Below are 111,617 nucleotides of genomic sequence, written 5' to 3'. Positions count from 1 at the left end.
CGCAGGGGGTCGCGGGTTCGAGCCCCGTCCGTTCCGCCACTTAATTGATAAGCCCTGACTGCAAAGTCAGGGCTTTTTCATGTTGGTAATATTTTCGTTATTGTTGATGAAAAATCAAAATTCTTCTGCTTATAAGCGGATTTTTCAGCAATAATAAACCTGCCAGAATAGTTCCCATCGAAACATAACGCTATACGATGAGGAAATCATGACAATCCCCGCTTTTGGTTTAGGTACTTTTCGTCTTCAGGACGATGTCGTCATTCAGTCCGTTAAAAATGCACTGGATCTTGGCTATCGCGCTATCGATACCGCTCAAATCTATGAAAATGAGGCTGCTGTAGGGCAAGCAATTGCAGATAGCGGCGTAGCGCGTGATGAATTATTTATTACTACCAAGATCTGGATCGAGAATTTGTCCTCTGAGGCGCTAATCCCGAGCTTAGAAGAGAGCCTGATAAAACTGCGTACCAATTATGTCGATCTAACGCTGATCCATTGGCCTTCGCCCGGAAAAGCTATTTCTGTTAAAGAAAGTATGATGGCATTAATGGCAGCAAAAGAAGCAGGACTGACGCGTCAAATTGGTATTTCAAACTTCCCAATTGCATTGATGAAAGAGGCGATTGAAGCAGTGGGTGTGGAAAATATTGCGACTAACCAGATCGAGTTGCATCCCTTCCTACAGAATCGACAGGTAGTCGATTTTGCGCAACAGCACGCGCTTCATATCACTTCTTATATGACGCTGGCTTATGGAGAAGCGCTAAAGGATGAGGTGATTAACGCGATTGCTCAGAAGCATAAAGCCACTCCAGCTCAGATTGTTCTGGCATGGGCAATGAAGTTAGGTTACGCGGTTATCCCGTCATCAACCAAACGTGAAAACCTGTCGAGCAACATGGCAGCGGTTAATTTGCATCTGGATGATAAAGATATGGCAGATATTGCAGCGCTGGATCGTCAGCAGCGTTTAGTGAGCCCGGAAGGTCTGGCGCCTGACTGGGATTAATCACTAACCCATATTCAGCCCTGCACTCGCCAGGGCTGATCTTTTAACCATTCACTCAGAAAGTCGATAAACGCCCTGACGCGTTGGCTAACACCTAAGTCGCTGTAATAGACTGCATTAAAAGGCATTTTTACTGGAACGCGTCGCTCAGCAAGCAGCTCAATGAAAGTGCCATCCGCAATTTCTTTATCCACCATAAAATCTGATAAACAAGCGATACCCTGATCGCCTAAAACTAACTGTTTGAGAGTTTCGCCGCTGTTAGAGGACATACTCGGAATACTGTCATATAGGTCACCATTTTCATCGGTGACAGGCCAACGATTTAACCGGGGCGTTTCAACAAAGCCGAGGCATTCATGATAGGCTAAATCAGCTGCTGAAGCCGGTACGCCATATTTCGCCAGATAAGCCGGCGTGGCTACGAGTTTGCGATAGCTAGTGAAGAGTAGGCGAGCACGTAGCGTGGAGTCCGTTAAATTGCCAGCGCGAATTGCCACATCGACTTTACGTTCGATGAGATTGATGAAGCTCTCTGAAGAAATCAGCGATAGCCTAACGTCCGGATAGCGCTCACGAAATGGTTTAATCATCGGTAGTAACAGATGCAGAATCACGGGTGTAGCTGCATCAATGCGCAGTATGCCCTGTGGAGCCATTTGCCGCTCTATGAGCTCACTCTCGGCCGTAGACATTTCCTGCATCAACTTTTGCACACGGCGAAAGTAATGTTCGCCTTCATGAGTGAGTGCCAGCTGGCGTGTGGTACGCGTTAATAGCGCAACACCCAGTTTATTCTCCAGTTTCTTAACGGTACGGCTTACTGCCGAATTGGCCATCTGTAGCTGTTCCGCAGCACGGCTGAAACTGCCGCTTTCAACCACGGCAATAAACACTTTTAACTCATCTGACGATGCCTTCATTATCCCTCCAAAAGCAAAAGTCTATTCTCACTTTGCATCTTTTTGTCATTAAAGCATGCGGTAATACTAACGCCCAACAAAACCTTATTGGGAGTTAATCATGCCACTTGCACTTTGGGCGCTTACAATCAGTGCCTATGCCATCGGAACCACAGAATTTGTGATTGTTGGATTGATTCCGACCATCGCTGAACAGCTCAGTATTACGCTACCTTCTGCAGGAATGCTGGTATCCATTTACGCTTTAGGCGTGGCTGTCGGCGCACCCGTGCTTACCGCCTTAACCGGTAAGCTAGCCCGCAAACAGTTATTGATGGGATTGATGGCACTATTTACCGTCGGTAATCTGGTTGCCTGGCTGGCGCCAAACTATGAAACGCTGGTAATAGCCCGTTTGCTGACCGGTCTCGCTCATGGTGTGTTCTTCTCTGTCGGATCAACGATTGCAACCAGTCTGGTGAGCAAGGAGAAAGCCGCGAGTGCGATTGCCATCATGTTTGGTGGTCTAACCGTCGCTTTGGTAACAGGTGTGCCGTTGGGGACGCTAATCGGGCAACACTTTGGCTGGCGTGAAAGTTTCCTCGCTGTATCGCTATTAGGAGTGATTGCATTAGTCGCAAGTCAGGTGCTTATCCCACGTAATATTGCGCAACCACCGGCCACGACACTGGCACTGCAGGCTCGCGTAATGGTTAATCCACGTCTGCTACTGATCTATGCCATTACTGCACTGGGTTATGGCGGCGTGTTTACTGCCTTCACATTCCTTGCGCCGATGATGCAGTCGCTGGCCGGTTTTTCGCCGACCGCGGTAAGCGTGATTTTGTTGGGATATGGTATTTCCGTTGCCATTGGTAACATCTGGGGCGGTAAGCTGGCCGATCGACGCGGAGCCGTTCCCGCTCTAACACTGATCTTTACGGCGCTGGCAATTTTGCTGATGGTATTCCAGTTCACTGCAAGCATGCATTACATGTCAGTGGCAACGGTGTTGGTCATGGGTATCTTCGCTTTTGCCAACGTGCCCGGTTTGCAGGTTTATGTGGTGCAGAAAGCTGAACACTTTGCACCGGGCGCAGTGGATGTCGCTTCAGGTTTGAATATCGCGGCATTCAATATAGGGATTGCTCTGGGGTCTACGGTCGGTGGTTATATTGTTGAGCATTATGGTTTGGCACAAACACCATGGGTAGGCGCTGTCATTGTTTTTGGTGCGTTGCTGCTGGTACGTTTAAGCGGTCAGCTCGAAAAGCCGAACTCGGCGATTGCGATTGAATAAGAGGCACAACAGCCTGCCAACTGGCAGGCTGTTACATTACTCTGCTGTGAGGTGAATTCCGACAATCACCAACATCAATTGAAACCCCGCGCTAAAATCCCTATAACAGTCAGGTGAAGTCAGAGTCGTAATCCAGTCAGGCGGGAAAGTGCGAAAAAAAACTTATTCAATGCGTTATGTAGCAGGTCAGCCAGCTGAGCGGATCTTTCCGCCGGGGGCAATGCTGCATGCTGGACAGGCTTTACCGCCCGGAGCACCTCTACCCGCAGATCCAACGCTGCGGGTTTTAGTCTGGAATATCTTCAAGCAGCAGCGTGCAGAGTGGATGTCAGTGCTGGAAGGCTTCGGCAAAGATGCTCACCTGGTGCTGTTACAGGAAGCGCAAGCCACGCCTGAGCTGGTCAAATTCGCCACCAGCAACTATCTCGCAGCCGATCAGGTCCCCGCATTTGTCTTACCGCAACATCCTTCTGGCGTCATGACGTTGGCTTCTGCGCATCCTGTGTATTGCTGCCCATTGCGTGAACGAGAGCCATTGCTACGTTTGGCCAAATCAGCGTTGGTCACGGCTTATCCTTTACCCACCGGCGAAATGCTGATGGTGGTAAATATCCACGCGGTGAATTTCAGTCTCGGAGTGGATGTGTACAGCAAGCAGCTCGGACCGATTGGTGAACAGATTCAACATCATCGTGGGCCCGTAATCATGGCCGGCGATTTCAACGCATGGAGCCGTCAGCGCATGAACGCGCTGTACCGTTTTGCCCGGGATATGTCACTGCGGGAGGTTAACTTCACGGACGACCATCGCCGTAAAGCCTTTGGTCGTCCGCTGGATTTCGTTTTCTATCGCGATATGAAGGTGAGTGAAGCCTCAGTGCTGGTAACGCGCGCTTCAGACCACAATCCTCTGTTGGTTGAATTCAACTCCCTCTACGGTATCGAGCGTTAAGAAACGCGCTCAGAACGCCGCTTTGCAATAATCAAAAATTATCAGTAATGGATAAGGCGGATTATTCGCAAAAGCCTTAAGAAGGGAAGGGCACATTTTGTGGATTGCAGAAAATGAAAAAGGCTGACAAAAGTCAGCCTTTTCGGGGCATTAAGTATCAGGTGTTGCGCTATTATTCACAAACAGCGTGAGCTTGTCGCCCGGCTGGATGTCTTTAGCATCACTGTTCCAGCGCATAACATCTTTGGTGTTCACACCATGACGTTTTGCAATACTGGCAAAAGAATCACCCTTACGTACACGGTAGGTGATGCTGTTGCCGTTATCAGCCAACTGCGTGCTCGCTTTGCCGCTTACGGTCAAGGTCTGACCGGTACGAACCGAAGCGCTGCGCAGATTGTTCTGCTGTTTCAGTGCACTGACGCTAACGCCAAGTTTGCTGGCAATGCCAGACAAGGTGTCACCTTTGCGAACCGTGTAGCTGTTTCCTGCCGCGCTGACTTTCGCCATCTCGGTAGGCTGCACGGAAGCGATATCACCAGAAGCCAGTGAATCGCGCAACTTAGCAACGTTAGACTTCGGCACCATAATGTAGTGCGGTCCGTTTGGCGCTGTGGCACCGTTTTTATAACCAGCATTAAATGTCTTCAGCTTGCTGAGAGACATGCCGGCCATATCGGCGGCCTGCGTCAGTTCAATCTGCTGTCCCACTTCTACGCGAGCTAATGCACGGCTCTCGTTCGGGGTCGGCAGTTTGATACCGTAACGCTTGTTGTTCTTGAGGATCTCACTCAAGGCCAACATTTTAGGTACGTACACCGTCGTCTCGCGTGGTAACGATAAACTCCAGAAGTCCGTCGGCTTGCCGCGCGCCTTATTCTGTTTCATCGCTTTCAGCACACGCCCTTCACCGCTGTTATAGGCGGCGATGGTCAGTAACCAGTCACCGTCAAACATACCGTTCAGACGCTGCATCATATCCAGCGCTACTTTGGTCGAGGCCACCACATCGCGGCGTCCGTCGTACCATTGGTTCTGTTTCAAACCATAGTTTTTGCCCGTTTGTGCAACAATCTGCCAGATGCCGGCGGCATTCGCAGAAGATGTTGCGTGTGGGTCAAAAGCGCTCTCCACTATGGGTAGCAGTACCAGTTCCATCGGCATTTTACGTTTCTGTATCTGCTCGACTATCCAGTACATGTACGGCTCTGCCCGTAATGTTACATCGTGGAGATAGCTCTTATTTTTTAAAAATTTTGTTTTTTGTTCGCGGATCCGGCTGTTTTCCGGAATCCCCATCTTCAACTCGTCACTAATGTGATTCCAGAGATCAGTATCTTCTGCGAGGCTTGTTCCATCATCCTGCCATCGCGGCGACAACAATCGATCTCCGTACTTTCCATTTTCACCTTGACCAGCTGAAGACAGACTCTGTGCATGCTGTACGGGGATATTGGCGTCATTCCTTGATGCCTGACATCCTACCAGCAAGACCGAGGCGAGTAATATCGCTTTAGCCTTCATGTGTGTGTCAATAGTTCGCTTAAAAGACGAGCAACTATACGTGACGGTCCGCCACAACACAACCTCAAAAATTAAAAGCGGTCTTTCTTCTCGCGTAGATCGGCAAAAGTTTGCCATAACGCCGACGATGAGACATTAGTGCCTAAAGCCTGTTGTAAATCAGGATCTTGCGTGCGTAAAAATAAATTTATTTCACGCTCTAAGGCCAGTTTTGTCGGTAAAGTAATGCGGTTTTCTGCGCGTAAGTCCTTAATTTGCTGATACCTTGCCAAAATTTTAGGGTCTTGGGGCAGAATAGCCGCAGCAAACTTCATATTGGATAAAGTGTACTCATGCGCACAGCAAATAAGGGTATCTTCAGGTAGCTGATTAAGCTTTTGAAATGATTCGAACATTTGTTGTGCGGTGCCTTCAAATAAGCGTCCGCAGCCGCCAGAAAATAGGGTGTCACCACAGAAAAGATAAGGGGAGCTGAAATATGAGATATGTCCTAAAGTATGACCAGGCGTTGCGATGACGCGGAAGTTCAGACCAAGTAGGGTAAATTCATCCCCTTCAGTCACAATGCGCTTTGCTCCTTTATCTGCAGTTTCCTGTGGACCGAAAACCTCCAAATCGGGATAGTGCTGCAACAGTTCGCTCACACCGCCGACGTGATCATGATGATGATGCGTCAGCAAAATCGCGACAGGTTGCCAGCGATTCGCTTTCAATTTATCCAGCACCGGCTGTGCTTCGCCGGGATCGACAATCAGACATCTATTGTCTTCGTCCGTCAGTGTCCAGATGTAGTTATCCTGCAATGCGGGAATGCTGGTAAGATTCATAAACACCTCTCAGGTCGTAGAAAAAGGAAAATGGTAGAGCATGAAGCCAGCTAAAACACGCCAAATCCTGACTGCACCGCGCTCCTGGCGCGATATGCCTATGGGAGACTATTTTCGCGACGCGCTCACCCAGCAACTGCAGCCCTATCTCGGTAAGCTCTATGGCTTTCATATGCTTAAAATTGGCAGCCTCAGCGCAGAAATCAACACCAGTCAGTGTGCCATATCGCATCAGGTGAATGTGGGCATTGAGGGCGATGAGCTACAGGTGATTGCCAATTCCACCCAGTTACCCTTTGAATCGAAATCCGTTGATGCCTGTTTACTCGCGCATACGCTGGCATGGAGTCAGGATCCCCATCGAGTATTACGCGAGGTAGATCGCGTGCTGATTGATGATGGCTGGATGATCATTAGCGGCTTCAATCCGTTCAGTCTGTTAGGTATTAGCAAAGGTATTCCCGGTTTGCACTCACGCGCGCCATGGAGTGGACGCATGTTCAGTCAGGTACGTTTGCTCGATTGGCTCAACCTGCTTAATTATGAAGTGGTATACCGCACGCGTTTTCAGGTGGTGCCATGGCATCGACAAGGCGGCAGGGTGATCAGTGCGCATCTACCTGCACTCGGGTGTTTGAATATTGTAGTGGCGCGTAAACGTACGTTCCCGTTAACGCCCACCAAAATGAAGAAGAATCTGAGTCAAAGCCAGCTGCGTCAAACGGTTAACGTGACGCGCCAGTTTCGTGAAGTGAAGGATCAGGACTCAACCTGATAGCCGATGTCATCCTGCGTAGGATTACCCGCCGCGCTGCGTGCCAGTTCATCGCAGCGTTCATTTTCTGGATGACCGGCGTGACCTTTCACCCATTCCCACTTAATTTCATGATTGCTGAGCGCCAGATCGAGGCGTTTCCACAAATCAACGTTCTTCACGGGCTTCTTATCGGCGGTTTTCCAGCCGCGCTTCTTCCAGTTATGAATCCAGCTGGTAATGCCCTGGCGCACATATTGGCTGTCGGTGCTGATCACCACGTCACACGGCTGCGTCAAGGCTTCGAGTGCCACGATCGCGGCCATCAACTCCATGCGATTATTGGTGGTAAGACGATAGCCGGTGCTGAACAATTTTTCATGTTCGCGATAGCGTAGAATGGCGCCGTAGCCACCAGGACCGGGATTGCCCAGGCAGGATCCATCGGTGAATATTTCTACCTGTTTGCGCATCTCTGGTAGACTTCCTTCTGACAAAACGCCAAGTCTGACATAAAACGAGTCCTATGAGCACTGCAAATAACCGCCAGATCGTCCTCGATACTGAAACCACCGGCATGAACATGATCGGTGTGCATTATGAAGGACATCGCATCATTGAAATTGGTGCGGTTGAGGTGATCAACCGTCGCCTGACCGGCAACAACTTCCACATGTATCTGAAGCCCGATCGGCTGGTGGATCCAGAAGCGTTCGGCGTGCACGGCATTGCCGATGAATTTCTCGCTGATAAACCGCTGTTTGCGGATATTGCCGACGAATTTCTTGAGTACATTCGTGGCGCAGAGCTGGTGATCCATAACGCCTCGTTCGATATCGGCTTTATGGATTATGAATTCGGCATGCTGAAGCGAGATATCGGCAAAACCGAAACCTTCTGCCAGATCACCGATAGCCTGGCGATGGCGCGTAAGATGTATCCCGGCAAACGCAACAGCCTTGATGCATTGTGTAACCGTTATGAAATAGACAACAGCAAGCGTACGCTGCACGGCGCACTGCTCGATGCCGAGATTCTGGCAGAAGTGTTCCTGATGATGACCGGCGGGCAAACCTCGCTGGCCTTTTCGCTGGACGGCGAGCAGAACAATCAGGGTGGCGGTGAGAATATTCAACGCATTGTGCGTCCGAGTTCGGGCCTGCGCATCGTTACCGCCAGCGACGAAGAGTTAATCGCGCATGAAGGTCGTCTGGATTTAGTGCAGAAGAAGGGCGGCAGCTGCTTGTGGCGGGTGTAAAACAGCTGATTTTGCGTGCAAAATCGTCGTTAAGCTGAAAAAAACGCCAAACGAAACATTCCTACATAAAAAGCGTTGACGGGTGCTGAAGCTGCTATTAATATGCGCCTCGTTCTCGACGGGGAACAAAGCGCGGAGCGGTAGTTCAGTTGGTTAGAATACCTGCCTGTCACGCAGGGGGTCGCGGGTTCGAGCCCCGTCCGTTCCGCCAATTTATTTAAAGAAGCCGATGCAGAAATGCATCGGCTTTTTGCTTTTCCTGGCTGACATAAATGCCAGCCCTACACATCCAGCGTAGGGTCGCCATTCATGGCGACCAGCCCACCATTAATCCTTCTGCACCGCCACAGTCGTGCGATACGCCGCGACCGACGCTTCACGGTCAGCACGCGCTAGCCAGCGATAGCAACCGGCGCCCAATGCCACACCGATAAACCAGCTAAAGTTCGCGACTGCATGCAGTGAGGGAATAAAACTGATCACCAGACCAATCGCCACTGACGGCAGCAGCGCGGCAATCGCTTTTGGGTTGAAGCCGCCGCGATACCAGTAACGTCCTTTCGGCGTGTCATCAAACAGATCGTCAACGTAGACTTTGCTGCGTTTAATCAAATAGAAATCAGCAATCAGAATACCGAACAGCGGCCCAATAAACGCACCCAGCACATCCAGCGTATAGTGAATCAGCTCCGGTGACTGGAACAGGTTCCACGGCGTCAGCAATACCGAGCCAACCGCAGCAATCATGCCACCGGTACGGAAGCTGATTTTCTGCGGTGAGCAGTTAGAGAAGTCGAACGCTGGCGAAACAAAGTTGGCCACGATATTAATGCCGATGGTGGCGATTATCATGGTCAGCAGGCCAATTGCCACCGCCACGTCGTTACCCACCATGCTGACGGTCTCAATCGGATCGGTGATCATTCTGCCGAACAGCGACTGAGTACCGGAAACAATCACCACGGTGACAATCGAGAACAGCAGGAAGTTGAACGGTAAGCCCCAGCGGTTGCCGCGACGAATTTCGCCCATGCTTTTACCGTAACGTGAGAAGTCACCAAAGTTGAGCAGCGGACCCGAGAAGTAAGAGACCACCAGCGCGGTGGCGGTGATCATCTGCCAGGTTTGCTCGCCGGTGCTTAGCTGTTTACTGGCCAGAGTGAAGGAGATACCGTCGAAACCGGTTTTGTATACAATCCAGCCAGCCAGCGCCACCATCACCACATATACCGCTGGACCCGCGACATCGATAAAGCGTTTAATCGCGTTCATCCCATGCCAGAACACCATCGCCTGCAGTAACCACATCACACCAAAACAGCACCAGCCCAGCTGCGATAAGCCGAGCCAGCTGCTCTGCGTCATGCTGCTAAGCGTCGGGAAGAACTTCAGCAGCACCAGCATTAACGCGTTGGCCGCCAGATATGTCTGGATGCCGTACCAGGCAAAGGCGATCAGCCCGCGAATGATCGCCGGGATGTTGGCACCAAACACGCCAAACGCCTGACGCGAAATCACCGCGTACGGCACGCCTGCCATCTGGCTCGGTTTGGCCACCAGATTAGCGCACAGCTGCACGATGCAGATGCCCACTAACAAACACAGCAGAACCTGCCAGCTCGCCAGACCTAAAGTAAAGAAGCTGGCGGCAACGACATAGCCGCCCATGCTGTGCACATCCGACATCCAGAAAGAAAAGATGTTGCACCACGACCAGTTCTGGTCGCGCGTTGGCGCCAGATCGTCATTGCACAGGCGCGGACTGTATTGTGCGTTGGCTTCAGAGGCCACCCGCGAGGTCACTTCAGAATGATTTGGCATGAAACCTGCTCCTGTCTACATCATGGAAGAATAATCACAGCGTGAAACGGTATTGCAGGATCCAGGCCACATTTGATTTCTTGTATACAAAAAATTCATTTCACGTATACGATGTGCAGCACACAGTCACTTACCGGAGCAGGTAATGAAGAGTGAAACAGGCCAGAAAACGGCTGCCGATCTGAACGATCGCGATGAACCCATCTACCAGGCGCTTCTCACCGCCATTGTTGAGCATCAACTGCCGCCGGGCAGTAAATTGCCGGAAGAAGCGTTATCTGAGGTGTTTGGCGTTAGCCGCACTGGCATTCGTAAGGTGCTGCAACGCCTCGCCGCGGTGCAAATGATCACCTTGTCGCCCAGGCGTGGTGCACAAGTGGCAACGCCGGGTGTGGATGAAGCACGCGATATCTTTGCTACCCGCAGCTTATTAGAGTGCGCAAATTTGCCCGCGGTGATGACCCACATACAGCAACCGCATTTAGCCGCGCTGGCGGCTCTGATTGAAGCCGAGCAGCAGGCGCACGATCAGCATGATGGTGCCGCCGCGATTCGGCTGTCTGCCGCCTTTCATATTCAGCTGCAAGCGATATCGGGTAATGAAGTGCTCACCGATATGGTGACGCGTCTAACGCAGCGCTCGTCGCTGGTGATCGCCGCGTACGGTGCGCCGTGGCAGCGCGGCTGCCGTTGCGATCATCACGATCGTCTGGTGGATCTGCTGCGGGAAAAAGATCTACCGGCGTTAACTGCCGCACTGCAGCAACACTTCGAACACATTGTTGCCAGCCTGCACTTTGAGCGCAGCGGCGAAACCTTGCCTGATTTCTCCCGGTTATTTGCCGGTAACAAAGGAGCGGCATCATGAGCCTGATCCAGGTGATCAATCCCAACACCAGCCTGGCGATGACGGAAACCATTGGTGCCGCCGCGCGCGCGGTCGCCGCGCCAGGCACCGAAATTCTGGCGGTATGCCCGAGCCACGGCGTGCCGTCGATTGAAGGGCATTTTGATGAAGCCATTGCGGCGATTGGCGTGGTGGAGCAGGTGAAGCGCGGCAAAGAGCAGGGCGTTAGCGGCCATATTATTGCCTGCTTTGGCGATCCGGGATTACTGGCGGCACGCGAACTGGCGAGCGGACCGGTGATCGGCATTGCGGAAGCAGCGATGCACACCGCCACGCTGGTGGCGACGCGTTTTTCGATCGTCACCACCTTACCGCGTACGCTGGTGATTGCTCGCCATCTGCTGCAGCAATACGGTTTTACCCACCATTGTGCTGCGTTGCACGCCATTGATCTGCCGGTGCTGGCGCTGGAGGACGGCAGCGGCGTGGCGCAGGAGAAGGTGCGTCAGCGCTGCATTCAGGCGAAACGCGAAGATGGCAGCGGTGCGATTGTGCTGGGCTGCGGCGGCATGGCCACGCTCGCCCAGGATCTCACCAAAGAGCTGGGACTACCGGTGATCGACGGCGTAAGCGCCGCGGTGAAAATGGTGGAGTCGCTGGTGGCGTTAGGCTTTGGCACCAGCAAGCATGGCGATCTCGATTATCCGCTCGAAAAACCGCTCAGCGGGGCATTTCAGCACCTAAACTAAGTGCTGGTTGAGGACTGACGACAGGAACTTGCAGAATGAGTGATGTATCTGAAAAGAAAGAGTACAGCTTCAACAAGAACTATCCACGCGATCTGATCGGCTATGCTGGTCAGCCACCCCATGCGCAGTGGCCGGGTAAGGCGCGCGTGGCGGTGCAGTTCGTCCTGAATTACGAAGAGGGCGCCGAGAATAACGTGCTGCACGGCGATGCCGGTTCCGAACAGTTTCTTTCCGATATCATCGGTGCGGCCAGCTACGCCGATCGTCACATGTCGATGGATTCGCTGTATGAATACGGCTCGCGCGCCGGTTTCTGGCGCATCCACAACGAATTTCAAAAGCGCGGTTTGCCGCTCACGGTGTTTGGCGTAGCGATGGCGCTGGCGCGTCACCCGGATATCGTTGCAGCGATTAAAGCGGCGGATTACGACGTGGTCAGCCATGGCTGGCGCTGGATCCACTATCAGGCGATGGACGCCAAAACCGAGCGCCAGCATATGCAGCAGGCGGTCGACGTGTTAACCGATTTGTTCGGTAAAGCGCCGACCGGCTGGTACACCGGCCGCGACAGCCCCAACACGCGGCGTTTGGTGGTGGAGCAGGGCGGCTTCAGCTACGACAGCGATTACTACGGCGACGACCTGCCATTCTGGACGCAGGTCACCTGTCAGGACGGCACGGTAAAACCGCACCTGATCATTCCCTATACGCTGGAGTGCAACGACATGCGCTTCGCCTCGCCGCAGGGCTTCAACACTGCAGAGCAGTTCTTCACCTACCTGCGCGACACCTTTGATGTGCTGTACGAGGAGGGCGAAACCGCCCCGAAGATGATGTCGATTGGCATGCACTGTCGCCTGCTGGGGCGTCCGGGGAAATTCCGCGGACTGCAGCGCTTCCTCGATCATATTCAGCAGCATCAGGATGTGTGGGTGTGTACAAGGCAGCAAATCGCCGACCATTGGATTGAGACGCATCCCGCGCCGGATGCTTGATGGGCGCTGGCTTGCAGCCAGACTGCTTTTAAAGGCTTAAAGGCAACGTCAAGGTCAAGGGCGGTTTCGATTGTCCTGCGGACAACCGACCCAGGGGAGGCAGTCGCCCCTCCCCTGGGGACCCGGTCTCTTTGTCGGCAGAATTGCCGCTGCGCGGTCCCCTCACTTCAGGTGAATTCCTGACGGACCGGCTGCGATTCGCTCCTGCTCAGCGCAGCCTCTCGCCGCCGTCCTGGCGGCTCATCCTGGAATCCCCCCTCCGTTCGGCAATTCTGACGACACCCACCCAGCTGCAAAACCTCTGCCCTAAAAAGAGATCGCATCGCGATAAGAATATTTGATTTTATTAAATTTATTACAGCGGGGGTGTTGAGTCGGCATCACTCTCGCCGAGGAGAAGCCTGCTTCCAGGATGAGCCGCCAGGACGGCGGCGAAAGGGCCTGCTGAGCCAGGATGGCGAATCAGGGCCGGTCCGTCAGGAAGTGGGATTTGACGAGGGAACCCGCGTAGCGGGCGATAGTGCTGCCGAAAAGCCCGGGTTCCCAGGGGAGGGGCGACTGCCTCCCCTGGGTCGGTCGGCTGAAAGCCGATCGAAACCGCCCTTGACCTGGCCCTTAAGCCCAAAGCATTTGAAACTTAAAAGCAGCAGTCTGATTGCCAATCAGGGCGAAACGCTGCGCCCTCAGCTCATTAAGCTGACCTGTGCTGCCACAATCCGCCACCCTTCCGGCATCCGGACCCACGTCTGTTGTTGACGCCCAATCTTCTCCACGCCCTCGCGCGTAAACTCCGTACTGCACACCGCATAATCATCACCAAAAGTGGTGATCACCGTATTGCGCAGCGTACGATCCAGGCCTTTTGACGGGCGCGCGGCGCGAAACGCGCGGATCTCGTCGATGCCATACAGATTCTCGCCCGCGCCGAGGCGCACGGTGCGTGGGTCGTGCCAGAACAGTTCATCCAGCACCGCGACGTCATTGCTAATCAGCGCTTGCTCGTAACGGTAAAAGGCGGCGGTGACTTCGGCGAGTATCACCGGGCGGTCGATATCTTCAGGTGTCATCTTCAGGCGTCCATTAAGGTGGTTTGTGGCAGCGTCAGCCCCTGCTGTTGCAGCGCCCAGGCGGCGCGCAGTGCCAGATGTTCTTTAAACGGTGCGGCGATCAATTGCAAACCAATCGGCAAGCCGCTGGCGGTGTGCTGCGGTACGGTGCACACCGGTAAGCCGAGGAAGGAGATCGGCTGGGTGAGCATGCCCATGCTGGCACGCGTCGGCAAATCCTGGCCGTTGATGTGAATGGTTTCCTGACCGATGGTGGTGGCGGTGCACGGCGTGGCAGGAGCGATCAGCACATCGAACTGCTCAAACAGCGGTAGCACCTGCTGCTGGAAGTGACGGCGGAAACGCTGTGCCTGTACATACCACGCCGAGGGCAGCATTGCGCCAGCCAGCAAGCGTTCACGCGAATTAGGCTCGAACTGCTCTGGTTGCGTGCGCAGCGCTGGCAAGTAATGATTACCCCCTTCCGCAGCGGTCATGATAAAGGCCGCCGAACGCGCGATTTCAGCATTCGGTAGAGTCACTTCGTCTAACGCATTCAGCGCCTTAGCCACAACCGCGACGGCAGCGCGCGCTTCATCGCTGCACCAGGTTGAGAAGAAACCACCGAGTACTGCGCTGCGCACGCCTTCTGCGCCGTGGCGCAGTACATCGCTGACCGGCGCAACCGGCTGGGCGGCCTGGAAGGCATCGCTGGCATCCGCGCCTTGCAGAGTGTCATACACCAGACCTAAATCTTCCACCGAACGGGCAAACGGGCCGATGTGATCGAGGCTGGCGACAAACGGATGGCTGCCGCTACGCGACAGGCGACCAAAGGTCGGTTTTAAACCGAAGATACCGCACAGCGAAGCGGGCACGCGGATCGAACCATTGGTGTCGGTGCCGAGTGAAAAATGCACCAAACCCGCCGCCACCGCTGCCGCTGAACCGCCGGATGAGCCGCCCGCTACGCGGGTTAAATCGCGTGGATTGTGTGTAGCGCCGTAATGGGTATTTTCGGTGGTAAAGCCATAGGCGTAGGCATCCATATTCAGCATGCCGGAGAGCAGCGCGCCGGACTGGCGCAGTTTGCTTACCGCCCAGGCATCCTGACGCGCCGCCGCGCGATCGCTGAACAGGCTGGCACCGGCTAAGGTGCTGTGTCCGGCGACATCAAACAGGTTTTTCACCGCGTAGGGGATGCCAGCCAACGGCGGTAATGCGTCGCCGCGCTGGCGTTGCTGATCAATTTGCTCGGCCTCACGTAACATGCGCTGGCCAGTCACTTCGGTCCAGGCATTGAGCGCCGGATTATGTTGCTCAATCGCCGCTAGCGTTGTTTGCGCGATCTCGCGGGCGCTGATTTCGCCCTGGCGCAGCGCCTGCTGTAGGGCGTTAATTGAGAGTGACGACAGTTTCATGGATGGAACACTCCTGCCACTTCCAGCCGATCGTCGAGCGGCAGCGCCATCAGCGGCTCGGCCATCGCGGCGATGCGGTTGAACTGTGTCAGCAGCTCGGCACGGCGCGCGTCGTCCAGCTCCAGTGCCAGTATCTGCTCCATTTGGGCGATATAGGTGGCCCAATCCGGTTGTTTGCTCATAAAAAATCTCCGTTAGAAACCGGCGGCGCTGCCGTTGCTGCGCGGATCAAACGCGCCTTCCAGTATGCCGTTGTTGTGTCGCACGATCGCACCCGCATGGCCGACCACTTCACTGAAATCAGGCAGCAGTTCCACCTCATGGCCGAGCGCGCGCAGCTGCTGCACCGTTTCCGGCGCGATGCGCGCTTCCAGCTTGAGTGAATCCGATGATTGTCCCCACGTGCGCCCCAGCAGCCAGCGCGGCGCACTCACCGCCTGTTGCAGAGGATGCCCCTGAATCACATGGCGGGTGAAAATCGCCGCCTGGGTTTGTGGCTGGCCGTCGCCGCCCATCGATCCATACACCATGGTGCGGCCATCTTTAAGACGCGCGGCGGCAGGATTTAGCGTGTGGAACGGCTGTTTGCCCGGCTGCAGCGCCAGCAGATGATCGGGCTGCAGGCTGAACGCAGCGCCACGGTTTTGCCAGGTGATGCCGGTGCCGGGCAGCACCACGCCGCTGCCAAATTCGTGGTAGATGCTCTGGATAAAGGAAATCGCCAGCCCGCTGCTGTCCATCACGCCCATCCACACCGTGTCGCCGGGTCCGCGCCCGGTGCCCCACGGCGCCGCTTGCTGCTCATCCACTTGCGCCGCCAGCGTGCTGAGATGCGCATCATCCAGCAGGCTTTGTATATCAACGTCGATATGGCGCGGATCGGTAATGTGCTGGTCGCGCAGCGCAAAGGCTTTTTTGGTGGCTTCGACGATGCGGTGCACGGTTTGCGCCTCATCGGCGCCCGCCATATCCAGCCGATCGGTGATGCCGAGGATCGCCAGCGACACCAAACCCTGGGTCGGCGGCGTCATATTCCAGATATCGCCTTCGCTGTGCGCCAGATGCAGCGGCGTGCAGCGGCGGGCGTGGTGCGTCTGCAAATCTTCCAGCGTGATCGGCATACCGAGCGCGGTCATTTCGCGCGCCAGATGATGTGCCAGTTCACCGCGATAAAAACTCTCCAGCCCGTGATCGCACAGCATGCTCAGCGTATTGGCCAGCGCCGGTTGGGTGAAGCGGCTGCCTGCGGCGGGCACGCTGCCGTCCGGTAAGTATGTGGCGGCAAAACCGGGCTGATGCTGCAGTTCATGCTGCTTGGCGGCGGTGGCAGCGGCTTGCGAAGCGGTGACCGGAATCCCGTCGGCAGCATAGCGAATCGCATCGCGCAGCAGGCGCGTTAACGGCATCGGCGCAGCACCCAGTTCCTGCGCCAGCGTTAATGCCTCCTGCCAGCCGCTGACGGTGCCGGCGACGGTTAATGCGGCTTTCGGGCCGCGATGCGGAATATGGGTTTCGCCGTGATAGAAATCGAGGTGCGCCAGCGTTCCCGCTGCGCCGCTGGCGTCAATGGCGATCGGATCGCCATTCGGCGGCACGATCAGCCAGAAGCCGTCGCCGCCTAAGCCATTCATGTGGGGATAAACCACGGCGATGGTGGCAGCCGCGGCGACCATCGCCTCAATTGCGCTGCCGCCTTCACGCAGCACCGCTAATGCGCTTTCGCTGGCGAGATGATGCGGCGTAACGGCCATGCCTAACGGTGCCATGTTGCTCTGTATCATAGTGATTTCTTCTCTTGTTCTTTTGTGAGCACGCTGTTTAATCCCCGCACATTCCGTAGCGGCGCAATAAATTGCGCCGCTACGGAATGTGCGGGGTTATGCGCACCTGGCAGATACTGCATAAAACTAAGCAAGAGCTGTTCCAGTTTTGGTCGGACATCAATCTGGATCGATTTATGCTAGCTTGTGGTGAAACGAAAGTTACAGGACCGATGATGAAACAACTTGATGAACGCCTTCGTAGTCATTATCCGCAATTGTCGCCGCAGGAGCAGCGCATTGCCGACTTCGTGTTTGACCATTTTGATGATCTGATCAGCTATAACAGCGCCGAACTGGCGCGGCTGAGCGGGGTGTCAAAGGCCACGGTGAGCCGTTTGTTCAAGCGTCTCGGTTACGAGAAATACAAGGACATGCGCGATGAGCTGCGCATCCTGCGCCAGAGCGGCATGCCGCTCACCGACAATCGTGATGCGGTGCAGGGCAACACCTTGCTGTCGCGCCATTATAAGCAAGAGATGGCCAACCTGACGCAGTGGGTCAACAGCATCGATCCGCAGCAGTTCTGTGAGGTGATTGCGGCGCTGGGCGTGGCTAAACGGGTGTTTATTATCGGCATGCGTAACGCGTATCCGGTGGCGCTGCACCTGCGTCAGCAGCTGATGCAGGCGCGTCCGCAGGTGCATGTCCTGCCGCAGCCGGGCCAGACGCTGGGCGAAGAGCTGGTGGATATTACGCCGGAGGATATCGTCGTGGTGATGGCGTTTCGTCGCCGTCCACGCATCATTCGTCCGCTGATGCAGCAGCTGCAGCAGAGCCACATTCCGGTGCTGGCGCTGTGTGAGCCGCAGGCGCAGGGCATCATTACGCTGGCGAGCTGGCAGCTGTGCGCACCGCTCGACAGCGTTTCCGCCTTTGACAGTTACGCCTCCGCCATGAGCCTGATTAATCTGCTGGCCAACGCCTTGCTACATGAAATGTTGTCGCAGGGGCGTCAGCGCATCCACCAAATCGCCGATCTTTATCAGCATCTCGACGAGCTGGAACACCGTTAACGGGCGCCATTATGGTGCATTGCACTCTTTTAGATCGTTAACTCCCACGGGCGCCATGCCCGTTTTTTTCGCCTTGCATTCAGTAAAACCTCAATTTTTCCGCTTTCTTTCCCTGACGCTGCGGTTGGCACATTAGTTGCAGAATGATTCATCAAGAATCTTTTGTTTCACGTAAACTCACCGGGGTGCATAATGAAAAAAGTATTATTGGCGGTAGCGGGCGCGGCTTTGCTGATGGCGCAGGTCGGTAGCGCGATGGCCGATCAGTTGCAGGATATCCAGAAGCGCGGTGTGATTCGCGTAGCAGTACCGCAGGATTTCCCGCCGTTCGGCTCGGTGGGCACCGATTTGCAGCCGCAGGGCTACGATATCGATATGGCGAAGTACCTCGCCAAACAGATGAAACTGAAGTTGCAGCTGGTGCCGGTTTCCAGTGCCAACCGCGTACCGTATCTGCAAACCGATAAAGTCGATCTGGTGATCTCCAGCATGGGCAAAAACGCCGAGCGCGAAAAAGTGATCGATTTCACCCGCGCCTACGCGCCGTTCTTCCTTGGCGTGTTTGGTCCGAAAGGCGACACGCTGAAAGATGCGGCGGCGCTGAGCGGCAAATCCATCGGTGTAACGCGTGGTGCGGTAGAAGACATGGTATTGAGCGACATCGCGCCGAAAGAGGCGCAGGTGAAACGTTATGAAGATAACAACACTACGCTGTCAGCTTATCTCTCTGGCCAGGTGCAGTATGTCGCCACCGGTAACCTGGTGGTAGCTGCGATTGCGCGCCAGAACGCCGATAAAGCGCCGGTTGCTCAGTTCATGTTGAAAGATTCACCGTGCTACATCGGCCTGAAAAAAGATGAGCCGGCGTTAAAAGAGAAAGTGAATGCGCTGATTGAGCAGGGCATCAAAGACGGCACGCTGAACAAGCTGTCGGAAGAGTGGCTGAAAGCGCCGCTGCCAGCCAACCTCGGCGCATAAAACATGGGGCAACTTAACTTTGCCGATCTCTGGCCACATTGGCCAGAGCTGCTGGCCGGGCTGTGGGTCACCGTTCAAATCACCGTGCTCGCCACCGTGGGCGGCGTTAGCCTCGGCATTCTCGGCGCGGCGTTGCGCAGCGGTAAACCGAGCTGGGCGAGCCGCCTCTGGGGCGTGTACGTTGAACTGATTCGTAATACGCCGTTTGTGGTGCAGCTGTTTTTTATCGTCTTTGGTTTGCCCAATCTTGGTCTGAAACTGACGGCGGGCGAAGCCGCACTGCTGGCGATGTTGATTAACCTCGGTGCCTACAGCACCGAAATTATTCGCGCCGGGATTCAGGTGACGCCGCGCGGGCAATGGGAAGCGGGGCGCGTGCTGGGCTTAACCCGTACGCAAACCTTTATCCGCGTGGTATTACCGCCGTCGCTGCAGCGCATTTATCCGGCGCTGGTGAGCCAGTGCATCATTGTTATGCTCGGATCATCGGTGGTATCGCAGGTGTCGTATGAAGAGTTGACCTTCGCCGCCAACCTGATTCAGTCGCGCACCTTTTTGAGTTTTGAGGTCTATTTCGTGACCACGCTGATCTATCTGGCGTTGTCGATTGCCATGCGCCAACTGCTGCTGGCGCTGGGACGTAAATGGTTAGGAGCGCAGCCGGCATGACGACTTTTACCGACTGGGACATCCTGCGTAACCTGCTGCTGGCGGCGCGCTGGACAATTTTACTCTCGCTGGTGGCGTTTTTTGGCGGCACGCTGGTGACCTTGCCGCTGCTGTTTATGCGCTTGCTGAAACGCAAATGGCCAATGCGCCTGGTGCGCGCTTACACTGAGCTGTTTCAGGGCACGCCGCTGCTGATGCAGCTGTTCCTCGCCTTCTTCGGCGTGGGCCTGTTCGGCATCGACGTGGCGCCCTGGACCGCCGCCTCGCTGGCATTAACGCTCTACACCAGCGCGTTTCTGGTGGATATCTGGTACGGCAGCATTCGCGCCTTGCCAAAAGGGCAATGGGAAGCGTCGCGCTGCCTCGGCCTGACCTTCGGTCAAACGCTGTTTCGCGTGGTGGCGCCGCAGGCCATTCGTATCGCCATCGCGCCCACGGTCGGTTTTGCCGTACAGGTGATTAAAGGCACCGCGCTGGCGTCGATTATCGGTTTTGTCGAACTGACCAAAGCCGGCACCATTTTGAATAATGTGACGTATGAGCCCTTCAAGGTGTTTGGCCTGGTGGCGCTCGGTTACTTCCTGATGTGTTATCCGCTGTCGCGTTACAGCCAGTACCTGGAGAAAAAATTCAATGCCGCTCATCACCATTAATCAGGTACAGAAGTACTACGGCGACAACCATGTGCTGAAAGGGGTCGATCTCGATGTCGATCACGGCGAAGTGATCTCGATCATCGGTCGCAGCGGATCGGGCAAAAGTACCCTGTTGCGCTGTATGAACGGGCTGGAAGGCTATCAGGAAGGCAGCATCAAACTCGGCGGCATGACCATTACCGATCGCGAATCACAGGCGCGGGAAATTAGCCGTTCGGTTGGCATGGTGTTCCAGAACTTCAACCTGTTCCCGCACATGACGGCGCTGGAAAACGTGATGCTGGCACCGCGCCGCGTGCTGAAGAAAAGCGAAGCCGAATGCCGTGAGCTGGCGACGCAGATGCTGGAGAAAGTTGGCCTCGGTGAGCGCATCAACTATTACCCAGCTAATCTGTCTGGCGGCCAGCAGCAGCGCGTGGCGATTGCCCGTGCGCTGGCGATGCAGCCTAAAGTTTTACTCTGTGATGAGATCACCTCAGCGCTCGATCCCGAGCTGGTAGGCGAAGTGCTGAAAGTGCTGGAGCAGCTGGCTGCCGAAGGCATGACGCTGATTCTCGTCACCCATGAAATGAACTTCGCCCGCGACGTGGGCGATCGCGTGGTCTTTATGCATCAGGGGCGCGTCTGGGAGCAGGGCGACAGTAAAACGCTGTTCGCCAATCCGCAAACCGCGGAGCTGAAGCAGTTTATCTCGACCGTGCGCCTCTAAGCTTTCAACAAGGAATACACCATGGATATCAGCCAATTTTCGCAAATCAATCCGCCACAGCGTCTGCTGATGGGGCCGGGCCCGATTAACGCCGATCCGCGCGTGCTGCGTGCCATGTCGAGCCAGCTGATTGGTCAGTACGATCCGGCGATGACGCACTACATGAACGAAGTGATGGCGCTGTACCGTGGCGTATTTCGCACTGAAAACCGCTGGACGATGCTGATCGACGGCACCTCACGCGCCGGGATCGAAGCGATCCTGCTGTCGGCGATCCGTCCAGGCGACAAAGTGCTGGTGCCGGTGTTCGGCCGTTTTGGTCATCTGCTGTGTGAAATTGCCCGTCGCTGCCGCGCGGAAGTGCACACCATTGAGGTGCCGTGGGGCGAAGTATTCACGCCGGATCAGATCGAAGATGCGATCAAAAAGGTACAGCCGCGCCTGCTGCTGACGGTGCAGGGCGATACCTCCACCACCATGCTGCAGCCGCTGGAAGAGCTGGGCGCAATTTGCCAGAAATATGGTGTGCTGTTCTACACCGATGCCACCGCGTCACTCGGCGGTAACGCGCTGGAGACCGATGCGTGGGGCCTCGATGCGGTCTCTGCCGGGATGCAGAAATGCCTTGGTGGACCGTCCGGCACCTCGCCGATCACCCTCAGTCCGCAGATGGAAGCGGTGATCCGCAAGCGTAAGTGCGTGGAAGAGGGCATTCGCACCGCCGATCATCAGGATGGCGACGACGAGATGATCTACTCCAACTATTTCGATCTCGGCATGATCATGGATTATTGGGGCCCGGAGCGTCTTAATCACCACACAGAAGCCACCACCGCACTGTTTGGCGCGCGTGAATGTGCGCGTCTGATGCTGGAAGAGGGGCTGGATAACGGCATCGCGCGCCACCAGCTGCACGGCGATGCGCTGCTGAAAGGCATTCAGGGCATGGGCCTCGAAACCTTCGGCGACCTCAAACACAAAATGAATAACGTGCTCGGCGTGGTGATCCCGCAGGGCGTGAATGGCGATCAGGTACGCAAGCTGGTGCTGGAGGATTTCGGCATCGAAATCGGTACCTCCTTTGGTCCGCTGCACGGCAAAGTGTGGCGCATCGGCACCATGGGTTACAACGCGCGCAAAGATTGCGTGATGCAAACCCTGAGTGCGCTGGAAGCGGTGCTGAATCACGTGGGTTACCGCACCACGCAAGGTGCCGCGATGCAGGCGGCGTGGGATCTCTACGGGAGCCGCGCATGACACAAAGCCTGATGAGCGCCAGCGAGGCACAATCGGCCGCCGCGCGCGTCATGGTGCGCTGTGACACGTTAGCGGCGATCAGTGAAAGCGAAGAGGGGCTGACGCGCGTTTATCTGTCGCCGGAACAGCTGCGCGCTAACGCACGCGTTGCTGAGTGGATGCAGGCTGCGGGCATGACGACGTGGCAGGATGCGGTGGGCAACATTTGTGGCCGCTATGAAGCGACGCAGCCGGGCGCGCAGGCGCTGCTGCTCGGTTCTCACCTTGATACGGTACGCAATGCCGGTCGCTATGACGGCATGCTCGGGGTGTTAAGCGCTATCGAAACCGTGCAGTGGCTGCACGATCGTCAACAGCGTTTGCCGCTGGCGATTGAGATTGTCGGCTTCGGCGATGAAGAGGGCACGCGTTTCGGCATTACGCTGCTCGGCAGCCGTGGCATAACCGGCAGCTGGCCCGAAAGTTGGGTCACGCATCCCGATGGCAACGGCATCACCGTGGCGGAAGCGATGCAGGATGTCGGTTTCGATGCGGCAAAAATCCGCGACGCGGCGCGCGATGTGAATGACATCGCGGCCTATCTGGAATTGCATATCGAACAGGGGCCGTGTCTCGAGCAGGAAGATTTGGCGCTCGGCGTGGTTACCGCGATTAACGGCGCGCGTCGTCTGAACTGCAGTTTCGTCGGCGAAGCCGGCCACGCCGGCACCGTGCCAATGACGCATCGCAAAGATGCGCTGGCCGCCGCTGCCGAATGGATGGTGTTTATCGAACACACCACCGCCGAGCACGACCCGCAGCTGGTAGCGACGGTCGGTACGCTGAGCTGTTTACCGGGCGCGGTGAACGTTATCCCCGGCGAGGTACAGCTGTCGCTGGATGTGCGCGGCCCGCAGGATGAGCCGCTAGAGCGCCTGCTCTCCACGCTGCTGACTCAGGCGCAGGCGATTGCGCTGCGTCGCGGCTTAACCTTTAGCGCTAACGAGTATTACCACATTGCCGCAACGGCCTGCGATACGCGTCTGCAGCAGGCGTTGAGCCACGCGGTGGAAACCGTGCAAGGGCGCAGCCTGTCGCTACCGAGCGGCGCGGGCCACGATGCGATTGCCATCGCCGAACGTTGGCCGGTGGGGATGTTGTTTGTGCGTAATCATCGCGGTATTAGCCATCATCCGGCGGAATCGGTGCAGGCTGACGATGTGGCGCTCGGCGTGCAGGCTTATCTGCAAGCGGTGTGCGACATCGCGCGTGCATAAAGGAGCAGCAATATGGATTTGGTAAGCTTCAATCAGTTGCCACCGGAAGCCGCGCAGGCGGCGATTGCGCACTGCGTGGCGATTCCGGCCTGGCAGCAGGCGCTGGTGGCTGCGCGACCTTTTGCCAATGTGGCGGCGCTGCAGGAAACCGCCGATCGTCTGGCGCAGTTGTGGCAGGCCGATGCGTTGACGCAGGCGCTGAGCGCTCATCCACGTATTGGCGATAAGGTGGCGGGCGCGAATAAAGAGGCGGCGCTATCGCGCAGTGAGCAATCGGCGATGCAGCAGGCCAACGGTGCGCTGCAGCTGGCGATGCTGGCGGGCAATCAAACCTATGAGCAGCGTTTTGGCCGGGTGTTTCTGATTCGCGCCAAAGGGCGCAGCGGCGAGGAGATGCTGGCTGAATTGCAGCGCCGGTTGAACAATGATGCACAGAGCGAACAGCGTGAAGCGCTGACGCAGCTGCGCGAAATTACCCTGTTACGGCTGAAGGAGAGCATCACATGAGCACCATTACCACGCATATTCTCGATACCGCACTGGGCAAACCGGCGATTGGCGTCGCGGTTTCCCTGGAGCAAAACAGCCCGGAAGGGTGGCTGCCGCTGGTGGAGGGCGAAACTGACAGCGATGGGCGCATCAAAGATCTGACACCCGAACCGCTCGCACCAGGCCACTATCGTTTGACCGCGGAGATTGGCGACTACTTTGCTGCCGAGGGGCGCGATGCGCTGTACGTCAGCGCGCAAATCGATTTCGTGATTGGCACCACGGGCAGCCATTATCATCTGCCGTTTCTCATCTCGCCGTGGTCGTGGTCGACCTATCGCGGTAGCTAATTTGCCGTTTTGCGCGGCACGTCACACGGCTGCGCTTGAAAGCCAGCAACTATCAAAACCTTCGGTTCATCCAAATATATTCTTGGCTTAAGTGCGGCTAATCTTAGTCGCATAATAGAAAGCAATGTGAAGCCAATGGAGCCGAAAAATGAGCACGCACGACAATAACGATAATGCAGCAGCCTCAGGTAAATGCCCCTTTCATCACGGGGCGTCAGAAGAGAAAAGTGTTTTAGCACGCGGTGCCGGTAGCGGGACATCTAACCGCGACTGGTGGCCTAATATGCTGCGTGTCGATCTGTTAAACCAGCACTCCAACCGTTCCAACCCGCTCAGTGACAACTTCAACTACCGTGATGAATTCAGCAAGCTCGATTACTCCGCGTTAAAAGCCGACATCCGCGCGATTCTCACCGATTCGCAATCCTGGTGGCCAGCCGACTGGGGCAGCTATATTGGGCTGTTCATTCGCATGGCGTGGCACAGCGCGGGTACTTATCGCACTATCGATGGTCGCGGTGGTTCAGGCCGCGGTCAGCAGCGTTTTGCGCCGCTTAACTCATGGCCGGATAACGTCAGCCTCGATAAAGCGCGTCGCCTGCTGTGGCCGGTGAAACAAAAATACGGTCAGAAAATTTCCTGGGCCGATCTCTATATTCTGGCGGGTAACGTGTCGCTGGAAAACGCCGGCTTCCGCACCTTCGGCTTTGGTGCCGGTCGTGAAGACGTGTGGGAACCGGATATGGATGTGGATTGGGGCCACGAAACCGAATGGCTGGCACATCGCCATCCGGAAGCGCTGGCCAACGCCCCGTTGGGCGCCACCGAAATGGGCCTGATCTACGTTAACCCGGAAGGTCCGGAAGCCAGCGGCGATCCAAAATCCGCTGCACCGGCCATTCGTGCCACCTTCGGCAATATGGGTATGAACGACGAAGAGATCGTGGCGCTGATCGCCGGCGGTCATACTTTGGGTAAAACCCACGGCGCGGCAGCAGCCAGCCACGTTGGCGTTGATCCGGAAGAGTCACCGATTGAAGCGCAGGGCCTTGGCTGGAGCAGCAGCTACGGCAGCGGCGTGGGTAAAGATGCCATCACTTCTGGCCTGGAAGTGGTCTGGACGCAAACGCCAACGCAGTGGAGCAATTACTTCTTCGAGAACCTGTTCAAATATGAATGGGTGCAGACGCACAGCCCAGCTGGCGCGATTCAATTCGAAGCGGTGGATGCCGAAGCGATTATCCCGGATCCGTTTGATCCCGAGAAAAAACGCAAACCGACCATGTTGGTGACCGACCTGACGCTGCGTTTTGATGAAGAGTTCGGCAAGATCTCGCGCCGCTTCCTCAACGATCCGCAGGCGTTTAACGAAGCCTTTGCTCGCGCCTGGTTCAAACTGACGCACCGTGATATGGGGCCAAAAGCGCGTTATATTGGTCCGGAAGTGCCGAAAGAAGATCTGATCTGGCAGGATCCGTTACCGCAGGCCATTCATCAGCCTACGCCGGCGGATATCAGCGACATCAAAGCGCGCATTGCCGCTTCAGGCTTGAGCGTCAGTCAGCTGGTTTCTGCCGCCTGGGCTTCAGCATCGACCTTCCGCGGGGGTGACAAACGCGGTGGCGCCAACGGCGCACGTCTGGCATTAGCCCCGCAAAACGGTTGGGCCGTTAACGCCAGCGTTATTTCCGATGTGCTGCCAACCCTGCAGAAGATTCAGCAGGAATCGGGCAAAGTTTCACTGGCTGACGTCATTGTGCTGGCGGGCAGCGTGGGTATTGAGCTGGCCGCCGCCGCTGCGGGTGTCGCGACACAAGTACCGTTTACGCCGGGCCGCGTCGATGCGCGTCAGGATCAAACCGACGTCGAGTCGTTCAACTTCCTGCAACCGCTGGCCGATGGTTTCCGTAACTATCGTCGCAGTGCGAAAGGTTCCTCAACCGAAACCCTGCTGCTGGATAAAGCGCAACAGCTGACGCTGAGTGCGCCAGAACTGACAGCATTACTGGGTGGTTTACGCGTATTGGGCACCAACTTCGATGGCGGCCAGCACGGCGTGTTCACCGATCGCGTTGGCGTGCTGAGCAACGACTTCTTCGTTAATCTGCTCGACATGCGTACCGCATGGAAAGCCACCGATGAGAGCGAAGAGCTGTTTGAGGGCCGTGATCGTCTGACGGGAGAAGTGAAGTTCAGCGCTACGCGTGCCGACTTAGTGTTTGGTTCGAATGCTATTTTGCGCGCCCTGGCAGAAGTGTACGCCAGCAGCGATGCCAGGCAGAAGTTCGTGGCCGACTTCGTCGCCGCCTGGACGAAAGTGATGAATCTGGATCGGTTCGAGCTGTAATCAATCAAGCCGCAGCGAAATACGCTGCGGCTTTTGTCTTTAATCTTCGCGAAACGCCTCGAACGGCAGATTGAAACGTTTAGCCAATGCGGCCTTATGTTTATCCGTTAACTTGCGCTCTCCTTTCAGAATACGATTCACATAAGATCGCTGACCAATCTCATTCACAAAAGATGACTGGTTGAGATGATGCTGATCCATTAACACCCGCAATAATGCAACACCGCCAGCCAATGTATTGATACGTTTATTGAATTCTGAAAACTCGGAGGCGGAATCCTCATATTTCGCAACTTTATCAGCCAGCATTTCAATCAGCGGATGGGCAGGATGATGTTCAATCAAATACTCCACCAGCTCCAAAGCCTGCTCGTAATCAGCTTCTGATTGACTTCCACCCAGAAGCGGAACCGCTTTGATCAGATTATTGGAGGCCTGAATGGCTTCGGCGATCATTCTTTATTCTCCCGATAATGCTTAACCACTTTGTCATACTCAGCATGGGTCACTATGTGTTTGATAAAAATCCGTTGGGCAATGAAGTCCGCAAAAAACATCACTCTGAGATTATTCCCGCCGACGTTAATCACCCACCATTTGGCTCGGTATTTCATTCGATCAAGACTTGGAAAAATAGCTTTCAGCGCATCGGGATCGATGAAAACGTTGCCATTTAAGGTTCTGTAAGTGGCATCCAATGCTGCTGCATCATTTGGAAATCTCCGTGTCGCTTCAGTGAACACTCTCCTTGAGATAACGTGCATCATTCCCTCGACATGTTCCAACATGGAAACATCATAGCGCAGAGCTGCAATGTTTCCAAGCAGGAAACTCGATGGCACATAGATAGCGTTGAGAAGGGGATTTGCCGCGCAGTGTTTACGCGGCAAAGAATTACTTCAAGGTGTAAGCATCCGCATCACGCCACGCCGGGAAGCGTTCGCGGTAGGCTTGTAGCTCTTCCAGTGACAGCTCCGCGTCGAGGCGCGCGCGCGCAAAGGGCTCGCCGGCGGCCAGAATCTCACCCTGTGGCGAAATAATGCGACTATCGCCGCTGTATTGATGTTTATTGCCATCGCTGCCAACGCGGTTGCAGCCGGCGACGTAAGCCTGGTTTTCAATCGCACGCGCCAGCAGTAGCGACTGCCAATGCAGCGCACGCGGCGCTGGCCAGTTGGCGACATACAGTGCCAGATCATAATCATTGTGATTACGCGAAAACACCGGGAAGCGCAGGTCGTAACAAATTTGCGGCAGAATGCGCCAGCCGCGCCACTCAAACACTTCGCGCGTTGCGCCCGCCACATAGTGCTGATGTTCATTGGCCATGCGGAACAGATGGCGTTTGTCGTACTGATGCACCGTGCCGTTGGGTTCCACCAGCAGAAAACGGTTTACCGCGCCTTTTTCTGTCTGAATCGCCGCGCTACCTCCAACTAAGGCATTGCTGGATTGCGCGTGCGCATGCAGCCACGCCACTACCTCATCCTGCGGCAGCGAGCTTTCGGCGGCTTCCATGGCAAAACCGGTGGTGAACATCTCCGGTAGCAGAATGATGTCGCGGGCTTCAATCCCCTTCAGCACGCCGTCAAAATGGCGCAGGTTGGCGGCGCCATCCATCCAGCTCAGCGTTTCCTGCAGCACGGTAATTTTCAAAGCTGACATAAGCGCTCCGCAGCGGCGTCGAGCGTCGCTTCCTGTTTGGCAAAGCACAGGCGAATCAACTTGTGCGGGAAAGGTTCGGCGCAGAATACCGACAGCGGAATCGCCGCCACGCCAACCTCTTTGGTCAGCAGCTGGCAGAAACTGACATCGTCCAGATCGGAAATCGCGCTGTAATCCACTATCAGGAAGTAGGTGCCTTCACACGGCAACACCTTGAAACGGCTGGTGGAGAGCGCCTTAATCAGCCGATCGCGGCGTGCGCGATAGAATTCAGACAGCTCGCGATAGTGTTCGGGCTGCTGGCGCAGCATATCGGCAATCGCCAGCTGTGCCGGTGTATTCACGGAGAAGGTCAAATACTGATGCACTTTGCGGATTTCCGCGCTGAGGGCGGCGGGTGCGATGCAATAACCGACTTTCCAGCCGGTCATGTGGAAGGTTTTACCAAATGAGGATACCGCAATCGCGCGCTGGCGCAGGTCGGCATGCGCTAATACGCTGGCATGCCCCGCTTCGGCGAAGCAGATGTGCTCGTAGACTTCATCGCTCAGCACATAGATTTCCTGCTCGGCAATGGCCTGCCAGAGTTCGGCATAATCACTTTTGCGCCAAACGGTGGCGGAAGGATTGTGCGGCGTATTCAGAATCACCAGGCGGGTTTTGGCGCTTAGCAGGCTGCGGAATGCTGACCAATCCACGCGAAACTCAGGGGGTTGTAGCGCAATGCGTTTCAACACGCCGCCGGCGAGCTGAACAGCAGGCGCGTAGCTGTCATAGCTTGGGTCGAAGCAGATCACTTCATCACCCTGGCGTACCAGCGCGGTGATCGCCGCATAGAGCGCTTCGGTGGCGCCCGCCGTCACGGTAATGTCGCTGTTAACGTCAGGCGAGTGGCCGTAAAGTTCGGCGGTTTTCTCAACAATCGCCTCACGCAGTGGCAGTGTGCCGATCATCGGTGCATATTGGTTCGCGCCCTGGCTAACGTGATAAGCCAGACGCTCTTGCAGATAGCGTGGACCGTCGAAGTCGGGAAAGCCCTGCGAGAGATTGATGGCGTTGTGCTGCTGCGCGAGCGCGCTCATTTGCGTAAAAATAGTGGTGCCGAGCGCCGGTAGTTTGCTCTCGGGGATCAGGTTGTGCTGCGTCATTATTTGTGGCCTTAAGCGCGAATGTCGTTGCGGAGAAACCCTGTGTTGCTGCCACTATAAACAGGATGTTAATATTTGGCAATCGAGACGCTTAGACGTCTAAACTAACCTGCGGAGCCTGTATAGCGCTATGACGGATTTTCTCCCACTGGAACATTTAGTGGCCGCCTGTCACTGGATTGGTAGTAAAGGCTGGGCGCCCGCCACCGGCGGTAATATGTCGGTGCGGCAGGATGCGGAATATTGCCTGTTGAGTGCGTCCGGCAAAGATAAAGGCAGCCTGACGCGTGATGACTTTATGCAGGTGGAGATCGCCACCAACGCGGTGCCATCGGGACGCACCCCATCGGCAGAAACCGGTCTGCATACCTTGATTTATCGTCTCTTCCCCCAGGCTGGCGCGGTATTGCATACCCACAGCGTTAACTCCACCGTGCTGTCGCGCGTCGAGCAGAGCGATGCACTGCTGCTCAGTGGCTATGAGATGCAAAAAACGCTGGCTGGTCAGCATTCTCACCTCAATACCGTCGCTATTCCGTTATTCGATAACGATCAGAATATTGATGCGCTGGTCGAGCGTATCGCCGCCTTTGCCGCACACTCGCCGCTGCAATATGGCTTTCTGCTGCGCGGTCACGGTCTGACCTGTTGGGGCAAGGACGTGAACGAAGCGCGCCGCCATCTGGAAGGGCTGGAATTCCTGTTTGCTTGTGAACTGCAACGTCGCCTGCTGGAGGCAAAATGATCCGCGCCATTGTTACCGATATTGAAGGCACCACCAGTGATATCCAGTTCGTCCACACGGTGCTGTTTCCCTATGCACGTCAGCATTTAGCCGCCTTTGTACGCGAGAATGAGGCCGATGCAGGCGTGGCTGCGGCACTCAACGCGGTGCGGGAAGAGTCGGGAAGTGCGCAGGCCTCGCTCGACGAACTCATCACTACGTTAATTGGCTATATCGATCAGGATCGTAAGTCGCCGGGCTTGAAGGCGTTGCAAGGCATGATTTGGCGAGCCGGTTACCTTGAGGGCCAGTTTACCGGCCACCTTTATCCGGATGTGCTGCCAGCTTTGCAGCGCTGGCAGCAGCAGGGCCTTGGCCTGTATGTATATTCCTCGGGATCGATCGCCGCGCAAAAACTGTTATTTGGTTACAGCGATGAAGGTGATTTAACCTCGCTGTTTAGCGGCTATTTTGATACCGGCGTGGGCGCGAAACGTGAAACGCAGTCGTATCGCAACATCGCTGAAAAAATTGGCCTCGCACCCGACGCCATCCTGTTCCTGTCGGATATTCATCAGGAACTGGACGCGGCGGCACTAGCGGGCTGGCACACGGTGCAGTTAATTCGTGACGCGGCGGATAACGTTAGTCGTCATCATCAGGTAAATGATTTTTCACAGATTAAACCGGAGTCGATTTAACATGAGTGCATTGACCATTTTTACCGATACCGAAGCCAATCAGCCGGTGTGGCACAGTACCGATGCAGCAGCGATTCGCGATCGCCTTAACGCTAAAAACGTGCGTTTTGAGCGTTGGGAAGCGGATCGCGATCTGGGCGTTGATCCCGATTCTGAGACGGTGATTAAGGCTTATCAGCATGCGATTGATCGCCTGGTCGCCGAGAAGGGCTATCAAAGCTGGGACGTGCTGAGCATGCGCGCGGATAATCCGCAGAAAGAGGTGCTGCGCTCCAAGTTTCTCAATGAACATACCCACAGCGAAGACGAAGTGCGCTTTTTCGTTGAAGGTTCAGGACTGTTTTGTCTGCATCTCGATGGCGAGGTTTATCAGATTCTGTGCGAGAAAAATGATCTGATTTCCGTACCTGCTGGCACCGCGCACTGGTTTGATATGGGCTCTGAGCCGCACTTCACTGCAATTCGTATTTTTGACAATCAGGAAGGCTGGGTGGCGAATTTCACCGGTGACCAGATTGCCGATGCGTATCCGCGTTTGGCGTGATTTTGAGTGTGCTTTGCGAGCTAGATTGTGCTCGCTGTCCCCCTCCTCGGTCCTCCCCCATAAATGGAGGAGGATGACGCTGCTGTATGTCAGTGCTGAAGCTGCATGTGGCAGCGTCTCCTTCCCCCATTTATGGGGGAAGGTCGGGATGGGGGACTGCCAGCACAATCCAGCCTACCTTAAGGCAAAAATATCCCTTCCTGAACCTGTGCAGGTGTCACCACTCCGGTATCCAGCACCCAACCGCTAATCAGCGCCGCAGGCGTTACATCAAACGCCGGGTTATACACCGCTGCGTTTTCGGGCGCCCACTGCACGCTGCCAAAACTGCCTGACACGCCGGTCACTTCGCTGGCGGCGCGTTGTTCAATCGGTATCGCGTCGCCATTAGGGCACAGACGATCAAGCGTGGTATACGGTGCTGCCACATAAAACGGAATGCCGTGATACTGCGCCAGCACGGCCAGGCTGTAAGTACCAATCTTGTTTGCTACATCGCCATTGGCGGCGATGCGATCTGCACCGACCCAAATGGCATCTACCGCGCCGCGCGCCATTAAGCTGGCGGCCATCGAATCAGTAATCAACTGGTAAGGAATGTTGAGCTCACCGAGTTCCCATGCGGTTAAACGGCCGCCTTGCAGCAGCGGTCGGGTTTCATCAACCCAGACATTTTTCACCAAACCTTGCTGATGGGCATAGGCGATCACGCCCAGCGCGGTGCCCACCCCCGCTGTCGCCAGACCGCCGGTATTACAATGGGTTAGCAACTGGCTGCCCGGTTTCACTAGCGCGCTACCGGCGCGGGCGATGTTGTCACACAGCTGTTTATCTTCGGCCACCAGCCGCAGCGCCTCAGCGCTTAACGCTGCGACAAAATCGTTCTCCGCCAGCGCCACTTTCATGCGATCCAGGTTATTCATCAGGTTCACCGCCGTTGGGCGGGCGGCACGCAGAACCTCCAGAGCGGCAGCTAATTCCACCTGCGTTGTCCCCTGTTCGCCAAGCAGCGCCAGCAGCAAACTGGCGGAGAGGCCAATCAGCGGGGCACCGCGCACGCGCAGGGCATGAATATGCTCAACCAGCTGCGCAACGCTGTGCGAAGGCAGCCAGTTTTGTTGTTGTGGCAGCGCCTGCTGGTCAAGGATCCACAGCTGGTTATCGCGGACCTCAAGGCTGGTGGTTCGAAGTGTTTGCATTGTGTGAAATCCCTGTTGCCTTAATGCTGGCTATTGTGCCAACATGCGTAACGGATGTATAGACGTCTGAACGGCTTATTACTGTCGAAACACGAGGAAAAAGCAATGTCGCAATACCGTACGTTCACCGCTGCCGATGCTGTGGAATATGCTAAAAAATTTGGCAGCGTGGACGATCCGTCAGCGCTGGTGAGCGCCGAGGAGATCGGTGACGGCAATCTCAACCTGGTGTTTAAAATCTTCGACAACCAAGGCCGCAGCCGCGTAGTGGTAAAACAGGCGCTGCCGTATGTGCGTTGTGTGGGCGAATCCTGGCCGCTCACGCTCGATCGCGCACGGCTGGAAGCGCAAACGCTGATTGAGCACTATAAACATTGCCCACAGCACACCGTTAATGTCACCCATTACGATGCAGAATTAGCGGTAATGGTGATGGAAGATCTCTCCACTCATCGTATCTGGCGTAGCGAGCTGGTGAACGGCGCTTACTATCCACAAGCAGGGCGCCAGCTGGGGGAGTATCTGGCGCAGACGCTGTTCCATACTTCTGATTTTTTCCTGCATCCGCACCGGAAAAAAGCCGAAGTAGCGCGTTTCATTAATCCGGAAATGTGTGAAATCACAGAAGACTTGTTCTTCAACGATCCTTTTATTGACCACGAGCGCAACAAGTATCCTGCCGCGCTGGAGTCGCTGGTGGTCAGCCTGCGCAGCGATGATGCATTAAAAATCGCTGTTGCGGGCCTCAAGCACCGCTTCTTTGCCGATGCCGAAGCTCTCCTGCACGGCGACGTGCACAGCGGCTCCATCTTTGTGGCGGATGGCAGCCTGAAAGTCATTGATGCAGAGTTCGGCTATTTCGGGCCGATTGGTTTTGATGTCGGCAGCGCGATTGGCAACCTGCTGATTAACTACTGCTGCTTGCCGGGCCTGCTGGCACCGCGTGAAGCGGCAGAAGGGCGCGAGCGTCGTCTTAGTGATGTGCAGGATGTCTGTAACCAATTTGCCAATCGTTTCCTTGAGCTGACCAAAGCGAAAACCAGTGATGTGGCGCTGGCCTATCCGGGCTATGCCGAATCCTTCCTGCATAAGGTATGGCGCGATACCATTGGTTACTGCGGGACCGAATTGATTCGTCGTACCGTGGGGATGTCGCATGTCGCGGACTTTAAACAGATTAACGATGACACGATGCGCACCGAGTGCATTCGCAGCTGTATAACGCTAGGACGTACGCTGATTTTGGCTGCCGATCATGTTGCCGATGTTGACGCATTAATTGCGCGCATTCGGCAGGCGGGATAAAGCGATCGCCATAAAAAAGCCTCCGCATGGAGGCTTTTTTATTTTATGCCGCTTCGCTGGTGCGCGAACGGGGTTTACTCTGCGGCTTTGGCACCGCCAGCGCTTCCGGCGCAAAGTCATCGACATTGATGGCTTTCAGGCGACTGGCTTCGGCGCGAATCAGCACCTGTGCTTCGCTTTCATCAATCCAACCCTCCTGCAAAGCACGCTGCGCCAGCGCATCCAGTCGGGTGAACGACAGGTGTTTTTTCTGCTGCTGGCACAGACGATCGTGAATCACTTCTGCTGCCATCACATCCTGCAACGCTTGCTCCAGTTGACCCGCCGGATTGTGCGCGCTCGGTGCCAGATACTGACCGCGACCTAAACGGGTGCGCGTGGCGGAGGGCAGCTGCAGCAGTTTCGCCAACTGGTGATCGAGCTTGTCAGACGGCGCTGGGCAATGATGTCCACCCGCGAAGATCACCAGACGCAGCGCGCCGGCAACCAGGCGATTTGGGAAGTTGCGCAGCAGATCATCCATCGCCACTTCGGCCTGATGCAAGGCATCCTGCACGCCCCAATGCACCAGCGGCAAGTCGGCGGCATTACGGCCTTCATCGTCATAGCGTTTCAGCGTGGCCGAGGCGAGATACATCTGGCTCAGTACATCGCCAAGGCGCGCGGAGATACGTTCGCGACGCTTCAGGCTGCCGCCCAATACCGCCATCGATACATCCGACAGCAGCGCGAGATTGGCGCTTAAACGGTTGAGATGCTGATAGTAGCGGCGCGTGGCATCGCGGGTCGGCGTGGCGCTGGTGCGGCCGCCGGTTAAGCCCAGCCACAGGCTACGCACTTTGTTACTGCCGACGTGGCCGATGTGGCTGAACAGCGCCCGGTCAAAGGTCACCAAATCGTTTTTCGCTGCGGCATTCATCTCTTCCAGTACCCACGGATGGCAGCGGATGGCGCCCTGGCCGAAGATGATCATGCTGCGCGTCAGAATATTCGCGCCTTCCACGGTGATAGCGATGGGAGCGCCCTGATAAGCTCGCGCCAGGAAGTTATTTTCGCCGAGCATAATCCCTTTACCGCCGGCAATATCCATCGCATCGATAATGGTGCGCTGGCCGCGATGGGTGCAGTGATACTTCACAATCGCCGACAGCACCGCCGGTTTTTCTCCCAGCATAATGCCGCTGGTGATCAGCGTAGCCGCGGCGTCCATCACATAAGCATTACCGGCAATGCGCGCCAGCGGTTCTTCAATCCCTTCCATTTTACCGATGGAGACTTTGAACTGACGACGAATATGCGCATAGGCGCCGGTTGCCAGCGCAATACTTTTCACGCTGCCGGTTGAGTTCGAAGGCAGCGTAATGCCGCGACCCACTGACAGGCACTCCACCAGCATGCGCCAGCCTTGACCGGCCATCGACGGGCCGCCAATGATGAAATCAATCGGCACGAAAATGTCTTTACCGCGCGTTGGACCATTCTGGAACGGCACGTTAAGCGGGAAGTGGCGCTGACCAATCTCCACGCCAGGCGTGTGGGTCGGAATCAGCGCGCAGGTGATGCCGAGCTCTTCAGTATTGCCCAGCAGATGATCCGGGTCGGAAAGTTTAAATGCCAGGCCAAGCACGGTGGCAATCGGTGCCAGCGTGATATAGCGCTTGTTCCAGGTGAGACGCATGCCCAGCACCTGCTGACCTTGCCACTCGCCCATGCACACTACGCCGGTATCGGGAATCGCCCCGGCATCGGAACCCGCTTCCGGGCTGGTCAACGCAAAGCAGGGAATCTCATCACCGCGTGCCAGACGCGGCAAGTAGTGATCTTTCTGCTCGTCGGTGCCGTAATGCTGCAGCAGTTCGCCTGGGCCAAGCGAGTTCGGTACGCCAACGGTGATCGCCAGAATGCCGGAGACGCCGGCCAGTTTCTGCAGCACGCGTGCTTGCGCATAGGCTGAGAACTCCAGGCCGCCATACTCTTTCTTGATGATCATGGCGAAGAAGCGATGCTGCTTGAGATAGGCCCACAGCTCCGGCGGCAGATCGGCCATTTCATGGGTGATTTCGAAGTCGTTCGCCATGCGGCACGCTTCTTCTACTGGACCATCAATAAAGGCTTGTTCCTCTTCCGTCAGACGCGGTTGCGGATAGTTGTGCAGCTTCTGCCAGTCCGGTTTACCGCGGAACAGATCGCCTTCCCACCAGGTGGTGCCTGCATCAATCGCCTCTTTTTCAGTGCGCGACATCGGCGGCATCACTTTCTGGAAGCTGCGCAGTGCCGGCTTGGAGAACAGGCTGCGGCGCATCACTGGCAGGTTAAACGGCAGCAGAATGATCGCCAGCGGGACCAGCAGCCACGGCGTCCACACGCCAGCGGCCGCCAGCGCGCCGGTCCACAGCAGCAAAATCACGCTGCTGAGCAGCAGAGAGATTTGGTGATAGAACAAGACGCTAAGCAAAATTAGCGTCGCAATGATTGAGGCAACCAACATAATGAACCACTCCATAAGTAGTAAGAGGTCTGACCTGTTATGGGTGTAGGTTTAGAATATGGGGCAAAATTTATCAATCTGTTTACATCGCAATTACAACACATCTCACAAATTCATTGCGCGAACGGCAACAGCTGCCAAACTTCCTCAACAGGTCGCGCTTTTCCTGATGGCGGGCGCTTTGCGGCTTAGTCCCATTCCGTTAAACTTGCTGCGTCAATCTTTCCTCTAAAAGGACATCCCTATGTACCAGGACATTATTCGCTCAGAGCTCAATGAAGCAGCCGATACGCTCAACAACTTCCTGAGTGATGAAGCTAACATTCACGCGATTCAGCGCGCTGCGGTTCTGCTGGCCGACAGCTTTAAAGCGGGCGGCAAAGTGCTTTCCTGCGGTAACGGCGGCTCGCACTGCGATGCCATGCATTTTGCTGAAGAGCTGACTGGGCGCTACCGTGAAAACCGTCCTGGCTACCCGGCGATTGCCATTTCTGATGTCAGCCATCTCTCCTGCGTGAGCAACGATTTTGGCTACGATTACGTGTTCTCGCGCTATATCGAAGCGGTGGGTCGCGAAGGCGATGTGCTGCTGGGTCTGTCCACGTCAGGTAACTCTGCCAACATCATCAAAGCCGTTGAGGCCGCGCGCGCGAAGGGGATGAAAGTGATCACGCTGACCGGCAAAGATGGCGGCAAAATGGCGGGATCGGCGGATATCGAAATTCGTGTGCCGCATTTTGGCTATGCCGACCGCATTCAGGAGATCCACATCAAAGTGATTCATATCCTGATGTTGCTAATCGAAAAAGAGATGGTTAAGTCATGATGTGTTCCTCTCGCCGCTGGCGAGGGGTGCTAACCTAAGGCGGTTGCTATGTGCGAATTGCTCGGGATGAGCGCCAATGTCCCAACGGACATCTGTTTCAGTTTTACGGGTCTGGTGCAGCGTGGCGGTGGAACCGGGCCGCACAAAGATGGCTGGGGCATTACCTTTTACGAAGGCAAAGGGTGTCGCACTTTCAAAGATCCGCAGCCAAGCTATAACTCACCGATTGCCCGATTAGTGCAGGAATACCCGATCAAATCGCATTCGGTGGTGGCACATATTCGCCAGGCGAATCGCGGTGAAGTGTCGCTGGAAAATACCCATCCGTTCACGCGTGAACTGTGGGGCCGTAACTGGACATACGCGCACAACGGACAGCTTAAAGGGTATCGCCAGCTGGACACCGGGCCTTTTCGTCCCATCGGTGAAACCGACAGCGAAAAAGCCTTCTGCTGGATTCTGCATAAACTTACCGAGCGCTATCCGCGCACGCCGGGCAACTGGCCGGCAGTTTTCCGCTACATCGCCGAGCTGGCAGCAGAAATGCGTGAGAAGGGCGTGTTCAACATGCTGTTGTCGGATGGTCGCTATCTGATGGCGTTCTGTTCGACCAATCTCTACTGGATTACGCGTCGTGCACCATTTGGCAAAGCGACACTGCTCGATCAGGATGTGGAGATTGATTTTCAGCAGCAGACTACGCCGCAGGATGTGGTGACGGTGATTGCTACGCAACCGCTAACCGGTAATGAAACCTGGCACCGGATAGTGCCAGGCGAATGGGCGTTATTTTGCCTGGGTGAGCGCCAGGAATGATTTCGAGGCAGCATCCGGTGTTGAAATCACCGGTGTGCTGTTCACCGCATATTGGCCGGTTGCCGTTACGTTAACCGTTGGCGGCACACGGTACTTCACAAAGTAGGCATAGCCCGGCTGCAGTTCACGCCAGAAATTAATGTAAGTCGAATATTTATGACGCTGCATGTTGCTGTCTGTCATGCGGAACGGATAGATATTGACCTGAATCTCCTGCTGACCATTACGCAGCGCGGCGTTGGTAAAGGCGAAGATCTCATCCATCGATGCATCGGTCATCGCGTAGCAGCCAACTGACACGCAATCACCGTGAATCATTAAATAGTTACCGTCATAGCCTTTAGCGCGATCGTACTGGTTAGGAAAACCGGTATTAATGGCGCGATAGAAACGGCTATCTGGTTTTAACTGGTTCAGCTTAACGTTATAAAAGCCTTCGGGACTTTTGAAATCGCCCTGACGACGTTTCGGTCCTAAGCCGCCAGAGAAATTACAGATGCGATAGCTGTCCAGCAGACGATATTCATTACCGATTTTGCCGTACAGTTCCAGCGTACGCTCTTCCTTGAAAATCTGAATAAATACAGGTGTACCAATTAATTGTTTCTTTAACTCTTTGCTCACCGGAGCCAGCGGTTGCGCAGGCTCAGGGTTAATTGCCCAGCTAAGGACCGGCATAAGAATCATCGCAAGCAATAATGCGATTCTGCCCATTCTGTAGATACCTTGATGTGAAGAGAGATGATGACGCTAAGCGTCCGGGTATTGCATTATCGGAAATATCCGCTATCGCAGCGCAACATTAACATTGTCTGGCTTTTAATCAAGCCAGTGTCCGAGAAAATGGCGCGTTCCTAAAAGGAATACGACCAGAAATTTGTAAACTTTAATTTGTTGATCAGAAAGTTCGCTTTTTTTCCTGGTTTTTAAAACGCCTTAATCCTGATGATAAACAAGACGCGTCCTGGCTGTTAACGGAATCAGTCTGCCTATACTGCGCCGGTCAATTTCATCAGGTAATAATCCATGGAACACTCCTCTCGCCCGTCCCTTTATCAGGTTGATAACCTGAGCTACATGTTGTCGTCCGGCCCGGATATGATTAATGCGCATTTACGCGGCGGCAAAGCCTGGGAGCCGACAACGCTGCAGATTTCTCAGCTGCTAATCGCAGGTATTGAGCGTCCGATATTGGTCGATGTGGGAGCCAATTTAGGCGCCTGGTCGGTGCCGATGGGCGATCATATCCGGGCGAAGGGCGGAAAATTATATGCTTTCGAACCCCAGCGTCAGGTGTTTTATCAACTTTGCGCCAATCTGTTTAGCAATCAGCTGTTTCATTGTCATGCCATGCAGATGGCGATTGGCGACGTGAATGGTGAAATTGACGTACCGGTACTGGATATGCAAACCGAAGTGAACGTCGGTGCGCTGTCGCTGGATGCTGATATTCGCGCGCAACAGAAGATGCTCAGCACCGCCTTTACAGAGAGTGAATCGGTACGCATCGCGACCTTAGACAGTTTGCACTTACCTGCCGCGCATCTCGTCAAAGTGGATGTGGAAGGGCTGGAGTTAGAAGTGCTGAAAGGTGCACGTCAGTGGCTGGAGAGCTCAGGCTATCCGGCGATTTTGTTTGAGGTGTGGGGCGACTATCTGCCGGCTCTGATCCCGAAACGCAATCGCCTGCTCAACCTGTTAAAACGTGCGCTGGGCTACGAAGTGGAAATGTTTGGCGAACTTGGCATCGCACAGCATCCGCAGAATAAACGCCTGGAAATTAAAAAAACCGATAAAGGCATGGAGATTCGTCGCCTGGTGTAATTGGGCGCGCTAACATCAGGGTACTTTTGCATCTGTACAAATATCCAGTATTATAAAGAGGTCTCGATTGAATCTGGGTTAGTTGCAAAAGTGAAAATCATTCATGTCGATATGGACTGCTTCTACGCGGCGGTGGAAATGCGCGATGATCCTTCATTGCGCGATATTCCCATCGCGATTGGTGGCAGCCGCGTACAGCGCGGCGTGATCAGTACGGCTAACTATCCCGCGCGCAAATATGGCGTGCGCAGCGCGATGCCCACCGGTATGGCGCTAAAACTCTGTCCACATCTGCGTTTATTGCCGGGCCGCTTCGATGCGTATAAAGAAGCATCGCGCCAGATCCGCGACATCTTCTCGCGCTACACCGCGCTGATTGAACCCTTATCCCTTGATGAAGCCTATCTGGATGTGACCGACAGCCTGCATTGTCACGGCTCAGCAACATTAATGGCGCAGGCGATTCGGGCGGATATCCTGCGCGAAACCGGTTTGACCGCCTCGGCCGGCATTGCGCCGATTAAGTTTCTCGCCAAAATCGCCTCCGATCTCAACAAACCCAACGGGCAATATGTGATTACACCGGATGCCATGCCAGGTTTTTTACTGACGCTGCCGCTGAGCAAAATCCCCGGCGTTGGCAAAGTGGCGACGAAAAAGCTGGAAGAGATGGGTTTGCGCACCTGCGCAGATGTCCAGCAGGCCGATCTGGCGCTGTTGCTGAAACGCTTTGGCAAGTTTGGCCGTATCTTGTGGGAGCGCAGCAACGGCATTGATGAACGCAATGTGGTGGTGGAGCGTGAGCGTAAATCGCTGGGCGTTGAGCGCACGCTCATGGAGGACATTCACAGCTGGGAGCAGTGTCTGGAGATTATTGATTTTCTCTATGCTGAATTAGAGCGGCGCTTAACGGCAATCAAGCCGGATAAGCAGATCGCTCGCCAGGGAGTAAAGCTCAAGTTCAACGACTTTCAGCAGACTACACAGGAGCATGTCTGGCCGGTATTGAACAAAGACGACATGATCGCGGTAGCGCGTCAGGCATGGGATGATCGTCGGGCAGGGCGCGGAGTAAGGCTAGTGGGATTGCATGTCACTATGGTTGATCCGCAGCTGGAGCGGCAGCTTGTGTTGGGGTTGTGAGGTGATGGTGCGGCCTGGCTCGCACCCACCCAAAACACTACTTCTTAGCGTACTTCGCTTCCAGCGTGGCAAACCACGGCGCGACGAAATCGCTGTTCTCGCCCCAGCCAGGGATAATCTTGTTCAGTGAAGCCACGTTAACCGCACCTTGCTGACTGTTCAGCTGCTGCTGCGAAATGGATGCCGCTTTAAACTCATAGCTTGCAGGCGTGGTTTCGCCGCCAATCTTGTTCGCCACCAGACGCATATTCACCGCGCCAATGGTTTTCGGGTCCACCGCCACGGTCTGCACCCAGGGGCTGTTTTTCTCGTGCATCAGCTGCAGATCCTGGTTGGATACGTCGATGCTATACAGCTTGATTTCAGTACGACCATTCTCCTGCAACGCTTTGTAGGCGCCCTGGCTAAATGCATCCCACGAACCCCAAATTGCATCAATCTTGCCTTTCGGGTACTTCGCCAGAATCGCGCCAATCTTGTTGGCGGTATCGCCCTGAACATCAGAGGAGACGGCGCCGATCGATTCCAGTTGATGAATGCCTGGGTTTTCTTTCAGCAACTTCTCATACACCACCTGACGACGATCCATCGCCGGGAAACCGGCCACCCATAATTTGACGATATTCGCTTTGCCATTGAAGTCTTTGATCAAACTGCCGAGTGATTCCTGCGCCAGCGAGGCGTCATTTTGCGCGGTTACGGTCACACCCTTCACTGGCGTATTTACCGGCGTATCAAACACCGACAGCTTAATACCGGCATCGGCGATGCGCTGCACCAGCGCGGTAGAGTAGGGATCTTTGCCATGCGACAGAATAATGCCGTCATATTTTTGGCTGATCGCCTGATTAACAAAATCCTGGAAACGCGCATCATCGCCGTTGCTTAAAAAAGTGCTGACCTTAAAGCCCAACTTGCGGCCCTGCTGAATTGCACCGGCCACAAACTGTGTGGTGTTGTCGTCGGAACCGAGGTTACGGATGATGGCAATGCGCACCGGGCCTTCATGATTGGCGATGGCTGCGGGCACCGGCGTTGTGGTGTCGGCAAAGGCAGCGCTGACGTTCAGCAGGCTCACTGCCAGCAGCGAAAGGGTAATTTTTTTCATTATGCTCTCTTTCTGAATAACAGCGCCTTAGCGGCGCTGGATGTAAGTGATTGCCAGCGCCAGCGCCAGCACCAGTCCTTTAATAATGTCCATCGCGTAATAGGGCACCGACAGCATCACCAGCCCGTTCTGCAATACGCCGAGGATGACGGCGCCCACCAGAGTTCCTAACGCATTAGGTTTGCCTGAACCGGCCAGTGAGAAGCCAATCCACGCCGCGGCGACGGCGTCCATCAGGTAACCGCCGCCGGCATTCACCTGCGAAGAGCCGATGCGCGAAGCCAGCAGAATGCCGCCCAGCCCAGCCAGCAGCGATGAAAGCACATAGGCCAGCACGCGATAACGGGTGGTGCGGATGCCCGATAACCGCGCCGCTTCCGCATTACCGCCGAGCGCATACATGCGACGACCGTGCTTGGTTAGCGATAGCGCCAGCTGCGCCACTATCGTCACCACCAGCATAATAATCACGATGGTTGGCACCTGGCCGAGCAGGCCAAAAGCAGCGGGAATGGTGCCCTCGGCCATGTCACCGCTTGGCAGCACCATATTTTCCGTGATCGACCCGCCGAAGCTGTAGGTCATCGCCACGCCCTGAATCACAAATAGCGTGGCCAGTGTGGCGAGCATGTCGGGAATACGCAGAATCACAATCAAGAAGCTGTTGAATAATCCCACCAGCGTGCACAGCAGCAGCGTGATAATAATGGCTTCGGTGGTGCCAAAGCCGTGCCAGACGAAGAGCGAAATCACCAGCGCATTGGCCAGCGATGCCGTCGATCCGACTGACAGGTCAAAGCCGCCAATCGTCAGTGAAATCGATACGCCGATGGCAATTACCGTCACGATGGCAATCGAACGCAGGATGTTGATGATGTTGGTGGGCTCAAGGAAGCTGTCTGAGGCCAGACCAAACGCGGCAATCAGAATAACCACCGTCAGCAACATGCCCCATTTATAGAGGAAATCGAAAAGCTGATGGCGCAGAGAAGGCTGCGGGGTTAGGGATAGTTCTTTGCTGCTCACGCAGGTGTTCCTCCGGTGGAATAAAGCAGAAGTGTCTCTTCTGTGGCGTCTGTGCCCTCCATCTCTGCCACAATGCGCCCATCCCAGAGCACACAAATGCGATCGCATAAACCGACCAGTTCAGAAAACTCGCCCGAAGCATAAATGATGCCTTTCCCTTCGCGCGCTAAGCCTGCGATCAAACTGAATAGCTCGGTTTTGGCTTTGATATCAACGCCCTTTGTGGGCTCATCAAAAATCAGTACATCGGCGTTGTTGCGCAGCCATTTGCCAATTGCCACCTTCTGCTGATTACCGCCGGACAGGCGACGCAGGGTTTGCGCCGGTCCGGTAGTGCGTACATTCAGGCGTTGAATCACCTCTTCGGCCCAGCGCCATGCCTTGCGATGACCGAACACGCTCCAGCGCGAAAAACTGTTATCAGCGCTGATACTGAGATTCATGCTGACGGGTTCATCGATGAAAATGCCCTCTTTGCGCCGCTCTTCCGGCACCAGCGCCATGCGGTTCTCGACAGAGTCGTGGGGTGAACGCGGTCGCCATGCTTTGCCGTGCAGTTCGCCTTTCTCAACGCGGCTTTTGCTGGCGCCAAATAGCGCTTTGCACAGTTCGGTTTTACCGGCACCGGCTAAACCCGCAATGCCGAGGATTTCGCCCTGGTGCAGCCGCAGCGAAATGTCCTGCAGTAACTGATCGTCGTGCAAGCCGTCAACCGACAGCAGCAGCGGTCGCGCCTCACGCGTGCGACGGGGCGGAAAGACATCGTTGAGCTGATGTCCCAGCATCTTCTCAACGATTTGCTCGCCGCTCAGCGCGGCCATCGGACAGCTTTCGATCAGGCGTCCGTCACGCAGCACCGTCAGGCGATCGCATATCGCTTTCAATTCGTGAATACGATGCGAGATAAACACCACGCCAATGCCGCTGGACTGTAAGCGACGCACCACGGCGAACAGGCGCTCGCTCTCGTGCTGATCGAGCGGAGCGGTAGGTTCATCAAGAATTAGAAAGCGGCAGTGGTGCGAGAGCGCGCGAGCCAGCAGAATTTGCTGCTTCTCCGCTAGCGTGCAGCGTTCAACCAGACGATTGACGTCAATGTTCACTTGCAGCTGCGCCAGCAAAGCACGCGCCTGGCGACGTATATCGCGCCAGTTATAGAGGTGCCCCGGCTCGGCTAAGCGATCGAGCAGAATGTTCTCCGCCACGCTAAGTTGCGGCACCAGCGCCACATCGACTTCCTGCTGGACCAGATGGATGCCCAGCTTTTTGGCATCACGCGGCGAGCGAATCATCACCGGTACGTCGTCCAGCAGAATCTCACCGCTGTACTGCGCATGCGCCCCAGCCAGCACCGCCATCAGCGTTGATTTTCCGGCGCCGTTGGCACCGGTTAAGGCATGTACCGAACCGCCTGCGGTGAGGAAATCGACCTGCGCTAGCGCGGCGAAACCGCCAAAGGCGATGGAGATATTACGCATCTCCAGGCGGTTGATCGCAGTCATGAAGCCGGGCCTTTAATTATTTGAGTGGGAGGCATTTTTTCCTGAACCCTCACTCTGGGCAACAATCGAAACGGCATAAGCTAGCACGAAATCTTCTTAGCCGTCCGGACATCTGGACATGATGGCGGCTAAAGCTGAAGAGCAGGAAAGAGTTGGAGGAATCAGGAGGTGGGAAGCAAGATTGTCAGGGCAATATGCTGGGGAAGTCGATCGCCATAAAGGGCAACTCGACGCTATGCCTGCAAAGATTTTGTCGACTGTGCATTAATTTGCGCAAGGCATAAAAAAACCCGACCGAAGCCGGGTTGCTCGCGAAAGCGCAAACTTACGCTTTTTCTGGCATTACGCTCAGCAGCGCAGTCAGCAGCTTCCAGTACAAACCGACGCTCTCGATGTGTACCTGCTCATCGGGCGAGTGCGGGCCGGTAATGGTGGGACCGATCGAAACCATATCCATTTCCGGGTACGGCTTCTTGAACAGACCACACTCCAGACCGGCGTGAATCACCTGAATGTTTGGCGTTTTGCCAAACAGCGCTTCGTAAGTTTTACGCGTCAGCGCCATTACCGGTGAGTCAGCATCGGGCTGCCAGCCTGGGTAGCCGCCCTTCGGTGCGCCTTGCGCGCCAGCAAGATCGGCCAGCGAGGTCAGCACTTCAACCACCCAATCTTTACCGGTATCGATCAGCGAACGAATCAGGCAGATAATTTCGGCATTATTCTGATCCATGGTCACCACGCCGACGTTCAGCGAGGTTTCCACCACACCTTTAGCGACGTCGGAGTTACGGATCACGCCGTTTGGCGTGGCATTCAGCAGGTTCAGGAAACGATCGCGGCTGTCAGTGCTTAACGCCTGGCCCTGGTGCGCCAGCGACTCGGTAACCACCGCAATGTGTTTCTCTTTAATGCCCAGCTCGTTCAGCAGCGTCGCCTGGAAATGTGCCGCAGCAGATTTCAGCGCATCCACTTGATGGCTTTCGATGGCCAGCGTCGCGAAGGCTTCGCGTGGAATGGCATTGCGCAGCGTACCGCCGGTGAATTCGATCAAACGTACGTCGAATTCACGCGCGTGCAGCGCCAGGAAACGCGCCAGCAGCTTGTTGGCGTTGCCCAGACCGTGGTGAATGTCGGCACCGGAGTGACCGCCTTTCAGGCCTTTCAGCGTCAGCTTCAGGGTCTCATAGCCCGCCGGGACAGCTTCACGCGTCAGTGGCAGGGTGGTAATGAAGTCGATACCCCCGGCGCAACCCATGTAGATCTCGCCTTCCTCTTCGGAATCGGTGTTGATCAGAATGTCGGCCTGCAGCCAGTTCGGCTGTAAACCAAATGCACCGTCCATGCCGGACTCTTCGGTCATGGTCAGCAGCACTTCGACCGGACCGTGGATCAGGCTGTTATCAGCCAGTACCGCCAGCGCAGAAGCCATACCAATGCCGTTATCCGCGCCCAGCGTGGTACCGCGCGCTTTCACCCATTCGCCGTCAACGTACGGCTGAATCGGATCTTTGGTGAAGTCGTGCACTGTGTCATTGTTCTTCTGCGGCACCATATCGAGGTGCGCCTGCAGCGCCACCGGCGTGCGATTTTCCATGCCAGCCGTAGCGGGTTTTCGAATCAGGATGTTGCCAACCTGATCGCGCTCAACCCAAAAACCTTGCTCTTTTGCCCAGCCAACAACGTATTCGGCCAGGGCTTCTTCGTGATAAGAAGGGTGCGGAATGGAACAGATTTTGGCAAAAATATCCCACAGCGGTTGGGGTGAAAGTTGCGACAATTCAGACACCATGCGTCTCCTGTGTCAGCGTGGCGGACATACCGCACGCACGCGGGTTTCCAGTAAAAATCGTCGTCAGAACATCTGACGTGATGGGCCTGAGAATATCACTGTTTCTCGCCGGGTGCGTAATCAGGCGCGCTAAAAACCTGCAACCAGTAAGACAGATGCTGGTTTTTAAGGCGTCAGATCCTTATAATCTCGCGCAACCTTTTCCCCCTTGCATATTTTTTAAGCCAAGTTTCTTGGCCGGGATTCCTTCATATGAGCGAAAAATACGTCGTAACCTGGGACATGTTGCAAATTCATGCCCGTAAACTGGCCCAGCGCCTGCTTCCTGTGGAACAGTGGAAAGGTATCATTGCGGTGAGCCGCGGTGGTCTGGTTCCGGCATCATTGCTGGCGCGCGAACTGGGTATTCGCTATGTCGATACCGTTTGCATCTCCAGCTACGATCACGACCATCAGCGCGAAATGAAAGTGCTGAAGCGTGCAGAAGGCGACGGTGAAGGCTTCATCGTGATTGACGATTTAGTGGATACCGGCGGCACCGCGCAGGCGATTCGCGATATGTATCCAAAAGCGCGTTTCTGCACCATCTTCGCCAAGCCGGCTGGCCGTGCGTTGGTAGACGACTATATTGTCGACATCCCGCAGAACACCTGGATCGAGCAGCCTTGGGACATGGGCGTGGTGTACATTCCGCCAATCGTCAAAAGCTAATTGATGCATCGCAAACAACGCCCGGTTATGCCGGGCGTTGTGCTTTCTGCGCCTCGCGCGCGTATGGCGGGTGCAGTACACTCTTAGCCATCGCCATGATGTTGGCAGGAGAATCACTAAGATGTCTGATAAAAACCTGAGCGAAGAACTCTTCAAACCCCGTTTCAAACACCCGGAAACCTCTTCATTAGTGCGCCGCCAGCATCACGCGGCGGTACAGGTGCATAACGCCCTCGAAGGTGACACCCAGCGCGGCTGGTACCGCATGCTGAATAAGCTGCTGTGGACATGGCGTGGTCTGTCGCCACAGGAGATCAGCGAGGTGCTGGCGCGTATTGCCGTTAGCGATTTCGAGCGCACCAATGAAGCCCTGCTCGACACGGTGATCGGCTATCGCGGCGGCAACTGGAATTACGAGTGGTCGAAGCAGGCAGCGCTGTGGCAGCAGCAGGCGATGCAAAGCGAGAATCATGAAACCGCCGGTCAACATTGGCTGCACGCCGCCAATCTGTTCAGCCTTGCCGCCTATCCTTATATTAAGGGCGACGATCTGGCCGATCAGGCGCAGGTGCTGGCCAATCGCGCCTATGAGGAAGCCACGCAGCGCTTGCCGGGTGAACTGAAATCGCTGACCTTCCCGATAAGCGGTGGCGCGCCGGTGACCGGCTTCCTGCACATGCCGGCGCAGGCCGAAGCGCCGTATCCAACGGTGCTGCTGTGCGGCGGTCTCGACTCCTTGCAGAGCGATCACTATCGCCTATTCCACGATTATCTTGCGCCGCGCGGCATCGCTATGCTGACGCTGGATATGCCGTCGGTAGGGTTCAGCAGCAAATGGACGCTCAATCAAGATACCAGCCAGCTGCATCAGCAAGTGCTGCGCGAGCTGAGCAACGTGCCGTGGATCGATCATACGCGTGTGGCGCTGCTGGGTTATCGCTTCGGTGCCAATGTGGCGACACGTCTGGCTTATCTTGAGGTGCCGCGCCTGCGCGCCGTTGCCACGCTCGGCGCCATGGTGCACAGCGTGTTTGTTGATGCGCAGCAACAGCAGCAGTTACCGGATATGTATATGGATATGCTGGCTAGCCGTCTCGGCATGTCATCCACCTCCGACAGCAATTTGCGCATCGAACTCAATCGCTACTCCTTGAAGGTGCAGGGTTTGCTGGGGCGCCGCACGCCAACACCGATGCTGGCGGCGTACTGGCCGGATGATATTTTTGGCCCGCAAGAGGATGCGCAGCTGATCGCTAACTCATCCTCGCAGGGCAAGACGCTGGCGATTCCCGCCAAACCGGTGTTTGCCAGTTTTGACCAGGCGTTGAATCAAATTTGTGACTGGCTGGAAAAACAGTTGAAAAACTAACTGGCGAAAGCGCGAACCTCTGCTACTACTTATATCCGGGATTTTCCATTTTTAGTTTCATGGGAAGCTAAAAATGCATTTGATACGGTTTATTTGAGGGAGAGTTTGCATGACGTTACCGAGTGGTCACCCCCGTAGTCGCCTGCTTAAGCGCTTCACCGAATTGGGGCCGTATATTCGCGAGGGGAAATGTGAAGAGACGCGTTTCTTCTTTGATTGCCTGGCGGCCTGCGTCAACGTCAAGCCGGCACCGGAACTGCGTGAATTCTGGGGCTGGTGGATGACGCTGGAAGCCCATGAAGATCACTTTACCTATGAGTACCACTTCGGTCTGTTTGATAAAGCAGGTGATTGGGGCGCAGCAACCATCAAGGGCAAAGAGAACAATGCCAAAGTGGAAAGCACGCTGCGTAATTTCCATGAGCGCCTGAAAGCCATGCTGCATGAGCAGAAGCTGGATCTGAAACCGGCGGAAGGGTTTAAAGACGAGCCAGTAAAACTGAGCGCCTGATAAAACGTAGCGTGATTAAACAAGAAAGAGCCGGTGATGAGCCGGCTCTTTTTTTATAGACACAATTTATAGACACAACAAGGGTAATACGAAATCAGAACTGGTAAGTCAGACCAACGGCCACGATGTCATCGTTATTGAGTGACAGACGGTTGTCGTCGCTCAGCTGGTTGATTTTGTAATCAACAAAGGTCGACATGTTTTTGTTGAAGTAGTAAGTCGCGCCCACATCGATGTATTTAACCAGGTCCGCATCGCCGATACCTTCGATGTCTTTGCCTTTGGTCTGAACGTAACCGATGGAAGGACGCAGGCCGAAGTCGAACTGATACTGAGCAACCAATTCAATGTTCTGCGCTTTGTTCGCTGCACCAGATACTGATGCGCCGGTAGCGGAATCCGTACCGCTGATTGGCGTCATGTTACGGGTTTCGGTGTAGATGGCCGCCAGGTAAACGCTGTTAGCATCATATTTGATGCCCGCGCCCCATGAATCGGCTTTATCACCGGAACCGTATGCACGCGCTTGCTGCTGGTTAGTACGATCGGAAGAGGTAAGGGCAGACATCAGGCTGATGCCGGTATCACCAAGCGTGTAGCCCAGAGATGCACCGTAACCGTCGCCGTTCTGGCGTGAGGTATCGGTCGCGCTACCGCGTGCGTTGGCGCTGGTCGAATCGTTTTTGCCCTGATATTGCAGCGCGAAGCGCAGGCCATCAACCAGACCAAAGAAGTTGTTGTTACGATAGGTTGCCACGCCGGTAGCACGCGCGGTCATGAAGTTATCGGTACGCGCCGTACCGTCACCGCCAAACTCTGGGAACACGTCCGTCCAGGCCTCAACGTCGTACAGCACGCCGTAGTTACGACCGTAGTCGAATGAACCGTATTGACCAAATTTCAGGCCAGCAAAGCCCAAACGGGTTTTGTTGCCAGTGTTAGCGTCAGAACCTTCAGAGTTGTTGACGTTGTATTGATATTCCCACTGACCGTAACCGGTCATCAGGTCATTAATCTGCGTCTGGCCCTTGAAACCGATACGCACGTAAGATTTGTCGCCATCGCTTGACGCATTATCGCTGAAGTAGTGTTCAGCTTTAACACGGCCGTAGAAGTCCAGTTTATTACCGTCTTTGTTATAAACTTCTGCGGCGTTTGCGGTGGAAGCCAGTGCCAGCGCAGAAACAACCAATGCCAGTGTGCTTTTCTTCATTTTGCTATCAATCCCAATGAGTAAAATTTGTTGTACCCGTGAAAGGTTTTGTAAAACACGGGACTTTTTACCGGTTGGCGATGAAAGTTTTATGACAGTTTTTCGGTTTTCTTGTTAATCGCGAACTTTTGGTCTAGCGCATTGTCCGCGGATTTTTGTGCTTTTCCCCTTGCTGCTGTTGGCTTCCTTGCTCACTCCTGATAAAACGTCCCTTCGCAGATTTTTTTCTTACATGGCAGGAAAAACATGAGTGGCAGTCAGACCCTTGTGGTCAAGTTGGGTACTAGCGTCCTCACCGGCGGTTCGCGTCGGTTGAATCGGGCGCACATGGTGGAGCTGGTTCGTCAGTGTGCACAACTGCACGCGGCGGGCCATCGCATTGTTATTGTGACCTCTGGCGCCATCGCCGCTGGACGCGAACACCTTGGTTACCCCGAACTGCCGCCTACCATCGCCTCAAAGCAGCTGCTGGCTGCGGTGGGGCAGAGCCGTTTGATCCAGCTGTGGGAACAACTTTTTTCTATTTACGGCATTCATATTGGACAGATGCTGCTGACGCGCGCCGATATGGAAGATCGTGAACGCTTCCTCTACGCGCGTGACATGCTACGTGCGCTGCTCGACAACCACATCGTGCCGGTGATTAACGAGAACGACGCGGTGGCGACCGCGGAGATTAAAGTCGGCGACAACGACAATCTGTCGGCGCTGGCCGCGATGCTTGGCGGTGCCGATAAACTGCTGCTGCTGACCGATCAGCAAGGGTTGTTCACCGCCGATCCACGCACGAATCCTGAAGCTGAATTGATCAGCGACGTACACCAGATCGATGACGCGCTGCGTACCCTCGCCGGCGGCAGCGTTTCCGGCCTCGGCACCGGCGGCATGGCGACGAAACTGCAGGCGGCCGACGTCGCTTGCCGCGCCGGCATTGATGTGATTATCGCTGCGGGCAGCCGTCCCGACGTGATCAGTGACGTGCTGTATGGCAAACCGGTTGGCACGCGCTTCCATGCGCAGCAGTCGCCGCTGGAGAACCGCAAACGCTGGATCTTTGGCGCGCCGCCTGCCGGTGAAATCACCATTGATGATGGCGCGCTGGCCGCGATGCTCGAACGCGGCAGCTCGCTGCTGCCAAAAGGGATTCGTGAGGTGCAGGGCAATTTTTCGCGCGGTGAAGTGATCCGCATTCGCAATCTGCAAGGGCGAGATATCGCCCACGGCGTGACGCGTTACAATAGCGATGCCATGCGCATGATTGCCGGTCATCACAGCCAGGAAATTGGCGAGATCCTCGGTTACGAATATGGCCCGGTAGCGGTGCACCGCGACGACATGATCGTCAGTTAAGGAGCGGATGATGTTAGAAGAAATGGGTAAAGCGGCGCGCGCAGCGTCGTACAAGCTGGCGGAGCTCTCCACCGAACAGAAAAATCAGGTGCTGCTGACCATTGCCGATCGTCTGGAAGCGGAAAGCGCCGACATTCTGGCAGCCAACGAGCAGGATCTGGCCGATGCACGGCAAAACGGCATGAGCGCAGCGCTGCTCGATCGTTTGACGCTCAACCCGCAGCGCCTGAAAGGCATTGCCGATGATGTGCGTCAGGTGTGTCGTCTGGCCGATCCGGTTGGCCAGCTGATTGACGGCGGCGTGCTGGATAGCGGCCTGCGCATTGAGCGTCGTCGCGTGCCGCTCGGCGTTATTGGCGTGATTTATGAAGCGCGTCCCAATGTGACCGTCGATGTCGCGTCGCTGTGCCTGAAAACCGGCAATGCGGCCATCTTGCGCGGCGGCAAAGAGACCTATCGCACTAACGCGGCTACCGTGCGGGTGATCCAAAATGCCCTGATGCAGCATGGATTACCGGCGGGCGCGGTGCAGGCGATTGAAAATCCAGATCGCGAACTGGTTAATCAGCTGCTGAAGCTTGATCGCTACGTCGACATGCTGATCCCGCGCGGCGGCGCAGGTTTGCACAAGCTGTGCCGTGAGAACTCGACTATTCCGGTCATCACCGGCGGCATCGGCGTGTGTCATCTCTATCTCGATGAAACCATGGAGACCGAGGCGGCGTTAGAGGTGATCGTCAATGCCAAGAAACAGCGGCCAAGCGCCTGTAACTCATTGGAAACGCTACTGATTCATCGCGATCAGGCTGAGCGCTTTATCCCGGCATTCCTGCAGCGCATGGCACAGGAGAAGATTGCGCTGCACGGCGACGAAAACGTGCTGGCGCTGCTGCAAAACGGTCCCGCTGATGTGGTGGCGGTAAAAGCAGAAAATTATGATGACGAATGGTTGTCGAACGATCTGAACGTCAAGCTGGTGGCCGATATTGATGCCGCCATTGCGCACATTCGTCAGCACGGCACGCAGCACTCCGACGGCATCCTGACGCGCAGCATTGGCAACGCCAATCGCTTCGTCAACCAGGTTGATTCATCTGCGGTATACGTTAATGCCAGCACCCGTTTCACCGACGGCGGTCAGTTCGGCCTCGGCGCCGAAGTGGCGGTCAGCACGCAGAAGCTGCACGCGCGTGGACCGATGGGACTTGAAGCGCTAACCACCTATAAATGGATTGGTTGGGGCGACGATACGCTGCGTCGTTAATGTTCGCTCCTGCATGACAATGGGCACCGAAAACGGTGCCCATTTTTTTCGCTTTCGATCCAGTTATTCCAAGAGCTTTTTGATTTATTTCTGTCATCTATGGCGGGGGCGCTGCTTTTCACCCATTTTTTCCTTTAGATGCTGGTCTTACTGCTACAGAACAATCCTGAAAACCCCTGTCAGAACAAGCGATATGGTAATGATCACTGGTTTCGGCTTAACCGAAAGGGATAATGATTGTCCAGCTTCATTGATAAAAGCGGTTGGGTAGTAAACTGACGGTAATATAAAATGAACTGGTAGCAAAAATGAAAATAACATTCAGTCTTTTACTGAAGGCAGATTATTAACTGATGGTTAAAAAAGAAAGTACCAGACAAGCATTTACTGCCAGGCTGATTGCCGCGTGCGAGAGCGCGGGAATTGTCGGACACGGACGGAACAAACAGGTTGCGCTTGCTCTGCAAGAGAGGGGATGCAAGATCTCAACGCCGGGGGTTTGGAAATGGTTTAACGGACAATCAATTCCGGATGATAACAATTTGCTGGCGCTCAGCCAGTTATTAGACGTGCGCGTCGAGTGGCTGCAGTTTGGCATGGAAAAACCGGCTGCCTTGCTGACTCAGCGAAGCCTGGTTAACCCACAACATCTGTTTCGCGTGGAGAGTCTGGATATCGGACAACACGGCGTGCGCAGCAGCAGTACGCGTGACGAACTGGTGGAAACCATTCAAGCCATTGAATATGGGCTGGAAGAGGCGCGCGTACTGTTTAACGGCCGTCCGGCCGAAAATATTCGCCTCATCGCCCTCAACAGTGACTCAATGGCCGGCACCTTTGCGCCGCGCGATCAGCTGTTTGTCGATATCAGCGTGCATCGCTTCGATGGCGATGGCATTTATCTGTTTACGCTTGACGATCAGCTCTATCTCAAACGCCTGCAGCTGCAGCACAAGAAGGTGGCGGTGATCTCCGATAACAAGCGCTATGAGACCTGGTATTTGACGCTGGAAGAAGCGAAGACACTGCAGGTGGTAGCGCGGGTGATCATGAGCCAGGCGCGTGATTACCAAATTCTGGGCTGATCACAAAACGGCAGGTTGCGACAAAAAAATATTTTGGCTGAAATCATAAATTTAACTGATGGTAAATAAAAAATTAACCATTGGTGTTTGCCAATGCATTAGAACCTGTTAATAATTTGAGCATGGATGGACGACATACCTGCTCCCGGATGAGCCCGCTCTTAAACAATTGAGGCGCTGCACAAGCGCGATACATACCATCCAAAGTTAGTGAACTTTGGGATGGGGTGGATACGCACTTTGCAGCGTTGTCAGTTGCCCTCTGTTTTTCACTCTCCTCTACTTCACCCTGGCCGTTAACACTGCCGGGCGAGTTGACGTCGAGTATTTCCAGAGGAACAACCGACGCTTCGGTTTAAGCCGAGTCGCCGTGCCTGCCACCCCATCGCCAAAGACTCATTCACAGGAGGAGTTATGGCGATCATCCAGTACGGAAAATCAGTATTCTCAGGCAATGCACGCACGCGCCGTCATCGGCGGCGCCAGTCCCTCAGTCGCCTTAAGCGCAGCATCGACAGCGCACTCGGCATCGAATATGAAAACGTCACCTTACGCACCGCTGAGCGCATCTGCCAGCGCCAGACGCAATCACGCGTCGACAGTGCGGTGTTAGCACCCACACGCGTCCAGCAGACGCAAGCGAGTTTCGATAACTGCTGTTTACCCCACGTTTATTTGTACGCCGTGCGCTAAGTCCTTCTCTCCCTTTCCCCAGTTTTAAGCGGAACGTTTCAATGGTGCTCACTGTTTAACCATTCTTGAGCGTTTCGCTTACCAAACAATGCGCTGAGATCGATAAACGATCAGCGAGATTTATGTGTTTTTGCCATTTTACGCAGCCATTTTCAGACTATTGCGCCCGTTAAAGAGGAACCAACCACTATGAGCCAGATTATTGCCATCCTGAATTTCGAAGAGGGGTATCGCGAAGCGCCTTACCTCGACACGCTGGGCTTTCCGACGGTCGCTGGCGGTATTCGCATCGGCCCAAAAGGCGCATCGCTTAGCAATTACATTTTCCAGGTGCCACGACCGGTGGGGGATGTATGGAAGCAGTGCATCGTCGAGGGCAAAGTGCTGCAGATGCATCAGCGCGCGCTGGTGCAACAGGCGCTTGCCAAGTGCAATGAGGCGCGTAGCGATGTGCTGATCAGCATGGGGTATCAACTCGGTGTGGATGGCCTCGCGATGTTTCGCGGCATGCTCACCTCCATCACGCAAGGCGACTTTGATGCCGCCGCCAATGCCATGCTCGACAGCCTGTGGGCGCGGCAGACATCCGGCCGTGCACGGCGCCATGCCGAAGTGATGCGCAGCGGCACCTATGACATTTATCGGGGGCTGCTATGAATCTGAAACTGCTGATTTTTGTTACTGCGGTGCTGGCGGTGATTGTCGTGGTGATGGTGATGCAGCGCTTCACCACGCTGGAGTTCGTCAAGCATGCGCGGCTGTTATTCAAAACCTGGTCGGTGTGGCTGGCGTCACTCGGTTCGATGCTCAGCGCGTGGGTGCAATCTTTTCCCAGTGCTGCGCTCGATGCGTGGAACAGCATGCCGCCAGATGTGAAAGCGATTCTGCCGCACAACTATCTCGGTTTGATTGGCGCCTTCATGGTGGCGATGGGCGTGATTGCGCAATTCGTTCGCCAGAAAGGTCTCAACCAGCAGAAAACAGCGATGGAGGAAAAAGCATGACATTTCTCATGGCAATGCTCGGCGGCAGCTGGCACTGGCTCGCCGCACTGGCGGGCGTGATTGCCGCGCTGGCTGCCAGTTATTTCGGCGGTAAGAAAATCGGCAAGGTGCAGCAACAATCCCAATCCGCCGTGGAAAACGCCGACAAAGCGGCAGCCCAGGCGGTGGCAGTTAATCAGCAGCAGCAACAGCTGCGCGAGGAGGCCAAACGTGTGGAAGCCAGCAATCTTAATCTTGATGACGCTGCTGCTCGTGACAAGCTGCAGCAATCGAAATACCACCAGCCCTGAAGCCCCTGTCGTCATCGACTCTGCCTGTACCCTTTTTTCCCCGATTTACACCCACGGCAATGATGCCGAGCGCATGGACGTTCGTACCGTGCGCGCCATCAACAACCACAACGATCTTTGGGATCAGCACTGCGGCCAACCGGCCAAATAACGCTGCTCTCACGCATTTGCATTACCTACCTGAAAAGCCGAGGAGGCTATGATGATCGAAGTTAACTCTTATGCTGAACTGCGCACCACTGCACCATCCAAAAACGGCGATCTGGCATTCTTACGCCGTTATAATCCCGATTCCACCTTCCGGGGCGGCGGTGATTTTACCGGTTTTATCGGTACCACAACGGCTGTTGATGATGGCGGCACGCTGGCGGTAGGAAACGGTTTTTACTGGAAGCGCGTGATTAACAACCCTTCCGATATCAACCTCTATCACTTCGGTGCGAAGGGCGACGGTTATGCCAACGACACCGATGCGTTTAATCGGATGCTGGCATGGACGCAAAACTACTCGGGGAACATCACCGCGTTACCGGTGCGTTTCCCAGGCGGTAAATTCCTGATTAGCCCAATCGATATCAGCGGTACCGAGCGCGCCTTCTTTGGCTTGCAAGGCGATGATGTTGAGCTGGGTTCTTTGCCGCGTACCACCATCATTTCAGACAAAAGCGCCAATACGGTGTTCAAGGTGAAGGCGCGTCGTACTTCGATCAGAGGTATCGCCTGGAACGGCCAGGCGTCGGCCGATATCACCACCAACAAAAGCACGATTACGCCGGAAATGTGCAGCAACGTGCAGCCGTTCTTCGAAAACACCTGTATCGAAGGCTCCACCGTAAATATTTACTGTTTCCGCGCGCAGAATAATGGCGGCACGGTAATCAAAGTGCTGGATACTCTCGACAGTAAATTCGACCAAATCTACACCCTCTATACCTACGGACGCGTGTTTGATGTCGGCTGGTCGAACTCGCCAAAAGGCGCCTGGGATCACTCCACGGCGATTGAGATCTGCAACTGTAACTTCCAGACCGGTTACGGTGACGCCACGCTCTATATGCCGCGCGTGACGCAGGGGATTTTGCGCAACGTATGGATTGAGCATACGCGCAATCCGGGCGATCTCTCTGACGGCGGCTGGACCATCGATACGCTGAATATTGAGGATTGTGGTAACCCATTCAACCTCAACAATGCGCGCGTCACCATCCGTCAGCTGAACCTGCAATCTGGCGCCAAAGTGAGTACTGACCTCGCCTCTGGCCGCTGGTTATCCACCTTTGAATATGGCTATCGCCGTGATGAAAGCTACGGCAGCTTCCTGACTGGTTCGCTGCGTGCGGGCTATTTCAGCGGCTACAAGATCACTAACAATACCGACACCGATAACTGGTATCGCCTGGGACAGCTGTTCTTCCCGAACGCTAACCAGCAGTGGGTGATGGAGTTCATTGGTAAAGCGGATGCCACTCAGCCAACCGGCACCGCCGGTTCCCCGGTCAATGTGGCTGCCACCGGTAAAACCTGGATCAACCTGCAGCGACTGGAAACGGTATGGGCCGATGTTTATCACATGGGGCAACCCGCAGTGCTGGATATCCGCTACAGCCGTGTTGGCACCACCTATGCGGCGGTATGGGTAAAACTGCGGGCTAACAGTGGTGACACCATGATGAACCTGAAATGCACCGGTCCAACGCGTTTCGATAGCGGTTCATGCTCGCTGTTCCAGCAGGACTTCTCGGTGGTGACTGATACCACCAAACTGGGCGGCTTCAAACCCGCCGCGCGCTTCGGTCTGCATAATGGACTGGCAGGTATCGGCGCCAATGAGAAAGGAGTACTTACCGTCGCGACGGCGGCCGGTACGCCGACCAATAAAACCGCGCCTACGGGCTTTGTGCTGGTCAATATTAACGGTGTCGATCGTAAGCTTCCCTATTACGATTGAGGTCCAGCACCTTTTTGGCGAGGCCTCTGGCCTCGCCTTTTTTTGTTTATAGAGCGGAGAAGGATATTTTGTTCTGTAAGCTCTTGCTGAAATGATTTCCGTATAATTTATAAACACAATAATTGATGTACACTTTAAGGTGCATTATTATGTGCTTAATAAAATATAGTGAGAGGTGGTTTATGGAGCGAATTCTCGCGGAAAAATCTATAAATATTACTGAGTTGAGAAAGAATCCGGCAAAGTACTTCATTGATGAGCCGGTAGCTGTTCTTTCCAACAACCGACCTGCGGGTTACATGATCAGTGCTGAGGTATTTGAAGAACTGATCGATCTGTTGGAGGAGAAACAAGGAAGAGTTCATACGGCTGCGCGATTCAGACCCAATGCTAATCGTCTAAGTGACATTGCGGAGAGTGGCGAAAAACTGCTGCAAAGCGCCTCTGACAAGGATCTGACCGAGTTCACCGAATGAGCATTAGGGTTTTTAAATCAACGTTGATTAGTCAACAATTGAGCCAGACAGAGCTTGATGATTTAGTGGCGGATTTTCTGTCCTATAAAAAAGAGGGGGAGTTGCCAGATACGTTTGGTCGGGATGCGCTCTATGATGACGACCGAACCTATCCATTGGTAAAAGAAGAGCAGGTGGCTCACATTCATCTTGCCGATGCAGATGCACCTTTTCCCAAATTTTTACGTCAGTTCAAGCGGACCAGCGATCAGGCCCACTTGGTTTACTGTCAGGGTGCAATGGATCCCAATGCCTATTTACTGATTATCATCCTGAAGCCCGAAGCGCATAAAATGGCACGCAATAATAACAATATGCATAAGATCGGGATGATGGCCGAAGCATTCAGGATGAAGTATTAAGTTGATCAAAAACCCCTTTTTATAGAGGAGCGGCATAACACCGCTCCTCTATCCGTCACCCTTTCGGGAAAATCCACACATGGTTTTCCGGCAGCGCCAGATGGCAGTGCTGCGGATCGCGCACCTCGGTGCCGTAGGCGCGAATCACAAAATCATCGCCCGCGGTACGGAACAGATATTCCCAGCGGTCGCCGAGATACATGCTGGTGAGCAGCGGCAGTTCCAGCTGATTTTCACCCGGTCCGTCTACCAGTCTCACGCGCTCCACGCGGATCACTGCCGTGGCGTCCTGCCCCTGTTGCACACCTTCTCCCGCTAATCCCCACAATGCCCAGCCTTTTCCTTCGATACGCGCTTTACCGGCGCGCAGCTCGGTGATTTTGCCGTGCAGCCGGTTGTTGCTGCCCATAAACTCAGCGGTAAACAGGGTTTTCGGCGAGCCGTACATCTCCTGCGGCGTACCCTGTTGCTCGATCTTGCCGTTATTGAGCAACAAAATACGGTCGGAAATCGCCATCGCCTCATTTTGATCGTGTGTCACCATCAGCGCCGACAAGCCCAGCTTGATGATCAGTTCACGCAGGAACACCCGCGCCTCTTCACGCAGCTTGGCATCCAGATTTGATAACGGCTCATCCAACAGGATCACCGGCGGGTTATAAACCAGTGCGCGGCCAATGGCTACACGTTGCTGCTGCCCACCGGAAAGCTGATGCGGGTGGCGTTTGCCGAGATGACCTAAGCCCAACTGCACCAGCACATCCTGCACGCGCTGGGTGATTTCAGCGGAGGCCACTTTGCGCAGCTTTAACGGATAAGCCACGTTCTCAAACACGGTTTTGTGTGGCCATAACGCGTAGGACTGGAACACCAATCCAAGGTTGCGCTCTTCCGCCGGGATCTCGCTGCGCGGCGTGCCGGCGTAAACGGTGTTGTTGCCAATAACAATGGTGCCCTGCGTCGGCTTCTCCAGCCCGGCGACCGCGCGCAGCAGCGTGGTTTTACCGCTGCCGGATGGCCCCAATAGAGAAACCACTTCACCGCGCTGCAGGTTCATGGAAACGCCTTTCAGCACCGGATTGTCGCCGTAGGTTAAGTGCAGGTTCTCGACCGATAATTCAATCATGTAATTTCACTCCAAATCGCAGGGCAATACCCAAACCGACGACCACCAGCAGGATGTTAATAAAGGAGAGGGCGGCAACGATATCAATCGCGCCCGCCGCCCACAGGGAAACCAGCATTGAGCCGATGGTTTCCGTGCCGGGTGACAGCAGATACACGCCGGTGGAGTATTCGCGCTCGAAAATCAGGAACATCAGCAGCCATGAGCCAATCAAGCCGTAGCGTGACAATGGAATCGTGACGTGGCGCGTAATCTGTCCGCGCGTGGCGCCAGTGCTGCGCGCCGCTTCTTCCAGCTCCGGCCCCACCTGCAGCAGCGTTGAGGAGATCAAACGCAGACCATACGCCATCCACACCACGGTATACGCCAGCCAGACGCTGAAGATGGTGCTACGCAGCGAACGCAGCCAGACGATCAGGTTATCGCGCAACCATTGCGACCAGGCGAAATCAGAAAGCCAGCCCGCTTTGAGCGAGTTATCCAGCCACATCGGCAGGAACAGGAATACCCAGAGAAATGCCAGACCGGCCAGCAGCCCTGGCACCGCGCGCGGCACCAGCACGCTGTAGTCGAGGAAGCGCGTAGTGTTGTCCGGTTTGCGGTGCATGGCGATGCCAATAAACAGATAACATCCCACCGCCAGCGCGCCGCCAATGACGCCGATCGCCATGGAGTTGACGATAGCGCGCAGCAGGTTGGGTTGCGCCCAGATGGTCTGGAAGGTTTTGATCGACAGTTCATCCCACAGCGAGACGCCAACGCCCCAGTTGGAGATAAAGGCGCGCAGCACCACGCCGAGCAACGGTACGCCAATGGTGACGGTCAGCCAGAAAGCGACCACCGCACCGGCAACCCAGCGCCATTTGCCTAGCGGCAGGGCGCGCGCCTGCGACGCTTTCCCTTTCACAGTGACAAAGCGGTTGGCGGTGCGCATCAGGCGGCGTTGCAGCATCACCAGCGGAATGGTGATGCAAATCAGCACCACCGCCACCGCGGCCATCAGATGATAGGACGGCGTGCCGAGTTTATTGGTCAGCTGATAGAGATAGGTGGCCAGCACCATGTTGCCCTCGGGATCGCCCAGCACCAGCATCAGACCGAACACCTCCAGCCCGAGGAAAAACAGCAGTACGATGGCGTATAGGATCGAGGGACGTACCATCGGCAAACTGACCGCCGTCATCACCTGCAGCGGCGATGCACCGGCGATACGCGCCGCTTCTTCCACATCCGAACCCACGCTGCGCAGCGCCGAGGAGATATAGAGATAAGCGTGCGGCACGTGCGTCAGACCGGCGATCACCACGATGCTCGACATGTCGTAGATATTCCACGGCACAAATCCCAGCAGCGACTGCGCCCACAGCGAGAAGAATCCCACCGGGCCCGCCGCCACCACATAACCAAATCCCAATACCATCGGCGAGACAAAAATCGGCACCAGGATCAGCGGCTCAATGAGGCGTCTGCCCGGCAGATCGGTGCGCACCATTAAGAACGCCAGAATGCCGCCCAGCGGAATGGCGATGATCACCAGGCCGAATGCCAGAATGAATCCGCTTCTCAATGCCTTATAGAAGTCGGGATCGGTAAAAATAAATGCGAAGGACTCCAGGCTCCACTCTTTCGACGGTGAAAAGAACGGGGCGGAGAGGAAACTTTGAACGACGATAAACGACAGCGGAACGTAGATAACCAGCGCGGTTATCAGCACCACGACGCCGCGCGGCAGGCTTTGCCACTTTCTGCGCAATGTACTCATAGTGAGACCCTGAATGGCGAAATCAGATAAGAGAAAACCAGCGCGACGCAGCGGGTCGCGCTGGCTTAATGCCCTTATTTACCGGCGGCGGTGCGCCACTGTTTGATGTAATCGAGGCGTTTTTTCGGCTGCAAATACTCCAGCAGGCTTTCATCCACCGGGATCGGTTTCAGCGCCGTGCCTAACATTTTGGTCATGCCATCAATGTCGTTTTTGCCTTCAATATCGTTGCGCAGGGAAGGGATGTCAGCCTGATTGGCCAGAATGCTTTGTCCTTTCTCAGACAGCACGTAATCCAGCCACAGTTTGGCGGCATGGCTGTTACTCGCTTGCTGGCTGATAAAGGAGACGCGCGACAGTACCAGCGTGTAATCCTTCGGATAAGCGATCCCCAATGAAGGATCGGTTTTGGCGCGGGCTTCGGCATAAGAGCCGAGGATGTTGAAGCCGATCAGGTTTTCCCCGGATGAGACCCGCTCCATCATGGTGCCGGTTGATGACTGCACCGCTAAGCCGCCTTTTGCCACGTCGGCCAGGGTTTTGAAATAGTTGGGATCGGCTTTCGCATCCTGCACCGAGAGCATGAAGCCGAGGCCCGATTTCTCAATATCGTAGGTGGTGACTTTGCTCTTGAACTTGTCGGTCTGACTGGCGATCAGCTTGGCCAGCGCGGTGTGTGAATCAGGTACATCAGCGGCGGGAATCAGGCGTTTGTTGTAGATGAAAACCACCGGTTCGTAGGTGGTGCCGTAAGCTTTGTTATTCCACACCGCCCACTTGGGGATCTGGCTCAACTCTGGCGATTTATACTCCTGCGCATAGTCGGTAGCCAGCTTCAGGCCGGTGTCCATTGAAGAGCTCCACACCACATCGCCGCTGGTGCCGCCCGACGCCTGTTCGCTGATAAAACGGTTGTACAGCTCGGTGCTGTTCATATCGTTATATTCAACTTTGATGCCGGGATAGGTTTCTTCGAAGCCTTTGATCAGCGGACCGGCGGCTTTGGTGTCGGTGGTGGAGTAGACCACCACTTTGCCCTCTTTCGTTGCGGCATCAATAACGCTTTGATAGTCCGCCGGATAGCCCTGCGGCGGGGCGGCAAAAGCAGAGCACGACATCAGGACAGTAGCGGTAACCAGAGAGAGATGAAATGTGTTCGACATTATAATTAACCTTTTAGTTACATTTGAGGAACTAAGGGTCAACATAGCCGATCGTCTTTGCCAGACAAGAGGTGACCGAACGATATCTTCACGAAGTGTGATTGTCGGCGCTGTTTAGCCAATTAACACCATTAAAACCACGCAGGCCGCGGCACGGCATTTGCGCTCGGTCACACTATTGCGCGTCGGTTATTTTACGGTACAGCCGACGCGGATGGCCGATATTGCCATACTGCATCTCCACGCCAATAAAGCCGATCTCGACACAATATTCCAGATAACGGCGCCCGGTGGTTTTGCTGATTCCCACGCTCTCTACCACTTGCTCCACTGACCAGCTGTCTGCGGGCGCCGCGCTGAAAACGCGTTTAACCCGTTCCAGAGTGATTGCTTCAATGCCTTTGGTTGAGGGCGCGGCAGGCATATCGCTGGTGGGCAGATTAAACAACTTATCCAGCACCTGCTGGTCAACACTCTTCATCTGGCGCAGGGTCTGCACCAGCAGCATAAAGCGTTCCAGCGAGGCGCGCAGACGATGAAAAAATACCGGTTTTAACAGGTAATCAAACGCGCCACTGCGCATCGCGTGGCTACAGGTTTGCATGTCGCTGGCGGCGGTAATAAAAATCACCGAACACTCAAAACGTTTTAGCAGCGGATCGTCAATCAGCGTGACGCCCTGGCCGTCCGGCAAGTAATTATCCAGTAGCACCAGCCTTGGCTGATGCTCGCTGATAAGATGACGCGCCTGCTCCAGCGTGGCGGCAATGCCCACCACACGCAGGTGAAAGTGCTGCTCAATAAATTCGCGATGCAAATCGGCGAGATGCGGCTCATCTTCGACAATCACAACATCAAGCGCCCTGGCACTATTCATGGCAACCTCCTGGCGAAACGGCGGGCTGGAACGGGATGAAAACCGAGAAGATGGTGCCCTGCGGCGCATTGTCGCTGATCTCGATGCTGCCGCCGGCCTGCTGAACATAACCTGCCGCCAGATAGAGGCCAATGCCGTGTTCCGCTCCCAGCACGTCGTCGTTGCTGGAGGGTTTACTGGTGACGCCCTGCTCAAACAGATGCGGTTTAATGCTGTCATCTACGCCGCCACCCTGATCGGCGACTTCAATGAGCAGCTCCTGATTGCGATCGGAAATATACAACTCCACCGGCGTAGTGGGCGTTCTGGCGATGAGCGTGGCATCGACGGCGTTATCCAGCAAATTCCCCACCACAGACATCAATGCAGTTTCGCTAATGCCGGCGGGAATACGGTTGAGCTGGCAGGCGGGATCAAATTTTAGCTCGACGCCTTTTTCACGCGCGCTGACATATTTCCCCAGCAGCAATCCGCACAGCGCCGGTGAGGTGAAGCGTGCAGAGACAAAATCCAGCACCTGCTGCGCCCCGGCAGATTGCGCGTGGATATAGCGCATCGCATCGTCATAGCGCTGCATTTGTAATAAGCCCACCAGCGTGGCGGTCCAGTTCAGCTGCTCATGACGCATAATGCGCAAATTATCCGCATATCGCTTTACCTGGCTCAGCTGGCTGCTCAGGGTATTGATGTCATTTTTATCGCGAAAGCTGCACACCCAGCCGCTTGGCTCGCCGGGCTCCAGCTCGATCGCCACCCGGTTGACGATCACCTGACGCTGATTCAGCACGGTGATGTGATCGTGGTGACGACCACTCGGTTGCTCCGCGTGTTGGCTGAGAAACCCCGGATGAATCTGCAGCGCCTCATGCAGCGGTTTACCCAGCAGTTCGCTCTCGCTCTGCTGAATATCCAGCAGTTCTCGAGCGGCGCGATTAATTAAAATCAGCTGCTTCTCCGCGTTAACGGCAAATACCCCTTCATACATCGCTTCCAGTAACGCTTTTTGTTGCAGCACCAGCAGCGCGATATCTTTCGGCTCCAGCCAGAACATCTGTTTCTTCAGGTTGCGGGTAAACATCCATGAAAAAATAAACAGCAGCAGCAGCAGGGCGAGGCCATACAGGCTTGCTTGCCACAGCAGGCTAACGTTGATATTGGCGATATAGGAGGTGAGATAGCCCACCGACACAATACCAATCACCCGATGCTGCGCATCAAAGATCGGCGCTTTGCTGCGTAGCGATACGCCGATGCCGCCTTTACGTACGGAGATGATGGTTTTCCCCTGCAGCACCTCCGCGTTGTCGCCACCAATTAACGGCAGATTGAGGCGTTCGGGCGATTCCGAGTGATAGAGGTGCTGCTCATGGACGTCGCCAATGACGATATAACTGGCATCGCTTTGATTACGCAGTGGCTGGATCAATCCAGCAATGCCTGCAATATCCCGGCGTGCCACTCTCTCCGCCAGGCCCGGCATCAGCGCGATTTCACTGGCCTGCACCCGCGCGCGCTGGCCCAGATCGTGATGCAACTGTCGGTCGATAAAATGGAACAGGATGGTGCCCAGCAAGGCTAATAGCAGGCAGGAAAAAAGCACAAGAGAGAGAAAGAGTTTCACCTGAAAAGGTAATCGGCGTTTCATACAACCTGCAGTAAGGAAAACTGGAGTGAGGCGTAAGGGGAGACTAGCACGCGAAAATGCCGCCCGGCATCGGTTGAAGCCAGAGTTGTGAGCTGGCTACAATCTCTCCGCGGCTTGGGCGCTGGTGAGTGCTGGTACGCCGAACAAACGCTTTCCCTCCTTATTCCTGGCATTCTCTCCCTGCGGCGCTAATCAATTGCTTAAATGCCAATTCATCGCGGCTAATCTATGCGCATCATTTTTATTAACGCGCAGCCTGAGTAAATTCCGTTTTGGTCTGGCAACCATTGACCTTATAACCACCAGTGGTGAGAATGCCGCTATAAGTTTTGAACCAGATCGCAAATTTTGGGCATTAAGCCCGTTGCAGTGCGGCTGCGAGAGCCGCACTGAATTAACGCCACTTGCACGCATCGGCTAGCGAAAGACGCGCCGGAGTAATAAAAGTGCAGGGCATACAGCAAATATCGTTAATGTCGTGACGTTCGTTGAGAAGGCCCGTCTATTGATGCACCTTTTCAGCCCCGGTCGGCATTTCTTGTTTTCCGTGATGAGTGCGATAAAGCGCTAGCGCTTTTTTATTCTCATTAGGAAGCAGATAAAAATTTAATTTAAGTTCGGATTGAAAAGGCGGTCACTGCGTAAAGCATCGTCCGCTGCTGAAAAAACGTAAATCGCTGAAATTACACTGAACTCTTATGAGTGCAGCGCAGCCTTTTTACGCCAAAAATAGCGCTTTGTCTGTTTTCAGTACACTGGTAGCTGCAAGCCAGGGGCGGTAGCCTGCCCATTTTGTCGCGTGAAAACAGAATTAAATTGCTCAGTTTATTTGGCGATTATCTTATTACGCTTGCTGTGTAGTCAGATTTAACCGGCATTTTTAATTCGCCTGAGGAAACTCTGAAATACACAGCCAATAAATGTTAAGCAGGGCGAAAGCAACGCACAGCAATGGTTATCGATTATTTACTGTGACGTTCATCGATCTTTTTTTACGCCCGCAAATTTTACTCCGACGGAGTCCAGAGGTCCTATGCAAAATCCCATTAACGACGTTTTAATCAGCGTCATCGTGCCGGTGTATAACGCCGCGGCGTATCTGGAGCGATGCATTGATAGCCTGCTACAGCAGGATGAAACCCGTTTTGAAGCCATCTTCATTAACGATGGTTCCAGCGATAACTCGCTCGCCATTTTACAGCGTTACGCCCATTACCCGCATTTTCACATCATCGACAAAAGCAACGGCGGCGTCTCTTCAGCACGTAATCAGGGGATTAATGCATCGCGTGGCAAGCTGCTGTGCTTTTTAGATGCCGATGATTTTCTGCCAGCCAGCGCCTTCGCCACCTATGTGCGCCTGATGCAAAACCCGGTGGCGATGGTGGTGGGGGAGTCGCAGCACTTTACGCCGCAGGGGCAGCCACTCGATTTTCCGGCCAATTCGAGTGATGCGCGCCAGCTGGCAGCCTCAGCGGCCATCAATGATTTGCTCTACTTCAATCCGCGTCACGGCATCTGCGACAAGGTATTTCGTGGCGATGTCATCCGCCAGCATCAGCTCCGTTTTAACGAAGAGATTTATAACTTCGAAGATCTGCTGTTCGTGATTAATTACCTGCATCTGCAGCAGGATCGCCAGGTGATATTTACCCAACAGGTGGTTTATCACTATGTGGTATCAGATAACTCTGCCACGCGCTCGGCACTGCGGGAGAAACACTTCTCGTTTGCACGCTCCTTTAATGGCATGCAGGCGTTTTTATCCACGCAGCACAAGCGTTGTTATTACCATCTCTATTTAAAAGTCACCTCATCTTATATCTATAAAGCGCTGCACAGCGATGGATTCAGCCGTGCCTTTATTGATGAATATATCTCGCTCTACCGTCGCAGCTTTAAGTCCTATTTCACCTCTGGATTGATGTTCAATCCGTGGAGTTTGTACTTTGCGCTGTTTTTCGTCAGTCCACGACTGGTATCGCGTCTGCGCCGCCTGGCACAGAAATAAACGCTGAGGTTGAGTTGTGAAAGATAAATTAAAAAATTCGATGTGGATGATCGCGGAAAAGCTGATTGCAGTATTTGGCCTGATATTTGTCACCTCCTATGTGGCGAAATATGTTGGGCCCACCACCTTCGGCATCATCTCGATCTCCATGCTGGTGTTCCAGTTTATTCAAAGTATTGCCCTGATGGGCAGCGATGTGATTCTGCTGAAACGCTTATCGCAAAATCATCACTCCGGTATGCGCTTAATGATGGCGACATTCCTGCTGGTGTTACTGATTTATGGCGTGTTATCCGTCACTGGCATGCTGATTATGGGTGAAGAGTGGAGTGCTGATGCGTTGATATTTATCTGCGCTGCGGCGATTGCCTGCCTGTTTTCCTCACTCGATTTGGTCAATATCTACAATGAGGCGATGCTGAATGCGCGCCTGAATGTGATAGCCAACCTGGCTGGCCTGGCGATCAGTTTGACGGTGCGCTTCTTTATTTCCTATTACGGTTTTGACCCGCACTATTTGGCGATTCCCATTGTACTGGCGACCTTTATTCCGTTTGTCATCAAGCTGACGATATTCCTTAAATACCATCGCCAGGTGCCGATTCCCGCTATCCGTCAGATGAAGAAATACTCCCGCTATATGGTGGCCTCGGGTATTTCACTGGTGTTTTCGGTGATAGCGGTGGCGATTTATACCCGCGTGAATCAAATCAGCGTCTCTTATTTCCTCGGCGTGAAAGAGGCGGGGATATTCTCCGTCGCGCTAACGCTGGCTACCGCGTGGGTATTTTTACCTAATGCCTTACTGGCTTCCTTTTTCCCAGCGTTCTTTGCCGAGCGCGATGATGAGCAGTCGATCATTAAGGCGCAGAAATTACATCTGCTGGTGATTGGCGTTTCATCAATGGTGATTTTGGCTATTTGGCTATTGTCCGGATGGTTTATCCGTGACTTTTACGGCGCCGAGTATCTCGATGCGGTCGCGCCAACGCTATTACTCAGCGTTGGCGCGATGTGTGCCGTGCTCAGCAGCGTGATGGATCGCTTTATTATTAAGTACAACGGTTACCGTTATTTGGTGAAGAAAACCTTCGTAGTGTTATTAATCTGCGTGGCGTCATCACTGTTATTGGTGCCGTATTTTGGTTTAAACGGCGCGGCCATGAGCGTGGTATTAACCGAGTTCCTCTCCTTCTCGCTACTTAATTACTTTTTCCCTGCTCAGCCAGTTATGCGTATTCATCAAGTGTTTATCAACCCCAGGAAACTATGGCTGTTATTTAGCAATATCAAAACCTCAGACAGTAAAGAGAGTTTATCATGAATGAAAAAACCCTATTTAGTCTTATCATTCCCGTCTATAACTCACAAAAAACCATTCAACGTACTTTGCTGAGCGTACTTAAACAGACGTTCAGCAATTATGAGGTTATTGTCGTTAATGATGGCAGCAGCGATTCAACCCCGAAAATACTGGAGGAGTTTAGCGCTTATTCGCAAGTCACCGTTATTCACCAGATTAATGCCGGTGTTAGCGCGGCGCGAAATAGCGGGATGCAACAGGCCAAGGGCGACTATGTACTGTTCCTTGATGCGGATGATTGGGTGGATGATAACTTCCTGATGATCTTCAAACAGAATCTCGATGCCTGGCCAGCGGAAACGGTGGATCTGATGGTCGGCAACCTCAACGACAGCCGGGTGGGGAAGGTGTCGCAGGCGGGCTTCTTCAGTAATGAGGATATTCCCTATGTGCTCGGTGAGTTGGAGATGAGTGACAACATTGGTTATCTGCATAACAAATGTTATCGCCGGCAGATTATCGAAGAGCTAAATCTGCGCTTTTTGGAAGGTATCTCCATGAGCGAGGATCTGCTGTTTAACCTTAAATTCTTCAGCTGCATTAGCAATTTCCTGGTGACACCGGGCGCGGCTTATCACTATGAAGATGTCGAGGCGTCACTCTCCAAACGAAAAGTGCAATACAGCGAACTGAAAGTGAGAAAACAGTTTCTGACGGCGCTTTATGACTCAATTATTAGTAAGTATCACGCCAGCGATCTCGATTATTTTCTTAAAGGTATCTCCAAGCGCGTATTGGCGTTGGATATGCAAATCGTCACCGCCATGTATCACTCTTCGTTTTCACCTGCGGATATTGCCCAGGAAATTAATGAAATAAAGCGAGGAAAATACTCCAAAGGTATTTTCATTCTGCTGAATAAAAATGAAAAACTGAAGTACATGATTATGAATTTGAATACTCTCACAGCGTACTATTTTCTTTATGCACTCTACCGGATGCGCGCATTCTGATTTGAAATTCCCCCGGCGTTAGTCTCTGGACTCATTTGCTGTACCAGAGGCTAATTGCCGGGGGAGTTTCTCCCTTCATACTTCAAGCTGCAGGTGCGTTGGCTGCGTGGATTCGCCCCGGTCACTTACCGATGTAAGCTCCCGGGGACTTATCCACTTGCCGCCTTCCTGCAACTTGAATTATTTGGCAGAACCGTAATCAGTGGCAACAACTTACCGTTGCCACTCCTTTTCATTATCTCCACACCTTTCCACTTCCTTCGCTGCTTTCTCCAACTTCTGGTTTACTCCTTCTTGCACTCCTCTCGCGTCTCATGTCAAATAGCGCCCCAGGCAATCGATTGCGCGCAAGTTTCGTGCATTTCCTGCCCTTAAAAACATCAGGGTGCGTGAATTTGATCCATTAAAACGTCATCCTTTGCGTTACGGCGGCGCTACAGAGCCCGCGCCATGATTGGCAGCCATCGTTCTGGCTGCATTTTTGTTCAAGCTTGAATGTGTGGAGAGACAGATGGACAACTCACAAACCAGTACGCTTAGTACCGTTGAAACAGCGGCTAAGGGCTGGCGCAAGAGTGATACCGTGTGGATGTTGGGTCTATACGGTACGGCGATTGGTGCGGGTGTACTTTTCTTACCGATCAATGCCGGTGCAGGCGGACTGGTCCCGCTGATTATCATGGCGATTCTTGCCTTCCCCATGACCTATTACGCGCACCGTGCGCTGACGCGCTTTGTGCTCTCCGGGAAAAATCCCGGCGAAGACATTACCGAAGTGGTGGAAGAGCACTTTGGTGTCGGTGCCGGCAAGATCATCACCTTGCTCTACTTCTTTGCTATCTATCCCATCCTCTTGATGTACAGCGTGGCGATCACCAACACCGTCGATAGTTTTATCGTGCACCAGTTGGGCCTGGTTTCGCCGCCGCGCGCATTGCTGTCGCTGATTTTGATTATTGGCATGATGACGGTGGTGCGCTTTGGCGAGCAGATGATTGTCAAAGCGATGAGCGTGCTGGTGTTCCCGTTTGTCGCGGTGCTGATGCTGCTGGCGGCTTATCTCGTGCCGCACTGGCATGGCGCGGCGCTGGAAACCTTGTCGCTGAGCCAGAGCGTGAGCGGTCACGGCATCTTAATGACGCTGTGGCTGGCGATTCCGGTGATGGTCTTCTCCTTTAACCACTCGCCGATCATCTCGTCATTTGCGGTTGCCAAGCGCGATGAATATGGCGCGGGCGCTGAGAAAAAGTGTTCACGTATTCTCGCCAACGCGCATTTGCTGATGGTGGTGACGGTGATGTTTTTCGTGTTCAGCTGCGTGCTGAGCCTCTCGCCTGCCGATTTGCAGGCGGCGAAAGATCAGAACATCACCATTCTCTCCTATTTAGCCAACCACTTTAATGTGCCGATGATTGCCTGGATGGGACCGATTGTGGCGATGGTGGCGATCACTAAATCATTCCTCGGCCACTATCTTGGCGCGCGTGAAGGTTTCAACGGCATCGTGGTGAAATCCCTGCGCAGCCGCGGAAAAACCGTGACGCCGCAGCGTCTGAATCGACTGACTACCGGCTTTATGCTGCTGACAACCTGGCTGGTGGCGACGCTGAATCCGAGCATTCTGGGGATGATTGAAACGCTGGGCGGGCCGATCATTGCGATGATTCTGTTCCTGATGCCAATGTACGCCATTCAGAGAGTGCCGGCGATGCGTCAGTACAGCGGTAAGATCAGTAACGTATTTGTGGTGATGATTGGCGTGCTGGCGATTTCTTCTATCGCCTATTCATTGGTGAATTAATCTTTGTCATCAACTAGGTGCGCATTAATGCGCACCTTACGATTTTGTAGGGTCGCCATTTATGGCGACCTGGCAAACATTACACCGCAGCCGTTTTAAACACGCTCATTGATTGTGCCAGGCGATCCGCCTGTTCCTGCAACGCCTGCGAAGCCGCTGAGGCTTCCTGCACCAACGCGGCGTTCTGCTGCGTTACCGCTTCCATCTGCGTAATCGCCGAATTAATCTCGCTTATTCCGCTGCTCTGTTCGCTGCTGGCGATGGTGATTTCGCTCATGATATCCGCCACGCTTTTCACGCTATTGACCACTTCGCCAATGGTGGAACCCGCGTGCGTCACCAGACGGCTGCCTTCGTCGACCTGCGCCACCGAATCCTCAATCAACACCTTGATCTCTTTCGCTGCAGAAGCCGAACGCGCCGCCAGATTGCGCACTTCGGTTGCCACCACGGCAAAACCGCGGCCCTGTTCGCCGGCGCGCGCTGCTTCAACGGCCGCATTAAGAGAAAGAATATTGGTTTGGAAGGCAATGGAGTCGATCACGCTGATAATATCGACGATCTTCTTTGATGAGAGCGTAATGGCTTCCATCTTCTCGATTACCTGCTCCATCACCACGCCGCCCTGTTTCGCCACGTTAGAGGTATTTGCGACCAACTGATTGGCTTCACGCGCGTTCTCGGCGTTATGTTTGACGGTGGCGGTCATCTGCTCCATCGCCGATGCGGTCTCTTCCAGCGAGCTGGCTTGCTGTTCGGTACGGGAAGAGAGATCGATGTTGCCACTGGAGATCTGATTCGACGCCACGGCGATGGTATCGGAGCCCGCGCGCACATCGGAAACGATGGTCAGCAGATTGTCATTCATCGCCTGCAGCGCCTGCATCAGCACGGCGGTTTCATCTTTGCCGGTGATCTCAATGTGCGAACTCAGGTCGCCCGCGGCCACTTTCCCGGCGATTTCCACCGCTTCGTTGAGTGGGCGCACAATTGAGCGCGTCAGCATAAAGCCCAGCACGATGGCCGCCGCAATGGCGATAGCGGAGAAGATCAGCGTCATTTCAATCGCCGATGAGCCGTTATCGATAATTTTGGCGCCTTCCTGCTCCAGCTGTTGTGACTGTGAGTCGGCAAACGCCACGGCGCTCGCGAGGAAAGCATTTTGCGTATCGGTAATGGATTTCAGCACAAAGGTGCTGGCCGCTTCGGCATCGCCAGCACGCACCAGCGCAATCAGCTGGTTTTTTTCCGCTTCAAACTTGTCACTGGCGGCAAGCAGTCCGGCAATTTTCTTTTTACCCACCTCAGTCACCTGCAGCGCTTTGATTTTATTCATCGCGTTATTGGTGTGTTCGGTGGCTTCCGCTAATTGCTGATAGCGCTTCTCGTTATATTGCGGACGCGTGGTATCAATCACGATGCCGCGCAGATATTTAATTTGATCGTTAACGCCATCGCGCACGTCAAAGCCCAGGCGCACTTTTACATAACGATCTTCCACGATCGACGTGATGCCGGTTTTGATGTTGTTAATTTTGGTAATGGATGTCACGCCAACAATCACCAGCAGTGCCACCACTAAACCAAAGGCGATGCCCAGACGGACGCCGACCTTCATATTCTTTAAGCTCAACATTGGATCTCCCCGTAATGCCAAAAATTGATGTTATCAAGATGGAAAAGCAGGCAAGACGCCCGCAGCAGGTTGATGTTTTTTAAGGTGAAAACAGTTACGCAGCGTGACAAAACTGGTATGGCAGCACCGGCGCAAGCGCTTTCAGTTATCGGTTATTAATGTTTTAACTTTAATTTTTTAGAGGTGTGTCACAGTTTGGTGAATGGCGATGACGTTGATTTTTGGCTGGGCGGGGAGAGGTGTATCTGGTCGCCATGAATGGCGATTCGTAGGGTGCGCATTTCTGCGCACCGGAATAACGATGTCATTAACGCGGTTTTTTCAGTACGCCGTGAATCACACTGGAGAGTTCATTAATTTCGAATTTCGCCACGTAACCATCGGCACCGACTTTGCGCACGTGATCTTCGTTGGCGCTGCCGGAGAGCGATGAGTGGATCACCACCGGAATCTGGCGCAGGTTGTTATCGCGCTTGATATTGCGCGTCAGGGTAAAGCCGTCCATCTCCGGCATTTCCAGATCGGTCAGCACCAGCGCGATCTTGTCGTGAATCGACTCGCCGTTGGCCGCGGCTTCTTTCTGCATCTCGTTAATCTTGATCCAGGCTTCCAGACCGGTGTTGTGCATGATGGCCGGAATGCCCATGCTTTTCAGGCCCTGTTCCAGCAGCTGACGCGCGACTTTAGAATCTTCCGCCACAATCGCCACCTGGCCCGGCTTCAGATTGAAGTCTTTGGCGGTTTCTGCGCTTGGCTCAACGCCGCGCACTGAGGGAATGATGTCATACAGAATCTGCTCAACGTCCAGCACCATCGCCAGATTGTTACTCTGGCCGTCGGTATCGAGGCAGGCGATGCTGGTAATATTGCGGCTACCGATGCCCGCTTCCGCGGTATGTACCTGGCTCCAGTCGAGACGCACAATGTTCTCCACCGACTCCACCGCAAACGCCTGCGTACTGCGCGCATATTCGGTTACCAGCAGCAGATTAAGGCCGGTTTCCGGTTTGCAGCCGGTGACGGCGGGCAGATCGATAACCGGAATAAACTGTCCGCGAATGCTCGCCATGCCAAGCAGCGGCGATTGCATACCGGCAGCGCGGGTGATGGTCGGCATCGGCACGATTTCACGCAGTTTAAACACGTTGATGCCGTAGAGCTCAGATTTGCCTTTCAGCTGATCGGAACCCAGGCGGAACAACAGCAGTTCGAATTTATTGGAAAGCGCAAGGTTAGCGCGTTCATCGATCTCTTTCTGAAAATTATCCATCATGGCCTCGGGGCAGATCTGGGCTGGGAAAAGGGCAGGGCAAAATCGCCATGATTAACTTATCGGCAGCAGAGAAAAAAAATGAAGGGAGATAACGGAAATTTTAGCGTGAGAGCGATCGCCCTCACGCGAGAGTCGATTACTTCAGCAGGATGGCGCGTACGCTTTTGCCTTTGATCTTGCCCTCTTTAAGTTTGATCAGGGCTTTCTTCGCCTGCGCGGCGTCGATGGCGACGTAAGCGTGCGTGGCCGTCATATCGATCTTGCCGATCTGGTCGCCACTGAAACCGGCTTCACCGGTCAGCGCGCCGAGGATATCGCCCGGACGGATTTTGGCTTTGCGGCCGCCATCAATGCACAGCGTCATTTTGGTCGCCGGCAGCGACTTCGCGTTGGTGCCTTTCAGCGTGCTGGAGGAGACCCAGTTGAGCTTCTGCTGCAGATACTCTTCCAGCGCATTGGCGCGCACCATTTCGTCTGGGGCGACAAAGCTCACCGCCAGACCTTTCTCACCGGCGCGACCGGTACGGCCGATGCGGTGAATGTGCACTTCCGGATCCCACGCCAGCTGAAAGTTAACCACCAGCGCCAGCGATTTGATATCCAGGCCGCGCGCCGCCACATCGGTGGCGATCAACACGCGGATGCTGCCGTTGGCGAAGCGAATCAGCACGCGCTCGCGATCGCGCTGTTCCAGATCGCCATGCAGGGCTAACGCGCTGATATCCCGTTCGTTCAGCGCGGCGGCCACGTCGTCACATTCGCGTTTGGTGTTGCAGAACACCACGCAAGAGGCCGGTTGCTGCTGGCTGAGCAGGGCACTGAGCAGGCTATGACGCTCTTTGGCGCTGGCTTCAATAAACTGCTGCTCGATGGTCGGTAATTCAGTTTTATCTTCGGTGGCAACCGCCAGCGCATCACGCTGAAAACGCTGGCTGAGGCTGGCGATGGTATCGGGCCAGGTAGCAGAGAACAGCAGCGTCTGGCGCGTCTCTGGCGTAAAGCCAATGATTGCTTCCATATCGTCGCGGAAGCCCATCTCCAGCATGCGATCCGCTTCATCCAGCACCAGCGTTTGCAGCTGGCTAAGATCGAGGTTGTCGCGCTTGAGGTGATCGAGCAAACGACCCGGCGTGCCGACCACGATGTGCGGTGCATGCACCAGTGAATCACGCTGCGCGCTCATCGGTTGGCCACCGCACAGCGTCAGAATTTTGATATTGCGGGTAAAGCGCGCCAGCTGGCGCAGCACATTGCTGACCTGATCGGCCAGTTCGCGCGTTGGGCACAGAATCAGCGCCTGCGTATGGAACTGGCTGTTATCAATACGGTTCAGCAAACCCACGCCAAACGCGGCGGTTTTGCCACTGCCGGTTTTTGCCTGCGCACGCACGTCGCGCCCTTCCAGAATAGCGGGCAGGGATGCGGCCTGAATCGGCGTCATGGCGTCGAAACCCATCTCGCGCAGGTTATCGAGTTGGCTGGCAGGCAGTTGCGTCAGGGTAGAAAAAGCAGTCACGGGAATGTCTCTAATTGCGGGTAGGATTGCGGCGGTCAGTCTGGCAGAAAGGGCCGGGATCGGCAATGGCAAAAGCGTGGTTGGTTTAGGCGTGAAATCAGTTAGCCATGCGATCGTTTTGTTCATTTTATCAGCGAGAACTATCGCATAGTTCTAATGCTTTTCCGGTTGCTTTTACGCTAGCGCGTTGCGGGAAAAACAGACATCTTTAATGAAAAGGTGGGATTACCCTTGATAAATAAGCCTTATCGCATCTTTTCGTCGCCTTTTAGCGGGGGTAACGCTTATGTGTCGCTCCGGTTGGGTAAAATTCTGATTAAAAAACACCGTCGATTTGCTTTATATTTAGCGCGCCATTTGGCTAATTATAAAGTACCCGAAATAATTCATGATGCAGGAAGGCGGCAAACGAGAGCAGCCAACGCACCTGCAGCGTGAAGAAGGAAGGGTAAATTCAGAGGTCATTTCATTGAGTCATCATGTCCAGGGACAAAACGAAGACATTCTGAAGATCGTCGGCCGCGCCGTGTTAACGCTGCATCTGCATGGGGAAACTTTGTCATCGGATAAAGTCAGCTCCATGATTGCCTGTTACGCGGAAGAAGAGCCTGTCAGCGACGATGAAAACCAGCGGCTGTATGCGCTGGCGATTCAGATGCTTTCGTAAATCCAGCACTCATCGGGTGTGCGCATGCCGCCCTTTTTATGTCGTACGTAAAGCCTCCTTGCGGAGGCTTTTTTGTTTATGGCGTCAATATGATTCGCGCATTGATTGGGACGGTCGCCATAAATGGCGATCCTACAACAGCGGAGGGTGCGCATTCATGCGCACCTGAGAACATCAGGCGCTGAACACCGGCAATCCGCGGTGGAAGGTGGCGCGTACCGGGGAAATGCGCGCTACGGCTTCGGCGGAACAGCTGGCCTCAACCAGCATCATGCTGGCTTCATCCGCCACCTGCGGCCATTGGCGCTCGCCCTGATTCGATAGCGGTAAAATGCCGCCGGTGGCGATATGCAGCGCACGGCTTAAACCAAACTCATCGGAACCGCGATACAGCTGCGCGTACAGATTGGCTTTTTCCAGCATGCTGCCGGTGCCAAACGGTGACCAGTGATCGATCACGCTATCGGTCCCGGTCATCACCGTGATGCCCGCCGCTTGCAGCTGCGGCAGTGGCATGGTCAGTTTGCCAATCGGAATGGTCGAGGCCACGCTCATCTGCTGCTCCGCCATGCCGGCAATCATCTGATCCAGCGCCTTGCCTTCCAGCGTAGCGAGCGCAAAGCCGTGGCTCAGCGTCACTTTACCTTTCAGCTGTGGATTTTTTGCAATGGTATCAACCATGTACTGAATCGCTGCCACGCCAGCGGGCGAGGTTTCATGCAGGTGGATATCCACGCCGCGCTGGAAATCGATAGCGATCTGGAACATGGCATCCAGCGACGCCTGCATCGCGCCATCCACGTTGGTCGGATCGAGTCCGCCAACGAACTCCACGCCCATTTGCATCGCTTCACGCATCAAACCATCGACTTTCGAGTGCAGCAGACCGTGCTGCGGGAACGCAACAATTTCACAGGGAAATTCCGGGTGATCGGCCAGCGCCAGCTTCAGATGCTCAAGACTTTTCAGGCCGCTAACCGGATCGATATTGCAGTGGCTGCGCGCTTCGGTGGTGCCTTTACTGTGCAACAGGCCAATGATCGCTGCAGCACGCGCCTGCGAGGTCGGCAGCAGCTGCGGGATCAGCACCTGCTCACGCGCAATCATATCCATGATGGTTTTGCCCTGACGCGGACGCGGCGCTTGCCACGGGCCACCGTAGAAGGTTTTGTCGAGATGAATGTGCATATCGCGGGTGCGGGGCAGCAGCAGAGCGCCGTTGGCATCCCACTGCGCGAGCGCGGCATTGCGCGCTTTGCCGGCAGCATCAATTGCAGCGAAAGCGCCATCTTTGATCGTGATGTCGTACAGCGCGGTGCGCGTAGCGATGATTTCACTGCCGTCGCGCTCAAAGCCCTCTTCGAGACGCACGTTTAGCAGTTGATAGTGGGCGACGCGCGGCGGTGGCGTATGCGGTTGCGTGCTGTTTGACAGCAGCGGAGAGGCCTGTCCGGCATAGCTCATACCGGCTGCCATCAGGCTGCCAGCAGCGGTCAGGCTAAGAAATTCGCGACGGCTGGGAGAAGTGAGTTGCATCAGAGGTTCCATCAAATGAGAAACGCTTAATCTGGCAAAACCTGACGCGGCGCGCTGCGATATTTTCCACTGATGAGCAGTGGAAAAATCACTGCCACTGCAACTGGCAAAACGTCACGAGCGCGGCGGCCAGCGCCTGCTGCAACGCATCCTGCGGCGTACGACAAAACAGCGCCAGTTCAAAATGGCTGATGCTCGGCAACCCGTCGGCTTCGCTTAATACGCGATGCTCCGGCAGGCGGCAGCTGGCGGGCAGCAGCGTCACACCTAATCCGGCGGCGCTGGCGCTGGCAAGGGCCACTAAACTGGCGCTGCTGTAGCTAATGCGCCAGCTGCGGCCGAGGCTATCCAGCGTCTGCGCCATCTCTTCGCGGTACAAACCGAGCTGTGGAAACACTACCAACGGCACCGGCGTTTGCTCAAAGCAGGGATGGGCGGCGCTATCCAGCCACAGCAGCGGCTCCGGACGTGAAGCCAGCGGGCGCTCGCCGCCGGGCTGTTTAATCAGCAGGATATCCAGCTCTTCGCGCTGCCATGCGCGATGCAGATCGACATACATGCCGCTCATCACGTCAAGGCGCAGCTGCGGGTGTTCGCGGCTGAATTCCGCCAGCAAACCGGCGGTCGGCGCGGCGAAATCTTCCGGCACGCCGAGGCGTAAAACGCCGTCACGCCATTTGTCGCTCAGCACGTCGTGTGCTTCGCCGTTCAGCGCGATAATACGGCGCGCATAGCCGAGCAGTTTTTCGCCCTCTTCGGTTAACGCGACCTGATGCGAAGTGCGCTCCAGCAGCGCTTTGCCAATCATCTCTTCCAGCCGACGTACCTGCTGGCTGACGGTAGATTGCGACAGATGCACGCGATCGGCGGCGCGCGTAAAGCTGGCGGTTTCGCATACCGCGACGAAGCTCAGCAGCTGCTGCGGGGTGAACATCGGCTGACGATTCATTATTCCACTGGTCACTATGGTGTTATTTCATTTCCAAATAGTAACCACTGCTGCGATGCTGGCAACTCTTTTACAGCAGGATTGTGTATGAATCGACATTATAACGGACTAACACTCGGCGCTTTGGTGCTGGCTGGGCTGAATATGCGTCCGTTTCTCACTTCTATTAGTCCATTACTCGGCCAGCTGCGCCAGGCGATGGGACTCTCTTCACTGGCGGCCTCGCTGCTGCCCGCGGTACCGATGGTGATGATGGGCGCAGTGGCGCTGCTAAGCGCTTCATTAATGCAACGCGTGCCGCTGCAACGCTTGCTGCTGGCCGGATTGATGCTGCTACTGCTGGCGCTGGCCGCGCGCGGCATTATCCATGACGGCAGCTGGCTGGTGGTGAGTGCTCTCTTTGGCGGCCTTGGCGTGGGCGTGGTGCAGATGGCGATGCCAGGCTTGATTCGCCAGCGGTTTGCCCAGCGCAGCGCGGCAGTGACCGGACTGTGGGCAGGTGCGCTCATGGGCGGTGGCGGCTTGGGCGCCGCCCTGTCACCGTGGCTGAGCGAGCATTATGGTTGGTCGCTGGCGTTGGCCGGCTGGGCGCTGCCGGTGCTGCTGGCGATCGGCCTGTGGCTCTACGTGCGCGTGCCGACTGCCGCAAGCACGGAAAACATTGCGCTGCCGTCGCTGTGGCGCAAACCGCGCGCCTGGACGCTGGCGCTGAGTTTTGGCCTGGTGAACGGCGGTTATGCCACCTGTGTCGCCTGGCTACCGGATGCTTATCAGCAACTGGGCTGGTCAGCGCAGGCCGGCGGTTCGCTGCTGGGCGTGATGATTCTGTGCCAGGTGGCGGGCGCGCTGCTGATGCCGCTGCTGGCGCGTAAGGCCGATCGCCGTCCGCAGCTGATTATTAGCCTGGTTTGTCAGTTGATCGGCATGAGCGGTTTTCTGCTGGCACCGCAGTTGGCACCGTGGCTGTGGGCGGCGATTGCCGGTTTTGGCCTCGGCGCGGCGTTCCCATTGGCGATGGTGCTGGCGCTCGACCATCTGCCCCATCCGCAGGCCGGTGCGCGGCTGGTGGCGTTCATGCAGGGCGCGGGGTTTATCATCGCTGGCAGCATGCCGTTTATCGCCGGTCAGCTGCAGGCGTTGACCTACAGTTTTAGCAGCGTCTGGCTAATGCAAGCGGCGGTGACCGTCGGGCTAATCGTGCTTAACCTGCGCTTTCATCCTCACAGCTACCGTCGCGCCTTTGGTCAGACATCGGTGTGATTGGTCCTACCAAATGAGTGAAATTGCGCCGCATCATCACATAACGGGAAAAATCACGCGCCTTTCGTTGCGTTGAGTTAACAATGCATTAACTATCTGGAACCTGAAATCCCGACCAAACGAATATTGGTCCTACCAATGGTGGAGGGTTCCATGAATGATAACTCGCCGCGCTTAGCGGATACGCTGCGCGCGCGGCTCTGCACGTGGATCAGTGAACATCAGCTGGAGCCGGGCATGCGTTTGCCCTCCGAACGCGCGCTGGCGGCGGAATTTGGTGCCTCACGTTCATCACTGCGTGAGGCAATTCAGCAGTTGATCAGCAGCGGCGTGCTCGTTAGCAAACGCGGAGGCGGCACCTGGGTACGCCAGCCGCAGGCGCCGTGGTCGGAACAGCGTATCGTTGAGCCGATTCGTCAGCTGCTGGCCGCCGATCCCGACTATCGCTATGACATCCTGGAAGCGCGTCATGCCATTGAGGCCAGCACCGCCTGGCACGCGGCGTTACGCGCCACCGAATCCGATAAAGAGCGGTTGCGCTACGCCTTCGATGCGCTGCTGAAGATGAACGAGAGCGACGATCCCGATCTCGCGGCGCAGGCCGATCTGCGCTTCCATCTCGCCATCGCCGAAGCCTCGCACAATGTGGTATTGCTGCAAACCATGCGCGGCTTCTTCGATCTGCTGCAATCCTCGGTGCTGCACAGCCGCCAGCGCATGTATACCCATCCGGTGATTTTCAATCGCTTGCACGAACAGCATCAGGCGATGTTCGAGGCGGTGATGAGCGGTGACGCGGAAGCGGCGCGCCAGGCGGCGATGGATCACCTCGGCTTCGTGCATACCACCATGAAAACCCTGCATGAAGATGAAGCGCGTCAGGCGCGGATTACGCGTCTGCCGGGCCACGATTTACCTCAGCATAAGGAAAACAACGGATGATCATCTCTGCTGCCAGTGACTATCGCGCCGCGGCGCAACGCATCTTGCCGCCGTTCCTGTTTCATTATCTGGATGGCGGCGCCTATGCCGAGCACACGCTGAAGCGCAATGTCGCCGATCTCTCCGACGTGGCGCTGCGCCAGCGCGTGCTGAAAAACATGTCGGAATTGAGTCTTGAGACAAAGTTGTTCAACGAAACCTTATCGATGCCGGTCGCGCTGGCGCCGGTGGGCTTGTGCGGCATGTACGCGCGCCGCGGTGAAGTGCTGGCGGCACGCGCAGCGGCACTGAAAGGCATTCCGTTTACGCTCTCTACCGTGTCGGTTTGCCCGATCGAAGAAGTTGCGCCGGCAATTAATCGTCCCATGTGGTTCCAGCTCTACGTGCTGCGCGATCGCGGCTTTATGCGCAATGCGCTGGAACGCGCCAAGGCTGCCGGTTGCACCACGCTGGTGTTCACCGTCGATATGCCAACGCCGGGCGCGCGTTATCGCGATGCGCATTCGGGCATGAGCGGCCCGAATGCGGCACTGCGCCGTTACTGGCAGGCGGCAACGCATCCACAATGGGCGTGGGATGTCGGGCTACATGGCCGTCCGCACGATCTCGGCAATATCTCCACCTATCTCGGCAAACCGACCGGGCTGGAAGATTACATTGGCTGGCTGGCGAACAACTTCGATCCCTCCATTTCATGGCAGGATCTGGAGTGGATTCGCGAATTCTGGGATGGCCCGATGGTGATCAAAGGCATTCTCGATGCGGAAGATGCGCGTGATGCGGTGCGGTTTGGCGCCGATGGCATTGTGGTATCCAATCACGGCGGTCGTCAGTTGGATGGCGTGCTCTCCTCGGCGCGTGCGTTACCGGCGATTGCCGATGCGGTAAAAGGCGATATCACCATTCTGGCCGACAGCGGTATTCGTAGCGGTTTGGATGTGGTGCGCATGATCGCGCTCGGCGCCGACAGCGTGCTGCTGGGGCGCGCGTTTGTCTATGCGCTGGCCACGCACGGCCAGCGCGGCGTCGAGAATCTGCTCAATCTGATTGAGAAAGAGATGAAAGTGGCGATGACGCTGACCGGTGCGAAATCCATTAAAGAGATTACTCAGGCTTCGCTGGTGCAGGCCAATGCGCTGCTGAGCGAGGCAGGATTAAGCCCGGCACGTCCACGCGCGGTGAGCTGAGAAAAGCAAAATCAGTCACGTTGTCTATACTCATTAGCTGTCGAACTAAACAGGAGGAATGACATGACCATTCATAAGAAAGGATCGGCCCATTGGGAAGGCGACATTAAAGGCAAAGGAACGGTAAGCACTGAAAGCGGTGTGTTGAGCAATCAACCATACGGTTTCAATACCCGTTTTGAAGGGCAGAAAGGCACCAACCCGGAAGAGCTGATTGGTGCAGCACATGCTGCTTGCTTCTCCATGGCGTTGTCGCTGATGTTGGGCAATGAAGGACATAAAGCGACCAGCATCGATACCACTGCGGATGTGTCGCTGGATAAAAAGGGCGACGGTTTTGCCATCACTAAAATCGCGCTGACCAGCGCCATTGTGCTGCCAGGCATTGATGATGCTAAGTTTGATGAGATTATCCAGAAAGCTAAAGCGGGCTGCCCGGTGTCTCAGGTACTGAACGCTGAAATCACGCTCGACTACACGCTGAATAAATAATCGCCCTATTGGGTGACCAGCGTTAGAATTAACGGTGCGCCTGAGGGCGCATCGTTGCTTTCTGTCGTCTGGAGGATGCGTGGCAAAAAAACTGGCTGCAACTAAACACTGGAAAATGATTGTGGTGCTGTTGTGCATCTGCGGTGCGCTAATGCTGATTCGCTGGGCTGCGATGATATGGGGATGAAGGACTGGATTGGCAGTCACAAGCTCGGCGTGCTGGTGATGGTGATTTTGGTACTGGAGTTACTGCATTATCTGCTCACGGCGTCATGGTTACCGTGGCAGCTTGGCTAATCAATCAGGCGTATTCGCCATCGGTATGACGAACGTTACGCACACTGCTGCGCGCAATGCGATAGGCCTTGCGCGGATCGCCCGCCACGAACTCAAACGTGGGCGAGAAGTAGAACGGCAGCCAGCCGCCGAAGCCGCTTTCCCACTCCCAGCGCACGGGGCAGGGCCACAGGATGCCATCATACAAAATGTAGTAAACCCAGCGTCCGTTTGGACGACGGGGGCGAGATGTTTTCATTGGATTCACAACGATAATAGTGAAAAGCAGCTTATATTTTGAACGCTACAACCCATTCTTGCAATGCCGTCTGGCTGTTTTTTGCGCGACTGTAATAAAACTGGCACCGAATTAACGGTGCACTTCGCCACAAAGTAAGACCACGTTTGGCCGGACTTTATGGATGCGATCGGCCATCTGCTCACAGGCCACTTTGGTCGGATAGATGCGCTCCGAAACCGGCAAGGCGTCACAGGCATCATGCCCACACGCGCTCACTAACAAAACAAAACCAATCAGCATAATCAGACTCCTTTAACACCTTCTCGCTGGTACGGAATGTGTGGCTGGTCGTTCCCTTTTTTGATCCAGTATAGCTAAACGCGTCGGGAGTCAATTATCACCCTGAGCGGCTTTCTTGTCCGGTCGGCAAGATTATACGCTGCGCGGCGCGCATCCGTAGCGTAATCTGGGCTAAACTGTGCGGCCCTGATAAAAACGATGAGTGAGTTAACCATGTCGAACGAAATTGCCCATCCGGCCAGCAGCCCAAAACAAGCCGCCCTGCAGCTGGTGATTGAACTGGTCCGTGCAGGAAAGCTGAGCCCGCTGCACGGCGATGCTTCCAATATGATCTCTATCTACGAGCAGTTTAAAAACCATTTCGAAGCGGAAAAAGAGTAGTTCTTGCGCCTGCGGTCGCCATCATTGGCGGCCCTACGCTAGCTCATCCGTATGGGTGCGATCGTACTCTTCCTGCGCACGCTCCAGTGATGGACCATGTTTCAGCGCCCAATCATACAGGGCGATAAACGGCTGCTGCAGCGTCTGCGCCAGCGGCGTCAGGCTGTATTCCACACCGATTGGCGCCGTGTTCAACACTTCACGATTCACCAGCCCATTGCGCTCCAGCCGCTTTAACGCATCCGCCAACGCTTTGTGGGTGATGCCGTCCAGCCGACGACGAATCTCGTTAAAACGCGACGGCTTAGTACAGAGCACCGTGAGAATTAAAATCGACCATTTATTGGTGATGTGCTCCAGCACCGGACGAGTTTTTCCTACATCTCTCAAGCTATTACCGTCGATCTCTGCCATGGCGATATACTCCGCGATATCTGGTATAAACAAAGTGCGTAATTGTTATTAAGTATAAAATATATACCATCTGTTTTCTACCCAAACAGGAGAGTGCAGATGAGCAGACTGGAAAACAAAGTAGCGGTGGTGCTGGGCGGTGCGAAGGGGATTGGACTGGCAATCAGCCAGCGGTTTGCCCGCGAAGGCGCCACGACCTGGTTTACATCGCGTCGTGATGAAGAGTTACAGGCCGCCAGCAGCACCATTACCGGCAATGCGCACCCGTTGCGTGCCGATGTGAGCCAGCAGAGTGAACTGATCCGTGTTATTGAGACGATTAAGCGTGAGTCCGACCAGATTGATGTGCTGGTGATTAACGCCGGAATGGCCGAGTACGCCACCATTGATGAGATTGGCGCGGAGCATTTCGACCAGATCTTCGGCCTCAACGTGCGCTCGCCAGTGTTTGCGCTGCAGGCGGCGCTGCCGCTGCTGAAGCCCGGCGCCAGCGTGGTGCTGATAGGGTCGATCGCGGATGTCATTGGCACCCAAGGGTATGGCGTTTACAGCGCCAGCAAAGCCGCGCTGCGCTCCTTTGCCCGCACCTGGACGCGCGAGCTTTCGGCGCGCGGCATCCGCATTAATGTGGTGGCGCCGGGCCCGATCGATACCGAGATGATGCAGGCGGCGTCCGAAGAGGTGCGCATTGGCATCACCAGCACCATTCCGCTCAGTCGCATGGGCCAGCCGGAAGAGGTGGCCAACGTGGCGCTGTTCCTCGCCAGCGATGAGAGCAGCTACATTGCCGGTGCCGAGATTTGTGTGGATGGCGGGCTGACGCAGGTGTGAGGGAATTGATGCAACTCAACGGCCATCGCAGGATGGCTGTTTTTTGGGGATCAGGCGAAATACCAGGCGGGCAGGATAGCGATCAGGTTATTTAGCGTATGCAGGAAAATTGGCAGCGCCAGGCTGTTACTGCGCAGGCGTGCATAACACAGCAGCAGTGAAAACAGCGTTAACGCAACCAGCGTTTCCCAATGCACATATTGGGTATGCATGGCGGCGAACAGCAGAGAAGTGAGCAGCATGCAGGCAAAACGGCTTCGCGGCGCCCACAGCAGAAAACCTTGCAGCAGGAATCCCCGGAACAACACCTCTTCAAACACCGGCGCCAGTAATACCGCAGTGAGCAGCAGAATCAGCATTGAGCTGCGTCCCTGCTGCGACTGGGCGATCAGCCAGCCTTCCGGCTGCAAAAACTGAGTCTGCGCCACCATCAAAGTGAACAGCAGGCCGATAAACAGCAGCCCCTGCATCGGGCGCACAAATCCAAGCGGAATATCACTACGACGCTGGCAGTAAAAGCGGTACAGCGGATAGATCACCGCAAACTCTACCAGGCAGAGCACCGGCATCAGCAAGCCATTGGTGCGCAGCATCCCATAATTGGGAAACAGCGTAACCAGCATGGTCACGAGGTAATAGACCACAAAGCTACCCACGTAAAACAGCGTTAACGTAACTTTGTCGGATTGGGTGTCCATAGGCGACTCAGCGAGCAGAGGAGAGCGCATAGTAGCAACGCCGATCACCGCTGTCGAGGTGGTGTGCTGCACATTTGCGCTGCTCAAATATTCCACCAGCAAGACTAAATCTGCGGCGCGCTGGGCCGATAACCGATCAAACCCTTACAGGGTGGAGATGTGCGCCGTGTTCGTCATCATCCGCCTTTTTTGCTGCCTGTATTCTACGAGCATTGTGCATGAATTCTCAGTATCAACGACACGCGGCGTTACCCGCCAAAGCCAACATGGAAGCACACACGGTTCGGATAACGCGGCGTAGTTTGCGCACCTTAACCTCGCTGCTGTTCGGTGTGCTTCTTCTCGCCGTGTTAATGGTGCTGGTTATCGCCCATCAACAAAATAGCGATTCCATTCAGCAGGACGCCAATCTAATGCGTCAGGCCTGGCAGCAGCAACAGCAGGAGATGATTGTCGATGCGCGTGATTACGCTAACTGGGGCGAAGGCTGGAAAAACCTGCATCTGACGGTCAATAAAATCTGGGCGTGGGATGAAGAGAACTTTGGGCCAGGCCTTTACAGTGAGTATCACTATGACGGCGTATTTGTGGTGGATGGCGCAGGCAAAACGCGCTACGCGGTGATTGATGGCAAATTGTCCTCTGTGTCTCTGGAGAGCTGGCTGGGTGCGCAGAGTATATTATTGTTGGGAGAAGCGCGTAAGCTTCACGACGCTGTCGCTCGTAATGTGATGATAGATAATAATCCAGCCATTATCGTCGCTGCGCCAATCACCCCGGGAAAAGTACGTGATTTGCCAACCCTACCGGGCCCGCCTTCAGTCATGCTGTTTGTTAATATATTTACCCCTGAGAAACTTCAAGCGCTGGGGAACTCACTCAATGTGCTCGAACCGCGTATCGCCAGCAGTGTAGACGAGGCGCAGTACGAACCGCGTCTGGTTGAACCGGTGGTGCAGGGCGATCCTTTGGTCATTCGCTGGAAGCCGAAAGATCCTGGATTTGGCGTGATCTGGATGATGATGCCGCTGTTGCTGTTTACGGCGCTGGCCGTGACGCTGGTGACGCGCCGCGTGATCCGTCACGCGTTACACAACGCGGTCATTTCCGATCGTCGCTTTGAAATGCTGGCTGTCAGCCAAAGTGAACTCGCTGATAGCGAAGAACGTTTTCGCGATTTGGCGGAAGCGGCATCGGACTGGATTTGGGAGATCGACGACCAGGGCCGCCTGCGCTATCTCTCGTCGCGCTTTACTGCGGTTACTGGCCATCAGGTAAAGAGTTGGATGGGACGCTCACTTGATCAACTCATCAGCCATCCCAGCCATTCATTGGTGTCATGGTTGATGCATCAAGAGGAAGAAGTGCAGCGCGTGCCGCTGCGCTGCCAGTTTATGTCGGCCAGTGGTGAACGGCGCATTGGGCAATTAATGGCGAAAACAATTCGTCGTAATGGCCTGCGTGCCGGTTTCCGCGGCACGGTTTCAGATATCACTCATGAAGTGGATGCCGAAGCGCGAATTCAATTCCTGTCACGTCACGATATGCTGACGGGATTGGCCAATCGTGTTCAGCTGCAGGAGTATTTGACCACTTATCTGGAGAGCGTTAGCGAAGAGGATCCGCTGTTTGTTATCAGCTTTGACCTCGATGAGTTCAAACCGATTAACGATACCTGGGGCCACTCGGTGGGTGATGCGGTGCTGAATGAGATCTCACAGCGGTTGAAAAATCTGCTGGCGCCGAATGAGCTGGCGGCCCGGCTTGGCGGCGATGCCTTTATTCTGCTGCTGCGCGAAACTACCCGTGCTGGCGTTGAGTACCGCTGTCGTGCATTGCAACGCACCGTTCATCAACCGATCATCAGCGGATCGCACCAGATCAATTTAACCGCCAGCATGGGTATCGTCTCTGCGCCGCAAGATGCCGCACAACCGGAAGCGCTATTGCGACTCGCAGACATCGCGCTCAGCCAGGCACGTAGTGCCGGGCGCAATCAATGGATGTGGTATTCCAGCGATATGGCAAATCACCTGCAATCGAAGCGTGACATGGCACAGGCAATAGAAGCGGCATTGAAAAATAAAGCTTTTTCACTGCACTATCAGCCGCGCTATCAGCTGCAGAGCGGAAAGCTGGCTGGCGCGGAAGCGCTGATTCGCTGGCAGCTGGAAGATGGTCAATGGATCACGCCGGATCGCTTTATTCCGTTGGCGGAAGAAAAAGGATTAATAACTGCGATTAGCGATTGGGTGCTGATGCGTGCCTGCCTCGATGCCTACCATTGGGGTGAACAACGTTACGTCTCAGTTAACATTTCACCGGTTGAGTTCCGAGCCAACGATCTGGTGCAGCGCGTGGCGCATGCACTGCGTATCAGCGGATTACCCGCCACGCGGCTGGAACTGGAGATTACCGAAAACGTCACCTTCGAGAATCCGGATCGCGCGCTGGAGATCATGCAAGGTTTACGTGCGCTTGGCGTGCGGCTCACGGTGGATGATTTTGGCACCGGCTATGCGGCGTTGGGTTATCTGAAAACCTTTCCGTTCAACGGGCTGAAAATCGATCGCTCCTGGATGAAGGAGTTCCCGGAATCGCAGCAGGCGCAATCGGTAGTGGCGGGGATTGTTGGATTGGCGCGCGCGTTTGCACTCACCATCACGGCAGAAGGCATTGAAACTGAAGCGCAGTTAAAAGCGCTCAAAGCGCTCTCTTGCGAAGAAGGGCAGGGATATTTTCTGGGACGACCTATGCCGTTAGCCGCGTTTAATGCCCGGCTCAGGGAAGAACTTTTAATCAATTAATGTCGCACATCGTAGCTACCGTCTTGAACGTCAAACGGTAGCTACAAATGTGCCTTACGACTAACGCACTCTAATGGCAACAAAAGTCATCAGCGCGGCGAAGCCGACAAAAATAACCAGTTCCATAATCGCCTCCCACTCAGAAAATTCTTAGTTAATTGTAGCTTCTGGCAGATTGATTTTTAGACAGCTTGTGCGTTTAATCCTAATTTATGCGAAGAAGATCGCGCTTTTTCCCTCATTTCTGCGACCAATCTGCTGTAAAAGTTTCCGTTTCACGGTCACGCTTTGCTACTCTCAAAAACCGGTTGTCTATTAATCCAGGAGGAGAAACTTGTGACCCATTATGGAAAAGCGCTACTGGTTACGGCCTTTTTTGCCCTGACCGCTTGCCAGTCTGCCAGCAAACCTGACACCAGCGCGGCGGCCAGCCACGATCCCGAAACCGATCAGTGCGGCGCATCGCAATATCAAAACTATGTAGGGCAGCCGTTATCGGCGCTCGACAATAAGCGCTTCGAAGTCCCGGTGCGTGCTATACCGTGGAATTCAGCGGTAACGATGGATTTCAATCTGCGTCGGGTAAATTTCGCGGCGGATCAGAGCGGTAAGATTTCCCGGGTGTACTGCGGTTAACACCAAAACGACATTGCATTGTCATCTGGCTGTCACAGCGCCGGGCGAGGATAGCTGCGCACTACGGAGATTTCCTCGTCACTCTCGAATATGCAATGCTCGTCTTATTTCTTCCCGCTACGGCGGGAATTTTTTTATCTTTCGGCCTGCAAAGCTGATTGAGGAGTGATGATGAAAAAGAGCGGAACGTTACTGCTGTTAACGCTGTTATTAAGCCCGCTGGCGAATGCCTCGAGCGAAGCGGCGTGGCAGCAAAACGACAAAAATATGCAGCAAAGCTGCCTCAAGGCCAGTGGCCTGAAGACAGCTAAAGTGATGGGTAAGCCGATTCAGTATGATGACCGCGTGGGTTTTGATGCGCTGCTGCTGGAGGGGCGCTATCCGCAAAAGCACATGAAAAACCAGCTCGGCCGCGAACTGTGCCTGTACCAGCGTCAGAGCGGCAAAGCGTTTGTCAGCGAAGCCGACCATCTGCGTGCGGTAAAATAGTGCCGTGGGCCGCTACTTCTGCGGCCCCGATTCCAGCAGTTTCGCCAGCAGATTGCGATAGCTCTGCAGCTGCTGTTCATCCCCTTCAAATTCCAGCTTGTCGATCACCCGCGCAATAATCGCTTTGCTGGTGGCAGGCTGCCCGTCATCCATCAGTTCGCGCATGATCGCCGCCAACACATCGCTTTCATGCGGTGCATGCCAGGCGGGGCTATTGAAGTAGTCGGTAATCGCCCGACTGGCGCTGTTTGGCTGGGTTCTCATAGCTGACCTCCGCAGAGACAACGATGCCCGCCGCCAGATAATGGCAGCATGGGGAAATATGGGTTAATCATGCGGACTGTCCAGAACGGGCAGCACGTCGCCAGTGATCACTGGTGGTTTTTTAAACATAGATGCGGTGATGAATAATGTCAGTAACGAGTAGACATATTTTTTCACGTTTGCCGGACGTTGCGATGCGCTTATCTTGCGGCAGGCATTGTTTCAGCACATAAAGACACTAAAAAACGGGCTTCTGGCATGATTTGCTGTGAGCAGAATCACGCTCAACAGCGGAAAACTGCGTTTTTTACCCCATGCCATGTTTTGCCGTCCGGTAATGTTACGAGATTGTTAGACTTAAGCCTCGTTCTATTCTGCTGATGCTCACGCCCATGTTACGCTCCATCGAGTCCTGGAAAGTTAATCTGATATCAGTCTGGTTTGGCTGCTTTTTCACCGGCCTCGCCATCAGTCAGATCATTCCCTTCCTGCCGCTGTATGTTGAAGAACTCGGGATTCATGGCGGTAACGCGCTGAGCGTATGGTCAGGACTCACCTTCAGCGTCACCTTCATTGTTTCTGCCGCCGTGGCGCCATTATGGGGCAGCCTTGCCGACCGCAAAGGACGCAAGCTGATGCTGCTGCGCGCGTCATTCGGCATGGGCGCGGTGATTCTGTTGCAGGCGTTTGTTACGCAGGCGTGGCAACTGCTGCTACTGCGTGCGCTGATGGGACTCACTTCTGGCTATATCCCCAATGCGATGGCGCTGGTGGCGGCGCAGGTGCCGCGCGAGCGCAGCGGCTGGGCGCTGAGCTGCGTCTCTACCGGGCAAATCAGTGGCGTGATCCTTGGACCGATGATTGGCGGGTTGCTGGCTGACTGGCTCGGTTTGCGCATGGTGTTTATCGTCACCGCGGTATTGCTGATGGTGAGCTTCCTCGTCACGCTATTCCTGATTAAAGAGACCGGTTATACACCGGTGAGCAAGAAGGACAAACTGAGCGGCCGCGAGGTGTTTCGTAGCCTCGATAACCCGCGCCTGATGATGTGCCTGTTTGTTACCACCATGGTGATTCAGATGTGCAACGGCTCGGTAAATCCGATTTTGACGCTGTTTGTACGCGAGCTGGCGCCGAATGCGCAAAACATCGCCTTTCTCAGTGGCGTGATTGCCGCGCTGCCGGGCGTGTCGGCGCTGATCTCCGCGCCACGGCTCGGCAAGCTCGGCGATCGCATTGGTACGCAACGTATTCTGATCGCCACCATGATCGTTTCGCTGGTGCTGCTGGTGGCGATGTCCTTTGTCACCAGCGCCACGCAACTTGGCGTGCTGCGTTTCCTGCTCGGTTTTGCCGATGGCGCCATGATGCCCGCGGTGCAGACGCTGCTGGTGCGTCATTCGCGCGATAACATCACCGGCCGCATTTTCGGCTATAACCAATCGTTTATGTACCTGGGAAATGTTGCGGGGCCGCTGCTGGGCGCGGCGGTATCAGCGGCCACCGGATATCGCTGGGTGTTCTTCGCCACGGCGATGGTGGTGTTAGTGAACGTGGTGCTGCTGCGTCGCTTCTATCGCCGCCCGAAAACCACGCTGACTCCACCGCGGAGCCAGCGTGATGCGGCGGAAAAACCTACTGACGCAACTTCAGCGCGTAGTGCCAGCGCTGCTGAGAAAGCAAAAACTCCGGGCTGACGCTTGGGCTCCAGGAGTCGTCACCGCCGACGCCCATATGGAAGCCGTCGAGGTGCAGCCAGCAGCCATCCTCTTCCTGTAATAAGTGGCGATGCGAGGTTGCGCGCAGCTGTTCAAGGCTGTAACGACTGAGCGAGAAAGCGAAGTCGCCGCTGACCTGCAAGTCACCGCTCTGCAACTGATGCGTGCCGCAGCGCAAGCCATTTTCACCCGGGAATACGTAGGCGGTGCTCAGCGCGGCCAGCGGCAACTGCCAGCGCGAGAACTGCGCTGCTAGCTGGCGATCTGGATAGTTCTCGTGCGGGCCTAAGCCGAGCCAGCTCACCTGCTGTGGTGCTTTCACCCACTGACAACGTAGACCGATGCGGGCCGGTGGCGGCAAGCCGGGCGCCTGCTCCACGCTGACGCTTACCGACAACTCCCCGTTGCTGCCGATCTGATAACGTTTGTGACTGGTGAAGATCCGTTGCCCGTTAGCCTGCCACTGATGCCAGGTTTCAATCAGCACGCTGTGTTTCAGGCTATCGACCTGCATATCCACCAGCACCGCTTCCAGCTGATCATATCCCGCGCGTTTCCAGCGCTCGATCCACGCATTGGGATCAACGTTGGCGGCTTCGCTGGTACCAATGTCGTTATCAATTGGCGCACGTATAAAGCACTCCTGCAGCGGCGATAACAGCGTTTCGGCATCATCAACAAACCATTGCACCAGCTCGCCGCTGCGGCGGGAGAAGTGCCAGCGCTGCTGCGGCAGCACCACCGCGACCAGATCGTGATTAGCGATCAGCTCGGGCGCGGTGGTGCTAATTTCAGCTACGCGCTCAGGTAACGCGGCGGGCAGCGGCCACTGATCCCAGGCGACGCGCGCCTCGGCCTCAGACCACGGCGTGGCGTTGAGCTGATAAACCGCCAGGTTCAGCCAGGCGTTGCCCTGCAGCTTCTCACTGACTGGCAGCGTAAACGACTGGCTACCTTGTGGCGCGAGGTCGAGCGGCAATTCACCGCTGGCGAGGGCGACGCCATCTTGCTCAATCGACCAGCGCAGCACTTCATTATCGCTACGGCGGAACAGATATTCGCTGGTGACGGTAAAGCGCCAGGCATCCTGGCTATCGCGCTGAAACTGGAAGAATTGCTGTGCGCGTTGGGCTTCAAACAGCGCCGGATGTGGTGAGCGATCGGCAAACACCAGGCCATTCATGCAGAACTGGCGATCGTTCGGCGTGTCGCCAAAATCGCCGCCGTAGGCTTGCCATGGCTCGCCATTATGGTCATAGCGCGTTAGGCTTTGATCGACCCAGTCCCAGACGAAGCCGCCTTGCAGGCGCGGGAACTGACGGAAAGCCTGCCAGTATTTGGCGAAACCACCCAAGCTGTTGCCCATCGCATGCGCATATTCACACAGAATCAGCGGGCGCGTTTCGCCCGGCAGGCCAATCCATTTTTTCAGTGACCACTTTGGCACGGCCGGGAAGGGCTGATCCTGATCGACGCGCGCGTACATCGGACAGACGATATCAGTGGCTGCGGTATTCGCACCGCCGCCTTCGTACTGCACCGGACGTGTAGGATCGCTGCTTTTCACCCACTGGTAGAGCGCATCGTGCGTGCTACCGTGCCCGGATTCATTGCCCAGCGACCAGATAATGATGCAGGCGTGATTGCGGTCGCGCTGCACCATGCGCGTCACGCGCTCGCTGTAGGCCGCGAACCAACGCGGATCGCTCGAGAGCCGGTTCATCGGCTGCATGCCGTGCGTTTCAATATTGGCTTCATCCACCACGTACAAACCGTACTCATCGCACAGCCGATACCACAGCGGATGATTAGGATAGTGAGCGCAGCGCACCGCGTTGAAGTTGTGGCGCTTCATCAGTTCGATATCGCGCCGCATGCTGGCTTCATCCACCACCTGCCCATTTTCCGGATGATGTTCGTGGCGGTTCACGCCGCGAATCAGCAGCGGTTTGCCGTTCAGGCACAGCTCGCCGTTCTCAATGCTGACGCGACGGAAGCCAACGTCATACGCTTCGGCTTCCAGCAACGCGCCATTTTCATCCAGCAGGGCAACCACCGCGCGATAAAGATGCGGCGTTTCGGCGCTCCACAGCAGCGGCTGAGTGATGGGCAGCACCAGCAACGCACGTTCGGGATAATGACCGCGCTCATCAATGATGTCGCTGCCCGGCACCTGCTCCTGCTCAGCAACGCACTTTTCACCGAGCCACAAACTGACGCGTAATCGACACTGCGCAGGCTGATGTGTGCCCGGCTGGATCCTGACGTTCACACGCAGGTCACCGCGCAGATATTCCGGGCTAAGTGCGGTTTCAAGCTGCACATCGGCGAGCTGGGTTGCTGGCTTATGCAACAGGCTGACGTCACGGAAGATGCCGCTCATGCGCCACATATCCTGATCTTCCAGATAGCTGCCATCGCTCCAGCGCAGCACCATCACCGCTAAGCGATTCTGACCTGGCTGCAGCGCGCGGCTGAGGTCAAATTCAGCGGGCAGGCGGCTGTCCTGCGAATAGCCGATCCATTGTCCGTTGCACCACAGGAAGAAAGCTGAATTCACGCCATCAAAGATAATGCGCGTCTGGCCCTGCTGCAGCCAGTTATCATCCACTTTGAATGTGAGCGAATAACATCCGGTGGGATTTTCTTTCGGCACAAAAGGCGGCGTCACCGGAATCGGATATTGCACATTGGTATAAATGGGGGCGTCGAAGCCGTGTAGCTGCCAGTTAGCGGGCACCGGCAACGTTTGCGCGTCCGGCAGATCCTGCAGCAGCCAGCTTTGCGGCACCGCTTCAGGTTGGGTGAAGTAGCTAAAGGTCCATTGGCCATTCAGCATCAGCCGCGAGGGAGAAGGACGATCGTCACGCGCCTGGGTTTCATCGCGCCAACTGGCAAACGGAGGATGCGCATCCAGCCGGTTTAGGCTGGTGATCACCGGATTTTCCCAGTCACGGCGCGCCAGAATTTCGCTGAGGGACACAGCAGATAAGGTCATGATGAGATCTCACATTTTGTAATGCGCTCACATTGCGTGAAATTGCCTCGGCTGTAAAGCCATCTGCCGCGATTTTGCGCGCTGAGTGGCAGGCCGTGATGGCGCCTTTGTGATGTTTTAGCCGCTTTAGTGCCAGTAAATTGTTAAGCGTGGTGAGCGGAGATGAATAGCGCCGGGTTGCGGAGAATTCTGTATTGTCGCGCCCGGTGCGGCCTCATACACTCAGCCCGATTTCACCATTCCGAGGTAATTATGGTTCGTATGATTAAATTCGCCGCAGTTGCGGCACTGGTCACCGCGCTGAGCGGTTGCATTTTCCCACCTCCGGGTGGCGGCTGGGGCGGCGGTCATGGGCATGGCGGTGGCGGGCCGGGACGTGGCTTTATGGGGCCGCAATAATGAGCGCCAGCGTTAATTAATTTAGCCAGCGAAACGTTTCAATAAATAAAGGACTCGCCAGTGAAACGTTTCGCCGTTACATATTGATATTGCATCTCTTTTTTCGCGCTGCGGCTAATCTATTTTTTACGCAAAATACCGAATAATTGTTGTTGTTTTATTCCGCTCAATGCTAACGTCTGTTTTTCTTCTCTCATTGAGCTTGTCGCATGAAAAACCTGATTGCGGAACTCCTTCTAAAGCTGGCTGAAAAAGAAGAAGAGTCTAAAGAATTAGTGGTTCAGGTAGAGGCGTTAGAGATCGTGGTCACCGCGATGCTGCGCAAACTGAACTCCGAACAATTCCATGAAATTGCCACCGGTATTAAATTAGCGATGCCGCCCGTGGCGCCTGCCGCTGAAACGCCTGATACCACCCTGCTGCGTAATTATGTAGAGAAGCTGCTGGACCATCCGCGGGTATAAAGATTTTCGCCTGTTTTTACCGGCGAATGTCGTTATCGATTTCTCGTATTGACTTATTCCGTGCCATGCTTTGTGGGCAATAATGCTATGGAGAATCCGGTAATGAAATCGTGTCTTTTGGCAATAATGACAGCAGGCTTGCTGATTGCAGGCGGAGCGAGCGCGGCAGAGAAAACCGCGCAGCAGGAAAAAATGACCACGTGTAACCAAAGTGCCGGTACACAAAATCTGAAAGGCGATGCGCGTAAAAGCTTTATGAGTGACTGTCTGAAAAAAGACAGCAAAATGGGCAATATGACGCCGCAACAAATGAAGATGAAAACCTGTAATGCTGATGCGGGCGATAAAAAGCTCACTGGCGATGCGCGTAAAACCTTTATGAGTTCATGTCTGAAGAAGAGCTGATTTAATTATTGGCTGAAGTGTGCGATGCCTTTAGATAACGGCAGCTGAAATATATTAAGGGTTCATGTTTATCATGAACCCTTTCTTATTGCAGTTAACCGCAGCATGGATATATTCAGGTTTACTTATTACGTCAGAGGAAAAACTCATACCAGGATGTTCATCACAAAAACGCCGCCACAACGCTGGCAGGATGCATTAGTCCTAAATAATGACTAATTCAGTCAAACCCGCTCAATCCCTGCGAAGCCAGACCGTTCGTTGGGCAGCCTTTATCTGTGGAGTCTGCTATGAATGTGCTTGATTATGCTGTGATGGCGCTGTACGCGCTGATGATTGTGGCTATTACCCTGTGGGCGATGCGCAAGGTGGGCAGCACGCGCGATTTTTTTGCCGCCGGTGGAAAAATGCCGTGGTGGTTGTCGGGCGTGTCGCATCACATGTCGGGCTACAGCGCTGCGGTATTCGTGGCTTACGCGGCGGTAGCTTACAACATGGGCATCACCATCTATTTCTGGTGGGCCTTCCCGATAGCCATCGCCGTGCTGATTGGCTCGCGTCTCTTTGCCCCGCGCTGGGCGCGACTGCGCATTTATATGAACATCGAATCGCCGATGGAGTATCTCGCCACGCGCTATAACCTACCAACGCAGATGGTGCTGGCGTGGAGCGGGGTGCTGCTGAAAACCTTCGATGTCGGCGCGAAGTGGGCGGCGATTGCGGTGATTATCAACGTTTTCACCGGGCTCGATCCGCTGATAGGTATTTGTGTTTCCGGGGCGCTCAGCTTGTTTTACACCGTGATGGGCGGCTTGTGGGCCGATGCCTGCAACGATTTCGGTCAGTTTGTGGTGCAGTTTGTCGCCGCCATTGTAATGGTGGTGGCGGTGGCGATGCATCTTGGCGGTTTTGGCGAGCTGTTCACCATTTGGCAGCGGCTGCCGCCAACCCATACGCAGATCATTCAGGAACCCTATACCCTCGGCTTTGTGCTCGCCTATTTCGTCATCTATACCCTGAGTTACAACGGCGGTACCTGGAATCTGGCACAGCGCTTTATTGCTGCGCCCGCCGGCCGCGATGCCCGCAAAGCGGCGCTGCTCTCCTCGGCACTCTATCTTATCTGGCCGTTAATTCTGTTCTGGCCGATGTGGGCAGCGCCGCTGCTGTTTCCTGGCCTGAGCGATCCGTCGCGCTCTTATTCGATGATGGCGATGGAACTGCTGCCGAATGGCTTAGTAGGGCTGGTGCTGGTGGCAATGTTCACGCATACGCTATCGATGACCTCCTCTGATGCCAACGCCATTACTGCCGTCGTCACGCGCGATATTCTGCCGGGCATGCTGCCGAGGCGCTTTCAGCGCGGTAAAAGTTCGCTGCTGGTGGCGCGACTCACCGCCTTTCTGTTCATTATCACCACGCTGGTGATTGCCATGAACGCCAGCCATTTCGGCGGCGTGCTGTCACTGCTGATCGTCTGGTTTGGTGGTCTGGTCGGTCCGATATCCATTCCGATGCTGCTCGGGCTGCTACCGGCCTTTCGTCGCAGCGGTAGCGCCGCCGCGCTGGTGAGTTGGGCGGTGGGGGTTGGCACCTTCTTCTGCGTGAAATTTATCTTTACCGATGTCAGCACTGCAACGGTGGTCGCTGCGCCGGTGATGTCATCGCTGGTGCTGTTTACCGCCATGGGTTGGCTGCGCCGTGCGCCGGTTCGCCCGGAAGTGGATCAGCTGCTGAACGCCCTGAATCAGGATCAGGATGCGACCGCCGATAAGCGCTGGCCGCAGAAAACCAATGTTTCTCAGGAGGGATAACATGACGTTATTACAACAGGGAAAAAAGGAGCGTTTGGAGGTTAAACGCTTCGCCAGTCGCGCTGCGTTAGGCGCTGAGGCAGCCCAGGACGTGGCGATGTATCTGCGCCAGCGGCTGAGTGCACAACCGCTGGTGCGTATGGTGTTTGCCGCTGCGCCGTCGCAAAACGAGTTTCTTGCCGCGCTGGCTGTGGCGCCGGACATCGACTGGTCACGCATTCACGCCTTCCACATGGATGAATACATCGGACTTGATCCCGCTGCGCCGCAGCGTTTCAGCCAGTTTCTGCGTCAGCACCTGTTTGATGTGGTGCAGCCGGGCGAAGTCCATCTGATTCCCTCCAGCGGCGATCCGGCGGCAATCTGTTCTGCATATAGTCAACAGCTTAACGCCGCGCCGATTGATGTGGTGTGTCTGGGGATTGGCGAGAACGGCCACTTAGCCTTTAACGATCCGCCGGTGGCAGACTTCAGCGATCCTTACAGCGTTAAGGTGGTGCAACTGGATGATGCCTGCCGCCAGCAGCAGGTCAACGATGGCTGTTTTGCCACCTTCGCGGCGGTGCCGACGCATGCGGTGACGCTGACCATTCCAGCCTTGATGAGCGGGGCGCGCCTGTTCTGCATGGTGCCGGGCGCCAGCAAACGTGCGGCGGTGCAGGCAACGCTCAATGACGCTATCTCCACGGCTTGTCCGGCAACCCGGCTGCGCCAGCATCCGCACTGCACGCTGTATACCGATAGCGCTGCCTGCCCGGAGGTGACATTTGACTAACGCCATTTTGCGCGGCCGTGATTACCGCACGCTGCAACCCATCGAGCTGGAAATTCAGCACGGCAGCATTGCTGAGGTGCGCGCGCTGAGCGCACTCGATGACGATATTATCCTCGCGCCGGGTTTTGTCGACCTGCAGGTCAACGGTTTTCAGGGCGTCGATTTTAACCACTTTCCTTTTAGTGAGCAGGATGTACTGCACGCCACGCGCGCGCTGTGGCAGCAGGGCGTGACCAGCTATTTGCCGACGGTAATCACTGCCAGTCCGCTAGAGATTACGCACGCGATGCAGCGGCTGGCCAGCGCTTGCCAGCAGCATCCTGAGGTGGCGCGTGCGGTGGCGGGTTTTCATCTGGAAGGTCCGTTTCTGTCGCCAGAAGATGGGCCGCGTGGTGCGCACCCGCGCAAGGCGATTCGCGCGCCGGATATCGCGCTGTTCGATAGCTGGCAGCAGGCGGCGCAGCGGCGCATCCGGCTGTTAACGCTGTCGCCGGAGTGGCCGCAAAGCGACGCGCTGATCCGGCATTGCGTGGCGCAGCAGGTGCGCGTTGCGATTGGTCATACTGCGGCAACCTCTGAGCAGATTCACGCAGCGGTAACTGCCGGCGCTACGCTTTCCACCCATCTCGGCAACGGCGCGCATCTGCAGCTGCCGCGGCATCCAAATTACATCTGGCAGCAGCTGGCTGAAGATGCGCTGACGGCCACGCTGATTGCCGATGGCGACCATCTGCCGCCGGACGTGCTGAAAGTGTTTTTGCGCGCCAAAGGCGAGCAGGTGCTGCTGGTCAGTGACGTGACGTCCTTCGCTGGGCAGCCACCGGGCATTTATCACACTGCCATCGGTGGCCGCGTGCAGCTTAGCGCCAGCGGTCGTTTGAGTCTGGCGGATGCGCCGCAGTTGCTGGCGGGTTCAGCGCGCGGGCTACTGGACGGGGTCAACTTCCTGCTGCGCGAGAAGTTGGTTCCGCTGGCGCAAGCCATTGAGATGGCATCGATACGACCAGCGTGCCAACTCGCTCTGCCGCAGCAACAGGGTTTGGCTGCCGGAGCGCCCGCCGATCTGCTGCTGCTGGCACCGCAAACGGATGGCAGCGTGCAGCTGCGCGGCTGTGTAAAACAGGGCGAGTGCGTGTGGCGACATGACGCAGCGGCCTGACAATCGCAGATTATCTTTTACTATTTAACAACCAGTTAGCTACCGTTGCGCTTTGTTATTGCGGACAAATCACCACGCTTTGCCAGGCTTACTCTTTGTAGGGATTTGCTGTCTACATCAAAAACCAGAAGAAAGGAGGCCTATCGTGAGCTATCAAACCGTCGTGGAACTCAAGTCGCTGGCGCAGCGCAAACCCACCAAATTTACCGTTGGCGACACCGATGTGGTGTTGATTCGTGACGATGAGCGCGTGCAGGCATTTCAGGCCAAATGTCCGCATGCCGGTGCGCCGTTAGAGCAGGGCGCGGTATGTGGTGACAAGCTAATCTGTCCGTGGCACAAAGCGGTGTTTCAGCTGCAGGATGGCCAGATGTGTGAGCCGCTGGCATTAGCCAATTTGAAACGTTATCCGGTGCGGGTTGAACAGGGCAAAGTGCTGGTCAATCCGCAGGCGATGGCGCCCGCCAGTGCACCATCCGCTCAGGGAACTTCGCCAGTGTGCGTGATTTTAGGTTCGGGCGCGGCGGGCAGCGCGGCGATCTGGACGCTGCGTGATGAAGGTTTTAGCGGGCAGATTGTGTTGGTCGAGCGTGAATCAGAGGCACCTTACGATCGCACGGCGCTAAGCAAGTTTGTGCCGTCCGGCAAAATGGCAATTGAAGAGGTGCCGAAACTCCTCAAGCAGGATGTCCTGGGCGCGGTACAGCGCATTCAGGGGGATGTGGAGCAGCTGAAAGCGCTGGAGCAAACGCTGATCCTTAAGGGCGGTCAGCAGGTGAAGTTCGATCAACTGCTGATTGCCAGCGGCGGCGTGCCGCAACCGCTGGACATTGCAGGCAAGGATCTGGACGGCGTGCATCTGCTGCGCTCTCTCAAGCAGGCCGATGAACTGCTGAAAGAGGTGGATAAAACCGAACAGCTGGTGATTATCGGCAACAGCTTTATCGGCATGGAGATGGCCGGATCGCTACGTAATCGTGATGTTGAGGTCACGGTGATTGCGCGTCATCCGCTGCCGTTTGCCAAACAGTTTGGCGAAGAGATTGGCCGTCACTTTTACGATCTGCACCGCAGCAACGGGGTGAAATTTGTTGAGGGCGATCCCGTGGCGCTGGAAGGCGAGGGCAAAGTCAGCGCTGTGCGCCTGAAAAGTGGCAAGACGGTAGAGGCCAGTTTGGTGCTGTTCGGTACCGGCGTGGTGCCCGCAACCCAATTCATTCACGACCTGCCGCTCGAAGAGGATGGCAGCTTACTGACGGACAGTCAGCTACGCGTGGCGGATAACATTTGGGTGGCCGGTGATATCGCCAGCTACCCTTCGGTGCGTGGCCCGCAACGCATTGAGCACTATCGCGTGGCACATCAGCAGGGGCGTATCGCGGCACTGAATATGTTGGGTAAACAGATATTGTATGACCGCGTGCCGTTCTTCTGGACCGCGCATTACGGTACACGTTATGAGTATTTGGGGCATGCGGAGGAGTGGGATGATTATCGCCTGCTGGGATCGCTGCAGGATAAGCGCTTTATCGCTTTCTATTGCCGCGAAGGGATGATTGCGGCGGTGTGTTCTGCCGGGCTGTATACGTTGACGGCAGCGCTGGTGCATGAGATGCAGCACCCGATGACGCTGGCGCAGGGGATTGCGCTGTATGAGGCGTATCAGGGGTAGAGTGCAGCGCGCGCTGTCCCTCATCCCAACCTTCTCCCGCCAGCGGGAGAAGGGGCCGCGTGAGCTCACTATTTCCTCTCCCGCTGGCAGGAGAGATAGATGCGGCAACATGCTCGATCGGTTCCCTCTCCCGCTTGCGGGAGAGGGCTAGGGTGAGGGGAAGACCGCACCGATCACTGCTTACTCAACGCCTCTGACTTCGCCATGCAAGCCTGCATTGCGTTAATCACTGCGGCGCGGAAGCCTTTCTCTTCCAGCACTTTTACCGCTTCAATGGTGGTGCCGCCTGGCGAACACACCCGATCTTTCAGCACGCCCGGATGCTCGCCGGTTTCCAGCACCATCTGCGCTGAGCCTTTTACCGCCTGCGCCGCGAACTGATACGCCTGTGCACGCGGCATGCCGCCGAGCACCGCGGCATCCGCCATCGCTTCAATAAACATAAATACATACGCCGGTGCCGAACCGCTTACGCCAACTACCGCGTGAATCAGATATTCATTCACCACCGCCGCTTTGCCGAAGCTCTCGAAAATGGCGACCACTTCATCCACTTCATGCGCTTCCACCAGCACGTTAGGCGTCACAGACGTCATGCCTTCATTCACCAGCGACGGCGTATTGGGCATCACGCGAATGATTTTGCGATCGTGGCCTAAAACAGAAGCCAATGAATCGAGCGTCACACCCGCCGCAATCGAGACCACCAGCACATCTTTTTTCAGTTGACCGGCAAGATCTTTCAGCACTTTGAGAATCACATTGGGTTTCACCGCGCCAAACAGGATATCGACTTCACGCGCCAGGCTTTCAACGCTCTCTGCGGCGGTAATGCCGTACTGTTGCGCCATCGCCTGATTGGTGGCCGGTTTGCGGTCAAATACCAGGATATTGGCCGGGGCGATCTGCCCGCTGTTCACCAGTCCGCTGATGATAGCTTTCGCCATATTGCCGCAGCCGACAAACCCGATTTTTTTCTCCAGCATCGCTTTATCCTCTAAGTGGTTCATTTTCTGTGGGGGTAAGCTTACGTCAGCGAGGATTAATAACAAGGCAGGCAGACAGCAAAAACAGTTGCCATTCTGCCGCAGCACGGCAAGATCAGCCTCATTGTCTGCGAAAAAGGAGTCATCATGTCGATTTGGGTTGATGCGGATGCCTGTCCCAATGTCATCAAAGAGGTGTTATACCGCGCTGCGGAGCGCACCAAAGTCACCGTGACGTTTGTCGCTAACCAGCCGCTGCGCGTGCCGCCTTCGCCGTGGCTGAAAACGCTGCAGGTGGCTGCCGGTTTTGACGTGGCCGATAATGAGATTGTGAAACGCGTGCAGCCGGGTGAGCTGGTGATTACCGGCGATATTCCGCTGGCAGCGGAAGTGCTGGAGAAAGGCGCTGCGGCGTTGAATCCGCGCGGTGAACGCTATTCGCCGGATACCATTCGTCAGCGCTTAACCATGCGTGACTTTATGGAAACGATGCGTGCCAGCGGGATTCAGAGTGGCGGTCCGTCGACGTTGAGCCAACGCGACCGCCAACTGTTTGCTAATGAACTGGATAAGTGGTTACGCCAGCGCTAATCAGACGAAGCTGTCATCGTCGTCAAAGTCGCCACCGCTGCTAAAATCGCCGAAATCATTGTTATCCGCCAGGTTGTTATCCCAACCCGAATTATCATTGAGAAATGCGTTGTTACTGTCGTTGCCGTTGAAGGTATCGAGGCTGTTATCGACCTGCGGCAGCGCCGGTTCGTTAATGATGTTAACGATCTCTTCCGGTTGCGAATGGTGGAACATGCTGGTCAGCATATCCGCCATCACCACGCCACCCGCCACGCCAACTGCCGTTTGCAATGCGCCGCCGAGGAAGCCGGTGCCGCGCGCCGGCGCTGCACCGTATTGCTGCTGTGGCGGGGGCGCATACTGCTGCTGAGGCTGCGGCGGTGGCGTGCCCCAGGCCGGTTGCTGCTGAGAGGCTGCTGGACGCGAACCGCCGCCAAACAGGCTTGAAAGAAAACCGCCGCTGCTCTGCTGTGGCGCCTGTTGCTGTTGCGCCTGCGCCAGACGATTTTCCAGATCCGTGACCTGTGCATTGAGCTTTTTCAGCGCCGCTTCCTGAATCAGGATCGCCTGCGACATGTAGTAAGGCGCGCCAGGCTGATTCTGTAAATGCTGTTTGATCAACTGCTCTGCGCCTGCATCACGCGGGCCGCTTTGGCTTTCTGCCTGTTTCAGTCGGCTGAACAGGCTTTCAATCAATTGTTGTTCTTCGTTTTGCATGGGAAACCTCCATTTACGGTATGACTCAATATATGAGGGCGCGACCCAGGAAAGTAAATCAGCGGCCTGGTAAGGAAATGTTGCCCGCTCTTACATTTTCGACGATGCACGATTCATGCATTGTTTTCCGCTGGTAAATCAATCGAATAGCCTAGGATGTGACTGAAATACGCGTAAATCGTGCCTCGCGGGTGGCTGATAAAATAAAATCCAGGTATTATGCGACGCATTATTGACCTGATGACGTTGCCCGTGCGGCACATTACGGCGGAGGATGAGCCTGGATGTCATTACCCATCTATCTGATCGGCGCACGCGGTTGCGGTAAAACCACGGTGGGCCAGGCGCTGTCGCAAGCGCTGGGCTATGCCTTCAACGATACCGATCACCATCTGCAACTCACCACCCAGCGAAGCGTGGCCGAGATTGTGGCATCTGAAGGGTGGGAGAGCTTTCGCGCCCGTGAGACCGAATCGCTGCGTGCGGTTACCGCGCCAAATACGGTTATTGCCACTGGCGGCGGCATGGTGTTGGCCGAAGCCAACTGTCGCTTTATGCGTGAACATGGTCAGGTGATTTGGCTCAATGCGCCATCGGACGTCTTAGCTCAACGTCTCGAACACCAGCCGGAAGCGGCGCAGCGTCCGACGTTAACCGGCCGTCCGATTGCCGAAGAGATGGGCGATATCCTGCGTGAACGCGCGCATCTGTATCGTCAAACCGCGCACCATGAAGTGAATGCGATGCAATCACCCGAGCGCGTGGTTGAGCAAATTTTGCAGTCGCTGTCACTGGCGCGCGCCAGCTAAACCCTCAGATTTTTCTCTCTTTTTTTGCAGCGATCCTCCGTTGTCTATACTTCACGGTAGGCAGAGGATCACGGCTGCCCGTGGACAACTGAGAGAAGAGGGAAAATTATGCCAACGAAACCACCCTATCCGCGTGAAGCGCGCATCGTCACTGTTGAAAAAGGCTCGTCAGATCAAACCGTGACCTGGTATGAATTACGCGCCGACCATCCCAAACCCGATACGTTAATTAGTGAACATAAATCTCAGGCCGAAGCGCAGGATGCTAAAGAGCGCTACGAGGATGCCGAAAAAGATTAACGTTATCCGTCATATTTCAAGCTGTAGATACGTTGGCTTGATGTGTTCTCCCCAGTCACTGACTAAAGTAAGCGCCTGGGGATTTACGCATTTGTCGCCTTCCTGCAGCTTGAACTATTCAGGATAAAGAAACTCAACCAAATATTGCGCATTACCCAATAAGCTCTATCCCTTCCTGCTAAATATCTTTCTCGCCTGATAACGTCATTCAATTCTGTTTTTCTGCCGTATTTTCTCCTGCCTTAAATTCCATAAGTATTGTCCGGCTAAAAATTTGCGCTTGACGCATAAAGCCACGCGTTTTACTTTCGGGGTCTTGATAAAGGAACTCGGTTCCACATAGTGAAACAGGCGCCATGACCACACTCGAAAATGCCTCTGCCGTACTGAAGCTGTTCCAGCGCTTTGGCGTGGCGCAGGGCCATCCGGGCTTAACGTTTACCGAGGTGGTGGATGCGTTGGGGTTGCCGAAAAGCACCGTATCGCGCCTGTTAGCGACGATGGAAAGTGAAGGCTTACTTGAGCGTGATGCCGAGAGCCGCTGCTTCCAGATTGGTCGCGTGCTGCTGTCGGTTGCTGGTCACTATCTCTCGACGCCGTTGGTTGATAGCGCCTCGGCGCCGATGGCGCGTCTGGCGGCCAGCAGCGGTTGCATGGGCTACATCTCGGTGCTGGACGGTGACGATGTGCTGGTGATGCGGATGTATCACGGTCGCTTCTTCACCCAGCTCGTTACGCCGCCGGGCACACGCGTTTCATTAACCGGCACTTCGACCGGACGCGTGCTGTTAGCGCAGTTAAGTGATGAAGAGGTTCGCGATCGTTTTGCCAGCAACTGGCAGGCGGCTTCGCTGAACTCACCGCTAACGCTGGATGATTTGTGCAAAGAGTTAGCCGTGATTCGACAGCAAGGCTGGGCAATGGCGTGCAATGAGACGCTGCCGGGTATCAGCTCACTGGCGGTCGCCGTGACCAATAAACATCGCGGTGAAAGTGCCGCGCTTTGTCTCTCGTTTTTATCGCAAGAAGCGGCGCCCGGTTACCCGGAAGCACTGCTCAGCGAATTACGTGCCACCGCCGCCCTAATGGCGGAAAAGTACGGCGCGTAACCCTGAATCAATCAGGGAAACCCTCTTAACGATTTTAAGGCGTAATACTTCGCGCCACACCAGGGAAATAGCAGGTCTTCGGACCTGCTTATTTCAATAATCAGGGAACGATTAAATAAATATGTGGATGTCCCGCGTGTCGGGCATTGCATTTTAAGGCGTTTCTACAGGGTGAAAATACGGGGATCTCATGCGTCAAAATAATCCAATAAAAAGTGTTGGCGTTGCCTTAATGCTGGTTCTGCTATCCGTTGCAGGCGCCATTATTGGGGTACAGCTTATTACCACCATTGGGGTGACACCCAATACCTCTATTATCGGCGCGCTGTTTGCCATGCTGCTGGCGCGCATTCCACTGCAATGGTTTCGTCGCTATCGTTCGATTGAAGTCCAAAACCTCGCGCAAACCGCTATCTCTTCTGCCACCTTTGGCGCCGCCAACAGCCTGCTGATGCCGATTGCGGTGCCGTGGGCGCTGGGTGAACCGCAGCTGGTGCTGCCGCTGTTTGTTGGCGTCAGCGCGGCGATGCTGCTTGATGCTTATCTGCTCTATCGTCTGTTCGATACGCGCGTGTTCCCCGCCAGCAATGCGTGGCCGCCGGGCGTGGCGGCAGCGGAAGCGATTAAAGCCGGGGATAAAGGCGGTCGTCAGGCGTGGCTGCTGGTGGTGGGGATTGTCGGCGGCATTGTCGGTTCGATGCTGAAGATTCCGATGTCGGCGTTTGGTACCGCGTTTATCGGCAATATCTGGGCGCTGAGTATGCTGGGTACCGGTTTTCTGCTGCGTGCGTATGCGCAACCGGTTGCTGGTATTGATATCAACGCCCTTTATATTCCGCACGGCGTGATGGTCGGTGCCGGTTTAGTCGCGCTGATTCAGGTGGTGCAGGTGATTCGCAGTCGCCGTAATGACCAGATCAACGTCAGCCGCAGCGATAGCGAAGTGAAGCGCTCGCTCGGCTTTGGCACTGTGGGTTATATCGTGATCTCCACGCTGCTGGCGCTGGCAGGTGGCTTGTGGAGCCAGATGGGCCTGCCGATGCTGGTGTTGTTTATTGTTTACGCCGCCTTTGCTGCCTTTGTACATGAACTGATTGTCGGCATCGCCGCCATGCACTCCGGCTGGTTCCCGGCCTTTGCGGTGGCACTGATTACGCTGATTCTCGGCATTCTGCTCGGCTTCCCGCCGCTGGCGCTGTGCCTGCTGTGTGGTTTCACCGCCGCAACTGGCCCGGCATTTGCCGACATGGGCTATGACCTGAAAGCCGGCTTTATCCTGCGCGGTAACGGCGCAGATATGCAGCAGGAGCTGTGGGGCCGCCGCATCCAGCTGATCGCCGCCATGATCGCCTTTGTCATCTGTATTCCGGTGGTGTGGTATGCGCATACTATTTTCTTTGCCGAAAATCTGTTGCCGCCGGTGGCGCGTGTTTACGCGAAAACCATTCAGGCCGGGGCGGAGCCGGGTATCGCCGGTAACCTGCTGATGTGGGCAATTCCGGGCGCCATCATCCAGTTAATCGGCGGACCCAAACGTCAGCTCGGCGTGCTGCTGGCGACCGGTTTGCTCATCAATAACGCCGCTGCCGGTTGGGCGGTGATGATCGGTATCGCGCTGCGAATCATCATTTTGCGTGTGTGGGGCGAGCGTGGACGTTCACCGATGGAGGTGATGGCCGCTGGATTTATCGCCGGCGACGCGCTCTACAGTTTCTTCCATTCACTCTTTGCCAGTAGCACTAAGAAATAATCCAGGGAATTCATTATGAGTTTACAGCAGACACTGCAGGTCTTTGAGTTACTCGATAGCGCCTACATTGATGGCCAACAGGTGGTGGATTTGTTCGCTGCTTATCCGGGCGTTAGCGCCAGCACTACCCGCGTCAGTGGGCCAAAAGGGCGTACCGATTTCGTTCGCATCGATATTCCCGGCGCGCAGGGCAAGCGCAACGGCGGCAATGCGCCAACGCTGGGTATTATTGGTCGTCTTGGCGGCATCGGTGCGCGTCCAACGCGGATTGGTATGGTGTCTGACGCGGATGGTGCCGTGGCGGCAGTCAGCAGTGCGCTGAAGCTGGCGCAGATGCAAACCAAAGGCGATGTGCTGGCGGGCGATGTGATCATCACCACCCACATCTGCCCGGATGCGCCCACTCGTCCGCACGAACCGGTCGATTTCATGGATTCGCCGTGCGACGACATCACAATGAATGACAATGAGGTGATCGCTGGCGTTGATGCAATTCTGTCGATCGACACCACCAAAGGTAACCGCATCCTGAATCACAAAGGCTACGCGCTGTCGCCTACGGTGAAAGAGGGCTACATCCTGCGCGTGTCGGAAGATTTACTGCGCATCATGGAGATGACCAGCGGCAAACCGGCGGTCACGTTCCCGATTACCACGCAGGACATCACGCCCTACGGCAACGGGGTTTATCACCTCAATAGCATTCTGCAGCCCTCCACCGCCACCGATGTGCCGGTCGTGGGCGTGGCGATCTGCGCGGAATCGGTGGTGCCGGGCTGTGGTACCGGCGCCAGCCACGAAGTGGATATCGCCGCTGCGGTGAAGTTTGCGGTGGAAGTGGCGAAAGAGTTCGGACGCGAAACCTGCCAGTTCTATGACGCGCAAGAGTACGCTGTGCTGCTATCTTTGTATGGTAGTCTCAGCCACTTGCGTAACCGGAAAGCCTGATGATGAATACCTCCCTGGTCACACTTACCATTGGTCAATCACCGCGCAGCGACATCTTGCCGCTGCTGCAGGAACATCTGCCCGCCGATCAGATAGCACATGCCGGGCTACTCGACGGCCTGACGCTGGCCGAGGTCGAGCAGCAGTATGCGCCCGCGCCGGGCGATAAAGTGCTGGTCTCGCGCATGACCAGCGGCGAGCAGGTGCGTCTGTCGGGACCAAAAGTGGAGCAGGGACTGCAGCGTAAAATCACCGCGCTGGAACAGCAGGGCTACGACACCATTCTGCTGCTGTGCACCGGCGAGTTCGGCACGCTGAAAACGCAATCCGCTTTATTGCTGGAGCCGGATCGCATCATCCCGCCGCTGGTGCGCGCGATTGTGCAAGAGCATAAAGTCGGCATCGTGGTGCCGGTCGAAGAGCAGATTGCCGAGCAGGCCAACAAGTGGCGCAACCTGACGAGCCCACCGTGCTTTGCCGTGGCCAGCCCGTATCTGGCCGAGCAGGCCGATTTGGTGGAAGCCGGGTTGTCGTTGCAGGAGCAGGGCGCGGATGTGGTGGTGCTGGATTGCATCGGCTATCACCAGAAGCATCGGGATTTCCTGCAAAAAATGTTGGGCATTCCGGTACTGCTGTCGAACGTGCTGGTGGCCAAGCTGGCGGCAGAGTTGATCGTCTAAGGCGGATAGATCACAACTTACGATCGGTGGCGCTATTTCGCGTGACAGATCAGCGAGTTCCTTAGTAATCTGCCAGTCACGATAATGTGCTGTGAGGAAGTAATATGCTCAATACGAGTGAGTATTTCGACGGAAAAGTGAAATCCATTGGTTTCGACAGCGTGACCATTGGCCGTGCCAGCGTTGGCGTGATGGCGGAAGGTGAATACACCTTCGGTACCGCTCAGCCGGAAGAGATGACGGTAGTCAGCGGCGCACTGAAAGTGCTGCTGCCGGGCGAAACCGAGTGGAAATGGTACGAAGCCGGTTCCGTCTTCAGCGTTCCGGGCCAGAGCGAATTCCATCTGCAGGTAGCCGAGCCTTCATCTTATCTGTGCCGCTACCTCTGATTTACCCGTCATACTTCGCGCTGCAGATGCGTTGGCTGCGTGTGCTCACCCCAGTCACTTACTTTAGTAAGCTCCTGGGGATTCTCACCCTTGCCGCCTTCCTGCAACGCGAATTATTTAGGGTAAAATTCTGTGCGCTAGATGGTTCTAAACCTGCGATTCTGTTTTGGATTGCAGGTTTTTTGCTTTAATTGTGCACCGTTTTAACGCTTCGCTTCGCCGCCTAAGGCTTCTATCAGGTTAGCGATCAGCGCGGCCAGTTCGCTGCTCATCAGAATGAAATCAGCATCGAAACGTTGAGCGAAATCGTCGCGATCGATGTCATCATTCTGCTCACGCAGCGTGTCGCTAAACTTCAGGCGTTTCACCGAAGCATCGTCGGCAATGACAAACTGAATGCGCTCCTGCCAGTCGAGCGCCAGCTTGGTGACCACTTTACCGGCTTCAATATGCGTGGCGATTTCATCGGAGATCAGATCCTGTTTCTTGCAGCGGATCACGCCGCCATCTTCCAGCATCGCTTTCAGCTCGGCTTCATCCATCAAGGCAAAACCAGCCGGCAATTCACCGGAACGCACCCATTCGGTCAGCGTCAGCTCGATCGGATTCTCCAGCGTCAGCGGCACCACCGGCAATGAACCGAGGCTTTTACGCAGCAGTGCCAGCGTATCTTCGGCTTTTTTGGCGCTGGCGCAGTCAACGATGATCAGATTGTTGACAGTGTCGATCCACATAAAGGTCTGGCTGAAGCGGCTAAATGCGCGCGGCAGCAGGCTATGCAGCACTTCATCTTTCAGCGAGTCTTTCTCAGTCTTCTTCAGCTTGCGGCTCTGTTCCGCCTCCAGCTTGTCGATTTTGGCTTCCAGCGCCTGTTTCACCACCGGCGATGGCAGGATCTTTTGTTCAGTACGCGCACAGATTACGATCTGACCGTTAATCTCATGCGTCAGCGCTTCGCTGCGGTTGCCCATCGGTGATACCCAACCGGTTTTCGCCATATCCTGGCTGCCGCACGGTGAAAAGGTGAAGGCGTCGAGCTGCTTTTCCAAATCGTCTGCGGACAGCGGGATGTCACGATTCAGACGATAAACCATCATATTTTTAAACCACAACATCGGGATTCCTTACCGTGGGTGCGATCGGGCGCACAAGTCTCAAAGTCAGCGCGCATGATAGCGAAACATCGGATTCGTTTCATTGCCTTTCCCGATTCAGCCTTCTACTGTATTTGTCACCAGAACGAATAATGAGGAATAAAGCGTGCGTATTGGGATTGATTTAGGCGGCACTAAAATTGAAGTGATTGCCCTGTCCGATCAGGGACAAGAGTTGTTCCGTCACCGCGTCAATACGCCGCGTGATGACTACGCTGCCACGG

111 protein-coding genes, 1 tRNA gene and 1 pseudogene (1 of these 113 only partly in view) are annotated in these 111,617 nt (G+C 55.3%); 73 read left to right on the top strand and 40 right to left on the bottom strand.

The genetic code is table 11. The annotated features are described in order from the left end of the window. Positions 1-208 precede the first annotated feature (208 nt). Positions 209-1,012 carry a 2,5-didehydrogluconate reductase DkgB gene (dkgB, locus tag PMI17_RS06375; RefSeq protein ID WP_007887221.1) on the top strand — a complete coding sequence of 268 codons (804 nt, stop codon included), beginning with the start codon at positions 209-211 and terminating at the stop codon, positions 1,010-1,012. Positions 1,013-1,026: 14 nt separating this feature from the next. On the opposite strand, the gene yafC is transcribed toward dkgB, so the two are convergent. Beyond that, on the bottom strand, positions 1,027-1,935 hold the full coding sequence (gene yafC, locus PMI17_RS06370) for a DNA-binding transcriptional regulator YafC (protein WP_007887220.1): 909 nt from the start codon (positions 1,933-1,935) through the stop codon (positions 1,027-1,029). A 100-nt stretch (positions 1,936-2,035) separates the two neighbouring features. Here yafC and PMI17_RS06365 point away from each other — a divergent pair, with 100 nt between their 5' ends. Continuing rightward, on the top strand, positions 2,036-3,214 hold the full coding sequence (locus PMI17_RS06365) for an MFS transporter (protein WP_007887219.1): 1,179 nt from the start codon (positions 2,036-2,038) through the stop codon (positions 3,212-3,214). Between the two features lie 148 nt (positions 3,215-3,362). Continuing rightward, the gene (locus PMI17_RS06360; protein WP_007887218.1) at positions 3,363-4,166 is read left to right on the top strand and encodes an endonuclease/exonuclease/phosphatase family protein; all 804 of its coding nucleotides are present in this window, start codon (positions 3,363-3,365) and stop codon (positions 4,164-4,166) included. Positions 4,167-4,316: 150 nt separating this feature from the next. Here PMI17_RS06360 and mltD read toward each other — a convergent pair whose 3' ends face one another. Further along, a complete protein-coding gene (gene mltD / locus PMI17_RS06355; RefSeq protein ID WP_036620368.1) occupies positions 4,317-5,690 on the bottom strand; it encodes a murein transglycosylase D in 1,374 nt (457 codons plus the stop codon). 71 nt (positions 5,691-5,761) lie between these two features. Next, entirely contained in the window at positions 5,762-6,517 is a 756-nt protein-coding gene (gene gloB, locus PMI17_RS06350) for a hydroxyacylglutathione hydrolase (protein WP_007887213.1), read from the bottom strand. A 40-nt stretch (positions 6,518-6,557) separates the two neighbouring features. On the opposite strand from gloB, the gene PMI17_RS06345 reads away from it, so the two are divergent. Then, complete coding sequence (locus PMI17_RS06345) at positions 6,558-7,292, top strand: class I SAM-dependent methyltransferase (protein ID WP_007887211.1); 735 nt, start codon at positions 6,558-6,560, stop codon at positions 7,290-7,292. On the opposite strand, the pseudogene rnhA reads toward PMI17_RS06345, so the two are convergent. Continuing rightward, positions 7,277-7,844: pseudogene (gene rnhA / locus PMI17_RS06340) on the bottom strand (ribonuclease HI). The gene PMI17_RS06345 and the pseudogene rnhA overlap by 16 nt on opposite strands. Between rnhA and dnaQ the strand changes: the two are divergent. Both dnaQ and PMI17_RS06330 read left to right on the top strand, forming a co-directional pair. Beyond that, a complete protein-coding gene (gene dnaQ / locus PMI17_RS06335; protein WP_007887209.1) occupies positions 7,798-8,529 on the top strand; it encodes a DNA polymerase III subunit epsilon in 732 nt (243 codons plus the stop codon). The pseudogene rnhA and the gene dnaQ overlap by 47 nt on opposite strands. A gap of 134 nt (positions 8,530-8,663) precedes the next feature. Next, a tRNA-Asp gene (locus PMI17_RS06330) sits at positions 8,664-8,740 on the top strand. Positions 8,741-8,856: 116 nt separating this feature from the next. On the opposite strand, the gene PMI17_RS06325 is transcribed toward PMI17_RS06330, so the two are convergent. Continuing rightward, entirely contained in the window at positions 8,857-10,350 is a 1,494-nt protein-coding gene (locus PMI17_RS06325; protein WP_007887208.1) for an NCS1 family nucleobase:cation symporter-1, read from the bottom strand. 145 nt (positions 10,351-10,495) lie between these two features. Here PMI17_RS06325 and PMI17_RS06320 point away from each other — a divergent pair, with 145 nt between their 5' ends. Genes PMI17_RS06320 through puuE form a run of 3 tightly spaced genes read left to right on the top strand, consistent with a single transcriptional unit; the run spans position 10,496 to position 12,941 of the window. Then, a complete protein-coding gene (locus tag PMI17_RS06320; protein ID WP_007887207.1) occupies positions 10,496-11,218 on the top strand; it encodes a GntR family transcriptional regulator in 723 nt (240 codons plus the stop codon). Further along, the gene (gene hpxA / locus PMI17_RS06315; RefSeq protein ID WP_007887204.1) at positions 11,215-11,946 is read left to right on the top strand and encodes an allantoin racemase; all 732 of its coding nucleotides are present in this window, start codon (positions 11,215-11,217) and stop codon (positions 11,944-11,946) included. The genes PMI17_RS06320 and hpxA overlap by 4 nt, the downstream gene beginning before the upstream one ends. A 35-nt stretch (positions 11,947-11,981) precedes the next feature. After that, positions 11,982-12,941 carry an allantoinase PuuE gene (puuE, locus tag PMI17_RS06310; protein WP_007887199.1) on the top strand — a complete coding sequence of 320 codons (960 nt, stop codon included), beginning with the start codon at positions 11,982-11,984 and terminating at the stop codon, positions 12,939-12,941. Positions 12,942-13,624: 683 nt separating this feature from the next. Here puuE and hpxZ read toward each other — a convergent pair. The 4 genes from hpxZ to PMI17_RS06290 are packed head-to-tail and all read right to left on the bottom strand — an operon-like array spanning position 13,625 to position 17,189. Further along, a complete protein-coding gene (hpxZ, locus tag PMI17_RS06305) occupies positions 13,625-14,008 on the bottom strand; it encodes an oxalurate catabolism protein HpxZ (protein ID WP_007887198.1) in 384 nt (127 codons plus the stop codon). 2 nt (positions 14,009-14,010) lie between these two features. Beyond that, positions 14,011-15,408, bottom strand: coding sequence for an AtzE family amidohydrolase (locus tag PMI17_RS06300; RefSeq protein WP_007887197.1), 1,398 nt, complete (start codon positions 15,406-15,408; stop codon positions 14,011-14,013). Then, positions 15,405-15,590 carry an oxalurate catabolism protein HpxX gene (gene hpxX, locus PMI17_RS06295; protein WP_007887196.1) on the bottom strand — a complete coding sequence of 62 codons (186 nt, stop codon included), beginning with the start codon at positions 15,588-15,590 and terminating at the stop codon, positions 15,405-15,407. Before hpxX ends, PMI17_RS06300 begins: the two co-directional genes overlap by 4 nt. A 12-nt stretch (positions 15,591-15,602) precedes the next feature. After that, positions 15,603-17,189, bottom strand: a complete 1,587-nt coding sequence (locus PMI17_RS06290; protein WP_007887195.1) for a gamma-glutamyltransferase family protein — start codon at positions 17,187-17,189, stop codon at positions 15,603-15,605. Positions 17,190-17,404: 215 nt separating this feature from the next. Between PMI17_RS06290 and hpxU the strand changes: the two genes are divergently transcribed. The 10 genes from hpxU to katG all read left to right on the top strand — a co-directional run bounded on the left by hpxU (position 17,405) and on the right by katG (position 26,955). Next, a complete protein-coding gene (gene hpxU, locus PMI17_RS06285; protein ID WP_036620366.1) occupies positions 17,405-18,244 on the top strand; it encodes a MurR/RpiR family transcriptional regulator HpxU in 840 nt (279 codons plus the stop codon). Between the two features lie 192 nt (positions 18,245-18,436). Beyond that, a complete protein-coding gene (locus PMI17_RS06280; protein ID WP_007887188.1) occupies positions 18,437-19,222 on the top strand; it encodes a transporter substrate-binding domain-containing protein in 786 nt (261 codons plus the stop codon). A 3-nt stretch (positions 19,223-19,225) separates the two neighbouring features. Continuing rightward, positions 19,226-19,891 carry an amino acid ABC transporter permease gene (locus PMI17_RS06275; RefSeq protein WP_007887186.1) on the top strand — a complete coding sequence of 222 codons (666 nt, stop codon included), beginning with the start codon at positions 19,226-19,228 and terminating at the stop codon, positions 19,889-19,891. Continuing rightward, on the top strand, positions 19,888-20,544 hold the full coding sequence (locus PMI17_RS06270) for an amino acid ABC transporter permease (RefSeq protein WP_007887184.1): 657 nt from the start codon (positions 19,888-19,890) through the stop codon (positions 20,542-20,544). Before PMI17_RS06275 ends, PMI17_RS06270 begins: the two co-directional genes overlap by 4 nt. Then, positions 20,525-21,256 carry an amino acid ABC transporter ATP-binding protein gene (locus tag PMI17_RS06265; protein WP_007887180.1) on the top strand — a complete coding sequence of 244 codons (732 nt, stop codon included), beginning with the start codon at positions 20,525-20,527 and terminating at the stop codon, positions 21,254-21,256. The genes PMI17_RS06270 and PMI17_RS06265 overlap by 20 nt, the downstream gene beginning before the upstream one ends. A gap of 21 nt (positions 21,257-21,277) precedes the next feature. Next, positions 21,278-22,513, top strand: coding sequence for an alanine--glyoxylate aminotransferase family protein (locus PMI17_RS06260; protein ID WP_007887177.1), 1,236 nt, complete (start codon positions 21,278-21,280; stop codon positions 22,511-22,513). Beyond that, on the top strand, positions 22,510-23,769 hold the full coding sequence (gene hpxK / locus PMI17_RS06255; RefSeq protein ID WP_007887175.1) for an allantoate amidohydrolase: 1,260 nt from the start codon (positions 22,510-22,512) through the stop codon (positions 23,767-23,769). Before PMI17_RS06260 ends, hpxK begins: the two co-directional genes overlap by 4 nt. Before the next feature lie 12 nt (positions 23,770-23,781). Further along, positions 23,782-24,276: a 2-oxo-4-hydroxy-4-carboxy-5-ureidoimidazoline decarboxylase gene (gene uraD, locus PMI17_RS06250; protein ID WP_007887174.1), complete on the top strand. Its 495-nt coding sequence runs from the start codon at positions 23,782-23,784 to the stop codon at positions 24,274-24,276. Continuing rightward, a complete protein-coding gene (uraH, locus tag PMI17_RS06245; protein WP_007887173.1) occupies positions 24,273-24,608 on the top strand; it encodes a hydroxyisourate hydrolase in 336 nt (111 codons plus the stop codon). Before uraD ends, uraH begins: the two co-directional genes overlap by 4 nt. Before the next feature lie 148 nt (positions 24,609-24,756). Beyond that, entirely contained in the window at positions 24,757-26,955 is a 2,199-nt protein-coding gene (katG, locus tag PMI17_RS06240) for a catalase/peroxidase HPI (protein ID WP_007887172.1), read from the top strand. Positions 26,956-26,994: 39 nt separating this feature from the next. Here the strand turns inward: katG and PMI17_RS06235 are convergent, their stop codons facing one another. The 4 genes from PMI17_RS06235 to PMI17_RS06220 form a co-directional block, all read right to left on the bottom strand. Beyond that, entirely contained in the window at positions 26,995-27,411 is a 417-nt protein-coding gene (locus PMI17_RS06235) for a type II toxin-antitoxin system HigA family antitoxin (protein WP_007887171.1), read from the bottom strand. Next, positions 27,408-27,719 carry a type II toxin-antitoxin system HigB family toxin gene (locus PMI17_RS06230; RefSeq protein WP_007887170.1) on the bottom strand — a complete coding sequence of 104 codons (312 nt, stop codon included), beginning with the start codon at positions 27,717-27,719 and terminating at the stop codon, positions 27,408-27,410. The genes PMI17_RS06235 and PMI17_RS06230 overlap by 4 nt, the downstream gene beginning before the upstream one ends. A gap of 130 nt (positions 27,720-27,849) precedes the next feature. Further along, positions 27,850-28,620 (bottom strand): amidohydrolase, encoded by a 771-nt coding sequence (locus PMI17_RS06225; protein WP_007887167.1) that lies wholly within the window; start codon positions 28,618-28,620, stop codon positions 27,850-27,852. Further along, the gene (locus tag PMI17_RS06220; protein ID WP_007887166.1) at positions 28,608-29,768 is read right to left on the bottom strand and encodes a pyridoxal phosphate-dependent aminotransferase; all 1,161 of its coding nucleotides are present in this window, start codon (positions 29,766-29,768) and stop codon (positions 28,608-28,610) included. The genes PMI17_RS06225 and PMI17_RS06220 overlap by 13 nt, the downstream gene beginning before the upstream one ends. 130 nt (positions 29,769-29,898) lie before the next feature. Between PMI17_RS06220 and PMI17_RS06215 the strand changes: the two genes are divergently transcribed. Genes PMI17_RS06215 through PMI17_RS06205 form a run of 3 tightly spaced genes read left to right on the top strand, consistent with a single transcriptional unit; the run spans position 29,899 to position 31,737 of the window. Then, a complete protein-coding gene (locus PMI17_RS06215; protein WP_007887164.1) occupies positions 29,899-30,513 on the top strand; it encodes a methylthioribulose 1-phosphate dehydratase in 615 nt (204 codons plus the stop codon). Continuing rightward, positions 30,510-31,193, top strand: a complete 684-nt coding sequence (gene mtnC, locus PMI17_RS06210) for an acireductone synthase (protein ID WP_007887162.1) — start codon at positions 30,510-30,512, stop codon at positions 31,191-31,193. Before PMI17_RS06215 ends, mtnC begins: the two co-directional genes overlap by 4 nt. 1 nt (position 31,194) lies before the next feature. After that, entirely contained in the window at positions 31,195-31,737 is a 543-nt protein-coding gene (locus PMI17_RS06205) for an acireductone dioxygenase (RefSeq protein ID WP_007887160.1), read from the top strand. Between the two features lie 179 nt (positions 31,738-31,916). Here the strand turns inward: PMI17_RS06205 and mtnA are convergent, their stop codons facing one another. Next, positions 31,917-32,936 (bottom strand): S-methyl-5-thioribose-1-phosphate isomerase, encoded by a 1,020-nt coding sequence (gene mtnA, locus PMI17_RS06200; protein WP_007887158.1) that lies wholly within the window; start codon positions 32,934-32,936, stop codon positions 31,917-31,919. 105 nt (positions 32,937-33,041) lie between these two features. Here mtnA and mtnK point away from each other — a divergent pair, with 105 nt between their 5' ends. Next, positions 33,042-34,241, top strand: a complete 1,200-nt coding sequence (gene mtnK / locus PMI17_RS06195) for an S-methyl-5-thioribose kinase (RefSeq protein WP_007887156.1) — start codon at positions 33,042-33,044, stop codon at positions 34,239-34,241. Between the two features lie 43 nt (positions 34,242-34,284). Here the strand turns inward: mtnK and fadE are convergent, their stop codons facing one another. Continuing rightward, entirely contained in the window at positions 34,285-36,729 is a 2,445-nt protein-coding gene (fadE, locus tag PMI17_RS06190; RefSeq protein WP_007887154.1) for an acyl-CoA dehydrogenase FadE, read from the bottom strand. A 244-nt stretch (positions 36,730-36,973) separates the two neighbouring features. On the opposite strand from fadE, the gene lpcA reads away from it, so the two are divergent. Both lpcA and PMI17_RS06180 read left to right on the top strand, forming a co-directional pair. Further along, the gene (gene lpcA, locus PMI17_RS06185) at positions 36,974-37,555 is read left to right on the top strand and encodes a D-sedoheptulose 7-phosphate isomerase (RefSeq protein WP_007887152.1); all 582 of its coding nucleotides are present in this window, start codon (positions 36,974-36,976) and stop codon (positions 37,553-37,555) included. Positions 37,556-37,603: 48 nt separating this feature from the next. After that, positions 37,604-38,371, top strand: coding sequence for a class II glutamine amidotransferase (locus PMI17_RS06180; RefSeq protein WP_007887151.1), 768 nt, complete (start codon positions 37,604-37,606; stop codon positions 38,369-38,371). Here the strand turns inward: PMI17_RS06180 and dpaA are convergent. After that, entirely contained in the window at positions 38,342-39,085 is a 744-nt protein-coding gene (dpaA, locus tag PMI17_RS06175; RefSeq protein WP_007887150.1) for a peptidoglycan meso-diaminopimelic acid protein amidase, read from the bottom strand. The genes PMI17_RS06180 and dpaA overlap by 30 nt on opposite strands. A gap of 312 nt (positions 39,086-39,397) precedes the next feature. Here dpaA and PMI17_RS06170 point away from each other — a divergent pair, with 312 nt between their 5' ends. Further along, a complete protein-coding gene (locus PMI17_RS06170; RefSeq protein WP_007887144.1) occupies positions 39,398-40,195 on the top strand; it encodes an FkbM family methyltransferase in 798 nt (265 codons plus the stop codon). Between the two features lie 90 nt (positions 40,196-40,285). Next, entirely contained in the window at positions 40,286-41,338 is a 1,053-nt protein-coding gene (gene dinB / locus PMI17_RS06165; protein WP_255348771.1) for a DNA polymerase IV, read from the top strand. A 37-nt stretch (positions 41,339-41,375) separates the two neighbouring features. Here dinB and PMI17_RS06160 read toward each other — a convergent pair whose 3' ends face one another. The 4 genes from PMI17_RS06160 to pepD form a co-directional block, all read right to left on the bottom strand. After that, entirely contained in the window at positions 41,376-42,446 is a 1,071-nt protein-coding gene (locus tag PMI17_RS06160) for a sugar ABC transporter substrate-binding protein (RefSeq protein WP_007887141.1), read from the bottom strand. A 27-nt stretch (positions 42,447-42,473) separates the two neighbouring features. Beyond that, positions 42,474-43,472: an ABC transporter permease gene (locus PMI17_RS06155; RefSeq protein ID WP_007887140.1), complete on the bottom strand. Its 999-nt coding sequence runs from the start codon at positions 43,470-43,472 to the stop codon at positions 42,474-42,476. After that, positions 43,469-44,974 (bottom strand): sugar ABC transporter ATP-binding protein, encoded by a 1,506-nt coding sequence (locus PMI17_RS06150; RefSeq protein ID WP_007887139.1) that lies wholly within the window; start codon positions 44,972-44,974, stop codon positions 43,469-43,471. Before PMI17_RS06150 ends, PMI17_RS06155 begins: the two co-directional genes overlap by 4 nt. Before the next feature lie 325 nt (positions 44,975-45,299). Then, the gene (gene pepD / locus PMI17_RS06145; protein ID WP_036620392.1) at positions 45,300-46,760 is read right to left on the bottom strand and encodes a beta-Ala-His dipeptidase; all 1,461 of its coding nucleotides are present in this window, start codon (positions 46,758-46,760) and stop codon (positions 45,300-45,302) included. A 255-nt stretch (positions 46,761-47,015) separates the two neighbouring features. On the opposite strand from pepD, the gene gpt reads away from it, so the two are divergent. The 3 genes from gpt to crl all read left to right on the top strand — a co-directional run bounded on the left by gpt (position 47,016) and on the right by crl (position 49,354). Further along, entirely contained in the window at positions 47,016-47,474 is a 459-nt protein-coding gene (gpt, locus tag PMI17_RS06140) for a xanthine phosphoribosyltransferase (protein WP_007887137.1), read from the top strand. 121 nt (positions 47,475-47,595) lie between these two features. Continuing rightward, positions 47,596-48,843, top strand: coding sequence for an esterase FrsA (gene frsA, locus PMI17_RS06135; protein ID WP_007887136.1), 1,248 nt, complete (start codon positions 47,596-47,598; stop codon positions 48,841-48,843). A 109-nt stretch (positions 48,844-48,952) separates the two neighbouring features. Then, positions 48,953-49,354 (top strand): sigma factor-binding protein Crl, encoded by a 402-nt coding sequence (crl, locus tag PMI17_RS06130; protein ID WP_007887135.1) that lies wholly within the window; start codon positions 48,953-48,955, stop codon positions 49,352-49,354. 94 nt (positions 49,355-49,448) lie between these two features. On the opposite strand, the gene ompC is transcribed toward crl, so the two are convergent. Continuing rightward, positions 49,449-50,567, bottom strand: a complete 1,119-nt coding sequence (gene ompC, locus PMI17_RS06125) for a porin OmpC (protein WP_007887134.1) — start codon at positions 50,565-50,567, stop codon at positions 49,449-49,451. Between the two features lie 246 nt (positions 50,568-50,813). On the opposite strand from ompC, the gene proB reads away from it, so the two are divergent. The 11 genes from proB to PMI17_RS06075 all read left to right on the top strand — a co-directional run bounded on the left by proB (position 50,814) and on the right by PMI17_RS06075 (position 59,078). After that, positions 50,814-51,917 carry a glutamate 5-kinase gene (gene proB, locus PMI17_RS06120; protein WP_007887132.1) on the top strand — a complete coding sequence of 368 codons (1,104 nt, stop codon included), beginning with the start codon at positions 50,814-50,816 and terminating at the stop codon, positions 51,915-51,917. Positions 51,918-51,927: 10 nt separating this feature from the next. After that, complete coding sequence (gene proA / locus PMI17_RS06115) at positions 51,928-53,181, top strand: glutamate-5-semialdehyde dehydrogenase (RefSeq protein ID WP_007887130.1); 1,254 nt, start codon at positions 51,928-51,930, stop codon at positions 53,179-53,181. Between the two features lie 353 nt (positions 53,182-53,534). Next, positions 53,535-54,266 (top strand): S24 family peptidase, encoded by a 732-nt coding sequence (locus PMI17_RS06110; protein WP_007887129.1) that lies wholly within the window; start codon positions 53,535-53,537, stop codon positions 54,264-54,266. 414 nt (positions 54,267-54,680) lie between these two features. Then, complete coding sequence (locus PMI17_RS06105) at positions 54,681-54,959, top strand: hypothetical protein (protein ID WP_007887128.1); 279 nt, start codon at positions 54,681-54,683, stop codon at positions 54,957-54,959. A 189-nt stretch (positions 54,960-55,148) separates the two neighbouring features. Then, the gene (locus PMI17_RS06100; RefSeq protein ID WP_007887127.1) at positions 55,149-55,616 is read left to right on the top strand and encodes a hypothetical protein; all 468 of its coding nucleotides are present in this window, start codon (positions 55,149-55,151) and stop codon (positions 55,614-55,616) included. Further along, positions 55,613-55,963, top strand: coding sequence for a hypothetical protein (locus PMI17_RS06095; RefSeq protein WP_007887126.1), 351 nt, complete (start codon positions 55,613-55,615; stop codon positions 55,961-55,963). The genes PMI17_RS06100 and PMI17_RS06095 overlap by 4 nt, the downstream gene beginning before the upstream one ends. Further along, positions 55,960-56,253: a hypothetical protein gene (locus PMI17_RS06090; RefSeq protein ID WP_007887125.1), complete on the top strand. Its 294-nt coding sequence runs from the start codon at positions 55,960-55,962 to the stop codon at positions 56,251-56,253. Before PMI17_RS06095 ends, PMI17_RS06090 begins: the two co-directional genes overlap by 4 nt. Further along, positions 56,216-56,404, top strand: a complete 189-nt coding sequence (locus tag PMI17_RS25330) for a hypothetical protein (RefSeq protein WP_157178868.1) — start codon at positions 56,216-56,218, stop codon at positions 56,402-56,404. The genes PMI17_RS06090 and PMI17_RS25330 overlap by 38 nt, the downstream gene beginning before the upstream one ends. Before the next feature lie 51 nt (positions 56,405-56,455). Further along, the gene (locus tag PMI17_RS06085) at positions 56,456-58,201 is read left to right on the top strand and encodes a hypothetical protein (RefSeq protein ID WP_007887122.1); all 1,746 of its coding nucleotides are present in this window, start codon (positions 56,456-56,458) and stop codon (positions 58,199-58,201) included. A 182-nt stretch (positions 58,202-58,383) separates the two neighbouring features. Further along, positions 58,384-58,677 carry a type I toxin-antitoxin system antitoxin YafN gene (yafN, locus tag PMI17_RS06080; RefSeq protein ID WP_007887121.1) on the top strand — a complete coding sequence of 98 codons (294 nt, stop codon included), beginning with the start codon at positions 58,384-58,386 and terminating at the stop codon, positions 58,675-58,677. Next, the gene (locus tag PMI17_RS06075) at positions 58,674-59,078 is read left to right on the top strand and encodes a type II toxin-antitoxin system YafO family toxin (protein WP_007887120.1); all 405 of its coding nucleotides are present in this window, start codon (positions 58,674-58,676) and stop codon (positions 59,076-59,078) included. The genes yafN and PMI17_RS06075 overlap by 4 nt, the downstream gene beginning before the upstream one ends. A gap of 55 nt (positions 59,079-59,133) precedes the next feature. Here the strand turns inward: PMI17_RS06075 and PMI17_RS06070 are convergent, their stop codons facing one another. The 5 genes from PMI17_RS06070 to PMI17_RS06050 all read right to left on the bottom strand — a co-directional run bounded on the left by PMI17_RS06070 (position 59,134) and on the right by PMI17_RS06050 (position 65,651). Then, positions 59,134-60,204 carry an ABC transporter ATP-binding protein gene (locus PMI17_RS06070; RefSeq protein ID WP_007887119.1) on the bottom strand — a complete coding sequence of 357 codons (1,071 nt, stop codon included), beginning with the start codon at positions 60,202-60,204 and terminating at the stop codon, positions 59,134-59,136. After that, positions 60,197-61,966, bottom strand: a complete 1,770-nt coding sequence (locus PMI17_RS06065; protein ID WP_007887117.1) for an iron ABC transporter permease — start codon at positions 61,964-61,966, stop codon at positions 60,197-60,199. Before PMI17_RS06065 ends, PMI17_RS06070 begins: the two co-directional genes overlap by 8 nt. Before the next feature lie 74 nt (positions 61,967-62,040). Then, complete coding sequence (locus PMI17_RS06060; RefSeq protein WP_007887116.1) at positions 62,041-63,129, bottom strand: ABC transporter substrate-binding protein; 1,089 nt, start codon at positions 63,127-63,129, stop codon at positions 62,041-62,043. Between the two features lie 175 nt (positions 63,130-63,304). Continuing rightward, complete coding sequence (locus PMI17_RS06055; RefSeq protein ID WP_007887114.1) at positions 63,305-64,006, bottom strand: response regulator; 702 nt, start codon at positions 64,004-64,006, stop codon at positions 63,305-63,307. After that, positions 63,999-65,651, bottom strand: a complete 1,653-nt coding sequence (locus PMI17_RS06050; protein WP_007887112.1) for a sensor histidine kinase — start codon at positions 65,649-65,651, stop codon at positions 63,999-64,001. Before PMI17_RS06050 ends, PMI17_RS06055 begins: the two co-directional genes overlap by 8 nt. Positions 65,652-66,684: 1,033 nt before the next feature. Here PMI17_RS06050 and PMI17_RS06045 point away from each other — a divergent pair. The 4 genes from PMI17_RS06045 to PMI17_RS06030 all read left to right on the top strand — a co-directional run bounded on the left by PMI17_RS06045 (position 66,685) and on the right by PMI17_RS06030 (position 71,779). Further along, positions 66,685-67,662 carry a glycosyltransferase gene (locus tag PMI17_RS06045; RefSeq protein ID WP_007887110.1) on the top strand — a complete coding sequence of 326 codons (978 nt, stop codon included), beginning with the start codon at positions 66,685-66,687 and terminating at the stop codon, positions 67,660-67,662. Between the two features lie 16 nt (positions 67,663-67,678). Further along, a complete protein-coding gene (locus PMI17_RS06040) occupies positions 67,679-68,986 on the top strand; it encodes an oligosaccharide flippase family protein (RefSeq protein ID WP_007887108.1) in 1,308 nt (435 codons plus the stop codon). Then, positions 68,983-69,978, top strand: a complete 996-nt coding sequence (locus PMI17_RS06035; RefSeq protein WP_007887107.1) for a glycosyltransferase family A protein — start codon at positions 68,983-68,985, stop codon at positions 69,976-69,978. The genes PMI17_RS06040 and PMI17_RS06035 overlap by 4 nt, the downstream gene beginning before the upstream one ends. A gap of 511 nt (positions 69,979-70,489) precedes the next feature. Further along, a complete protein-coding gene (locus tag PMI17_RS06030; RefSeq protein ID WP_007887104.1) occupies positions 70,490-71,779 on the top strand; it encodes an HAAAP family serine/threonine permease in 1,290 nt (429 codons plus the stop codon). 79 nt (positions 71,780-71,858) lie between these two features. On the opposite strand, the gene PMI17_RS06025 is transcribed toward PMI17_RS06030, so the two are convergent. The 3 genes from PMI17_RS06025 to dbpA form a co-directional block, all read right to left on the bottom strand. Further along, the gene (locus PMI17_RS06025) at positions 71,859-73,415 is read right to left on the bottom strand and encodes a methyl-accepting chemotaxis protein (RefSeq protein WP_007887102.1); all 1,557 of its coding nucleotides are present in this window, start codon (positions 73,413-73,415) and stop codon (positions 71,859-71,861) included. Between the two features lie 307 nt (positions 73,416-73,722). After that, entirely contained in the window at positions 73,723-74,685 is a 963-nt protein-coding gene (locus tag PMI17_RS06020) for a chemotaxis protein (protein ID WP_007887101.1), read from the bottom strand. Between the two features lie 139 nt (positions 74,686-74,824). Next, a complete protein-coding gene (dbpA, locus tag PMI17_RS06015) occupies positions 74,825-76,204 on the bottom strand; it encodes an ATP-dependent RNA helicase DbpA (protein ID WP_036620358.1) in 1,380 nt (459 codons plus the stop codon). 388 nt (positions 76,205-76,592) lie between these two features. Between dbpA and PMI17_RS06010 the strand changes: the two genes are divergently transcribed. After that, the gene (locus tag PMI17_RS06010; RefSeq protein WP_007887099.1) at positions 76,593-76,871 is read left to right on the top strand and encodes a hypothetical protein; all 279 of its coding nucleotides are present in this window, start codon (positions 76,593-76,595) and stop codon (positions 76,869-76,871) included. 174 nt (positions 76,872-77,045) lie between these two features. On the opposite strand, the gene PMI17_RS06005 is transcribed toward PMI17_RS06010, so the two are convergent. Continuing rightward, positions 77,046-78,407, bottom strand: coding sequence for an amidohydrolase family protein (locus PMI17_RS06005; RefSeq protein ID WP_007887098.1), 1,362 nt, complete (start codon positions 78,405-78,407; stop codon positions 77,046-77,048). 88 nt (positions 78,408-78,495) lie between these two features. After that, positions 78,496-79,356: a LysR substrate-binding domain-containing protein gene (locus tag PMI17_RS06000; protein ID WP_007887097.1), complete on the bottom strand. Its 861-nt coding sequence runs from the start codon at positions 79,354-79,356 to the stop codon at positions 78,496-78,498. Positions 79,357-79,443: 87 nt separating this feature from the next. On the opposite strand from PMI17_RS06000, the gene PMI17_RS05995 reads away from it, so the two are divergent. The 5 genes from PMI17_RS05995 (at position 79,444) to yniD (ending at position 83,424) form a co-directional block, all read left to right on the top strand. Next, a complete protein-coding gene (locus PMI17_RS05995; RefSeq protein ID WP_007887096.1) occupies positions 79,444-80,616 on the top strand; it encodes a cyanate transporter in 1,173 nt (390 codons plus the stop codon). A gap of 153 nt (positions 80,617-80,769) precedes the next feature. Further along, positions 80,770-81,558 carry a transcriptional regulator LldR gene (gene lldR / locus PMI17_RS05990; protein WP_007887095.1) on the top strand — a complete coding sequence of 263 codons (789 nt, stop codon included), beginning with the start codon at positions 80,770-80,772 and terminating at the stop codon, positions 81,556-81,558. Continuing rightward, on the top strand, positions 81,555-82,745 hold the full coding sequence (lldD, locus tag PMI17_RS05985; protein WP_007887094.1) for an FMN-dependent L-lactate dehydrogenase LldD: 1,191 nt from the start codon (positions 81,555-81,557) through the stop codon (positions 82,743-82,745). The genes lldR and lldD overlap by 4 nt, the downstream gene beginning before the upstream one ends. Positions 82,746-82,808: 63 nt before the next feature. After that, positions 82,809-83,237, top strand: a complete 429-nt coding sequence (locus PMI17_RS05980; RefSeq protein WP_007887093.1) for an OsmC family protein — start codon at positions 82,809-82,811, stop codon at positions 83,235-83,237. 79 nt (positions 83,238-83,316) lie between these two features. Beyond that, positions 83,317-83,424, top strand: coding sequence for a small membrane protein YniD (gene yniD, locus PMI17_RS25685; RefSeq protein WP_021507251.1), 108 nt, complete (start codon positions 83,317-83,319; stop codon positions 83,422-83,424). 114 nt (positions 83,425-83,538) lie between these two features. On the opposite strand, the gene PMI17_RS05975 is transcribed toward yniD, so the two are convergent. Further along, complete coding sequence (locus tag PMI17_RS05975; RefSeq protein ID WP_007887092.1) at positions 83,539-83,772, bottom strand: hypothetical protein; 234 nt, start codon at positions 83,770-83,772, stop codon at positions 83,539-83,541. Between the two features lie 111 nt (positions 83,773-83,883). Then, the gene (locus tag PMI17_RS25505) at positions 83,884-84,054 is read right to left on the bottom strand and encodes a hypothetical protein (RefSeq protein WP_007887091.1); all 171 of its coding nucleotides are present in this window, start codon (positions 84,052-84,054) and stop codon (positions 83,884-83,886) included. A gap of 198 nt (positions 84,055-84,252) precedes the next feature. Between PMI17_RS25505 and PMI17_RS05970 the strand changes: the two genes are divergently transcribed. Next, positions 84,253-84,435, top strand: a complete 183-nt coding sequence (locus PMI17_RS05970; RefSeq protein ID WP_036620354.1) for a hypothetical protein — start codon at positions 84,253-84,255, stop codon at positions 84,433-84,435. Positions 84,436-84,468: 33 nt separating this feature from the next. Here the strand turns inward: PMI17_RS05970 and PMI17_RS05965 are convergent, their stop codons facing one another. Beyond that, positions 84,469-84,849: a helix-turn-helix domain-containing protein gene (locus PMI17_RS05965; protein ID WP_007887087.1), complete on the bottom strand. Its 381-nt coding sequence runs from the start codon at positions 84,847-84,849 to the stop codon at positions 84,469-84,471. 99 nt (positions 84,850-84,948) lie between these two features. On the opposite strand from PMI17_RS05965, the gene PMI17_RS05960 reads away from it, so the two are divergent. Then, positions 84,949-85,680, top strand: coding sequence for an SDR family NAD(P)-dependent oxidoreductase (locus PMI17_RS05960; RefSeq protein WP_007887085.1), 732 nt, complete (start codon positions 84,949-84,951; stop codon positions 85,678-85,680). Positions 85,681-85,730: 50 nt separating this feature from the next. Here the strand turns inward: PMI17_RS05960 and PMI17_RS05955 are convergent, their stop codons facing one another. Continuing rightward, complete coding sequence (locus PMI17_RS05955) at positions 85,731-86,378, bottom strand: CPBP family intramembrane glutamic endopeptidase (RefSeq protein ID WP_007887083.1); 648 nt, start codon at positions 86,376-86,378, stop codon at positions 85,731-85,733. Positions 86,379-86,596: 218 nt separating this feature from the next. Between PMI17_RS05955 and PMI17_RS05950 the strand changes: the two genes are divergently transcribed. From PMI17_RS05950 to PMI17_RS05940, 3 genes are all read left to right on the top strand, one after another. Then, positions 86,597-89,185, top strand: a complete 2,589-nt coding sequence (locus PMI17_RS05950; RefSeq protein ID WP_007887081.1) for an EAL domain-containing protein — start codon at positions 86,597-86,599, stop codon at positions 89,183-89,185. Positions 89,186-89,521: 336 nt separating this feature from the next. Beyond that, positions 89,522-89,821: an I78 family peptidase inhibitor gene (locus PMI17_RS05945; RefSeq protein ID WP_007887079.1), complete on the top strand. Its 300-nt coding sequence runs from the start codon at positions 89,522-89,524 to the stop codon at positions 89,819-89,821. Between the two features lie 171 nt (positions 89,822-89,992). After that, on the top strand, positions 89,993-90,310 hold the full coding sequence (locus PMI17_RS05940; RefSeq protein ID WP_007887078.1) for a hypothetical protein: 318 nt from the start codon (positions 89,993-89,995) through the stop codon (positions 90,308-90,310). A gap of 12 nt (positions 90,311-90,322) precedes the next feature. Here the strand turns inward: PMI17_RS05940 and PMI17_RS05935 are convergent, their stop codons facing one another. After that, positions 90,323-90,574, bottom strand: a complete 252-nt coding sequence (locus PMI17_RS05935) for a biofilm development regulator YmgB/AriR family protein (protein ID WP_007887077.1) — start codon at positions 90,572-90,574, stop codon at positions 90,323-90,325. A 392-nt stretch (positions 90,575-90,966) separates the two neighbouring features. Between PMI17_RS05935 and PMI17_RS05930 the strand changes: the two genes are divergently transcribed. Further along, positions 90,967-92,271: a multidrug efflux MFS transporter gene (locus tag PMI17_RS05930; RefSeq protein ID WP_036620351.1), complete on the top strand. Its 1,305-nt coding sequence runs from the start codon at positions 90,967-90,969 to the stop codon at positions 92,269-92,271. Here the strand turns inward: PMI17_RS05930 and PMI17_RS05925 are convergent. Then, entirely contained in the window at positions 92,210-95,290 is a 3,081-nt protein-coding gene (locus PMI17_RS05925) for a beta-galactosidase (protein ID WP_007887075.1), read from the bottom strand. The genes PMI17_RS05930 and PMI17_RS05925 overlap by 62 nt on opposite strands. 252 nt (positions 95,291-95,542) lie before the next feature. Between PMI17_RS05925 and PMI17_RS25500 the strand changes: the two genes are divergently transcribed. The 7 genes from PMI17_RS25500 to PMI17_RS05895 all read left to right on the top strand — a co-directional run bounded on the left by PMI17_RS25500 (position 95,543) and on the right by PMI17_RS05895 (position 101,978). Further along, complete coding sequence (locus tag PMI17_RS25500) at positions 95,543-95,689, top strand: hypothetical protein (RefSeq protein ID WP_007887074.1); 147 nt, start codon at positions 95,543-95,545, stop codon at positions 95,687-95,689. A gap of 209 nt (positions 95,690-95,898) precedes the next feature. Beyond that, the gene (gene iraP / locus PMI17_RS05920; protein ID WP_007887073.1) at positions 95,899-96,153 is read left to right on the top strand and encodes an anti-adapter protein IraP; all 255 of its coding nucleotides are present in this window, start codon (positions 95,899-95,901) and stop codon (positions 96,151-96,153) included. Between the two features lie 102 nt (positions 96,154-96,255). Further along, positions 96,256-96,558: a PsiF family protein gene (locus tag PMI17_RS05915; protein ID WP_007887071.1), complete on the top strand. Its 303-nt coding sequence runs from the start codon at positions 96,256-96,258 to the stop codon at positions 96,556-96,558. A gap of 290 nt (positions 96,559-96,848) precedes the next feature. Next, complete coding sequence (locus PMI17_RS05910) at positions 96,849-98,372, top strand: sodium:solute symporter family protein (RefSeq protein WP_007887070.1); 1,524 nt, start codon at positions 96,849-96,851, stop codon at positions 98,370-98,372. Position 98,373: 1 nt separating this feature from the next. Continuing rightward, on the top strand, positions 98,374-99,147 hold the full coding sequence (locus tag PMI17_RS05905) for a glucosamine-6-phosphate deaminase (RefSeq protein WP_007887069.1): 774 nt from the start codon (positions 98,374-98,376) through the stop codon (positions 99,145-99,147). Continuing rightward, on the top strand, positions 99,140-100,306 hold the full coding sequence (locus tag PMI17_RS05900; RefSeq protein ID WP_007887068.1) for an N-acetylglucosamine-6-phosphate deacetylase: 1,167 nt from the start codon (positions 99,140-99,142) through the stop codon (positions 100,304-100,306). Before PMI17_RS05905 ends, PMI17_RS05900 begins: the two co-directional genes overlap by 8 nt. A gap of 145 nt (positions 100,307-100,451) precedes the next feature. Beyond that, positions 100,452-101,978, top strand: coding sequence for an FAD-dependent oxidoreductase (locus PMI17_RS05895; RefSeq protein WP_007887067.1), 1,527 nt, complete (start codon positions 100,452-100,454; stop codon positions 101,976-101,978). 173 nt (positions 101,979-102,151) lie between these two features. Here PMI17_RS05895 and proC read toward each other — a convergent pair whose 3' ends face one another. Continuing rightward, the gene (gene proC, locus PMI17_RS05890; RefSeq protein WP_007887064.1) at positions 102,152-102,964 is read right to left on the bottom strand and encodes a pyrroline-5-carboxylate reductase; all 813 of its coding nucleotides are present in this window, start codon (positions 102,962-102,964) and stop codon (positions 102,152-102,154) included. Between the two features lie 147 nt (positions 102,965-103,111). Here proC and PMI17_RS05885 point away from each other — a divergent pair, with 147 nt between their 5' ends. Continuing rightward, entirely contained in the window at positions 103,112-103,555 is a 444-nt protein-coding gene (locus tag PMI17_RS05885) for a YaiI/YqxD family protein (RefSeq protein ID WP_007887063.1), read from the top strand. Here the strand turns inward: PMI17_RS05885 and PMI17_RS05880 are convergent, their stop codons facing one another. Next, positions 103,556-104,254: a DUF2076 domain-containing protein gene (locus PMI17_RS05880; protein WP_007887062.1), complete on the bottom strand. Its 699-nt coding sequence runs from the start codon at positions 104,252-104,254 to the stop codon at positions 103,556-103,558. A gap of 284 nt (positions 104,255-104,538) precedes the next feature. On the opposite strand from PMI17_RS05880, the gene aroL reads away from it, so the two are divergent. From aroL to ppnP, 7 genes are all read left to right on the top strand, one after another. Then, positions 104,539-105,063 carry a shikimate kinase AroL gene (gene aroL / locus PMI17_RS05875; RefSeq protein WP_007887061.1) on the top strand — a complete coding sequence of 175 codons (525 nt, stop codon included), beginning with the start codon at positions 104,539-104,541 and terminating at the stop codon, positions 105,061-105,063. 108 nt (positions 105,064-105,171) lie between these two features. Beyond that, positions 105,172-105,363, top strand: coding sequence for a YaiA family protein (locus PMI17_RS05870; protein WP_007887060.1), 192 nt, complete (start codon positions 105,172-105,174; stop codon positions 105,361-105,363). 356 nt (positions 105,364-105,719) lie between these two features. Further along, complete coding sequence (locus tag PMI17_RS05865; protein WP_007887056.1) at positions 105,720-106,472, top strand: IclR family transcriptional regulator; 753 nt, start codon at positions 105,720-105,722, stop codon at positions 106,470-106,472. Between the two features lie 190 nt (positions 106,473-106,662). Further along, a complete protein-coding gene (locus tag PMI17_RS05860; protein ID WP_007887055.1) occupies positions 106,663-108,222 on the top strand; it encodes an OPT/YSL family transporter in 1,560 nt (519 codons plus the stop codon). 15 nt (positions 108,223-108,237) lie between these two features. After that, the gene (locus tag PMI17_RS05855) at positions 108,238-109,170 is read left to right on the top strand and encodes a DUF1177 domain-containing protein (protein WP_007887054.1); all 933 of its coding nucleotides are present in this window, start codon (positions 108,238-108,240) and stop codon (positions 109,168-109,170) included. A 2-nt stretch (positions 109,171-109,172) separates the two neighbouring features. Next, complete coding sequence (locus PMI17_RS05850) at positions 109,173-109,850, top strand: AroM family protein (RefSeq protein ID WP_036620377.1); 678 nt, start codon at positions 109,173-109,175, stop codon at positions 109,848-109,850. A gap of 104 nt (positions 109,851-109,954) precedes the next feature. Next, positions 109,955-110,239, top strand: a complete 285-nt coding sequence (gene ppnP, locus PMI17_RS05845; RefSeq protein ID WP_007887052.1) for a pyrimidine/purine nucleoside phosphorylase — start codon at positions 109,955-109,957, stop codon at positions 110,237-110,239. 203 nt (positions 110,240-110,442) lie between these two features. Here ppnP and rdgC read toward each other — a convergent pair whose 3' ends face one another. After that, positions 110,443-111,354, bottom strand: a complete 912-nt coding sequence (rdgC, locus tag PMI17_RS05840) for a recombination-associated protein RdgC (protein ID WP_007887051.1) — start codon at positions 111,352-111,354, stop codon at positions 110,443-110,445. 145 nt (positions 111,355-111,499) lie between these two features. On the opposite strand from rdgC, the gene mak reads away from it, so the two are divergent. Then, positions 111,500-111,617 carry the 5' portion of a fructokinase gene (mak, locus tag PMI17_RS05835; protein WP_007887050.1) on the top strand. 794 nt of this gene lie beyond the right edge of the window, so 118 of the gene's 912 nt are visible here — the first part of the coding sequence; it begins with the start codon at positions 111,500-111,502; its stop codon lies off the right edge, out of view.

The sequence above is a fragment of the Pantoea sp. GM01 genome (assembly GCF_000282675.1).
Taxonomy (GTDB): Bacteria; Pseudomonadota; Gammaproteobacteria; order Enterobacterales; family Enterobacteriaceae; genus Pantoea; species Pantoea nemavictus.
The sequence above is the reverse complement of the archived record's forward strand: the minus strand, read 5'-3'. Positions and strand labels throughout refer to the sequence as shown.

Bases quoted from the DNA above. Each gene is read 5' to 3' on its own strand.
- dnaQ (WP_007887209.1), top strand. From the start codon at position 7,798: ATGAGCACTGCAAATAACCGCCAGATCGTCCTCGATACTGAAACCACC.
- PMI17_RS06025 (WP_007887102.1), bottom strand. From the start codon at position 73,415: ATGTTGAGCTTAAAGAATATGAAGGTCGGCGTCCGTCTGGGCATCGCC.
- mtnK (WP_007887156.1), top strand. From the start codon at position 33,042: ATGTCGCAATACCGTACGTTCACCGCTGCCGATGCTGTGGAATATGCT.
- yafC (WP_007887220.1), bottom strand. From the start codon at position 1,935: ATGAAGGCATCGTCAGATGAGTTAAAAGTGTTTATTGCCGTGGTTGAA.
- PMI17_RS06090 (WP_007887125.1), top strand. From the start codon at position 55,960: ATGACATTTCTCATGGCAATGCTCGGCGGCAGCTGGCACTGGCTCGCC.
- PMI17_RS05970 (WP_036620354.1), top strand. From the start codon at position 84,253: ATGAGTGAGTTAACCATGTCGAACGAAATTGCCCATCCGGCCAGCAGC.
- yafN (WP_007887121.1), top strand. From the start codon at position 58,384: ATGGAGCGAATTCTCGCGGAAAAATCTATAAATATTACTGAGTTGAGA.
- lldR (WP_007887095.1), top strand. From the start codon at position 80,770: ATGAATGATAACTCGCCGCGCTTAGCGGATACGCTGCGCGCGCGGCTC.
- PMI17_RS05865 (WP_007887056.1), top strand. From the start codon at position 105,720: ATGACCACACTCGAAAATGCCTCTGCCGTACTGAAGCTGTTCCAGCGC.
- PMI17_RS06030 (WP_007887104.1), top strand. From the start codon at position 70,490: ATGGACAACTCACAAACCAGTACGCTTAGTACCGTTGAAACAGCGGCT.
- frsA (WP_007887136.1), top strand. From the start codon at position 47,596: ATGTCTGATAAAAACCTGAGCGAAGAACTCTTCAAACCCCGTTTCAAA.
- PMI17_RS06005 (WP_007887098.1), bottom strand. From the start codon at position 78,407: ATGCAACTCACTTCTCCCAGCCGTCGCGAATTTCTTAGCCTGACCGCT.
- PMI17_RS05960 (WP_007887085.1), top strand. From the start codon at position 84,949: ATGAGCAGACTGGAAAACAAAGTAGCGGTGGTGCTGGGCGGTGCGAAG.
- PMI17_RS06290 (WP_007887195.1), bottom strand. From the start codon at position 17,189: ATGATACAGAGCAACATGGCACCGTTAGGCATGGCCGTTACGCCGCAT.
- PMI17_RS06275 (WP_007887186.1), top strand. From the start codon at position 19,226: ATGGGGCAACTTAACTTTGCCGATCTCTGGCCACATTGGCCAGAGCTG.
- PMI17_RS06160 (WP_007887141.1), bottom strand. From the start codon at position 42,446: ATGAAAAAAATTACCCTTTCGCTGCTGGCAGTGAGCCTGCTGAACGTC.
- PMI17_RS06205 (WP_007887160.1), top strand. From the start codon at position 31,195: ATGAGTGCATTGACCATTTTTACCGATACCGAAGCCAATCAGCCGGTG.
- PMI17_RS06265 (WP_007887180.1), top strand. From the start codon at position 20,525: ATGCCGCTCATCACCATTAATCAGGTACAGAAGTACTACGGCGACAAC.
- PMI17_RS06260 (WP_007887177.1), top strand. From the start codon at position 21,278: ATGGATATCAGCCAATTTTCGCAAATCAATCCGCCACAGCGTCTGCTG.
- PMI17_RS05885 (WP_007887063.1), top strand. From the start codon at position 103,112: ATGTCGATTTGGGTTGATGCGGATGCCTGTCCCAATGTCATCAAAGAG.
- aroL (WP_007887061.1), top strand. From the start codon at position 104,539: ATGTCATTACCCATCTATCTGATCGGCGCACGCGGTTGCGGTAAAACC.
- PMI17_RS06105 (WP_007887128.1), top strand. From the start codon at position 54,681: ATGGCGATCATCCAGTACGGAAAATCAGTATTCTCAGGCAATGCACGC.
- katG (WP_007887172.1), top strand. From the start codon at position 24,757: ATGAGCACGCACGACAATAACGATAATGCAGCAGCCTCAGGTAAATGC.
- PMI17_RS05950 (WP_007887081.1), top strand. From the start codon at position 86,597: ATGAATTCTCAGTATCAACGACACGCGGCGTTACCCGCCAAAGCCAAC.
- dkgB (WP_007887221.1), top strand. From the start codon at position 209: ATGACAATCCCCGCTTTTGGTTTAGGTACTTTTCGTCTTCAGGACGAT.
- gloB (WP_007887213.1), bottom strand. From the start codon at position 6,517: ATGAATCTTACCAGCATTCCCGCATTGCAGGATAACTACATCTGGACA.
- PMI17_RS06280 (WP_007887188.1), top strand. From the start codon at position 18,437: ATGAAAAAAGTATTATTGGCGGTAGCGGGCGCGGCTTTGCTGATGGCG.
- PMI17_RS06325 (WP_007887208.1), bottom strand. From the start codon at position 10,350: ATGCCAAATCATTCTGAAGTGACCTCGCGGGTGGCCTCTGAAGCCAAC.
- PMI17_RS06100 (WP_007887127.1), top strand. From the start codon at position 55,149: ATGAGCCAGATTATTGCCATCCTGAATTTCGAAGAGGGGTATCGCGAA.
- rdgC (WP_007887051.1), bottom strand. From the start codon at position 111,354: ATGTTGTGGTTTAAAAATATGATGGTTTATCGTCTGAATCGTGACATC.
- PMI17_RS06050 (WP_007887112.1), bottom strand. From the start codon at position 65,651: ATGAAACGCCGATTACCTTTTCAGGTGAAACTCTTTCTCTCTCTTGTG.
- PMI17_RS25505 (WP_007887091.1), bottom strand. From the start codon at position 84,054: ATGCTGATTGGTTTTGTTTTGTTAGTGAGCGCGTGTGGGCATGATGCC.
- PMI17_RS06095 (WP_007887126.1), top strand. From the start codon at position 55,613: ATGAATCTGAAACTGCTGATTTTTGTTACTGCGGTGCTGGCGGTGATT.
- PMI17_RS05915 (WP_007887071.1), top strand. From the start codon at position 96,256: ATGAAATCGTGTCTTTTGGCAATAATGACAGCAGGCTTGCTGATTGCA.
- PMI17_RS25500 (WP_007887074.1), top strand. From the start codon at position 95,543: ATGGTTCGTATGATTAAATTCGCCGCAGTTGCGGCACTGGTCACCGCG.
- PMI17_RS06320 (WP_007887207.1), top strand. From the start codon at position 10,496: ATGAAGAGTGAAACAGGCCAGAAAACGGCTGCCGATCTGAACGATCGC.
- crl (WP_007887135.1), top strand. From the start codon at position 48,953: ATGACGTTACCGAGTGGTCACCCCCGTAGTCGCCTGCTTAAGCGCTTC.
- puuE (WP_007887199.1), top strand. From the start codon at position 11,982: ATGAGTGATGTATCTGAAAAGAAAGAGTACAGCTTCAACAAGAACTAT.
- PMI17_RS05930 (WP_036620351.1), top strand. From the start codon at position 90,967: ATGTTACGCTCCATCGAGTCCTGGAAAGTTAATCTGATATCAGTCTGG.
- PMI17_RS05855 (WP_007887054.1), top strand. From the start codon at position 108,238: ATGAGTTTACAGCAGACACTGCAGGTCTTTGAGTTACTCGATAGCGCC.
- PMI17_RS05975 (WP_007887092.1), bottom strand. From the start codon at position 83,772: ATGAAAACATCTCGCCCCCGTCGTCCAAACGGACGCTGGGTTTACTAC.
- PMI17_RS06020 (WP_007887101.1), bottom strand. From the start codon at position 74,685: ATGGATAATTTTCAGAAAGAGATCGATGAACGCGCTAACCTTGCGCTT.
- PMI17_RS06060 (WP_007887116.1), bottom strand. From the start codon at position 63,129: ATGTCGAACACATTTCATCTCTCTCTGGTTACCGCTACTGTCCTGATG.
- dpaA (WP_007887150.1), bottom strand. From the start codon at position 39,085: ATGGGCAGAATCGCATTATTGCTTGCGATGATTCTTATGCCGGTCCTT.
- PMI17_RS06220 (WP_007887166.1), bottom strand. From the start codon at position 29,768: ATGACGCAGCACAACCTGATCCCCGAGAGCAAACTACCGGCGCTCGGC.
- PMI17_RS05910 (WP_007887070.1), top strand. From the start codon at position 96,849: ATGAATGTGCTTGATTATGCTGTGATGGCGCTGTACGCGCTGATGATT.
- PMI17_RS05940 (WP_007887078.1), top strand. From the start codon at position 89,993: ATGAAAAAGAGCGGAACGTTACTGCTGTTAACGCTGTTATTAAGCCCG.
- PMI17_RS05870 (WP_007887060.1), top strand. From the start codon at position 105,172: ATGCCAACGAAACCACCCTATCCGCGTGAAGCGCGCATCGTCACTGTT.
- PMI17_RS06085 (WP_007887122.1), top strand. From the start codon at position 56,456: ATGATCGAAGTTAACTCTTATGCTGAACTGCGCACCACTGCACCATCC.
- hpxU (WP_036620366.1), top strand. From the start codon at position 17,405: ATGAAACAACTTGATGAACGCCTTCGTAGTCATTATCCGCAATTGTCG.
- PMI17_RS06230 (WP_007887170.1), bottom strand. From the start codon at position 27,719: ATGCACGTTATCTCAAGGAGAGTGTTCACTGAAGCGACACGGAGATTT.
- PMI17_RS06045 (WP_007887110.1), top strand. From the start codon at position 66,685: ATGCAAAATCCCATTAACGACGTTTTAATCAGCGTCATCGTGCCGGTG.
- PMI17_RS05980 (WP_007887093.1), top strand. From the start codon at position 82,809: ATGACCATTCATAAGAAAGGATCGGCCCATTGGGAAGGCGACATTAAA.
- PMI17_RS06235 (WP_007887171.1), bottom strand. From the start codon at position 27,411: ATGATCGCCGAAGCCATTCAGGCCTCCAATAATCTGATCAAAGCGGTT.
- PMI17_RS06000 (WP_007887097.1), bottom strand. From the start codon at position 79,356: ATGAATCGTCAGCCGATGTTCACCCCGCAGCAGCTGCTGAGCTTCGTC.
- PMI17_RS05995 (WP_007887096.1), top strand. From the start codon at position 79,444: ATGAATCGACATTATAACGGACTAACACTCGGCGCTTTGGTGCTGGCT.
- PMI17_RS06300 (WP_007887197.1), bottom strand. From the start codon at position 15,408: ATGAAACTGTCGTCACTCTCAATTAACGCCCTACAGCAGGCGCTGCGC.
- PMI17_RS05905 (WP_007887069.1), top strand. From the start codon at position 98,374: ATGACGTTATTACAACAGGGAAAAAAGGAGCGTTTGGAGGTTAAACGC.
- fadE (WP_007887154.1), bottom strand. From the start codon at position 36,729: ATGTTGGTTGCCTCAATCATTGCGACGCTAATTTTGCTTAGCGTCTTG.
- ppnP (WP_007887052.1), top strand. From the start codon at position 109,955: ATGCTCAATACGAGTGAGTATTTCGACGGAAAAGTGAAATCCATTGGT.
- PMI17_RS06215 (WP_007887164.1), top strand. From the start codon at position 29,899: ATGACGGATTTTCTCCCACTGGAACATTTAGTGGCCGCCTGTCACTGG.
- uraD (WP_007887174.1), top strand. From the start codon at position 23,782: ATGGATTTGGTAAGCTTCAATCAGTTGCCACCGGAAGCCGCGCAGGCG.
- ompC (WP_007887134.1), bottom strand. From the start codon at position 50,567: ATGAAGAAAAGCACACTGGCATTGGTTGTTTCTGCGCTGGCACTGGCT.
- PMI17_RS06150 (WP_007887139.1), bottom strand. From the start codon at position 44,974: ATGACTGCGATCAACCGCCTGGAGATGCGTAATATCTCCATCGCCTTT.
- PMI17_RS06065 (WP_007887117.1), bottom strand. From the start codon at position 61,966: ATGAGTACATTGCGCAGAAAGTGGCAAAGCCTGCCGCGCGGCGTCGTG.
- mtnC (WP_007887162.1), top strand. From the start codon at position 30,510: ATGATCCGCGCCATTGTTACCGATATTGAAGGCACCACCAGTGATATC.
- lpcA (WP_007887152.1), top strand. From the start codon at position 36,974: ATGTACCAGGACATTATTCGCTCAGAGCTCAATGAAGCAGCCGATACG.
- hpxX (WP_007887196.1), bottom strand. From the start codon at position 15,590: ATGAGCAAACAACCGGATTGGGCCACCTATATCGCCCAAATGGAGCAG.
- PMI17_RS05850 (WP_036620377.1), top strand. From the start codon at position 109,173: ATGAATACCTCCCTGGTCACACTTACCATTGGTCAATCACCGCGCAGC.
- PMI17_RS06055 (WP_007887114.1), bottom strand. From the start codon at position 64,006: ATGAATAGTGCCAGGGCGCTTGATGTTGTGATTGTCGAAGATGAGCCG.
- PMI17_RS06170 (WP_007887144.1), top strand. From the start codon at position 39,398: ATGGAACACTCCTCTCGCCCGTCCCTTTATCAGGTTGATAACCTGAGC.
- PMI17_RS06345 (WP_007887211.1), top strand. From the start codon at position 6,558: ATGAAGCCAGCTAAAACACGCCAAATCCTGACTGCACCGCGCTCCTGG.
- PMI17_RS05880 (WP_007887062.1), bottom strand. From the start codon at position 104,254: ATGCAAAACGAAGAACAACAATTGATTGAAAGCCTGTTCAGCCGACTG.
- PMI17_RS06035 (WP_007887107.1), top strand. From the start codon at position 68,983: ATGAATGAAAAAACCCTATTTAGTCTTATCATTCCCGTCTATAACTCA.
- mltD (WP_036620368.1), bottom strand. From the start codon at position 5,690: ATGAAGGCTAAAGCGATATTACTCGCCTCGGTCTTGCTGGTAGGATGT.
- PMI17_RS05860 (WP_007887055.1), top strand. From the start codon at position 106,663: ATGCGTCAAAATAATCCAATAAAAAGTGTTGGCGTTGCCTTAATGCTG.
- mtnA (WP_007887158.1), bottom strand. From the start codon at position 32,936: ATGCAAACACTTCGAACCACCAGCCTTGAGGTCCGCGATAACCAGCTG.
- proA (WP_007887130.1), top strand. From the start codon at position 51,928: ATGTTAGAAGAAATGGGTAAAGCGGCGCGCGCAGCGTCGTACAAGCTG.
- PMI17_RS06070 (WP_007887119.1), bottom strand. From the start codon at position 60,204: ATGATTGAATTATCGGTCGAGAACCTGCACTTAACCTACGGCGACAAT.
- proC (WP_007887064.1), bottom strand. From the start codon at position 102,964: ATGCTGGAGAAAAAAATCGGGTTTGTCGGCTGCGGCAATATGGCGAAA.
- uraH (WP_007887173.1), top strand. From the start codon at position 24,273: ATGAGCACCATTACCACGCATATTCTCGATACCGCACTGGGCAAACCG.
- PMI17_RS06180 (WP_007887151.1), top strand. From the start codon at position 37,604: ATGTGCGAATTGCTCGGGATGAGCGCCAATGTCCCAACGGACATCTGT.
- lldD (WP_007887094.1), top strand. From the start codon at position 81,555: ATGATCATCTCTGCTGCCAGTGACTATCGCGCCGCGGCGCAACGCATC.
- PMI17_RS05925 (WP_007887075.1), bottom strand. From the start codon at position 95,290: ATGACCTTATCTGCTGTGTCCCTCAGCGAAATTCTGGCGCGCCGTGAC.
- PMI17_RS06110 (WP_007887129.1), top strand. From the start codon at position 53,535: ATGGTTAAAAAAGAAAGTACCAGACAAGCATTTACTGCCAGGCTGATT.
- PMI17_RS06365 (WP_007887219.1), top strand. From the start codon at position 2,036: ATGCCACTTGCACTTTGGGCGCTTACAATCAGTGCCTATGCCATCGGA.
- PMI17_RS06075 (WP_007887120.1), top strand. From the start codon at position 58,674: ATGAGCATTAGGGTTTTTAAATCAACGTTGATTAGTCAACAATTGAGC.
- proB (WP_007887132.1), top strand. From the start codon at position 50,814: ATGAGTGGCAGTCAGACCCTTGTGGTCAAGTTGGGTACTAGCGTCCTC.
- hpxZ (WP_007887198.1), bottom strand. From the start codon at position 14,008: ATGACACCTGAAGATATCGACCGCCCGGTGATACTCGCCGAAGTCACC.
- PMI17_RS06225 (WP_007887167.1), bottom strand. From the start codon at position 28,620: ATGTCAGCTTTGAAAATTACCGTGCTGCAGGAAACGCTGAGCTGGATG.
- PMI17_RS05935 (WP_007887077.1), bottom strand. From the start codon at position 90,574: ATGAGAACCCAGCCAAACAGCGCCAGTCGGGCGATTACCGACTACTTC.
- hpxK (WP_007887175.1), top strand. From the start codon at position 22,510: ATGACACAAAGCCTGATGAGCGCCAGCGAGGCACAATCGGCCGCCGCG.
- PMI17_RS05955 (WP_007887083.1), bottom strand. From the start codon at position 86,378: ATGGACACCCAATCCGACAAAGTTACGTTAACGCTGTTTTACGTGGGT.
- PMI17_RS06270 (WP_007887184.1), top strand. From the start codon at position 19,888: ATGACGACTTTTACCGACTGGGACATCCTGCGTAACCTGCTGCTGGCG.
- gpt (WP_007887137.1), top strand. From the start codon at position 47,016: ATGAGCGAAAAATACGTCGTAACCTGGGACATGTTGCAAATTCATGCC.
- PMI17_RS06010 (WP_007887099.1), top strand. From the start codon at position 76,593: ATGATGCAGGAAGGCGGCAAACGAGAGCAGCCAACGCACCTGCAGCGT.
- PMI17_RS05965 (WP_007887087.1), bottom strand. From the start codon at position 84,849: ATGGCAGAGATCGACGGTAATAGCTTGAGAGATGTAGGAAAAACTCGT.
- hpxA (WP_007887204.1), top strand. From the start codon at position 11,215: ATGAGCCTGATCCAGGTGATCAATCCCAACACCAGCCTGGCGATGACG.
- iraP (WP_007887073.1), top strand. From the start codon at position 95,899: ATGAAAAACCTGATTGCGGAACTCCTTCTAAAGCTGGCTGAAAAAGAA.